97 protein-coding genes (2 of these 97 only partly in view) are annotated in these 115,343 nt (G+C 32.7%); 59 read left to right on the forward strand and 38 right to left on the reverse strand.

Annotation, left to right across the window (positions count from 1 at the left end; translation table 11 throughout):
- Positions 1 to 690, forward strand: partial view of an EamA family transporter gene (locus QWY99_RS08805; RefSeq protein ID WP_290263851.1) — the 3' portion only. The gene continues 231 nt to the left of window position 1, outside the view; only the last 690 of its 921 coding nucleotides appear in the window; its start codon lies off the left edge, out of view; it ends in the stop codon at positions 688 to 690.
- 5 nt (positions 691 to 695) lie between these two features.
- Here QWY99_RS08805 and QWY99_RS08810 read toward each other — a convergent pair whose 3' ends face one another.
- The 6 genes from QWY99_RS08810 to QWY99_RS08835 all read right to left on the reverse strand — a co-directional run bounded on the left by QWY99_RS08810 (position 696) and on the right by QWY99_RS08835 (position 5,237).
- Positions 696 to 1,139: a DoxX family membrane protein gene (locus tag QWY99_RS08810; protein ID WP_290263854.1), complete on the reverse strand. Its 444-nt coding sequence runs from the start codon at positions 1,137 to 1,139 to the stop codon at positions 696 to 698.
- 199 nt (positions 1,140 to 1,338) lie between these two features.
- A complete protein-coding gene (locus QWY99_RS08815) occupies positions 1,339 to 2,076 on the reverse strand; it encodes a DsbA family oxidoreductase (RefSeq protein ID WP_290263856.1) in 738 nt (245 codons plus the stop codon).
- Between the two features lie 93 nt (positions 2,077 to 2,169).
- A complete protein-coding gene (locus QWY99_RS08820) occupies positions 2,170 to 3,273 on the reverse strand; it encodes an NADH:flavin oxidoreductase (protein WP_290263858.1) in 1,104 nt (367 codons plus the stop codon).
- A gap of 13 nt (positions 3,274 to 3,286) precedes the next feature.
- Positions 3,287 to 3,586, reverse strand: a complete 300-nt coding sequence (locus QWY99_RS08825; protein WP_290263861.1) for an ArsR/SmtB family transcription factor — start codon at positions 3,584 to 3,586, stop codon at positions 3,287 to 3,289.
- 182 nt (positions 3,587 to 3,768) lie between these two features.
- Positions 3,769 to 4,476: an AAA family ATPase gene (locus QWY99_RS08830; protein ID WP_290263864.1), complete on the reverse strand. Its 708-nt coding sequence runs from the start codon at positions 4,474 to 4,476 to the stop codon at positions 3,769 to 3,771.
- 29 nt (positions 4,477 to 4,505) lie between these two features.
- Entirely contained in the window at positions 4,506 to 5,237 is a 732-nt protein-coding gene (locus QWY99_RS08835) for a YggS family pyridoxal phosphate-dependent enzyme (protein ID WP_290263866.1), read from the reverse strand.
- 215 nt (positions 5,238 to 5,452) lie between these two features.
- Here QWY99_RS08835 and QWY99_RS08840 point away from each other — a divergent pair, with 215 nt between their 5' ends.
- The 3 genes from QWY99_RS08840 (at position 5,453) to QWY99_RS08850 (ending at position 7,556) form a co-directional block, all read left to right on the forward strand.
- Complete coding sequence (locus QWY99_RS08840) at positions 5,453 to 6,049, forward strand: TetR/AcrR family transcriptional regulator (protein ID WP_290263869.1); 597 nt, start codon at positions 5,453 to 5,455, stop codon at positions 6,047 to 6,049.
- Between the two features lie 78 nt (positions 6,050 to 6,127).
- Positions 6,128 to 6,286: a hypothetical protein gene (locus tag QWY99_RS08845; protein WP_290263872.1), complete on the forward strand. Its 159-nt coding sequence runs from the start codon at positions 6,128 to 6,130 to the stop codon at positions 6,284 to 6,286.
- A 19-nt stretch (positions 6,287 to 6,305) separates the two neighbouring features.
- Positions 6,306 to 7,556, forward strand: a complete 1,251-nt coding sequence (locus QWY99_RS08850; protein ID WP_290263878.1) for an MFS transporter — start codon at positions 6,306 to 6,308, stop codon at positions 7,554 to 7,556.
- Between the two features lie 459 nt (positions 7,557 to 8,015).
- Here QWY99_RS08850 and nadB read toward each other — a convergent pair whose 3' ends face one another.
- The 5 genes from nadB to QWY99_RS08875 form a co-directional block, all read right to left on the reverse strand.
- Complete coding sequence (nadB, locus tag QWY99_RS08855; protein ID WP_290263881.1) at positions 8,016 to 9,539, reverse strand: L-aspartate oxidase; 1,524 nt, start codon at positions 9,537 to 9,539, stop codon at positions 8,016 to 8,018.
- 19 nt (positions 9,540 to 9,558) lie between these two features.
- Positions 9,559 to 10,491, reverse strand: coding sequence for a quinolinate synthase NadA (gene nadA / locus QWY99_RS08860; protein WP_290263884.1), 933 nt, complete (start codon positions 10,489 to 10,491; stop codon positions 9,559 to 9,561).
- A 455-nt stretch (positions 10,492 to 10,946) separates the two neighbouring features.
- The gene (locus QWY99_RS08865) at positions 10,947 to 11,573 is read right to left on the reverse strand and encodes an MCP four helix bundle domain-containing protein (RefSeq protein WP_290263887.1); all 627 of its coding nucleotides are present in this window, start codon (positions 11,571 to 11,573) and stop codon (positions 10,947 to 10,949) included.
- A gap of 174 nt (positions 11,574 to 11,747) precedes the next feature.
- Positions 11,748 to 12,503 (reverse strand): metallophosphoesterase family protein, encoded by a 756-nt coding sequence (locus QWY99_RS08870; protein WP_290263889.1) that lies wholly within the window; start codon positions 12,501 to 12,503, stop codon positions 11,748 to 11,750.
- On the reverse strand, positions 12,500 to 13,666 hold the full coding sequence (locus QWY99_RS08875) for an MFS transporter (protein ID WP_290263891.1): 1,167 nt from the start codon (positions 13,664 to 13,666) through the stop codon (positions 12,500 to 12,502). The genes QWY99_RS08870 and QWY99_RS08875 overlap by 4 nt, the downstream gene beginning before the upstream one ends.
- Before the next feature lie 81 nt (positions 13,667 to 13,747).
- Here QWY99_RS08875 and QWY99_RS08880 point away from each other — a divergent pair, with 81 nt between their 5' ends.
- Positions 13,748 to 14,608 carry an AraC family transcriptional regulator gene (locus tag QWY99_RS08880; protein ID WP_290263893.1) on the forward strand — a complete coding sequence of 287 codons (861 nt, stop codon included), beginning with the start codon at positions 13,748 to 13,750 and terminating at the stop codon, positions 14,606 to 14,608.
- A gap of 812 nt (positions 14,609 to 15,420) precedes the next feature.
- Here the strand turns inward: QWY99_RS08880 and QWY99_RS08885 are convergent.
- The 4 genes from QWY99_RS08885 to QWY99_RS08900 form a co-directional block, all read right to left on the reverse strand.
- A complete protein-coding gene (locus QWY99_RS08885; protein ID WP_290263896.1) occupies positions 15,421 to 15,981 on the reverse strand; it encodes a DUF2911 domain-containing protein in 561 nt (186 codons plus the stop codon).
- 72 nt (positions 15,982 to 16,053) lie between these two features.
- Complete coding sequence (locus QWY99_RS08890) at positions 16,054 to 16,866, reverse strand: SDR family oxidoreductase (protein ID WP_290263900.1); 813 nt, start codon at positions 16,864 to 16,866, stop codon at positions 16,054 to 16,056.
- A gap of 5 nt (positions 16,867 to 16,871) precedes the next feature.
- The gene (locus tag QWY99_RS08895) at positions 16,872 to 17,540 is read right to left on the reverse strand and encodes a bifunctional 4-hydroxy-2-oxoglutarate aldolase/2-dehydro-3-deoxy-phosphogluconate aldolase (protein WP_290263902.1); all 669 of its coding nucleotides are present in this window, start codon (positions 17,538 to 17,540) and stop codon (positions 16,872 to 16,874) included.
- Positions 17,541 to 17,544: 4 nt separating this feature from the next.
- Positions 17,545 to 17,994 carry a NanQ anomerase/TabA/YiaL family protein gene (locus QWY99_RS08900; protein WP_290263905.1) on the reverse strand — a complete coding sequence of 150 codons (450 nt, stop codon included), beginning with the start codon at positions 17,992 to 17,994 and terminating at the stop codon, positions 17,545 to 17,547.
- Between the two features lie 235 nt (positions 17,995 to 18,229).
- Between QWY99_RS08900 and QWY99_RS08905 the strand changes: the two genes are divergently transcribed.
- A complete protein-coding gene (locus tag QWY99_RS08905; protein ID WP_290263907.1) occupies positions 18,230 to 19,303 on the forward strand; it encodes a LacI family DNA-binding transcriptional regulator in 1,074 nt (357 codons plus the stop codon).
- Positions 19,304 to 19,317: 14 nt separating this feature from the next.
- Here QWY99_RS08905 and QWY99_RS08910 read toward each other — a convergent pair whose 3' ends face one another.
- Entirely contained in the window at positions 19,318 to 20,262 is a 945-nt protein-coding gene (locus tag QWY99_RS08910; RefSeq protein WP_290263909.1) for an alpha/beta hydrolase, read from the reverse strand.
- Positions 20,263 to 20,616: 354 nt separating this feature from the next.
- Here QWY99_RS08910 and QWY99_RS08915 point away from each other — a divergent pair, with 354 nt between their 5' ends.
- From QWY99_RS08915 to QWY99_RS08950, 8 genes are all read left to right on the forward strand, one after another.
- A complete protein-coding gene (locus tag QWY99_RS08915) occupies positions 20,617 to 22,062 on the forward strand; it encodes an MFS transporter (RefSeq protein ID WP_290263911.1) in 1,446 nt (481 codons plus the stop codon).
- Between the two features lie 81 nt (positions 22,063 to 22,143).
- The gene (gene kduI, locus QWY99_RS08920; RefSeq protein ID WP_290263913.1) at positions 22,144 to 22,980 is read left to right on the forward strand and encodes a 5-dehydro-4-deoxy-D-glucuronate isomerase; all 837 of its coding nucleotides are present in this window, start codon (positions 22,144 to 22,146) and stop codon (positions 22,978 to 22,980) included.
- 6 nt (positions 22,981 to 22,986) lie between these two features.
- Complete coding sequence (locus QWY99_RS08925; protein ID WP_290263916.1) at positions 22,987 to 23,769, forward strand: gluconate 5-dehydrogenase; 783 nt, start codon at positions 22,987 to 22,989, stop codon at positions 23,767 to 23,769.
- 21 nt (positions 23,770 to 23,790) lie between these two features.
- Entirely contained in the window at positions 23,791 to 25,197 is a 1,407-nt protein-coding gene (gene uxaC / locus QWY99_RS08930; RefSeq protein ID WP_290263918.1) for a glucuronate isomerase, read from the forward strand.
- Positions 25,198 to 25,463: 266 nt separating this feature from the next.
- A complete protein-coding gene (locus tag QWY99_RS08935; RefSeq protein WP_290263919.1) occupies positions 25,464 to 26,486 on the forward strand; it encodes a sugar kinase in 1,023 nt (340 codons plus the stop codon).
- Positions 26,487 to 26,497: 11 nt separating this feature from the next.
- Positions 26,498 to 27,166 (forward strand): bifunctional 4-hydroxy-2-oxoglutarate aldolase/2-dehydro-3-deoxy-phosphogluconate aldolase, encoded by a 669-nt coding sequence (locus tag QWY99_RS08940; RefSeq protein WP_290263921.1) that lies wholly within the window; start codon positions 26,498 to 26,500, stop codon positions 27,164 to 27,166.
- 196 nt (positions 27,167 to 27,362) lie between these two features.
- The gene (locus QWY99_RS08945) at positions 27,363 to 28,811 is read left to right on the forward strand and encodes a tagaturonate reductase (protein WP_290263925.1); all 1,449 of its coding nucleotides are present in this window, start codon (positions 27,363 to 27,365) and stop codon (positions 28,809 to 28,811) included.
- Positions 28,812 to 28,830: 19 nt separating this feature from the next.
- Positions 28,831 to 30,447, forward strand: a complete 1,617-nt coding sequence (locus QWY99_RS08950; RefSeq protein WP_290263927.1) for a UxaA family hydrolase — start codon at positions 28,831 to 28,833, stop codon at positions 30,445 to 30,447.
- A 240-nt stretch (positions 30,448 to 30,687) separates the two neighbouring features.
- Here the strand turns inward: QWY99_RS08950 and QWY99_RS08955 are convergent, their stop codons facing one another.
- Positions 30,688 to 31,716 (reverse strand): LacI family DNA-binding transcriptional regulator, encoded by a 1,029-nt coding sequence (locus QWY99_RS08955; protein WP_290263929.1) that lies wholly within the window; start codon positions 31,714 to 31,716, stop codon positions 30,688 to 30,690.
- A gap of 292 nt (positions 31,717 to 32,008) precedes the next feature.
- Here QWY99_RS08955 and QWY99_RS08960 point away from each other — a divergent pair, with 292 nt between their 5' ends.
- From QWY99_RS08960 to QWY99_RS09020, 13 genes are all read left to right on the forward strand, one after another.
- Positions 32,009 to 33,442, forward strand: a complete 1,434-nt coding sequence (locus QWY99_RS08960) for a glycoside hydrolase family 28 protein (RefSeq protein ID WP_290265368.1) — start codon at positions 32,009 to 32,011, stop codon at positions 33,440 to 33,442.
- Between the two features lie 108 nt (positions 33,443 to 33,550).
- A complete protein-coding gene (locus tag QWY99_RS08965; protein WP_290263930.1) occupies positions 33,551 to 36,688 on the forward strand; it encodes a SusC/RagA family TonB-linked outer membrane protein in 3,138 nt (1,045 codons plus the stop codon).
- An 18-nt stretch (positions 36,689 to 36,706) separates the two neighbouring features.
- Entirely contained in the window at positions 36,707 to 38,518 is a 1,812-nt protein-coding gene (locus tag QWY99_RS08970) for a RagB/SusD family nutrient uptake outer membrane protein (protein ID WP_290263932.1), read from the forward strand.
- 35 nt (positions 38,519 to 38,553) lie between these two features.
- Entirely contained in the window at positions 38,554 to 40,110 is a 1,557-nt protein-coding gene (locus QWY99_RS08975) for a DUF5123 domain-containing protein (RefSeq protein WP_290263934.1), read from the forward strand.
- A gap of 863 nt (positions 40,111 to 40,973) precedes the next feature.
- Positions 40,974 to 44,147: a SusC/RagA family TonB-linked outer membrane protein gene (locus QWY99_RS08980; protein ID WP_290263936.1), complete on the forward strand. Its 3,174-nt coding sequence runs from the start codon at positions 40,974 to 40,976 to the stop codon at positions 44,145 to 44,147.
- 10 nt (positions 44,148 to 44,157) lie between these two features.
- Positions 44,158 to 45,843 (forward strand): RagB/SusD family nutrient uptake outer membrane protein, encoded by a 1,686-nt coding sequence (locus QWY99_RS08985; protein WP_290263938.1) that lies wholly within the window; start codon positions 44,158 to 44,160, stop codon positions 45,841 to 45,843.
- A 108-nt stretch (positions 45,844 to 45,951) separates the two neighbouring features.
- A complete protein-coding gene (locus QWY99_RS08990) occupies positions 45,952 to 46,887 on the forward strand; it encodes an alpha/beta hydrolase (protein WP_290263940.1) in 936 nt (311 codons plus the stop codon).
- 11 nt (positions 46,888 to 46,898) lie between these two features.
- Complete coding sequence (locus QWY99_RS08995; RefSeq protein WP_290263942.1) at positions 46,899 to 47,867, forward strand: DUF4861 family protein; 969 nt, start codon at positions 46,899 to 46,901, stop codon at positions 47,865 to 47,867.
- A gap of 66 nt (positions 47,868 to 47,933) precedes the next feature.
- Entirely contained in the window at positions 47,934 to 49,157 is a 1,224-nt protein-coding gene (locus tag QWY99_RS09000; RefSeq protein ID WP_290263945.1) for a glycoside hydrolase family 88/105 protein, read from the forward strand.
- 2 nt (positions 49,158 to 49,159) lie between these two features.
- Positions 49,160 to 50,278: a pectate lyase gene (gene pelA / locus QWY99_RS09005; RefSeq protein ID WP_290263947.1), complete on the forward strand. Its 1,119-nt coding sequence runs from the start codon at positions 49,160 to 49,162 to the stop codon at positions 50,276 to 50,278.
- Positions 50,279 to 50,334: 56 nt separating this feature from the next.
- Positions 50,335 to 51,144, forward strand: a complete 810-nt coding sequence (locus tag QWY99_RS09010) for a pectinesterase family protein (protein WP_290265370.1) — start codon at positions 50,335 to 50,337, stop codon at positions 51,142 to 51,144.
- Positions 51,145 to 51,460: 316 nt separating this feature from the next.
- A complete protein-coding gene (locus tag QWY99_RS09015; RefSeq protein ID WP_290263950.1) occupies positions 51,461 to 52,816 on the forward strand; it encodes a glycoside hydrolase family 28 protein in 1,356 nt (451 codons plus the stop codon).
- 395 nt (positions 52,817 to 53,211) lie between these two features.
- On the forward strand, positions 53,212 to 53,970 hold the full coding sequence (locus QWY99_RS09020) for a rhamnogalacturonan acetylesterase (protein ID WP_290263952.1): 759 nt from the start codon (positions 53,212 to 53,214) through the stop codon (positions 53,968 to 53,970).
- Here QWY99_RS09020 and QWY99_RS09025 read toward each other — a convergent pair.
- Both QWY99_RS09025 and QWY99_RS09030 read right to left on the reverse strand, forming a co-directional pair.
- Positions 53,967 to 54,653 carry a VIT1/CCC1 transporter family protein gene (locus QWY99_RS09025; protein ID WP_290263955.1) on the reverse strand — a complete coding sequence of 229 codons (687 nt, stop codon included), beginning with the start codon at positions 54,651 to 54,653 and terminating at the stop codon, positions 53,967 to 53,969. The two genes, QWY99_RS09020 and QWY99_RS09025, sit on opposite strands and share 4 nt — an antisense overlap.
- 1 nt (position 54,654) lies before the next feature.
- Positions 54,655 to 55,062, reverse strand: a complete 408-nt coding sequence (locus QWY99_RS09030; RefSeq protein WP_290263957.1) for a hypothetical protein — start codon at positions 55,060 to 55,062, stop codon at positions 54,655 to 54,657.
- Between the two features lie 332 nt (positions 55,063 to 55,394).
- Between QWY99_RS09030 and QWY99_RS09035 the strand changes: the two genes are divergently transcribed.
- The 5 genes from QWY99_RS09035 (at position 55,395) to QWY99_RS09055 (ending at position 60,255) form a co-directional block, all read left to right on the forward strand.
- Positions 55,395 to 55,847 (forward strand): Hsp20/alpha crystallin family protein, encoded by a 453-nt coding sequence (locus QWY99_RS09035; protein ID WP_290263959.1) that lies wholly within the window; start codon positions 55,395 to 55,397, stop codon positions 55,845 to 55,847.
- A gap of 246 nt (positions 55,848 to 56,093) precedes the next feature.
- Complete coding sequence (locus QWY99_RS09040; protein ID WP_290263961.1) at positions 56,094 to 56,492, forward strand: DoxX family protein; 399 nt, start codon at positions 56,094 to 56,096, stop codon at positions 56,490 to 56,492.
- Between the two features lie 560 nt (positions 56,493 to 57,052).
- Complete coding sequence (gene galK, locus QWY99_RS09045) at positions 57,053 to 58,225, forward strand: galactokinase (RefSeq protein WP_290263963.1); 1,173 nt, start codon at positions 57,053 to 57,055, stop codon at positions 58,223 to 58,225.
- The gene (locus QWY99_RS09050) at positions 58,226 to 59,278 is read left to right on the forward strand and encodes a UDP-glucose--hexose-1-phosphate uridylyltransferase (RefSeq protein ID WP_290263967.1); all 1,053 of its coding nucleotides are present in this window, start codon (positions 58,226 to 58,228) and stop codon (positions 59,276 to 59,278) included. It begins immediately after the preceding gene.
- Positions 59,279 to 59,499: 221 nt separating this feature from the next.
- Complete coding sequence (locus QWY99_RS09055; RefSeq protein WP_290263969.1) at positions 59,500 to 60,255, forward strand: 4-hydroxy-tetrahydrodipicolinate reductase; 756 nt, start codon at positions 59,500 to 59,502, stop codon at positions 60,253 to 60,255.
- Between the two features lie 97 nt (positions 60,256 to 60,352).
- Here QWY99_RS09055 and QWY99_RS09060 read toward each other — a convergent pair whose 3' ends face one another.
- On the reverse strand, positions 60,353 to 60,736 hold the full coding sequence (locus tag QWY99_RS09060; RefSeq protein ID WP_290263971.1) for a hypothetical protein: 384 nt from the start codon (positions 60,734 to 60,736) through the stop codon (positions 60,353 to 60,355).
- Positions 60,737 to 60,838: 102 nt separating this feature from the next.
- Entirely contained in the window at positions 60,839 to 61,642 is an 804-nt protein-coding gene (locus tag QWY99_RS09065; protein ID WP_290263973.1) for a DNA alkylation repair protein, read from the reverse strand.
- 163 nt (positions 61,643 to 61,805) lie between these two features.
- Between QWY99_RS09065 and QWY99_RS09070 the strand changes: the two genes are divergently transcribed.
- Positions 61,806 to 62,144 (forward strand): winged helix-turn-helix transcriptional regulator, encoded by a 339-nt coding sequence (locus QWY99_RS09070; protein WP_290263975.1) that lies wholly within the window; start codon positions 61,806 to 61,808, stop codon positions 62,142 to 62,144.
- Between the two features lie 15 nt (positions 62,145 to 62,159).
- Here the strand turns inward: QWY99_RS09070 and QWY99_RS09075 are convergent, their stop codons facing one another.
- Complete coding sequence (locus tag QWY99_RS09075; RefSeq protein WP_290263977.1) at positions 62,160 to 62,672, reverse strand: GNAT family N-acetyltransferase; 513 nt, start codon at positions 62,670 to 62,672, stop codon at positions 62,160 to 62,162.
- Between the two features lie 77 nt (positions 62,673 to 62,749).
- Here QWY99_RS09075 and QWY99_RS09080 point away from each other — a divergent pair, with 77 nt between their 5' ends.
- Together QWY99_RS09080 and QWY99_RS09085 are read left to right on the forward strand one after the other, a co-directional pair.
- Positions 62,750 to 62,923, forward strand: a complete 174-nt coding sequence (locus QWY99_RS09080) for a hypothetical protein (RefSeq protein WP_290263979.1) — start codon at positions 62,750 to 62,752, stop codon at positions 62,921 to 62,923.
- A 236-nt stretch (positions 62,924 to 63,159) separates the two neighbouring features.
- Positions 63,160 to 64,263, forward strand: a complete 1,104-nt coding sequence (locus QWY99_RS09085; RefSeq protein ID WP_290263982.1) for a lipase family protein — start codon at positions 63,160 to 63,162, stop codon at positions 64,261 to 64,263.
- 667 nt (positions 64,264 to 64,930) lie between these two features.
- On the opposite strand, the gene QWY99_RS09090 is transcribed toward QWY99_RS09085, so the two are convergent.
- Positions 64,931 to 65,542, reverse strand: coding sequence for a helix-turn-helix transcriptional regulator (locus QWY99_RS09090; RefSeq protein ID WP_290263985.1), 612 nt, complete (start codon positions 65,540 to 65,542; stop codon positions 64,931 to 64,933).
- A gap of 433 nt (positions 65,543 to 65,975) precedes the next feature.
- Between QWY99_RS09090 and QWY99_RS09095 the strand changes: the two genes are divergently transcribed.
- The 4 genes from QWY99_RS09095 to QWY99_RS09110 all read left to right on the forward strand — a co-directional run bounded on the left by QWY99_RS09095 (position 65,976) and on the right by QWY99_RS09110 (position 72,614).
- Positions 65,976 to 66,473, forward strand: a complete 498-nt coding sequence (locus tag QWY99_RS09095; RefSeq protein WP_290263987.1) for a DUF2480 family protein — start codon at positions 65,976 to 65,978, stop codon at positions 66,471 to 66,473.
- Between the two features lie 7 nt (positions 66,474 to 66,480).
- Positions 66,481 to 67,605, forward strand: coding sequence for an efflux RND transporter periplasmic adaptor subunit (locus QWY99_RS09100; RefSeq protein ID WP_290263989.1), 1,125 nt, complete (start codon positions 66,481 to 66,483; stop codon positions 67,603 to 67,605).
- Between the two features lie 6 nt (positions 67,606 to 67,611).
- Positions 67,612 to 70,758 carry an efflux RND transporter permease subunit gene (locus QWY99_RS09105; protein WP_290263991.1) on the forward strand — a complete coding sequence of 1,049 codons (3,147 nt, stop codon included), beginning with the start codon at positions 67,612 to 67,614 and terminating at the stop codon, positions 70,756 to 70,758.
- Positions 70,759 to 71,228: 470 nt separating this feature from the next.
- Complete coding sequence (locus QWY99_RS09110) at positions 71,229 to 72,614, forward strand: efflux transporter outer membrane subunit (RefSeq protein WP_290263993.1); 1,386 nt, start codon at positions 71,229 to 71,231, stop codon at positions 72,612 to 72,614.
- An 89-nt stretch (positions 72,615 to 72,703) separates the two neighbouring features.
- Here QWY99_RS09110 and QWY99_RS09115 read toward each other — a convergent pair whose 3' ends face one another.
- From QWY99_RS09115 to QWY99_RS09125, 3 genes are all read right to left on the reverse strand, one after another.
- Positions 72,704 to 74,698 carry a TonB-dependent receptor domain-containing protein gene (locus QWY99_RS09115; protein ID WP_290263995.1) on the reverse strand — a complete coding sequence of 665 codons (1,995 nt, stop codon included), beginning with the start codon at positions 74,696 to 74,698 and terminating at the stop codon, positions 72,704 to 72,706.
- 61 nt (positions 74,699 to 74,759) lie between these two features.
- Entirely contained in the window at positions 74,760 to 75,611 is an 852-nt protein-coding gene (locus QWY99_RS09120; protein WP_290263998.1) for a hypothetical protein, read from the reverse strand.
- Between the two features lie 78 nt (positions 75,612 to 75,689).
- On the reverse strand, positions 75,690 to 76,061 hold the full coding sequence (locus tag QWY99_RS09125) for a hypothetical protein (protein WP_290264000.1): 372 nt from the start codon (positions 76,059 to 76,061) through the stop codon (positions 75,690 to 75,692).
- A gap of 237 nt (positions 76,062 to 76,298) precedes the next feature.
- Here QWY99_RS09125 and QWY99_RS09130 point away from each other — a divergent pair, with 237 nt between their 5' ends.
- The 4 genes from QWY99_RS09130 (at position 76,299) to QWY99_RS09145 (ending at position 82,906) form a co-directional block, all read left to right on the forward strand.
- The gene (locus tag QWY99_RS09130; RefSeq protein ID WP_290264002.1) at positions 76,299 to 76,688 is read left to right on the forward strand and encodes a hypothetical protein; all 390 of its coding nucleotides are present in this window, start codon (positions 76,299 to 76,301) and stop codon (positions 76,686 to 76,688) included.
- Between the two features lie 177 nt (positions 76,689 to 76,865).
- Entirely contained in the window at positions 76,866 to 77,948 is a 1,083-nt protein-coding gene (locus QWY99_RS09135; RefSeq protein WP_290264004.1) for an efflux RND transporter periplasmic adaptor subunit, read from the forward strand.
- Between the two features lie 364 nt (positions 77,949 to 78,312).
- Positions 78,313 to 81,480, forward strand: coding sequence for an efflux RND transporter permease subunit (locus QWY99_RS09140; protein ID WP_290264007.1), 3,168 nt, complete (start codon positions 78,313 to 78,315; stop codon positions 81,478 to 81,480).
- Complete coding sequence (locus tag QWY99_RS09145; protein WP_290264010.1) at positions 81,473 to 82,906, forward strand: TolC family protein; 1,434 nt, start codon at positions 81,473 to 81,475, stop codon at positions 82,904 to 82,906. Before QWY99_RS09140 ends, QWY99_RS09145 begins: the two co-directional genes overlap by 8 nt.
- Before the next feature lie 78 nt (positions 82,907 to 82,984).
- Here QWY99_RS09145 and QWY99_RS09150 read toward each other — a convergent pair whose 3' ends face one another.
- On the reverse strand, positions 82,985 to 83,734 hold the full coding sequence (locus QWY99_RS09150) for a DeoR/GlpR family DNA-binding transcription regulator (protein ID WP_290264013.1): 750 nt from the start codon (positions 83,732 to 83,734) through the stop codon (positions 82,985 to 82,987).
- Between the two features lie 84 nt (positions 83,735 to 83,818).
- Between QWY99_RS09150 and QWY99_RS09155 the strand changes: the two genes are divergently transcribed.
- Entirely contained in the window at positions 83,819 to 84,352 is a 534-nt protein-coding gene (locus tag QWY99_RS09155; RefSeq protein WP_290264015.1) for a 5' nucleotidase, NT5C type, read from the forward strand.
- A gap of 101 nt (positions 84,353 to 84,453) precedes the next feature.
- Here QWY99_RS09155 and QWY99_RS09160 read toward each other — a convergent pair whose 3' ends face one another.
- On the reverse strand, positions 84,454 to 85,050 hold the full coding sequence (locus tag QWY99_RS09160; RefSeq protein WP_290264017.1) for a methyltransferase domain-containing protein: 597 nt from the start codon (positions 85,048 to 85,050) through the stop codon (positions 84,454 to 84,456).
- 188 nt (positions 85,051 to 85,238) lie between these two features.
- Here QWY99_RS09160 and QWY99_RS09165 point away from each other — a divergent pair, with 188 nt between their 5' ends.
- From QWY99_RS09165 to QWY99_RS09180, 4 genes are all read left to right on the forward strand, one after another.
- Positions 85,239 to 86,111 carry a helix-turn-helix domain-containing protein gene (locus tag QWY99_RS09165; RefSeq protein ID WP_290264019.1) on the forward strand — a complete coding sequence of 291 codons (873 nt, stop codon included), beginning with the start codon at positions 85,239 to 85,241 and terminating at the stop codon, positions 86,109 to 86,111.
- Positions 86,112 to 86,292: 181 nt separating this feature from the next.
- The gene (locus tag QWY99_RS09170) at positions 86,293 to 86,709 is read left to right on the forward strand and encodes a (R)-mandelonitrile lyase (protein WP_290264021.1); all 417 of its coding nucleotides are present in this window, start codon (positions 86,293 to 86,295) and stop codon (positions 86,707 to 86,709) included.
- Between the two features lie 188 nt (positions 86,710 to 86,897).
- A complete protein-coding gene (locus QWY99_RS09175; RefSeq protein ID WP_290264022.1) occupies positions 86,898 to 87,302 on the forward strand; it encodes a cupin domain-containing protein in 405 nt (134 codons plus the stop codon).
- A 426-nt stretch (positions 87,303 to 87,728) separates the two neighbouring features.
- On the forward strand, positions 87,729 to 88,784 hold the full coding sequence (locus QWY99_RS09180; protein ID WP_290264024.1) for an NAD(P)-dependent alcohol dehydrogenase: 1,056 nt from the start codon (positions 87,729 to 87,731) through the stop codon (positions 88,782 to 88,784).
- 66 nt (positions 88,785 to 88,850) lie between these two features.
- Here QWY99_RS09180 and QWY99_RS09185 read toward each other — a convergent pair whose 3' ends face one another.
- The gene (locus tag QWY99_RS09185; RefSeq protein ID WP_290264027.1) at positions 88,851 to 89,738 is read right to left on the reverse strand and encodes an SAM hydrolase/SAM-dependent halogenase family protein; all 888 of its coding nucleotides are present in this window, start codon (positions 89,736 to 89,738) and stop codon (positions 88,851 to 88,853) included.
- Positions 89,739 to 89,937: 199 nt separating this feature from the next.
- On the opposite strand from QWY99_RS09185, the gene QWY99_RS09190 reads away from it, so the two are divergent.
- The 5 genes from QWY99_RS09190 to QWY99_RS09210 all read left to right on the forward strand — a co-directional run bounded on the left by QWY99_RS09190 (position 89,938) and on the right by QWY99_RS09210 (position 96,368).
- Complete coding sequence (locus QWY99_RS09190; protein WP_290264029.1) at positions 89,938 to 92,592, forward strand: TonB-dependent receptor; 2,655 nt, start codon at positions 89,938 to 89,940, stop codon at positions 92,590 to 92,592.
- A 532-nt stretch (positions 92,593 to 93,124) separates the two neighbouring features.
- Positions 93,125 to 93,412 carry a LytR/AlgR family response regulator transcription factor gene (locus tag QWY99_RS09195; protein ID WP_290265372.1) on the forward strand — a complete coding sequence of 96 codons (288 nt, stop codon included), beginning with the start codon at positions 93,125 to 93,127 and terminating at the stop codon, positions 93,410 to 93,412.
- Positions 93,413 to 93,759: 347 nt separating this feature from the next.
- Positions 93,760 to 94,182 (forward strand): MgtC/SapB family protein, encoded by a 423-nt coding sequence (locus tag QWY99_RS09200; protein WP_290264032.1) that lies wholly within the window; start codon positions 93,760 to 93,762, stop codon positions 94,180 to 94,182.
- Between the two features lie 418 nt (positions 94,183 to 94,600).
- Positions 94,601 to 95,398 (forward strand): helix-turn-helix domain-containing protein, encoded by a 798-nt coding sequence (locus QWY99_RS09205; protein ID WP_290264034.1) that lies wholly within the window; start codon positions 94,601 to 94,603, stop codon positions 95,396 to 95,398.
- A 115-nt stretch (positions 95,399 to 95,513) separates the two neighbouring features.
- On the forward strand, positions 95,514 to 96,368 hold the full coding sequence (locus tag QWY99_RS09210; protein ID WP_290264035.1) for an MBL fold metallo-hydrolase: 855 nt from the start codon (positions 95,514 to 95,516) through the stop codon (positions 96,366 to 96,368).
- A 138-nt stretch (positions 96,369 to 96,506) separates the two neighbouring features.
- Here the strand turns inward: QWY99_RS09210 and QWY99_RS09215 are convergent, their stop codons facing one another.
- The gene (locus tag QWY99_RS09215; RefSeq protein WP_290264037.1) at positions 96,507 to 97,286 is read right to left on the reverse strand and encodes a helix-turn-helix domain-containing protein; all 780 of its coding nucleotides are present in this window, start codon (positions 97,284 to 97,286) and stop codon (positions 96,507 to 96,509) included.
- An 89-nt stretch (positions 97,287 to 97,375) separates the two neighbouring features.
- Here QWY99_RS09215 and QWY99_RS09220 point away from each other — a divergent pair, with 89 nt between their 5' ends.
- Positions 97,376 to 98,581, forward strand: coding sequence for a CynX/NimT family MFS transporter (locus QWY99_RS09220; RefSeq protein ID WP_290264039.1), 1,206 nt, complete (start codon positions 97,376 to 97,378; stop codon positions 98,579 to 98,581).
- A 777-nt stretch (positions 98,582 to 99,358) separates the two neighbouring features.
- On the opposite strand, the gene QWY99_RS09225 is transcribed toward QWY99_RS09220, so the two are convergent.
- Positions 99,359 to 99,904 (reverse strand): DUF4494 domain-containing protein, encoded by a 546-nt coding sequence (locus QWY99_RS09225; protein ID WP_290264041.1) that lies wholly within the window; start codon positions 99,902 to 99,904, stop codon positions 99,359 to 99,361.
- A gap of 481 nt (positions 99,905 to 100,385) precedes the next feature.
- Here QWY99_RS09225 and QWY99_RS09230 point away from each other — a divergent pair, with 481 nt between their 5' ends.
- A complete protein-coding gene (locus tag QWY99_RS09230; RefSeq protein WP_290264043.1) occupies positions 100,386 to 100,838 on the forward strand; it encodes a hypothetical protein in 453 nt (150 codons plus the stop codon).
- 194 nt (positions 100,839 to 101,032) lie between these two features.
- On the opposite strand, the gene QWY99_RS09235 is transcribed toward QWY99_RS09230, so the two are convergent.
- Positions 101,033 to 101,467: an META domain-containing protein gene (locus QWY99_RS09235; protein WP_290264044.1), complete on the reverse strand. Its 435-nt coding sequence runs from the start codon at positions 101,465 to 101,467 to the stop codon at positions 101,033 to 101,035.
- 358 nt (positions 101,468 to 101,825) lie between these two features.
- A complete protein-coding gene (locus tag QWY99_RS09240; protein WP_290264047.1) occupies positions 101,826 to 103,118 on the reverse strand; it encodes a S28 family serine protease in 1,293 nt (430 codons plus the stop codon).
- A 905-nt stretch (positions 103,119 to 104,023) separates the two neighbouring features.
- On the opposite strand from QWY99_RS09240, the gene QWY99_RS09245 reads away from it, so the two are divergent.
- A complete protein-coding gene (locus tag QWY99_RS09245) occupies positions 104,024 to 105,235 on the forward strand; it encodes a M24 family metallopeptidase (RefSeq protein WP_290264048.1) in 1,212 nt (403 codons plus the stop codon).
- A gap of 66 nt (positions 105,236 to 105,301) precedes the next feature.
- On the opposite strand, the gene QWY99_RS09250 is transcribed toward QWY99_RS09245, so the two are convergent.
- From QWY99_RS09250 to QWY99_RS09270, 5 genes are all read right to left on the reverse strand, one after another.
- A complete protein-coding gene (locus tag QWY99_RS09250; protein ID WP_290264051.1) occupies positions 105,302 to 105,679 on the reverse strand; it encodes a hypothetical protein in 378 nt (125 codons plus the stop codon).
- Positions 105,680 to 105,780: 101 nt separating this feature from the next.
- Positions 105,781 to 107,076: an aminopeptidase P family protein gene (locus tag QWY99_RS09255; RefSeq protein ID WP_290264054.1), complete on the reverse strand. Its 1,296-nt coding sequence runs from the start codon at positions 107,074 to 107,076 to the stop codon at positions 105,781 to 105,783.
- Between the two features lie 1,293 nt (positions 107,077 to 108,369).
- Positions 108,370 to 109,116, reverse strand: a complete 747-nt coding sequence (locus QWY99_RS09260) for a succinate dehydrogenase/fumarate reductase iron-sulfur subunit (RefSeq protein WP_290264057.1) — start codon at positions 109,114 to 109,116, stop codon at positions 108,370 to 108,372.
- 15 nt (positions 109,117 to 109,131) lie between these two features.
- Positions 109,132 to 111,042 carry a fumarate reductase/succinate dehydrogenase flavoprotein subunit gene (locus QWY99_RS09265; protein ID WP_290264059.1) on the reverse strand — a complete coding sequence of 637 codons (1,911 nt, stop codon included), beginning with the start codon at positions 111,040 to 111,042 and terminating at the stop codon, positions 109,132 to 109,134.
- A 7-nt stretch (positions 111,043 to 111,049) separates the two neighbouring features.
- Positions 111,050 to 111,706, reverse strand: a complete 657-nt coding sequence (locus tag QWY99_RS09270; protein ID WP_290264062.1) for a succinate dehydrogenase cytochrome b subunit — start codon at positions 111,704 to 111,706, stop codon at positions 111,050 to 111,052.
- A 544-nt stretch (positions 111,707 to 112,250) separates the two neighbouring features.
- On the opposite strand from QWY99_RS09270, the gene QWY99_RS09275 reads away from it, so the two are divergent.
- From QWY99_RS09275 to QWY99_RS09285, 3 genes are all read left to right on the forward strand, one after another.
- Complete coding sequence (locus QWY99_RS09275) at positions 112,251 to 113,483, forward strand: DcaP family trimeric outer membrane transporter (RefSeq protein WP_290264065.1); 1,233 nt, start codon at positions 112,251 to 112,253, stop codon at positions 113,481 to 113,483.
- A gap of 575 nt (positions 113,484 to 114,058) precedes the next feature.
- A complete protein-coding gene (locus QWY99_RS09280; protein WP_290264068.1) occupies positions 114,059 to 115,300 on the forward strand; it encodes a DcaP family trimeric outer membrane transporter in 1,242 nt (413 codons plus the stop codon).
- A gap of 32 nt (positions 115,301 to 115,332) precedes the next feature.
- Positions 115,333 to 115,343, forward strand: partial view of a type II asparaginase gene (locus QWY99_RS09285; RefSeq protein ID WP_290264071.1) — the 5' end (the start) only. Its footprint extends 1,039 nt past the window's final position; only the first 11 of its 1,050 coding nucleotides appear in the window; the start codon lies at positions 115,333 to 115,335; its stop codon lies off the right edge, out of view.

Consider the following 115,343-nt stretch of genomic DNA (forward strand, 5'->3'; position numbering starts at 1 on the left):
GTTTTGCTGAATATAGGAGGTAGCATATTTTTAACAGCTAATTGGTTTACATTTATATATGTAATGAATCATGTGAGCGTTAAAGCAACATCACTAGCGTACTTAGTTTGTCCAATTTTAACGACTTTATTGGCTTACTTTATATTGCATGAAAAATTATCAAAAACACAATGGATATCAGTAGGATTGAGTATTACTGGTTGTTTGCTTTTGTCTTATGCGAATATCATGGATATGTTTTTTAGTATAATAATCGGATTAACTTATGCGAGTTATTTGGTAAGTCAGCGAGTTAATGTAGGTTTTGATAAGTTCATAGTACTGACTTTTCATATTACTTTATCTGCATTGTTTTTATTGCCGTTTTTCCCTGCTTATAGCGGACCGATTCCTACTGAATTTAAATTTTATTTGTGTATAGAAATTATAGCCCTTGGCTTTACAATTATCCCATTATTACTGAACTTATTTGCTCTTACAGGTCTTAACTCATCTACAGTAGGAATGTTATTGAATATTAATCCGATGATTGCTTTTGGATTGGCAACTTTTGTATATCATGAACAAAGCGGACCTTTACAGATTTTATCATACAGTATTATTTTTATTTCGGTATTTATTTTTAATTCGCATCACATTTTTAAAAATAAACCAAATGAGATACCAATAACTAGTGGAGCTGATAAATGAATTGATTAATTTTTACTAGCAAGTAGTTTATCAATACTCCAATTGTAAAATGGAATTGTTGCCAATAGTAAAGATGCGGCGCTTGCTGTAAATACGGAATAATTAAATGGTGCTCTGTAGCCTGCAAAAAGTAGCATGCTTAAAGCAAATGATAATGTTAGTAGAAAGCTTCCGTAAGCAGTTATTTTTATTTTGAAACCAATTATAAGTAATACACCAAATATAATTTCTGCTGCTGTTGCAATTACCCCCATAATGTTAGCCATATTATGATTTAGGTAAGGTATCAAGGAATTAGTATAATCGACAAAATTGGTCCAATTACCCCAGCCTACGTTCGGCTCACCCGCAGCGCCAAGCATTCCTAATCGATCCAATACTGGTAATATAAAACCAATTCCTAATGCTAACCTTAGAAAAAGTTGCGCTAATTGTTGTGTGTTTTTCATTTGTATATATTTCTAAAATAGCATTGTTATTCCTTGTTTACTACATAGTCATTATTCAATTTCATTTTATTAAAGTTTTACTTTAGAATAATAAATTTAATGATTTAGATTTAAATGAATTGGTTTGGCTATAAAAAAATAAGTCTTCAGCTTAATTTTTAAACTGAAGACCTATTTATGATTAACTTATTTAAAATAATTAATTGCAATTTCCGTCTGGAGTACAAGATTGTCCATCGATTATATCAAACTTTGTTTCAGGATTTTCTTTTCTCCATTCGCCAAATGATTTCTCTAAAGTTTGCAAAAATGTATCAGGAGATTGTGCTCCATTTATAGCATATTTTCTATTGAAAATAAAAAATGGCACTCCATTTATACCAAGTTGTTGTGCTTCTTCTACATCGCTTTTCACTTTATCAGCATATTCGTCATTGGTTAATGATTCTTTTACATCTTCTGTAGTTAAACCAATGTCCTTTCCTAATTCTTCTAAAACTTGTGGATCTCCAAAGTTTTTTCCTTCTGTAAAATAAGCATAAAACAAGCGCTCTTCGGCTTGATCACCAAGGCCTTTTGTTTTTGCTAACTGTATCATTCGGTGAGCATTGAATGAATTGGCTACAACTGCATTATCAAAGTTGTATTCTAATCCTGCATTTTTAGCCGTTTGAACTACACCTTGATGCATTCTTACTGAATCGTCGTAACTAATTCCTTTTCTATTAGCAAGATATTCGTAAACATTTTCTTTTTTGTCAAAGTGCTCAGGAATATGTGGATCAAGCTGAAAGCTTTTCCATACAATTTCTATATCCTTGTTAGCAGCAAATTTGTTAAGTGCAGTTTCATAATTTCGTTTTCCAATGTAGCAAAACGGACACATGATATCACTCCAAACTTCTACTTTCATTTTTGGTGTTGCTATTATTTCCATGTTTTTTTATGTTTTAAGTTAGAAAGCTGCTTACTTAAATGGGTCAAAGTAAGCAGCTTTCTTGTGAAACGTATTACTTGTTTCTGTAATTTATTAGATAACTAGTTCAGCTAAAGCTTCTTTAGTAAAGCCTTTTAGTTCTTCCGTTTTTCCTTGTTTTATTTTAGCAACCCAATTTGGATCAGCTAATAGTGGTCTTCCAACTGCTACAAGGTCAAAATCACCTCTATCCATACGTCTAGTTAATTCGTCTAAAGAGGTTGGTTCTGAACTTTCGCCTGCAAATGCTCCAAAGAAATCATTTGAAAGACCTACAGAACCTACAGTAATTGTTGGTTTCCCTGTGATTTTTTTCGCCCAACCAGCAAAGTTTAAGTCGCTACCTTCAAATTCTGGTTCCCAAAAACGGCGTTGTGAACAATGTAGGATATCTACACCAGCATCAACTAGTGGCGCAAGCCAAGCTTCCATTTCCAGTGCATTTTTGGCTAATTTATAAGTATAATCAGCAGGTTTAAATTGCGAAAGTCTAATGATTATTGCAAAATCTTCACCTACTTGTTTTCGTACTTCTTTGATAACTTCTACAGCAAAACGTGTACGTTCAGCAAGCGTTTTACCACCGTAAATATCTGTTCTTTGATTTGTTGCATCCCAGAAAAATTGATCTATAAGATAATCATGTGCTCCATGAATTTCGATACAATCAAAACCTAATCTTTTAGCATCTGCCGCGGCTTGTCCAAAAGCAAGAATAGTATCTTCGATATCTTTTGTAGTCATGCTAGTACCATTGCTAAAACCAGGTCTGTTTAGTCCAGATGGCCCTTCAAAAGGTACTGGAGGAACCCATCCTGAATGGTGGTTATCCATGATTCCCATATGCCAAATTTGTGGACCCATTTGCCCACCAGCAGTATGAACATCATCAATTACTTTTTTCCATCCTGCTAATGCTTTATCACCATAAAAATGAGGAACATTAGCATCATTTGATGATGAAGGTCTGTTAATAACTGTTCCTTCTGATAAAATTAAACCTACTTCACCTTCAGCTCTTTTTTGATAGTATTTTGCTACTTCATCTGTTGGGACTCCATTAGGGGAAAATGAACGCGTCATAGGCGCCATTACAATTCTATTTTTAAGATCTAACGTCTTTAATTTAAAAGGCGTAAATAAACTATCTGTACTCATATTAATGCTCTTTTTATAAATTGAATTCTATTATTTTACTTAGTTCTGTAAAAGCTTTTTCATTACGTCTGTAATAAGTCCATTGTCCAACACGAGTTGATTCTATGAATCCTGCACGTTGAAGAATAGATAAATATTCGGAAACAGTCGATTGCGTAAGCCCAGACTTTGCTTGTATTTCTCCAACACATACACCATGCTCAAAGCCACAAGGTTGTTGCATCGGAAAATTTATTTCTGGTTCTTTTAGCCATTCCAACATAAGAAGTCGGGACTTGTTTGATAATGCTTTAAATATTTCGATGTGTTCCATAGCGCAAAGATATCGAGTTTTTCCGATATGTCAATATACAAAAACGTATTTAGCAAAATTTTATGATTGTAACGATGTAGTTAACTTGTTGTAGTATAATTAAGTAGTGTGGTTTTACAGTGCCTTCCTAACAGATTGTATAAACCTGTTAGGATGTAAGAGGGAAGGATTTCCTTGTGAATTTATTTTTGAAGCTCCAATTCTTCAATGATTTGTTTTTTCATTGTTGTATGGATGTAATCTTTAGTTTCGGCATAAGATATTTTATACTTACGCGGCATATCTTGTAGGTGGGTAGGGAATGTAGCTAGTAACTTATCGTAATATATATCCAATTGATTTTCGTCGGGCATTTCAAATTTCAATCGTATTTGGAATCTCCTTAACAATGCTGTGTCTATGATGTTATAGTGATTTGTTGCACATATAAGTAGGCTATCATCTGGAAAATAATCAATTAGTTGAATAATTGTATTTACTAGTCTGCGCATTTCGCCTACATCTTTATCATCGCTTTCACGACTTTTTCCAATTTGGTCAAATTCATCCAAAAATAAAACCGCTTTTTCTCTACTCGCTTTATCAAATAGTGCCTTAATGTTTTTAGAAGTTTCACCTATTCGCGCATTAATTAATGTGCTAAGATTAATTATTATAATATTCTTATTTAGTGCAGTTGCAATTGCTTTTGCAGTGGTTGTTTTCCCACAACCCGAATGCCCATGCAAGAATATCTTATTATCTACTTTAAGATTGTATTTCTTTAATTCGTCAAGATATTGATGTTCTTTTATTGTTTGTGATAAGGCAGCTCTATTTTCTTCACTGAAAAGTAAATCGCTCAAGGCTATTTTTTCGGTATCGTTTACGGTAAGTTCGTATAGATTCATCTCATATTAATTTGTTGCAAAATTATGGTTTATTCTGCAATATTTTCATTCCAGATTTCTTTTCCTAAAAATCGGTTTCCGAAGATTGATGTACCTATTCTTACTATGTTAGATCCTTCGGCAATAGCTAATTCTAGATCTTGTGACATTCCCATAGAAAGGAGTAGTTTATTTTGATTTTCTATTCCCTCGGCATAAATTTGATCTCTTGTTTCTCGGAGTAATCTAAGTGATGGTTGCATTTTCTCTTTTTGTACATCTAACAATCCAATTGTCATTAATCCTTTTATATTCAGAGTGTCATGTTTTTTTATTTCTTTGATAAATGCAACGACATCATTTGGAGCAAGTCCAAATTTACTTTCTTCAGACGAAGTGTTTACTTGTACATAGACATCTAGAATCTTTCCTTGTTTTTGTAGTTGTTTGTCTAACTCCTGAGCTAAGCTAAGTCTGTCTAAAGATTGAATGCATGTAGCATATTTTAAAACATCTTTTATTTTATTGGTTTGCAGATGTCCTATAAAATGGCGTTCGATGTTTAGTCCTTGTAGTACTAAATTTTTATCTCGCAATTCCTGCATTTTATTTTCACCAATCAAAAACTCACCTGCTTCAATAGCTATACGAATGTCATTGGCTGGGACAGTTTTAGTTGCTAATAATAATTGTATACTCGATCGGTTTCGGCCAGATAGTATACAAGCTTTTTCGATGCGATCATGGACTTTTTTTAGATTTGAAATTATGATTTCTTTCATTTTGCAAAGTTAAGTAGTATTGATTTTTAGGAGTTAGTCCAGTTTTATTTTAACTACGGGTCCAGTTTTTTGGTTTAATATTTTGATTATAAAAGTTGTAATAAAAAGCATTTATTTAATGCATAACTTTAAGGTTACTATTTTTTAGAAAATAAAACTTTAATAAAAGAACGTTCATTCATTTAATGTTTTGTATTTGCTAAAAAAAATCTAGTATGAGAGTAAGAGATGCAGATAAGGAGAAATTAGTTGTTGCTAATGCGATAGAATTAATTGTGCGAGATGGTTTTCAGGGTTTTAGTATGAATAAGTTAGCGAAAGCTTGTAACATTTCGGTAGCAACACTTTATATTTATTACAAGGACAAGGACGATTTAATAAAAAAAATAGGTACCGAAGTTACTCTTGAGTTCTTTTCATTTACAATAGAAAATTTTTCACCCGATATGAACTTTGAGGAAGGTTTATGGGTTCAATGGCAGAATCGCGCAGCATTTACATTTAAACACCCTAAAAAAGTTGCCTTTTTTGAAGTAATTAAGCAATCTCCGCACGCTGAAGATATATTGAATTCGACGACTAAATTTTCTGATTTTAGGATTATAATGAAGAAATTTATTAATAATGCATTGCAGAATAAGGAAATAATCGAGATGCAATTTGAAGTTTTCTGGAGTATTGCCTACGGCCCTTTATATACTTTACTTAATTTTCATAATGAAGGTAAAAGTTTAGGCGGTAGACCTTTTAAACTTACTCAAGAAATGATGAGAGAAGCTTTTCAGGCCTCGATACGAGGATTAAAACCATAAACAAATACTATGGAACCGGATTTAGATAACATTTATATTTTTAAAACAAATATTACACAGTTACATACTAATTGTGTTGTGAGTAAGACACTCAGCGATCATATTGCTATTTTGAAATGGAGCATTGACACAGAAGATGTAGATTGTGTTTTACGCATCGTTTCGGATTCCCTAACTACTGGAATAATTATAAATGTAATAAATGGTCTTGGGTATGAGTGCCAAGAATTAAATTAATAAAAATTCAATCTTTCAAATGGAAAAAACAAAAATAGAAATACCCCCATTTTCTTCTTATCAAAAATATATTATTGTCTTATTGGCGCTTTTACAGTTTACTGTAATTCTCGATTTTATGGTTATTTCTCCACTAGGGGATATACTAATGAAAAAACTTGATATGACTACCGCTAACTTTGGGTTGACTGTTTCAGCTTATGCATTTAGTGCTGGTATATCTGGATTACTTGCAGCCGGTTTCGCTGATAAATTTGACCGAAAAAAGTTGTTAGTTTTCTTTTATACAGGATTTATTATAGGAACTGTTTGTTGTGCTTTAGCAACCAATTACGCTTTGTTACTTGCAGCTAGAATTGTAACTGGACTTTTTGGTGGTGTTATCGGTTCTATATCATTGGCTATCGTAACCGATTTATTTGTGATTCATCAGCGTGGTCGTGTGATGGGGTTTATACAAATGGCGTTTGCTTCTAGTCAGATTTTAGGAATTCCTTTAGGGCTTTATTTTGCCAATCATTGGGGATGGCATTCGTCTTTTTTAATGATTGCTGGTTTAGGGATTCTTATACTTGTTACAATTGTAATCAAGATGAAACCAGTAGTAAAACACCTTGAATTTCAGTCTGATAAAAGTCCTTTATTACATTTATGGCATACTTTAAGTAATAAGGATTATCAAGTTGGTTTTCTGGCTATTGCATTTTTATCAATTGGCGGTTTTATGCTACAACCTTTCGGAAGTACTTTTTTGGTAAATAACATTAAAATTAGCCAATTAGATCTACCAATGATCTTTTTCTATACCGGAATTTCAGTACTTTTTATAATGCCTATTGTAGGGAAACTAAGTGACAAGGTTAACAAGTTTTGGTTGTTTACAGGTGGTTCTTTATTAGCAATTGTAATCATATTAATTTATACTAGTCTTGGTCCTGTTCCTTTATGGCAAATTGTGGGGCTTACTATGATTATGTTCATGGGGCTTATGAGTCGTATGGTTCCTGCAACAACACTTAATACTGGTATTCCTGAATTGAAAGATCGTGGTGCTTATATGTCTATAACTTCTTCGATGCAACAAATAGCTGGTGGTATTGGTGCCATATGTGCTGGATTGATTGTTCATCAAGAAACTAAAACGTCACCATTAGAAAATTATGATGTTCTAGGTTATGTCGTCTCTGTTGTTTCTATTTGTTCGATTTTCTTTATTTGGAGAGTGAATCAATTGGTTAAGTCGAAAGAGAAGAGTGGGAATATGGAATAGTGAGATGTTAGATGAAAGATGTGAGAGAAAAGAGAAAAGAGAAAAGAGGATAGAGAAAAGATGTGAGAGAAAAGATGTGAGATGTTAGAAGTAAGATGTTAGAGAAAAGATGAAAGATGTGAGATAAAAGAAGTCTGAATACTGAGACTATATACTGCAACTGAAAACTGCAACTGTCCTTCGGCTCCGCCCAGGATGACACTGCGACTGCGACTGAATACTGCGACTGTCCTTCGGCTACGCTCAGGATGACACTGCGACTGAACACTGAGACTAAGATACTACAACCTAAATTATAGATCAAAAAAACAAGCCACTTGTGAATCTTTACAAGTGGCTTTTTAGTTGTAATTAAATTTTTATTAGAGGTAATTTTAGTTCGTGATTTTTTCGACTAAAATGGTATTTTACCTCGAATAGAGTTTGAGATAAAGGTTTTGGAAATTATATTTATTCGACTTAATAAGCTGGATTTTTTTCGAAAAAATGGCGCATATTACTTTCAATGACAATTTTAGCAACAGTAAGCATGTTTGTAAATTCTATTAGTTGCGTTGTAATTTTTTGCTTTTCATATAGTAATGAGACAGTTTTCATTTTCATAGTTTCCATTTTGTCTAATAGTTTTCGGAAATCGGTGTCTTTATTTGTATAATATAATGTCATTAACGATTGTAATTCGGTCTTTAATTGAATAAAATAATCAGTATGTATATTAATTAAGGGTTCGTCAAAATCTTGCATTATTTTTTTTGATGAAAAAGATAGTCCATCGATAGTTTTCTCAATCTGATTTGAAGCCTGGTGCGCAAAAACTAAAGCTTCTAATAAGGAGTTTGAAGCCAACCTATTTTTACCATGTAATCCTGTTCGAGAACATTCTCCTATAGCGTATAAGTTTTTTACATTGGTTTCAGAGTTTTTGTTGACATTGACACCTCCACATTGATAATGAGCAACAGGAACAATAGGAATTAAATCTGTTTTTGGATTTAAACCAATTATTTTGCAATAATCTGTAATAGACGGAAAGTGGTTATAAAATTCTTCAAAATCCAAATGGCGACAATCTAAATAAACATGTTGTTTTCTTGAAGTTTCCATTTCTTCGCTTATGGCTTGCGAAACAATATCTCTGGTTGCTAATTCTCCGCGGGTATCGTACTTGAAGATAAAACGTTTTTCATCTTCATTAACGATATGAGCTCCAAACCCCCTAACAGCTTCTGATATTAAAAAGAAAGGATTTTTATCGCCCTCATACAGTGCTGTGGGATGAAATTGGATGTATTGTATGTCTTTTATTAAAGCTCCTGCTCTTGATGCTATAGCAATTCCATCGCCTGTAGCAATTTCTGGATTTGTAGTGTTTTTAAACAGCTGTCCGCATCCGCCCGTACTTAATACAATGGTTTTTGCTTGTATGTATTTTATTCGGTTATTGATTTTGTCACAATAAAAAGCTCCCGTACAGTAAGGATTTCCTTTGTTTTTTTTGGTATTTATATCAATAACCAAATGATTTTCTAATAGTGTTATATTAGATAGATGGCTTAATGTTTTTATAAGGTTTTTTTCGATTTCTGCTCCAGATATATCCTTGTGATGCAAAATTCGGTGTTGTGAATGACCGCCTTCTAAACCTAAATTCCAAATTCCTGATTTATCTTTATCAAAAGAAACGCCAATATCAATTAGCTCTTTTAATCGCTCAGGCGCTTGGTTAATTACCATACTAACGATTTCTTTATCACAGAGTCCGCCGCCAGATTGTATAGTATCTTGAATGTGTTTATCAAAACTATCCTCAATATGATCTGTAACAACAGCAATGCCACCTTGTGCCATTTGAGTATTAGAGTTTTGAGCTTTTTCTTTGGTCATTATTACAATAGACAAATCGGGACGTTTTCGCGCCGTTTTTATGGCAAAAAACAAACCTGCTATTCCTGAACCAATTATAAGTATATCAGCTTTCTTCATTTTGATTAATTTTTTAGGTTTATGGCAAATTGAGCATTCTGTTTATTGGCTTTATAGCTTCTATTCGTAATTCTTCATTGATGCTAATTTCGGGGCTTTCATTTTTTAGACATAAATAAAGTTTCTCTAATGTGTTGACTTTCATATAGGCACATTCGCTACAAGCGCAAGTATTATCTTCGTATGATGGGGCAGGAATAATTACTTTTTGTGGCGCATCTTTTGCAAGTTGGTGAAGAATTCCTGCTTCAGTCGCTACAATAAAAGTAGTAGCTGAGTCATTCTTGATGAAATTTAGCATTCCAGATGTTGACCCAATATAATGTGCCGTTTCCAGAATATGCCTCTCTGATTCTGGGTGTGCAACAATTTTTGCATCTGGGTTTGTATTGTATATTTCGACTAGTTTTTCTAATGAAAAGGCTTCATGAACGATACACGAACCATCCCAAAGTAATAAATCGCGTTTTGTTTCATTTTTCAGATACATTCCTAAGTTTTTATCAGGAGCAAAAATTATTTCTTGTTCTTTTGGAATTGCGTCTATAATTTTTTTTGCATTTGAAGAAGTACATACCCAATCACTCATGGCTTTTATTTCTGCCGAAGAATTTATATAAGTTACGACTACGTGCTCAGGAAATAATTCTTTTAGCTTCTTAAAATTCTGAGGAGAGCATCCATCTGCAAGTGAACATCCTGCACTTAAATCTGGCAAGAGGACTTTTTTATTTGGATTAAGAATTTTGGCTGTTTCTGCCATGAAATATACGCCTGCAAAAACTATTATAGTTGCATCTGTGGTTGCCGCTTTTTTTGATAATTCAAGACTATCACCTACAAAATCAGCAATATCCTGTATGTCTTTTTCTTGGTAGTAATGAGCGAGGATAATCGCATTTTTTTCTTGTTTTAATCGATTTATTTCAGAAACTAAGAATGATTTATCCATGTATTTATTTTTATATACAGTATTAGATTAGATAAGAAGAATATCTAAAACATATTTTATTATTTATTAAAAAAGGAACTTTGATATAAACAACTTCCAAACCGAAAACGCATTTTATAGAATTGTTTTGCTTTTGATGGGGGCTATTACATATTTTACAATTTCAAAATAGTGTATCCAGTCTAGAAGAAATTTATTCAATAATTTATACTACAATTGTTTTTTATAACATCTTAAATTATAATTATTTAAAATATAATTTTGGGATTTCACAGTGTAAAGATATTATTGAGGTTAGTTCTATTTTATGATTTAAATCATGAAACACCTTTTTTTTGATTTAATATTCAATTTCTCACGAAGTAGAAGTAACATAATAGAAGAAAGCCTGTAAATGCAAAATAAATTGTGCACTTACAGGCTTTGATTGATTTTATGAATAAGTTTATTCGAGGCTAATTAAGACTAGGTCCTTCGGGGATTTTAATAACTCGTTTGTGTCTTTTGGTTAATAATAAATATAGTATAGTAATACCAAGAACTATTAACAACGCTATTTCTAATTGAGCCAGCATATTGTATTGATTATATGCTTTATTGGCATTCTCCAATTGTAATTTGGCTTCATCAACTTGAATTTTAGAAAGCGATTCTAAAGTAACTAATGCTTGATCTGCCGCTCTTTCAACTTCTTGCCATTTTTTCTCTTGTACTAGATTGTTTATTTTGGCACAAATTGCAATAAAAACACTAAAATCTTCTTTTTCTTTGGGAGTTAAAACGGTATTATGATATAATAAATTTATTGCTTTAATGTTGTGGATAGATGTAATAATTGCATCGGCTTTTTCGATGTCATTATTGTCTTTGATAGCATTTGCTTTCACAAGGTTTAATTCATTAGCATAATGAAATATATAAGTAGAAACAACTAAACGATCTTTATAAATTGCATTAATGTTTTCATTAGTAGTTTCGGCGTTTCGTAATGTATTAAAGGTACTTAGTATTATAATTAGCATTACAATTGCCAGTACAAACGCGACTTTAGTCTTCTTACTACTATTTTTTAAACCCATCATATTATATTAAAAATATATAACGCAATATAATTATTTATTTGCAACAATTTTGTCATTTCAGTTCAAAATGTGCTTGTTGGATATTTCCAAAAAAAATGAAATTTAAGATAAATTAAAAACACCATAATCATTATAATTTGTACCTAATCTCAGTTTAGTTTCCTTATGAATTAATTAAATAGCCAAGTCTTTTTTTAGAAAATCTGCATAAAAATTAGGTATTGGACTTTCTTCTATTGCTTTTATTACTTCGTTCACAGGGTATTCAAGCTTGATAATTTCTGGAACGATTTTTTCTTCATCGATGTGTAAGATCAAGTAGGTAGCCAATGGACTATTTTCTCTTGATCGCCCTACAGAGCCGCAATTGATTAGCGTTCCTGCAGGAGATTCCTCTGTAGCTTCAACATGTCTTACGTAGGGCTTGTGGGTATGTCCCATAATGATAATAGCTACCTTTTCTTGGGCTAGCATCGATTGAACATCTGCGAGACTATGATTTTCATAGATATATTCGTCATTACTTCTGATACTGGCATGTACCAGTAGTATTTTTGTTTCTTTTCCAGAAATTGTAAAATTTAATAAAAACCTTTCGGGAAGTGTTTTTAAAAACTCTTTGTTTTCTCGTTTTATACTTTGTTTTGTATACTTTATTCCGTTTTCTCGGGCTGCTCTTTCCTCTTGATTGTGTTTTGCTAAAGGAGTTACTTCATAGTCGAATGCAATGCGTTCGTCATGGTTCCCCATCAAACAAGGAATATCTAATTCTTTAATGCACTCGATAACTTCATTATGCCAAGGAGCAAAATCGACTAAATCACCCAAGCAATATATTTGATCTATATTTCTTTGTTTTATATCTTCTAGAACTATTTTTAGTGCTGGTAAATTCCCATGTATGTCACTAATTATTGCTATGCGCTTCATGCTTTACGTTTATTTGAAAAAAATACAATTATTAATGCTATTACACTCCATAAAAGCATTTGTGATGTTGCCATATCCCATTTCCCTATCTTCCAACTTAAAAGTCCGAAATAAGTTCCAATTGCAGCACCAATAAAATAGGTTGTCATATATATGGTGTTTAGTCTACTATGTGCTTCTTCGTGTAAACTATATATACGTGTAAAATTAGTGATTTGAGTTGCTTGAACACCTATATCCAAAAAGAAAACACTAAGTATTAATACAGGAATGGAATAGGGGAAGAGTTTTAGGAGTATAATACTGCCTATTATCATCGAAACTGTTGTAATTAATGAGTTTCTTATGTTGCCTTTATCTGCTAATTTTCCGAAGTAAGGGGCAACCAATGCTCCTCCAATCGCAATCAAGCCAAAGAGTCCAATTATTCCCGAATGATAATTTAAAGGAGCACTACTAAGATGAAAGGTAAGCGTTGTCCAGAACGAGCAGAACACACCAAACGTAAAAGAACCTAAAAGTGCAGTTTGTCGTAAAACAGGATATTTTGGAATGAGAGCTATAGTTGATTTTATTAGATTAAAATAACTGCCTTTAAATTTTGAAGGTACTTCTGGTAAATATAATTTTAGCATAAATGTTACAGCAAGCACCATTATTCCGGATATTCCAAAAACATAACGCCATCCGAGTAATTCGGTTATGGTACCACTAATAACACGAGCGCCTAATATTCCAACTAATATGCCACTGAAAACAACACCCACATTTTTACCTCTATTCTCTTTACCTAAAGTAGCAGCCATAGGAAGTATAATTTGAGCTGGAGTGGAGAATAAACCAACAAAAAAGCTTAGTATGTATAATACTGTCAATGAAGATGTCAATGTTATAAAAAACAAAGTCAGAACCAATAAACAACACAGTAACAGAATAAGATTCTTTCGATTGACTTTGTCTCCAAGAGGAAGTAAGAAAAACATACCCAATCCATATCCTAATTGCGAGAGCATCGAAATTTTTCCGATTTGGGTTTCGGTAACTTCAAGTGATAAAGCAATTGCTTGAAGTATGGGTTGATTATAATATATGTTTGCAACAATTACACCTGCTGATACTGCCATTAGCGGAATCACCGCTGGTTTGAAGCTCGTCTTATTCATTTTTTTTTTGCAAAGCTATTATAGCTTTAAAAATAAAAATTGTACATTTAAACTGTATTTTTGTAAAAATAATTATAATTAGTGGAACGATTTATTCAGCATACTCCTTTATTTATTCGGCATTTCACAACCGAAATATGGCCGTTTCCAGTTCATAATCACAATCATTTTGAGTTAGTTTTTATTCATTCGGGCAGTGGATTGCACCAGTTAAATGGCGGGGAAGTCCCGTATAAAGGTAGCTGTGTGTTTTTGTTATGTCCATCTGATTATCATCTTTTTATAATAGAAAAGAAAACAGAGTTCAGCGTATTGAAATTTAATAATCGCTATCTCGACGGAACTTCATCGGAGACCGCTAAAAACGAATGGAATAAAGTTCTAGATCAATTGCTTGGGATAAGTAGTAATTTGGATGGGAAGTTGGTTGATTCTCCTCAAGAGTTAGAAAAAATTAGTCAGCTCATGCGATTAATTGTTGACGAATGGGATGGAGGAAGTCAGAATGGTTCTCATGAAGTACTTCTTTATTTAATCCGAAGTGTATTTGCAATTATAAAGAAAAATGCCTTTCACTCATTGGGTTCTAATGCGATTTTAAATGAAGGGCTTCTTGTCGGAATTATGAATTATATTCACAAAGAAATACGTACCCCTGCTAATTTAAATCTCAAAGTTTTATCCGCTCATTTTAATATGGCGCCCAATCATTTAAGTAGTTTGTTTAAAAGACAAACGGGTGGATCTATAAAAAAATACATTGACGATTATAAATATAGATTGATTGAAAACCGTCTTAAACATAGCACTGTTTTGATGAAAGAAATAAGTAATGAATTTGGCTTTTCAGATGTCAGTCATTTTAATAAATTCCTTAAAAAACAAACTGGACTTAATCCTAAAGAGGTGAGGAGTTTAGTTTTTAGTAATCAGTCTCAGTGATCAGTTTTCAGTCTCAGTAATCAGTCTCAGTAATCAGTCTCAGTAATCAGTTTACAGTTGCAGTTTACAGTCTCAGGAATCAGTTACAATGTCATCCTGAGCGGAGTCGAAGGACTGTATCTCCAATCTTGTCTTTCTGAGGGACGAAGAAACCCACATGTAGCTCTTTATACTTTGACGAATAGCTTGATGAGATTCTTCCTTCGTCAGAGTGATAAAATTGAGAATATGAACCTTCGTACTAATGAAGTTTTTAGTGACAGTATTCAGTCTCAGTATTCAGTCTCACTCTCAGTTTTTAGTCTCACTCTCAGTTTTTAGTCTCAGTATTCAGTCTTTATTCTTTATTCTTTATTCTTTATTCTTTATTCTTTGTTCTTTATTCTTTGTTCTTTATTCTTTATTCTTTGTTCTTTGTTCTTTGTTCTTTATTCTTTATTCTTTATTCTTTGTTCTTTATTCTTTGTTCTTTATTCTTTGTTCTTTATTCTTTGTTCTTTATTCTTTGTTCTTTATTCTTTATTCTTTATTCTTTATTCTTTATTCTTTATTCTTTGTTCTTTATTCTTTATTCTTTGTTCTTTGTTCTTTATTCTTTGTTCTTTATTCTTTGTTCTTTATTCTTTGTTCTTTATTCTTTGTTCTTTATTCTTTGTTCTTTATTCTTTGTTCTTTGTTCTTTGTTCTTTGTTCTTTGTTCTTTGTTCTTCCTTCTCATTACTTCTCCCTTCTTCAGTTTTTGTAACAATAAAAAAGGCACTTAATTTTTTACAATTAGTGCCTTTTTTGTATTTGATTTAATGCAGAATAATTTATTTAATTGTTATTGGAACTTCAACAGTTGTTTTGTCCCAACCAATCGTTAAATTAGCTACTGAACCTTTATTGGTAAAAGCTATTGATAATGCTTCAATAGGAGTTGATACAGTTTTAACAGGAACAACTACTCTCGCAATATCTTTGCTTTCATCATAAGCATAAGCTCCCCATAAATCAGTTTCGTTATTGATAATAATAGTCCATTTGTCTTTTTCAGGAATAGCAAATAAGCTATAAGTTCCCGCTGGAATATTTACTCCACCAACTGTAACTGGTTTGTAAAATTTGATTTCGGTATTTTCATTGGCTCCAAGACGCCAAACTTTACCAAATGGTATTAGTTCTCCAAAAATGGTACGTCCATTTGCTGAGGGTCTTGAATAAACGACTTTGATAACAGCAGTTGGCGTATCTGTTTTTTTAGATTTAACTGCTTTATGCGGATAATAGCTAATGTCAACTGGGGTTTTGTCCAAAGGAGCAAAATTGACATCTTGTGCGTTAACCGAAAATGCTGTCAATAAGATGATTAATAGTAAATTTAAGTTTTTCATATTCATGATTGTTATATGTTTTACACAAAGTAAAAAAATAATGAACATAAATCATATTATTTCTTTTCTTTTTTAAATGCTTGAAGCTGCAAATCCCCCATCGACTTTAACGATAGTTCCTGTTACAAATTTGGACATATCACTGCATAAAAATAAGAGTGCTCCATTTATATCTTCGGGTGTTCCAAATCTTCCCATTGGAGTTTGATCAATAATCTTCTGACCTCTAGGAGTTAGTTTTCCATTAGGATTTAATAGTAAAGCTTTATTTTGTTCACCAATAAAAAAGCCAGGAGAAATTGCATTTACACGAATTCCTTCTCCATATTTAGAAGCTAATTCTACTGCCATCCATTGGGTGAAATTATCAATAGCCGCTTTTGAAGCCGAATAACCCACAACTCTCGTCAAAGGTCTTTGTGCTGATGCTGACGAAATGTTTATGATGTTACCCTCTTTTTGTTTTGCAAATAACTCCGAAAACACTTGCGAAGGCAAGATGGTACCAATTATATTTAGATCTACTACTTTTTGTAAATCATCTAGATTCATGTTAAATATTGCCTGATCCGGACTTATGGTAGCTCCAGGCATGTTTCCGCCTGCAGCATTTATGAGAATATCAAGGCGGCCATATTTTTCTAGTATAAAATTTTTAGCCTTCTCGAGATCTTCTTTTTTTAATACGTTAGCTTGCATTGCAAAAGCTTGTCCGCCGTTATTTTGTATTTTTTCTACAATTTTGGTTGCCTTTTCAATCGATTGGGATACAATTCCTGTAATTACACCTTGTTGCGCTAAAACTGTAGCAAAATTGCTTCCCAATACTCCAGCACCACCAGTTATTAGAGCAATTTTTCCTTTTAGATTAAAAACTGAATCCATATTGTTTATAATTGTTTTTGTATTATCTGTACTATTTGTAGCACCTTTCTAGTTTCACTTTCGATGCCATCATAATCTCCGTTGTCTGTGCGCTCTTGAGTAATAAGTTTACTACCCAGTCCAACTGCTGAAACACCTGCAGAAAACCAGTTATTAATACTTGTGTGTGTTGTGTCAACACCACCAGTTGTCATAAAATATATTGAAGGAAATATATCTTTAATATTGCTCATGAATTTTGGGCTTAGAATGTTTCCGGGGAAAAGTTTTATGAATTTAATTCCAGCATTTTCAGCAGTAATAATTTCTGTAGGTGTCATACATCCCGGGCAATAAAGTCTTTCTTTACTTTGTAAAAATTGAGAGACTTCAGGAACAAAACCTGGACTTATAAAAAAATCTGCTCCAATTTCATAATATTGTTTTGCTTGTTCAATATTTTTTATTGTACCAATTCCTAATAGCATTCCGGGCATTTCTAAGTCTCTAATAATAATCATTCTCTTAAAATTAGCTATTGCCTCAGGTCCTCTATTAGTATATTCTACTGCTTTGATTCCAGCTTTATAGAGCGCTCTTAGAATTGCTAAACTAATAATTTCATCAGTATTGAAGTAAAGCGGAAGAATCCCTTGTTTTAATATAGTATCTATTGTATTCTGAATAGTATTCATAGTGTCATATTTTTACTTTTAGTACGATTTTTTTTAGTGTTCCGTTGCCAATCATTGCAGCATGAACATCTTCGGGATATAAGATAGCGAATTGATTTTCGTGTAATTGAAAAAACATATCTGGTGCATCATGAAAGAAACGAACATCTTTCTCATCACTATAATCTCCATTTGGGTTATTGCATTTTTCTCTTGGTTTCCATGCAAAAAATTCAGGACCTTGAATTGAAATTTGAATATCAATGTTTTTATCATGGCATTCAAAACCTTTAATGCTTTCTTCTTTTGTGGTTCCTTCGCCTACAATAACAATAGCTTTTAATCCTTCTGCAATTTGGTATGTTCCTTCACTAAGGTTTACAATGTCATTTTGTTTTATGTAGTCAAATGCTTTTTTGAAATTAGGATGTAAGCTATAATATGTTACTGCGTTATTTAATGAGTCTATTATCATTTTAATTTTAATTTTCTAATTATTTGAAGCTCTTCTTTTAAGATATATGAAGATGTTATTTTTTGTTGTATGCTTTTTTTGACCTAATTATGGAGTTTTCCCAATATTTAATTCCATAAAATGGATAATTTTTATTGGTTATAGAAGTAAAATCACCAGTAAACATACACGGATTGAAACAAATGTATGTAAAATGTTATCCATAACAAGTTATCTTCAATAATAAGAATTAATTTTGTATTTACATAGAATTACTTTTAACATAAAGAGAATTGGTATTATAACAATTAAGAAAATAGCAGAATTAGCCAATGTTTCAATAGGAACAGTTGATAGGATTATCCATAATCGTGGGCAAGTTACTTTAGAGAATGTGAGTAAAGTAAATGCTATAATCGAAGAATATGGATATAAAAGACATATTCTTGCGAGCAGTCTTACTTTAAATAGAAAATTTCATTTTGCAGTGCTTTTACCTAAATATGAAAACATCGAGTATTGGAAAAGCCAAGTTTCTGGAATTGAAAAAGCGGCAAACGAATTAGGGAAATTCGGAGTTGTTTTGAATTATTTTTTCTTTGATTTTAATACAACATCTTTCAAAAAGTATCTAAAAAAAATAATGAATTTTGAGTGTGACGGATTACTTTTCGCTCCAATTTTTTACAAAGAATCGTTGCATTTTCTTAATGAGTATAAAAAGAAAGGCATTCCAATTGTTATGATTGATACTGATATAGCAAGATATCAAAAACATGCTTATGTAGGTCAGGATGCATTTCAGAGCGGTTATTTAGCAGGTCGGCTTGTTAGTTTTTCTTTAAAAAAAGAAAAGAAAATTTTAATTTTTAAGATAACCAGAGAAATAGATAGTACTTCGGCTTATTTACAACGTATAGATGGATTCTATTCATTTTTTAAAGATCATGATGAGTTTTCCGATTTTAAATTCTCGGAAATTTCAATTAAGGGCTCTGGCATTAATCAATTAAATAAAGCCATGTTTGAAGATGTTAATTGTGTTTTTGTAACTAACTCTAGAGCCTATTTTGTAGCTCGTTTTCTGCAAGAAAATGATATTAAAGGAGTTCATATTATTGGTTATGATTTACTGAGAGAGAATGTAGAATATTTAAAAAGTGGTGTAATTGATTTTTTAATTAATCAAAAACCTGAAGAACAAGGATACATTGGAATTGATTATTTATATAAAAAAGTAGTACTACAAGAACCTGTCAAAGACACCTATTTTATGCCCCTCGAGATTGTTTTGAAAGAGAACTATTCATCGATAAGTAAAGGGATTTAAAATTTTGCTTTTCTTTATAAATAGCCATTTTGTTTTAGCCATTCTACACAATCTTTTGTCCAAAATTGACTAGTTCCATTTACGCCTAAACCAAATCCATGTCCTCCTTTTTCGTATAGGTGCAATTCTGCAGGCACATTGTTTTTTTTCAGAGCTAAATAATATTTAATGCTATTTTCTGAAGGGACCGCTATGTCGTCTGTCGCATGAACAATAAAAGCAGGAGGTGTGTTAGCAGTAACACTTTCTTCATTCGAGAATTTATCGATTACTTCTTTTGATGGATTTATGCCTAATAAATTAGTCATTGATCCTTTATGAGTAACTTCTTTAATCATGCTTATTACAGGATAAATTAGAATAGAAAAACTCGGTCGAGCACTGATTGTAAAATCTGTTTTGTAGGTAACATCATTGTAGTGAGTTGACAAACTTGAAGCTAAATGACCTCCTGCAGAAAAGCCAATAACGCCAATTTTAGTTGTATCTAAATTCCATTGATTGGCATTCTTTCTAATAAATCGCATAGCTTCTTGAGCATCTTGTAATGGTCCAATTGTTTTATTTTGCATTATCAAATCGCTAGGTAATCGATATTTTATCACAAACGCTGTAATCCCCATTGTGTTTAGCCATTTTGCAACTTTTATTCCTTCTTTATCTATTGATAAATGTGAATATCCTCCACCAGGGAAAATTAAAGCCGCCGTACCATTTGACTTAGTTTCATGTGGCAAGAAAATGCTTATTGTTGGAGTTGTAACCTGACTAATCCTAACGACTGTTTGATCTTTATTAATTTCGGTTTCTCTATAATTGGTGTTTTGGATAGCGTCTGGAATTGCCTTTGTCCATAGCGGAATTATTTTATCTTGTCCATATAGCGGTGCGCTTAGTTTTAAAATTATAATTAGGATTGTAACAGAAACGCAATTTTTGATCTTAGTATCATTTTTCATTTAAAGGAATTTAAAATTTTAGGATAAGGTTTATTTGAAGTTTCTTTAAGATGCTTTCATTTTATTTTTTTTTAAAATTATTTTCATCTTGTTTTTTGCGTATATAAAGCATTATTTTTGGAAAAAGTATATTTAACAGATATGTTAGTTAATACTTAGTTATGTTTTGTTTTTTTTATTCTATATGTTTATTTAATTAGTTTTTTTAAAAATATATTTAATTTATTTGCAAAGTTAGTATTAAAAACTATATTTGTGCAATCGATTACATAAATTTAATTTGTGTTCAAAATTTAGACATTAATCGATAGAAATAAAGCGAATTATTTTTAACTACCATAATAAACCAAAATCATGAACCAAACCACTAAATCAGCTGGAAAGTATCGCTGGAGTATATGTGCCTTGTTATTTTTTGCTACAACCATTAATTATTTAGACAGACAAGTTCTATCGTTAACTTGGAGCGATTACATTGCACCTGAGTTTCATTGGACAAATAATGATTATGGAAATATTACTGCTTTATTTTCAATTTTTTATGCAGTTTCTTTATTGTTTGCAGGTAGATTTGTGGATTGGTTAGATACCAAAAAAGGCTTTCTTTGGGCTATCGGAATTTGGTCTTTAGGGGCTTGTTTGCATGCTTTTTGTGGTATTGCTACTTCGGGAATAATAACAGGACATTGGTTCGTAGGTTTCGAAGAATCTAAAGAAATTATTAGTACAATTAATGATACTGGAATGGTAATTAACGTGAGTGTTACCTTGTTCATTTTTGCTCGTTTTATTTTGGCAGTAGGTGAGGCTGGTAACTTTCCTGCCGCGATTAAAACAACTGCTGAATATTTCCCTAAAAAAGATAGAGCATTTTCTACAAGCATATTTAATGCAGGTGCTACCGTTGGAGCATTGGCAGCGCCAATATCAATTCCTTTTATTGCAAAATCATTTGGTTGGGAAATGGCCTTTATTATTATTGGTGCTTTAGGTTTTGTATGGATGGGATTTTGGGTTTTTATGTATGATAAGCCCGAAAGACATCCAAAAGTATGTGCTGCAGAATTAGAATATATACAACAAGATGATATTGCAGATAGTAAGTTAGAAGGATATGTACCTGCAAATACCGATAAAGTTTCTTTTATGGATTGCTTTAAATATAAACAAACATGGGCTTTTGCTTTTGGTAAGTTTATGACTGATGGAGTTTGGTGGTTTTTCTTATTCTGGACTCCTGCTTATTTGAGTTCTGTTTATGGAATGGATTCTACAGAAGCTGCTTTACCATTATTTGTTTTATACATGATTACTTTGTTATCAATAATCGGTGGGTGGTTGCCAACTTATTTCGTAGAAAAAAAAGGTATGAATCCTTATGAAGGAAGAATGAGAGCAATGTTAATTTTTGCATTCTTTCCGTTGTTGGCATTAATAGCACAACCATTAGGGCATATTAGTTATTGGTTACCTGTAATTATAATTGGAATTTCGGGAGCTGCTCACCAATCTTGGTCTGCTAATATATTTACTACAGTTGGAGATATGTTTCCTAAAAAAGCAATTGCTACTATTACTGGTATTGGTGGTCTTGCTGGAGGGGTTGGTTCTACTTTAATCAACAAAGGATCTGGTTTATTATTTGATTTTAGCAAAGAAACCAACATGGAATTTATGGGTTTTCAAGGAATTGAAGCTGGTTATTTTATCATTTTTTCAATATGTGCTATCTGTTATTTAACAGGATGGTCAGTAATGAAACTTTTAGTACCAAAATACAGTCCTATAACTAATTTATAACTCGAAATTATTATTTGTTTATATCGTTAATTAGAATATAATTTATAACTTTGTAATCGATTACATTATTAAAAAGAAATTATGACAAACTTTGAATTTAGATACGCGACCAATCCAACAGATTTTAAAAAATATGGTACTGACGAATTAAGAGCTCAGTTTTTAATTGAGAAATTGTTTGTAGAGAATGCAATACAGTTAACCTATTCTATGTATGACAGATATATTGTTGGAGGAATTATGCCCGTTGGAAAAGTTTTAAAACTAGAGACGATACCCTATTTAAAATCAGAAAACTTTTTAGATAGAAGAGAATTAGGAATAATAAATGTTGGTGGAAAAGGAACTGTTACTGTTGATGGAGAAGTTTTTGAATTAGATAAAAAAGAAGCTTTGTATGTCGGTTCAGGATGCAAAGAAGTTTTGTTTGCAAGTGTTAGTGGTGAACAAGCTTTATTTTATATCAATTCGGCTCCAGCTCATGCTAAGTTTCCAAATAAAAAAGTTGGCAAAGAAAATGCCGAGGTAATTCAGTTAGGAGATGAAAAGACTGCAAATCGCAGGGTTTTAAATAAATTAATAGTTAACAGTATTGTTCAAACATGTCAGTTACAAATGGGATTAACAGAGTTATTACCCGGCAATGTTTGGAACACGATGCCTGCACATACGCACGACAGAAGAATGGAAGCTTATTTCTATTTTGATTTAGAAGCTCCTCAAACAATTTGTCATTTCTTGGGTGAGCCACAAAACACACGTCATATTTTTATGCAGAATCATCAAGCTGTTTTATCGCCTGAATGGTCTATTCACTCAGGAGCAGGAACATCAAACTATTCTTTTATATGGGGAATGGCAGGTGAGAATTTAGATTACGGAGATATGGATATCGTTGCACCAAACGAACTTAAATAAAGTACTATGAAATTATTTGATTTAACCAATAAAAGAGCTCTAATAACAGGAGGTACACATGGTCTTGGTATGGCTATGGCCGAAGGTTTGGCGCAAGCTGGAGCTGAGTTAGTAATTAGTAGTACCACACCAAGTAAACTAGAAGAAGCACTTGCTTATTACAAAAGTAAAGGATATAAAGCATCAGGATATATTTTTGATGTCACGGATGAAAAAGTTGCCGCCGAGCAAATTGAGGCAATCGAAAAGAATCAAGGCCCAATTCATATTCTGGTAAACAATGCAGGAATAATAAAGAGAGAGCCTGCGGTAAGCATGCCAATCGAAGATTTTCGTAGAGTTGTAGATGTTGATTTGGTTGGAGCTTTTATTATGTCGCAACTAGTGGGACGAAATATGATTGCTCGTAATGAAGGTAAAATTATTAATATCTGCTCGATGATGAGCGAGTTAGGTAGAAGCAGTGTAACTGCTTATGCTGCTGCAAAAGGTGGTTTAAAAATGCTTACCAAAAACTTAGCTACTGAATGGGCAAAACATAATATTCAGGTTAACGGAATAGGCCCAGGTTATTTTGCTACTTCACAAACGGAACCAATTCGCGTAGACGGAAATCCGTTTAATGAATTTATCATAAGCCGAACTCCTGCAGGACGTTGGGGAGATCCAGAGGATTTAGCAGGTACAGCAGTTTTTTTAGCTTCTGAAGCTAGTCGATTTGTAAACGGGCAAATTATATATGTTGATGGTGGAATCTTAGCCACAATTGGTAAACCATCAAACGAATAATCACTTTTTTTAATTATTACTATGAGCACTAATCAATCTTTTATAAACGATAATTTTTTACTAGAAAATAAATTTGCGGAAGAATTATATCATAATTATTCTAAAAATCAACCGATTATAGATTATCACAATCATCTATCACCACAGCATATTGCAGATAATACTATTTTTAATAATATCACTAATGTGTGGATAAACGGCGACCACTATAAATGGCGTGCCATGCGTACATTAGGTATTGATGAGCAATTTATAACAGGAAATGCTTCAGACAAAGATAAATTCATGAATTGGGCAAAAACTGTTCCATATACCATGCGTAATCCTTTGTATCATTGGACGCACTTAGAATTGGCTCGCTATTTTGATATCTATGATTTGCTGAATGAAAAATCGGCAGAGAAGATATATATAGAAGCCTCAGAGAAAATAAATTCAGAAGCATATAGCACACAAAACTTACTAAAAAAAGTAAATGCTGAATTAGTGTGTACAACCGAAGATCCTATAGATAATTTAGAGTTCCATCAAAAGCTAACTCAAAATCCGATTGGAACTAAAATGAGTACTGCTTTTAGGCCCGATAAAGCTATTCTAATTTCTAATGATGGTTACAATCAATACATAGATACTTTAGGAGAAGTTGCAGGAGTTACAATTAGTTCTTATTCTGATTTATGTACTGCATTAAAAAATAGAATTGAATATTTTACGAATAACGGTTGCAAGCTTAGCGATCATGGATTGGATCAAATTTACTTTGAGAATTTTACGGAAAGTGAAATAAATTCAATCTTCAAAAAGAAAAGAGAAAATCAAACAATTACTCCCGAGGAAGGATTGAAATTTCAAAGTGCAGTCTTATTGTTTTTGTCTGAAACCTATCATGAATTTGGATGGGTGCAACAGTTTCACTTAGGTGCTTTAAGAAATAATAATGCTAGAATGCACAGAATTTTGGGACCTGATACAGGTTGGGATTCTATTGGTGATTACCCACAAGCGCAAAAATTGTCTGCTTTTTTAAATGCTTTAGATAGCAAAGATAAATTGACTAAAACAATTATATATAATTTAAATCCTGCCGATAATGAAGTGATGGCAACTATGATTGGAAATTTCAATGATGGTAGTATCAGAGGTAAAGTGCAGTTTGGTTCTGGATGGTGGTTTTTAGATCAAAAAGACGGAATGACTAAGCAATTAAATGCGCTTTCAAATATGGGTTTGATTAGCTGTTTTGTTGGAATGCTAACGGATTCTAGAAGCTTTTTATCTTTTCCTAGACACGAATATTTCCGACGTATACTTTGTAATCTTTTAGGTGACGAAATTAAACGTGGTGAATTACCTAATGATATGGAATGGATTGGTAAAATGGTTCAGGATATCTCTTATAATAATGCTAAGGAATATTTTAAGTTTTAAAGGTGATTAACCGATTAATCGCAAAGTTCTGAACTATTAAGTTTTTTAAACGCAAGGTTCGCAAGGGTTTCGCAAAGATCGCAATCCCAAAGCGTCGGGATAAAATCCTTTTAATTTGTGGTAAAACAAACTATTAAAGACTAAACCTTAATTTTTCTTAATCTCTTGGTGGTTCAAAGCTTTGCGAACCTTGCGAAAACTTTGCGAACCTTGCGGTTATTTTTTTTAAAGTATTACAGTAAATAATTCATAATAAATAATTCATAATGAATAAAGTAGTTGCATTCGGCGAAATTATGTTGCGTCTTTCTACAGAGAGGCATTTACGTTTTTCTCAGGCCAAAACATTTGGATCCAATTATGGAGGAGGCGAATTTAATGTTTGTGTTTCTCTGGCTAATTATGGTGTAAATGCAGAGTTTATTACCCGATTACCTGAAAATGAAATTGGAGCTTCGGCGGTAAAAGAAATGCGAAAAATGAACGTTGCTTCCCCAAATATAATTTATGGAGGAGAGCGTTTAGGAATTTATTTTTTAGAAACAGGAGCAGGAACAAGAGGCAGTAACGTAGTTTATGACCGTGCGCATAGCTCGATGGCAACTATTGAAAAAGGATTAATTGATTGGGAAAAAGTATTAGAAGGAGCAAATTGGTTTCACTGGAGTGGCATTACACCAGCTATTTCTCAAAGTGCAGCAGAAGCCTGTTTAGAAGCAATTAAAGTAGCTCATAAATTGGGTATTACTATTTCATGTGATTTAAATTATAGATCAAAACTTTGGCAATACGGAAAAGCACCATGTGATGTGATGCCGGAGATGTTGCAATATAGTAATGTTATTTTGGGAGATATCGATACAGCCTATTTTATGTTGGGGATCCCTAAGGTAAATCCTAATTATCAGGATGAAAAATCACTTCCTATTTTATACAGTAAATTATTTGAGGTTATTCCGAATTTAAAAACTGTAGCAACGACTTTGCGTTATTCTGTAAGTGCTTCTCACCAAAGAATAGGAGGAATATTATTTGATGGAAAATCAATTTATCAAGCAGCAGTACAAGAAGTAACACCTGTGGTAGATCGTGTAGGAAGCGGGGATGCTTTTATGGGAGGATTAATTTATGGTTTATTGGAATATCAAAATAATAAACAAAAAGCATTAGATTTTGCAGTAGCGGCATGTTGTTTAAAACATACGATTGCAGGAGATTATAATTTGGTGACATTAAAAGAAGTTGAAAATATGTTAGACGGTAATTCTACGGGATTAGTATCTAGATAAAAAATATAAAAATGGCAAAATATACAAGAATTGAAGTAGCTACGGTAATGAAAGAGAACGGTATGATTCCGCTATTTTTTCATTCAGATATAGAAATAAGTAAAAAAGTCTTAAAAGCTTGTTACGATGGAGGTTCTCGCTTAATGGAGTTTACAAGCAGAGGTGATTTTGCTTTTGAAGTATTTGGAGCTTTAAATAAATATGCATTGGCTGAATTACCAGGAATGATTCTGGGAGTAGGATCGGTTACAGATGCTGCTTCGGCTTCGCTTTATATGCAATTGGGAGCAAATTTTATTGTAACCCCAGTGCTTAGAGAAGATATCGCAATTGTGTGTAATCGCCGCAAAGTATTATGGTCTCCAGGTTGTGGATCACTTACTGAAATTGCTAGAGCAGAAGAGTTAGGTTGTGAAATTGTAAAATTATTTCCAGCTGATATTTATGGTCCAGAATTCATAAAAGGAGTAAAAGGCCCATCTCCATGGACAAGTATAATGCCTACAGGTGGAGTTTTACCAACCGAAGAAAGTTTGTCTTCTTGGTTAAATGCCGGGGCAACATGCGTAGGTATTGGTTCGCAATTAATTTCAAAAGAGATAGTTGACAATAATGATTTTGAGGGATTAAAAAACAAAGTCAGTCAAGTACTTGAGATTATTAAAAAGATTAGAAAATAAAATACGGAGTATAAATTCCTAAAGATTGTTTTTAAATTTTTTTTTTGATTTTTATGTTGTAACAGAACATTATTCTTAAAAATAAACCTTGCCAGTCCTCACAACAAGTTTTGTTTGTAAACAAGTATAATGTTTCTTTTACAACTAAAAAAAAAGAAGTTTAATTCAGTTATATACAACACTTTAAGTTAGACTAATGAAAAAATTAAATAGAGAAAATATAGGGTTATCAGAGCAACTTCCAATAAAAATTGTTCAATTTGGAGAAGGAAATTTTTTAAGAGCATTTGTAGAATTTGCTTTTCAGAAACTAAATCAAGATGCTAATTTTAATGCAGGAATAGCTGTAGTGCAGCCTATTGACAAAGGTCTTGTAAACATGATTAATGATCAGGATGGATTGTACACTTTATTCATGAAAGGAATAAAAAAAGGGAATGAAATTCAAGAAAAAGAATTAATTACCAATATTGTAAAAGCCGTTGATCCATATGCTTCTTTTGCTGATTTTTTGGCTTTAGCCAAAGAAGAAGAATTGGCTTTTATTATTTCTAATACTACAGAAGCTGGTATTGAATATATCGCTACTGATAAGCCAACCATGCAACCTCCAGTTTCGTTTCCTGCAAAGTTAACGGTGCTTTTATACGAAAGATTTAAACATTTTAATGGAGATAAAGAAAAAGGGCTAACGATTATTCCTTGTGAATTAATTAATTATAATTCAGATACTTTAAAAGATATTATCTTAAAATATTGTTCAGATTGGAGTCTTGAAGTTGATTTTACAATATGGCTTTCGGATCATTGTACATTTCATAATACATTGGTAGATCGTATTGTTCCTGGATATCCAAAAGATGAAATCGAAGAATATAATAAACAGCTAGATTATTCAGATAATTTGATTGTTAGTGCCGAGACTTTCTTTTTATGGGTTATTGAAGGCGATGATAAATTAAAAGCAAAGCTTCCGTTTGAAAAGACTGATTTGGATGTGAAGATCGTTTCTGATATGCAACCGTATAGAACGCGTAAAGTTCGAATTCTAAACGGTGCTCATACTGCAATGGTTCCGTTTTCTTTGCTTTATGGAAATGAAACAGTAAAAGAAACTGTTGATAATTCATTTACTGGAGAGTTTGTAAATAGAGCTGTTTTTGATGAAATCAATGACACATTAAATATGGATAGAGAGGAACTAATTAGTTTTTCACATGAAGTTTTAGATCGTTTTAGAAATCCATTTATCAAGCATTTGCTATCAAGTATTGCCTTAAATTCTATTTCAAAATTTAAAGTTCGTGTCTTGCCAAGTTTAGTCGAGTATGTTGCAATTCATAACAAGCTTCCAATTCATTTAACGTTTGCATTTGCTTGTTTGATTCGTTTTTATAAAGGCACTTGGCAAAACCAAACTTTACCTGTTAATGATAGCGAAGAAATAGTTGCTGTATTTAAAGAAGTTTGGAAATCGGATGATTATTATGAAATAGCAACTCAGGTATTACAAAATAAAAGTTTCTGGGACGAAGATTTAACGACTATTACATCTTTAAAAGATGCAATTGCAATTGCTTTATCAGAAATTGAATTGAATGGAATTGAGCAAGGTTTTGCCAATTTTGCAAAGAAATTAAAATAATAACCTCATACATTTTACCATGCAAAAAAAAATAATAAAAGTTAATCCTACTGACAATGTAGCTGTAGCCTTAGTAAATCTAGTTGCTGGAGAAACTATTCAGTTTGAGGGAGAAACTATTACAGTGGTTTCAGATACCAAATCGAAGCATAAAATTGCTTTGTCTGATTTTGCCTCAGATGAAAAAATCATTATGTATGGTGTTTTGGTGGGTAGAGCTAGTCAAGTAATTGTAAAAGGCGATGTACTTACTACTAGTAATGTAAAACATGAAAGTGCAAAAGTATTCGAAAAAACAGAATCCATAGGTTGGACTGTTCCAAATATCGATAAATGGAAGGATAGAACTTTTGATGGATATCACAGAGAAGATGGACAAGTAGGAACTGAAAATGTTTGGTTGTTTTTTCCATTGGTTTTTTGTGAAAACAGAAACATCGAAATATTAAAAGATATTTTTGAAAAAGAGTTGATGAAGCCCAAAGAAAACGATTACCAATTATTACTTCGTTCTTTAGTAAGTAGTGAAAGTGGCGTTTCGGGTAATGAAAATAAAGCTAACGATACTGATTTATTTAAAAATATTGAAGTAAAGTTTATCACACATCAAGGTGGCTGTGGCGGTATTCGCCAGGATTCACATAGCTTGGCTAAATTATTAGCAGGTTATGTAAATAATCCTAATGTTGCCGGAGCAACTGTATTGAGTTTGGGTTGTCAAAACCTTCAGATTCAGATTTTTAAAGATGCTTTAGATGAAATAAATCCGAATAGCAAAAAGCCTGTTTTAATTTATGATCAACAGCAAATCGGAACGATAGAAGCGATGTTAAGTAGTGTTGTAAAAGACACTTTTGAAGCGATTAAAAAAGCGAATAAATTAGAAAGAAAACCAGCCCCGTTATCTAAACTAACAATTGGTTTAGAGTGCGGTGGATCGGATGGATTCTCTGGAATTTCTGCAAATCCAACATTGGGTATAACGTCTGATTTATTGGCTGCATTAGGAGGAACTACAATCCTATCTGAATTTCCTGAATTATGTGGAGTAGAGCAGGAGTTGGTAAATCGTTGTGTTGAGGATGAGAGCGGAAAACGTTTCTTGGAGTTAATGAAATGGTATGAAAAAACGGTTGTTGATGCAGGTTCAGGATTTGATATGAATCCGTCTCCGGGTAATATCAAAGATGGTTTGATTACTGATGCAATGAAATCGGCAGGAGCGGCTAAAAAAGGAGGAACTTCTCCAATTGTTGGAGTTTCTGATTATGGAGAATACATTACAAAACCGGGTTTAAACTTGCTTTGTACGCCAGGAAATGATGTGGAATGTACTACTGCAATGGTAGGATCTGGAGCTAATATTGTTTTATTTACGACTGGTCTAGGAACACCAACTGGAAACCCAATTGCACCTGTGGTGAAAATATCTTCGAATTCTGAATTGGCAGCAAAAATGTCGGATATTATTGATATCGATACAGGAGGTATTATTACTGGTGAAAAATCTATTGAGGAAATGGGAGATGAAATGTTAGAATTCATAATTAATGTTGCTAGTGGAAAAATTAAAACTAAAGCCGCTATTTTAAATCAGAATGACTTTATTCCTTGGAAAAGAGGGGTTTCGCTTTAAGGTTATTATGTAGAATTTAATTGTAAAGCTTGTAGTGTTTAGCCGTAAAGTACGCTAAGATTTGCGCTAAGTTCGCAAAGCTTTGAAGTCAAAAATAGATGTAATGTTTTATCGCAAAGTACGCTAAGATTTTCGCTAAGTTCGCAAAGCTTTGAACCTAAAAAGTTATTTATTTATATCCTAACAGGTTTTTAAAACCTGTTAGGTATTTTTGTTTTAAATAGATATATGGCTAAAATATTAAACGGTAGTTCTTGCAGATGATTTACGAATATGCAATTCAGGTTTTAGGACTACCTTTTTTTCGATCATTATTTTATCGGTTTTATCCATTTGCTCTAAGAAAACACGTGCAGCCATTTTTCCCATTTCTAATGGAGACTGATCTACAGAAGTAATAGAGAGTTCCATGAATTTTGTAAATGGTTCGTTACTAAAACCAGCTACACAAAATTCTGCAGGAATATTAATTTCCCTTGCTTTCAATTCTTGAATGGCTCCCAAAGCTGCAAAATCACTTGAAGAAAATATAGCATCTGGGGGCGTATCATATTGCATCAAAGTATTTAATGCTACTTTACCAGCATCGACGCTACTTTTTGATTGAATAACATATTTTTCATCAAACGATAATCCATTATCAAGCAAAGCTTGTTTGTAACCAAGAAACCTGTTTTTGAAAATTTCAAGAGATTGATCTCCAGAAAAGTGTGCAATGAATTTGCAACCTTGATCTATTAAATGTTTAGTTGCTTCGTATCCTCCTTTAAAGTCATCAATGGTTACTGAACTTACTCCTGCAATATCTTTTTTTCTATCAAAAAATATCAGAGGTACATTATTATTTACTATGTGTCTAAAAGCAGCATCATTTTCGTTACTTACATCTGTAACCGACATTAAAATCCCATCTACTTGAGCATCAAGTAATGTATGAAGGTTTTCATTTTCTCTTTTAGGATCTTCGTGAGTTTGGCAAATAATAACTTGAAAACCATGTGGATGCAGTTCTTCTTCGATACCCCTAATAACTGAGGCAAAAAAGTTACTGTCAATACGAGGAACTATTACGCCTATATTATTACTTCTTCCGCTTTGAAGAGCTAAAGCAAGTCTATTTTGCTTATAATTCATAGCAGCGGCAGTTTCCATTACTAACTTGCGTGTGCTCTCTTTAATCTTAGGATTGTTATTTAACGCTCTAGATACTGTAGCAGCTGTGATGTTTAATCTTTTAGCAATATCATAGATAGTTATTTTTTCGCTCATGCTGTAGTAGTTTTTTTATTAATCCGTTACAAAAATAAGAATTTTTTATCATAAACTAACTGTTGTTGTTATCGATTACTTTAATTCTCTGGTAACTGTTGTTAAATAGATGTTATCATAATAAATTACTAGTTTTTTTACACTAAATATATTTTTTTTTGTGAATAAAAATTAAATATATAATTTTTATCTAAATATATTTGGCGCATTCAAAGTAATTATATATTTTCGTGTAATCGATTACATTAAAAGATATAATCGTTGAAACATGAATTTTAAAAACCATACCACAATGCTTATAAACAAATCAATACTAGCGAATACTAAATATATTTATATAGTAATTACAGCTTTATTTTTATCGTGTCTGACTTCTTCCAAATTATTAGCCCAAAAAAATCCTTGGAAAGAAATGGAAGAAATAATTAAAAAAATTCCTACTACAAAATTTCCTGATAAAAATTTTAACATAAATGAATATGGTGCGCTTGCAGATGGCGTTACAGATAACACATTAGCATTTAAAAAGGCAATTGAAGCCTGTGTTGCAAACGGTGGAGGAAAGGTAGTGGTTCCTAATGGAAAATACCTTACAGGAGCGATTCATTTAGATAGCAATGTGAATCTATTTTTAGAGGATAATGCAGAGATTTTATTCAGTACCAACCCTAAAGATTACCCAATAGTTCATACCTCATTTGAAGGTACAGAAATGATGAATTATTCTCCTTTTATATATGCTTACAATAAAACGAATGTTGCAGTAACAGGAAAAGGAACGCTTAATGGGCAAGCTAGTGTTAAAAACTGGTGGACATGGGCAGGTAAAGGATATGGATGGGAAAAAGGAATGCCTAGTCAAAATGATCCTCTTAACCGCCCAGCTTTAGTTGAAATGGGAGAAATTGGAACTCCTGTATCTGAAAGAGTTTTTGGTGAAGGACATTATATACGTCCTAACTTCTTAGAATTTTTCGAATGTAATACAGTTTTAGTTAAGGATGTTAAAATAATCGATGTCCCTTCATGGGTTATTCATCCGATGAAATCAAGAGATGTAATTGTCGATGGTGTAACTATTATAAGTCATGGTCTTAATAATGATGGTTGTGACCCAGAGTACTCTCAGAATGTAATTATTAGAAATTGTACTTTTAACACTGGAGACGACTGTATTGCAATAAAATCGGGTCGTGATGGAGATGGAAGAAGAGTTGGAATTCCGAGTAAAAATATCATAGTTCAAAACTGTAAAATGATCGATGGTCATGGAGGAGTTGTAATGGGAAGTGAAATATCTGCAGGAGTAAGTAATGTTTTTGTTGAAAACTGCATCATGGATAGCCCAAATCTTGATAGAGCTATTCGAATTAAAACTAATTCTAAAAGAGGTGGACTTACTGAAAATGTTTATGTGAGAAATATTGAAGTTGGAACTGTGGCAGAATCGGTCTTAAGAGTAACCATGTTTTACAATATTTATGGTAGCCAAGTCGGAAATTTTATTCCTGCAATAAGAAATATACATCTAGAAAATATTAATGTAAAAAACGGTGGGAAATATGGTATCCTAGCCGATGGTTATGAAGAATCTCCTATAGAAAATATTACATTAACCAATGTTAGAATCGAAAAAGTAGAAAAACCATATTCGCTTAAGCATGTAAAGAATTTAAAGTTTAATAATACCTATATCAATGGTACTAAAATGAAAAACATAAAATAATAACCTAAACAAACCTTAACTATTAAAACCAAATTTATGATCAATAACCATTTATTAAAAAAAGGGATAAGAAGTTATTTTGTCTGGACCTTTTTTCTGATAATTTTCATGAGCAATCAAATTTTTGCTCAGAATATTACAGTTGAAGGTACTGTTAAAGACGCAACAGGAATGACTTTACCCGGAGTGAATGTATTAGAAAAAGGGACAAAGAATGGTGTCTCAACTGATTTTGATGGTCATTTCAAGATTAAACTTTCAAATCCAAAAGCGGTATTGACTTTCTCATTTATGGGATTTAAAACTAAAGAAGTTTCTCCAGCTGGAAAAAATAAAATTGACATTATATTAAATGAGGATGCCAATACATTAAATGAAGTTGTTGTAGTTGGATACGGTACAGTTAAAAAAAGTGATTTAACGGGAGCTGTTTCTACTTTATCGGGTAATGATGTTAGAAAAACGCCAATTGCTAATGTTGCCGAAGCTTTAACGGGTAGAATAGCTGGGGTTCAGGTTGTGTCTTCAGAAGGTTCTCCAGACTCAGACATTAAAATTAGAATTCGTGGAGGTGGTTCCTTAACTCAAGATAGTTCTCCATTAATAATAGTAGATGGTTTTCCTGTAAATGGGATGAATGATGTTTCTGCATCAGATATAGAGACTATTACAACCTTAAAAGATGCTTCATCTACGGCTATATATGGATCGAGAGGTGCCAATGGGGTTATTATCATAACAACCAAAGGTGGTAAAGAAGGAAAAATAGCAGTGAACCTTAATATGTTCTATGGTATGAAAAAAATGGCCAATGAAATTGATGTTCTTGAGCCAGAAGATTTCGTAAAGTGGCAATACGAATACGCTTTGCTTGCAAAAGGAAATGCAGATTCTTATGAGAAATATTTTGGGGCATGGCAAGATTATGATATTTATAAAGGAATAAAAGGAGATAACTGGCAAAAACAAATTTACGGACGTACAGGAGAAGTTCAGAGTCGTGATTTAGGAATACGTGGTGGTTCGGATAAAATTAATTTTAATTTTAATTATGCGCATTACGATGAAAAAACGATAATGGTAGGTTCTGATTTTAAAAGAGACAACTTATCGCTTGCATTAAAAAGTAAAGCAAGTGACAAAATTGATTTAGCTTTTACAATGCGTTACTCTAATACACAGGTAAACGGAGGAGGAGCAAATGAGCAAAATGAAGTTTCTTCAAATGACTCAAGATTAAAGCATGCTGTGGGGTATTCACCACTTCCAATGCCTGGCTTAACAACAGATGATACAGACGAAGCAGTATCGGGTTATCTTGTAAATCCTTTTGTAGCTGTAGCCGATAATGATCGCCAGCAGTTTAGAAAAAACTTTAATATGTTGGGGAGTTTTTCATGGAAACTGACTGATAAATTGGTGTTTAAAACAGATTTTGGATTAGATAATTATAACTATTTAGATAATCGTTTTTACGGACGTTCAACGTATTACGTTGCAAATAAACCAGCGGCTACACTTCAAGGAATGCCAGCACTTACAATGAGTGATCGTAAAGATGTTCGTTTTAGAAATTCAAATACGTTAAATTATGATTTCAAAAAGTCATTAGGAGAAAATCATAATTTAAAAATCCTTGTAGGTGAAGAATCGATAAACTACCAAAGAAATGATGTAAATACAGTTTTACAAGGTTTTCCTAAATTTTTCGATTTCGATCAAGCAAAAAAACTGACTTCACAGGCTAAACCATTCTCAGTTGATAATTATTATTTTGCAGATGATAAATTACTTTCATTCTTTGGACGTATAAATTATGATTATAAAGACCGTTATCTTTTTACAGCAACCTATCGTGCTGATGGTTCTAGTAAATTTGCAAAAGGTAATAAATGGGGATATTTCCCAGCAGCGGCAGTAGCTTGGAAAATGTCTGAAGAAAGCTTTCTAAAAGAGGTATCTTGGATAGACTTACTTAAACTTAGATTGAGTTATGGTGAGGCAGGGAATAATAATATTCCAACGGGACAAACCGTACAAATTTTAGAATCAACAACGTCATCTTGGATAAATGGTTCTGACAATTACTTGGCTTCACCTAATATTTTAACGAACCCAGACTTAAAATGGGAGACAACGGTAACTCAAAATATAGGACTTGATTTTGACTTTTTCAAAAGCCGTATAAATGGTTCATTTGAAGTTTATAAAAATGTAACAAAAGATCTTTTATTAAATTTCCTTATACCAGGATCAGGTTATGCGAGTCAATTTAGAAATATGGGAGAAACTCAAAACACAGGTTTTGAGGCTACTTTAAATGTAATAGCAATTCAAAAAAAGGATTATGGTTTAAATTTCTCATTTAATATTGGTGTAAATAAAAATCGTATTAACTCACTTGGAGTAATGGATAGTTTTAATCAGTCAAGTACTTGGAATTCAGCTATTGATGGGGATTATTTAGTAAAAGAGGGAGGGTCTATAGGTGCAATGTATGGCTTTAAAAACGATGGTCGTTATGAAGTATCTGATTTTGATTTTGATGGAACCAAATACACTTTAAAAGAAGGAGTAGTTAATAGTTCAGGAATTGTTGGAACAGTTCAGCCAGGAACAATGAAGCTTAAGGATATAAATGGAGATAAAGTAGTGACTGTAGCCGATCGTACTATAATTGGTGATTCTAACCCAAAATTTAGTGGAGGTTTTGTAATTAATGGTAATGCATATGGTTTTGATCTTTCAGCTTCGTTTAATTATAGTGTAGGTAATGATGTTTATAACGCAAATAAAATTGAGTTTACTACTTCTACGCCAACTGGGCAATATAGAAATTTAAGTACAGAAATGGCTGATGGTTCAAGATGGACAAATCTAAATCCTTCTACAGGACAATTGGTGACTGATCCTACAGAGTTAACTGCTCTTAATGCAAATACAACAATGTGGTCACCGTATATGAATCGTTATGTTTTTAGCGATTGGGCAGTTGAAGACGGCTCTTTTTTAAGACTTAATACACTTACATTAGGATACACATCTCCAAATTCACTTATTTCAGCACTGGGAGTTTCAAAATTAAGATTTTACCTAACTGCTACCAATGTTTTTCTACTTACAAACTATTCAGGACCAGATCCAGAGGTTTCAACAAGAAGAAAAACACCATTAACTCCAGGTGTCGATCATTCAGCGTTTCCACGTAGCAGACAATTAGTTTTTGGTTTAAATCTTAATTTTTAATTTAACACGTATCAAAAGATGAAATATAAAATAATAATGGCAGGATTGATTTTAGCAAGTCTTTTTAGTTCTTGTCAGGAATTTACAGATGAAGGATTAGATGCACCTGGAATATCGACATTGGAAGAAGCGGAAGTTTTTTCTAATGAAGGTTTAACTAAAAGTGCGGTAGATGGAATTAAAATTCCATTTGCTGATACTAATGGACATAGGGGGCGCTTTCTTCCTTTTTATGGTTTTAATACTGATGTTGAATGGTATAATGCTTCAGAATCAACTTCTGATGATAAGCCGGGTTTAAGTATTTATGATGCAAAGCCAAATAACAGTCAAATGAGTATTGCGCTGACTGATGGAGGTGGAGGTAATCCGTGGACCTCAATGTATACGGGTATTGAACGTGCGAATATTTGCATACGCGGAATTCGTAAATATGGTGATCCAAAACCAGGATCTGAATTTGGATATTTGTTAGGAGAAGCGCTGACTTTACGTGCAGTTTATTATGCAGATTTACTTAAAGCTCATGGTGATGTTCCTGCTCGTTTTGAACCTGTAAATAGTGAGACGTTATACTTACCAAAATCAAGTCGTGATGTTATATACAAGCAACTTATTCAAGATTTAGGTGAAGCGGCGACGCTAGTACCTTGGCCAAACGAAAGTGCAGCAACTAATAGTGTGGAGCGTATTAATAAAGCTTTTGTAAAAGGACTCCGCGCTCGTTTAGCGTTGGTAGCAAGTGGATTTCAGCAATATCCTGATGGTGTTCGTAGAAGTAATGACACAGAGCTTTCGGTAGAAAAAATGTATAAATTGGCATTAGACGAATCCCGTTCAGTAATCTTGAGTGGTAAAGCTATTTTGGAACCGTCATTTGAAACTTTCTGGAGAAAATACAACCAAGAAGTTATTACAGCAGGAGGTGAGTCACTTTGGGAAATCCCTTTTGCAGATGGTAGAGGTAGAATGTTGTATAGTTTTGCTGTAAAGCATACAGATAGCGATCAGTTTCATAAAAACGGAGCTAATCGTGGAGGAACTGCAGGACCACTTCCTTTTATTTTCTATGATTACGATAAAGCAGATACTCGTAGAGATGTTACCTGTGTGCCTTATATATATGGTAAGCCTGTAAATGGAATTGCTAAGCAAGAATTGGCAGCATTAAATAAATGGTGTTTTGGAAAATACCGTTATGAATGGATGAAACGTTTAGTTACTTCTACTAATGACGATGGAGTAAACAAGATTTATATGCGATATGCAGAAGTACTTTTAATTGCAGCTGAAACCGCTAATGAATTAGAAGGCCCTGCAGCCGCTGCACCTTACCTAAAAGAAATTCGTAGAAGAGCTTTTACACCAGCTGATCAAGCTCAAAAAGTAGATAATTATGTGAATAATTTAGGTGGTAAAACAGCAATGTTTAATGCTATTGTAGAGGAGAATAAATATGAGTTTACAGGTGAAATGGAACGTAAACAAGCTCTTATTCGTTGGAATTTACTTAAAGTAAAATTAGATGAAGCAAAGCAAAAAATGTTTGATTTACAAAAACATACAGGGGAGTATGCAGATGTGCCTACAACTTTGTATTATAAATATAAAGCAGATAATGTTAGTTTAGAAATTTACGGACTAAATCGTGGAGAAAATGTAAATCCAGGAGCAGATTATACCTCTTTTGCTTGGAATGTACTTACAGATAGCAAGATAAATTCAATTTATAAAGTTGGAATCGATCCAAATACGAGACAATTTTGGCCGATATGGCAAATGATTCTAGAAGGAAGTAACGGGAAATTGTTCAATGATTACGGCTATTAATAGGTACTAAAAACTAATTATAAATTATTATGTTTATGAAAATAAAATATTTACTAAAAGGATTAATAGCCTCATTGTTACTTACTGTTGCTGTTTCTAGCTGTGAAAGTTATAATGAAGGATTGCTAGGCGGAATAGGAGCAATGAGAGAATTTTCTCCTATTGGGATTACAGCGTCTATTAAAAACCAAACATTTGTTGAGCTAAATTGGACAGTAAACGAAAGTGCAGATCATTATGTTGTAGAATTTAGTGCAGATGATCCTGACTTTAAAACTATTTATAAAACTGTAAAAGTTAGTCCTAAAGAATTACCTATCAGAGTACAATTAGAAGGAGAAACGGTTTATTCAATACGATTAAAAGCAGTAAGCACTACAGGATTAGAAGATTCTAAATGGACAATTACTAAAGCAACAACTTTATCAGAACAACTATTTTTAGCTAGTCAAGAGGAAGATATTGAATCAAATAAAGTTACTTTAAGATGGACAGCGAGCAGTAATGTAACTCAAATTGTTGTAAATCCGGGAGCGATTAAACACAATATTACGCCTGAGGAAAAGATAAAAGGAATAGCAGTAATAGGAGGATTGAAAGGAGAAACGCTTTATACAGCAGAGTTGTTTAATGGAGCTAAAAAAAGAGGTTACTTTACTTTTACCACAGGAATCGATATTGGAACTGGAATATTGGTAAAACCAGAAGATGATTTAAGTGCAAAAATTGCCGATGCTGCTCCTGGGGCAGTATTAGTATTGATGCCAGGTGATTACACAGTTTTTAAAGGAACAATAGCTATAAATAAACCGATTACAATTAGAGGTTTATATAGTTTTAAGAAACCGTTGTTGCATGTAAATTTCAATTTAGGCAATGGATCATCAATGTTGAGTTTAATCGATTTAGATTTAAATGGTGATAAATCACTATCAGATCTAGTTAAATATAATGAAGCGAATGTAACTTATGGGCCACTTTTGATAAGCGGATGTGTAATTCATGATTTTGTAAAGTCATTGATTTCTTCAAGTTTAGCGAATACAAAGGTTACTTCTGCAACAGTAGAGAATTCTATTGTCACAAATGTATTAACTACAGGAGGTGATTTTATTGATTTTAGAGTTGCACATATTGGACAGATTACACTTAAAAACAGTACGTTTAATAACTGTGCATCTGGACGTGATTTTATTCGTATCGATAATGCCACTGGATTAACAGGAACAGGCTTAACAACTAATATTTTAATTGATGGTTGTACGATTTACAACAAGTTTATGACACTCTCGAATAGAATGTTATATGTGCGTTTTGTTTCTAACGCAACAACTATTCGAAATACATTATTTGGACAAACAGCTGCGATTTATGCTAATCAAGCAGCAACAGTTGCTCCAACATTTGTAAACAATAATTATTTTAATTCGGGAGCACTTTACGCTACAGCAGCAACTCCTATAAAATTTGATAATTCGACTAGTTATTCAACATTAGATCCTAAGTTTACAAATGCTACAGATGGTGATTTTACTATAGGAAATCAAACAATAAAAGAAAACAATATTGGAGACCCTCGCTGGTTCAAATAAAGTTATCACAATAGATTAAATTTAAATGAGGTGTGCAATTTTTTGCATGCCTCTTTTTTTTAAACTACTTAGTTTATTAGACATTGTTAGACATTCTTAGATTTTTATTGTTGAGTTTACAGTCTCAGTTTACAGTATTCAGTCTCAGTTTTCAGTTTAGCTTTGCGAACCTTGCGAAAATCTTTGCGGACTTTGCGGTTATTTTTCCAGTCTCAGTCTCAGTCTCAGTCTCAGTCTCAGTTTACAGTTTACAGTTTACAGTTTAGCCTTGTGCACCTTGCGAAAACCTTTGCGGACTTTGCGGTTATTTTTCCAGTGTCAGTTTTCCCTTTCTTAGAACCTTAGCGTCTCAGTACCTCAGTGCTTTTGCTACTTAAAAAATGTTATCGATTACTATAATTCTAATTTTTACAAAACTGTAAGGTATTATAATAATTAATTATCAGTTTTTTTATACTTAATGTAATTTTATCCCTGTATATAAACTAAATATGTATTTTTTATTTAATTTTATTTGGCTCATTGAAACAAATTTTATACTTTCGTGTAATCGATTACAAAATTGTTGTTTTTTAATATAATAATTGATGTAGATGATTGTAAATAAGATTATAACATCTTAAATGGTTGCCGTTTTAATGTGATTATAATGTTGGTTTTTTTATATAGAAAATAGGTTCGCTCTATTACAGAAACCAAACGATTGAAAAGAGGGATTGATCGCAAGAAAATAGATTAGGATTATTTACTAAAGAATAGTAAAAGCATACGTTTTATAAATACCTATCAATATAAATAATAGAAGTAAAGTCAATTAGGAGTTAAGAGATATTACCAATTAACCAAACCATTAAAACCAAACTATGAACATTAAACAATTATCAAAGAAAAAAATAAAATACAATCTTGTATTTTTATTTTTCCTGAATTTACTGTTGAGCAACACAATTAATGCTCAATCGACTGTAATAGAAGGGAAAGTGACCGATGCCGCTGGATTATCCCTACCAGGAGTGAATATTTTAGAAAAAGGAACTAAAAATGGAGCCTCGACAGATTTTGAAGGAAGTTTTAAAATAAATGTTAGCAGTAGCAAAGCAATCTTAGTATTTAGTTATCTAGGGTTTCAGAATCAAGAAGTTAGCGTAGCAGGAAAATCAAGAATCAATATAAGTCTTATTGAAGATACTAATTCTCTTAAAGAAGTAGTGGTTGTGGGATACGGAACTGTTAAGAAATCGGATGTTACTGGAGCAGTAAATACATTGACTTCTGCAAAAATAACCGAGAGAAATGTTACCAATCCTATGGAAGCAATTCAAGGAAGTATCGCTGGAGTTCAGGTAACTTCTAACTCTGGACGTATTGGCGATGGTTTTAATGTTATTATCAGAGGAGCAAACTCCATTAATAAAGACGGTTCAAAACCCCTATTTGTGGTAGACGGAGTTCCTACAGATAATATTGACTTTTTAAACCCACAAGACATTGCTAGAATGGATGTGCTTAAAGATGCTTCTTCGGCGGCAATTTATGGTTCAAGAGGAGGAAGCGGTGTTATTATAGTTACCACAAAAAGTGGTACAAATGCTAAGGCAGGAGTTACCGTAACTTTTGATAGCTCTTATGGTAACAAACAAGCAGTAAGATTACCAAGATTGATGAGTCCAGATAAATGGTGGTATTACCATCAATCAGCATTTTTGGCAACTACAATATCGGGTACCAACCCTACATATATGGATATAGATCCAACAGAATTAAATGCAGCAGTTGGACAATCAGGTACAAATGGAGTTTTGTTTAATAGAGTAGCTAATAACCAAAGTTATAACTGGCAAGATGCTGTACTTAAAGGAGGTATGACACAAAATAACTATTTTACAGTTTCTGGTCGTGCTGATAATGGATTGTCTTATAACATAGGTTTAGGTTTGCAAAAAGAAACTGGAGTTATTGATAATGAAGGGATTGATAAATACACTTTTAAAGCAGGTTTGAATCATAAAATAAATGACAAAATTTCATTTGGAGTAAATCTTACTCTTTCAAAAACAGATGAGCAATTAGGAAGTGGTACTGCTATGCAAGAAGCTTTTAGACAAAATCCTTATACTTCGCCATGGGCAATTGATGCACAAGGAAATGAAATAATCGGCACATACGCGCAACAACCGGGTACATTAAGATATCCAAATGGAGTGCTTGGAATAAACAAAACAGGTTCATACAATCCACTTTTAGAAATTGCAAATTCGAGTGATGAAGTAAGCAGATGGACAACTATTGGGAATATATTTGCGGAATATAAAGCGACTAGTTGGTTGTCATTTAAATCGACTTTTTCGGCAGGTAAAACAGATGCAAGAGAAGGTAGATCTTTAGGAGCACAAACTGATTTTGGACTTAAAAACAAAAGTTTAGCATCTGGAGACGTAACCAATATGCAAAATTTTAATTATACGTGGGATAACCAGTTTAATATTAATTATACATTAAAAGACGCACACGTATTTAGTTTCTTAGGACTTCAAAGTTTCTATTCTAATACCACTGAAACATATTTTTCATCTTCAAGAGAAAATCCTTTCGAAACGGGTTTCAATAACCTTCCGTCAGGAGCGCAAAACTCTTATACATTAACTCCATCAGGAGGAACAGCTTTAATTCCGTCAGGCGGATTTATTCCTTTCTCTAAAAACACATTAGAATCATACGCAGCTCGTTTTAATTATGCTTACAAAGGACGTTATTTATTGACAGCTTCAGTAAGATATGATGGTTCTTCGGTTTTGGCTGATGGAAATAAATGGACTGCTTTCCCTTCTGTAGCTTTAGGATGGAATGTTCATGAAGAGGCATTTATGAAAAAACTAAGTTTCATTTCTAATTTTAAATTAAGAGGAAGTGTTGGTTATACAGGAAATGATAATGTATCACCTTATTCAAGTTTAAGTATTTTAAGAGCACCTACTTATTATGATTTTAATGGTGTAGCAGCTAATGGTTTTATTTCTCCAACTTTAGCAAATACAGCGCTTACTTGGGAGAAAACAAAAGAGATAAACATAGGATTAGATTTTGGTTTTTTTAATAACAGAATTTCTGGAAGTGTAGATGTTTATGATCGTTTATCAAAAGATTTGTTATTCCAACAAGCCTTACCATTAGAAATTGGAGTTCCTACAGTTACTTCAAATGTAGGATCTATAAGCAATAAAGGAGTAGAGGTTTCTTTGGTAACTAAGAATATCCAAACTAAAGATGTGTCTTGGGAAACTAGTTTTACTTTTACTAAAAACGTAAATGAATTAGTTTCTATTTACGGACAAGACAAAGTGGATGATGTTGGGAATAATTTATTTATCGGAGAAAATGTCCATTCTTATTATAACTATGTTTTTGATGGGGTATGGCAAGAAAACGATAGAGCTTTGGCATTATCCTACGGTCAAAAACCAGGAGAAGCAAGAGTAAAAGACTTAAACAATGATGGTAAAATTGATGCCAATAACGATAGAGCTATTTTAGGAAACTATGATCCTAAATGGTCAGGAAGTTTCTCGACTACATTGCGAGTTAAACAATTTGATGTATCAATGTCTTTAATCACTAATCAAGGAATGACTGTATTTAGTGGTTTCCATGACAACTTTGCTGATGTTACAGATAGAGGACGTCAAAAGTTAGATTTAGGCAATTGGTATGTTCCTGAAAATGGAGCTGGAATTCCTGCACAATATTCAAACACAAATCCATTACCAAGAGGAGCTGGAGTTTATTATGATACAAACAATGTTGCTTTCTATAAAGACGCTTCATTTGTTAAAATTCAAAATATAGCCTTTGGATACAGTTTGAATGATGAGTTACTAAATAAACTAAAACTAAAAAGCATGCGCTTGTATGTAAATGTGTTGAATCCGTTTGTGTTTACACATTATGAAGGATACGATCCAGAATGGGCTACTGCTGGATTAGCAGTTAACCGTGTATCAACAATGACTGTTCAAATGGGATTAAGTTTAAAATTTTAAATTAAAAAAAATGAAAAAAATAATAGTAATTATAGGGATACTGGTAACGACGCTAAATTCTTGCTCTGATTATATCGATGAAGATAATCGTTCCTATGGTTCTGCAGAAAAATATTTTATTACTGCAACTGGATTTGAATCATTGGTTAATACAAACTATGCAATGCTAAAAGATGTTTATGGAGGAGATCCATGGTTGTTTGAAGCAGGTACAGATATGTATTCTGAAGGAAGAAATCAAGAACCAGAAGGATTAAGTAAATATTTAACACTGTCCTCATCATCGGCAGGAGTAGATCAATTGTACAGAACTTGTTACGCTGCTATTCAGCAGGCAAATAAAGGATTGTTTTATGCTGGTATTACCGAAAAATCTAGCACATTAGATACAAGAATAGGAGAACTAAAGTTTTTAAGAGCTAATGCCTATTTTCTTTTAGTTCAAACTTATGGAGGTGTTCCAGTTGTCTTAGAAAATTTTAATACTGCAGTTACATCATTTGATAGAAATACGGCTGAAGAGGTATATACACAAATCTTGAAAGATCTCAATGAAGCACTTCCTGCTGTTAGTACAACATCATATACAGGAAGAGTTAATAAAAGAGCGGTTCAAAATTTACAAGCAAAAGTATATCTAACAAGAGGGTACGAAACCTTTGGTGCTGCAACAGACTTTACAACAGCAGCAGCTTTAGCAGATCAGGTAATTAATGGTCAGGCACTAGCAGTAACATTTGATAATGTTGTAAAACCAGGAAACGAAATGAATGCAGAAACTATCTTCTCTGTTCAATTTTCAGTTGCTTCAAATGCTACAGGAACTACTTCTTTAGGAAGTTCACAAAACTATTGGTTTAGCTCTTACTTAGGTGCAGCAGCAGCAGGGAATCCTTATCCAAATAGAAGTTACACACTTTGTCCGACTGTTTATGCTTTATCATTATATGAAAAAGGGGATAAACGTTGGGAAGGTACTTTTATGAATGAAATTTATGCTAAGTACTATGATTATTATAATGTAGCTGATAAAACAGCATTAAAAATTACTCATTTTTATGAGCCTAGATGGTTTACGCCAGCCGACAAAACAGCTTGGAATACAGCAAACGCTTCAAGAAAAAACACTGGTTTTGTATATCACGATTGGGGAACTTATTCTTCATCGGCTGCCGCTGGAGGAGATTACAATCTAATTCCAGTTCGTAAGTTTGATGATCCTTTAGCACCATACAGTGGAGCAACAAGTGCAAACTACAATACAACACCTGTAACACCTGCAACTAACAGAAGTAGTACACGTGATTTTATTATAGCAAGACTTGGTGAAACGTATTTAATTGCAGCCGAAGCGTATTATAAAGCAGGTAATTCAGGATCGGCTTTAGCACGTTTAAACGAGGTAAGAAGAAGAGCTGGAGGAGGAACAGCAGGAGTAATTCCTGTATTGACTTCAGTTGATATTAATACAATATTAGACGAAAGAGGAAGAGAATTATTAGGAGAATACCATCGTTGGTTTGACTTAAAACGTACTGGTACATTAGTAGAAAGAACAGTTTTACATAATCCTAAAATCACAAATGCAGGAGTATTTAATGGACAAAATGGTGCTCTTAAAATTTTAAGACCAATACCACAAGCCGCGCTAGATTTAAATAGAAATAAAGATTTCCCTCAGAATCCAGCCTATTAAAAAGAGTTAGTAATTTGATAGTTTTTTGGAATTATTATTTTTTGAGTTAGTTAAAGAGGAGTTTGTTTACGAGTCAAACTCCTCTCTTAACTAAATATTATTTTATAGATGAAAAGGATTTTTCTTTTTTTATTGGTTTTCACTAAAGTTATTGATGTACAAAGTCAATATAACATAGATACATCATATACTATAAAAAGTACTTATGCAAAGTTGATTAACCGTTACCCAACTATTACAATTGCAGTCCCGCAAAAGGATAAAGATGTCAAAGAAGTCTATAATATTATCTATAATCAAGAGAAAAACAGAATATTACATTTAGATGCATTTATCAATAAAAAACAAAAAATAAATCCATCTGTTATCATGATTCATGGTGGAGGATGGAGATCAGGAAATAAAAATCAGATGCATGCTCTAGGGCAAGAAATTGCTTCAAAAGGTTATTCTAGTTTTGCAATAGAATACAGATTATCGCTTGAAGCCAAATATCCTCAGGCAATTTTTGATGTAAAAAATGCGATTAAATTTATAAAAGATAATGCGAAAAGATTTCACGTTGATCCAAACAAAATTGTTATTTTAGGATGCTCTTCAGGAGGTCAAATGGCAGCCTTGATTGGTACAACAAATGGAGATTTGACTTTAGAAGATACTTTAAATAAAAGTAAATCAACCGCTAATGTAAATGCGATTATCAATATAGATGGAATTTTAGCTTTTAAACATCCTGAATCTGAAGAAGGAGAAATGGCCGGTTTTTGGTTAAATGGTACTTATGAATTGAATCCTATAAATTGGGAAAATGCTTCGGCTCTAACACATACCAATAAAAACACACCTCCAATACTATTTATCAATAGTAGTTTGGATCGATTTCATGCAGGGAGAGATGATATGATTGCCATTTTAAATAAAAATAAAACATACAATGAGGTAAAAACAATTCAAAATTCGCCCCATTCCTTTTGGTTCTTTAATCCTTGGTTTGAAGAAACAACAAAATACATAACACAATTTTTAGCTACAATATTTAAATAAATTAGAATAAAATGAAAACAATAATTACAGTATCAGCAGCATTAATTTTAGGATTTACGAGTTGTAAGGCACAAAATAAATATGACATTAAAACAGCCAAAACGTATGCCGAAATATCAGTGAAAACAGATGGAAAATGGGAAGGGCGTAAGTATATTGGAGGAACTGTTTTTAAAAATGTAGATAAACTAAAATTAGCTCCAGAGCATACTGATCATTCATTTGATATACGCTATGAAGGACCAGGATGGGAAAGTAATAGAATTGGATACCGTTTATATTTAGATTGGAGAAACGCCATTGATATTTTTGGTAAGAAAACATCAGAAATGATTTTGCCAAAAGTAGGTCAAGACAATTTTGATTCTTATCATGAAATGAGTGATTGGGGATCAGATATTTTAAAAGCAGGAAAAGGAATTGGAATTGGTTCGATAGACCGTTATTTAGATGGCAAAAAACTACATTTTTATGAAGTTGATTCAACTATAGCTTATGTAGAGAATAAGCTAAATCAATCAAATGTAAAAGTGAACTATTTTGGATGGAAAACTGCTTCAGACAAAATTGATTTCACCTCTCTATTAACAATTAAACCAGATCAATTATATACAGAACATACGATAAAGCCTTCAAAAGAAATTAAAGGAATTTGTACTGGAATTGTCAAGCAAAAAAATACTGAATTGCTTAAAAAAGAAAGCAAAAATAAAAAGTGGGCTTATCTTGCAACTTATGGTACACAATCATTAGTACCAGACAAATTAGGGATGGCAATTTTTTATGAAACAAGTACAATTGATAATATAGCCGATACAGATTTAGATTATTTATTGGTTTTTAAACCTACTACAAAAACAACTTCTTTCTATTTCTTAGGCGCTTGGGAACAAGAAAAAGACGGTATTAAAACAAAAGAAGAATTTGTAAAATATCTAGACGAAAAACTAGAAGTATTGAATAAAAAAGGAAAAATGTAATGATTGATGGTTCTGAACAGCTCTAATAAAGAGTTGCATAAATAAAAACATAAAGTATATTTTAAAATGGAAAATACAATAAAACGAAATTATTTAGGATCAATAGTATTGGTTTGTGTTATGACATTAATGAGTTGTAAAACGATATCACAAGAGCCAACAAAAACTGCAGTTGTGATTTCTAAAGATCTAAAATGGTCAGAAAAAATGGCTTTGTCAATCATGAAACGCCATCCCGAATCTTATATGATAGACGATGTAAAAGAACCAAAATGGGATTATGTGCATGGCTTAGTTTTAACATCTTTTGAAGAATTATATAAAAAAACAGGCGATGTTAAATATTACGATTACATAAAAAAATACGTTGATGCTTTGGTTCAAGAAGATGGTAGCATTAAAAGCTATAAATTTGAAACTTATAACATCGATATGGTTACGGCAGGTCGCTTGTTGTTTAATTTATATGATAAAACAAAAGATCAAAAATACCTAAAAGCACTAGAGTTATTAAGAAAACAAATCAAAGAACAACCAAGAACCGCAAGCGGGGGATTTTGGCACAAAAAAATATATCCAGATCAAATGTGGTTGGATGGATTATATATGGGAGAACCATTTTATGCACAATACACAACTCAATTTGAAAATGGGGCAGAATTGGATGATATTGCAAAACAATTTGAATTAATTCAGAAGAATGATTTTGATAAAAAAACAGGATTACTTTTTCATGCTTGGGATGAAAGTAAAAAAATGCCCTGGGCAAATCCAGAAACAGGAACCTCTCCAAATTTTTGGTCTCGTTCATTAGGTTGGTACGCAATGGCTTTGGTAGATGTCTTGGATTATTTTCCTAAAGACCACCCAAAGCAAAAAGAATTAGTTGCTTATTTGAATCAACTGTCTGAAGCATTGGTGAAGTTCCAAGATAAAAAAACAGGACTTTGGTATCAAGTTACTGATATGGGCGATAAAAAAGGAAATTATTTAGAGTCATCAGGATCATCTATGTTTGCATATGCTTTTGCAAAAGGAGCGAATAAAGGATATTTGCCAAAAAAATATAAAGACATCGCTAATAAAGCTTTTGATGGATTAACTAAACAATTGATTAAAGTAAATCCTGACGGAGAAATTACGATAACTCAAGCTTGTGCAGTTGCAGGATTAGGTGGTAAACCATATCGCGACGGTTCATACGAATATTATATAAACGAAAGAAAAAAAGACAATGATCCTAAAGCTACAGGTCCGTTTATCTTGGCGGCATTAGAATTAAATAGATAAAAATGAAATTCATAAAATCCATAATATTAAATCTTATTCTACTCGCTGGTAGTAGTTTAATGTTGCATGCTCAGAGTAATTATAAAAGTTGGAGTGATATTATTCGCAAGAGCGATGCTTCTTGGTTTGCCACTCCCGAAGCTCAAATTATAGCCGAAAATGTGTTGTTATACCAACGTAATATTGGTGGATGGCCAAAGAATATCGAAATGCAAAAACCGCTTTCAGATACAGAAAAACAAAGTTTAATTGCACTAAAAAGTGATCTGCACGATATCACAACCGACAATGGAGCTACTTATCAAGAAATGCTTTTCCTTGCAAAAATGTATAAACAAAAGCCAGACGAAAGGTATAACAAAGCCTTTCTTTCTGGACTTGATTATTTGTTAGAAGCACAATATGACAACGGTGGTTGGCCACAATTTTACCCTCTTAAAAAAGGATATTATACCCATATTACTTACAATGATGATTCGATGTTTCACATCTTAACGATACTGAAACAAATCGCAGAAACTTCAGATTATTACGGTATTCCTATTCCCAAAGAGTATGTTACTAAAGCTAAAGTTGCATTTGATAAAGGAATAACTTGCATCATAAAAACACAGTACAAACAAAATGGGGTTTTAACAGCTTGGTGCGCACAGCATGACGAAAATACTTTGGCACCAGCCAAAGCAAGAGCTTATGAATTGCCTTCTTTAAGCGGAAAAGAATCTGCTAAAATTACATTGTTATTGATGACAATCGATAATCCATCACCAGAAGTAATTACAGCAGTAAAAAGTGCCTATGCATGGTTTGAAAAAACTAAAATCACGAATCTTGAAGAAAAGCGTATTCTTAACGATGCAGGAAAGATCATTGATAAGAAAATGATTGTTACTCAAAATGCGGCACCAATTTGGGCAAGATTCATGGAATTAGACAGTAATGAACCTTTTTTTTGTGACAGAGATGGCGTTAAAAAGAAAACTCTAGACGAAATAGGAGCAGAACGTAAAAACGGTTACTCTTGGTACTCCGATGAACCAAAAGAGGTTTTAAAAAAATATCCGAGTTGGGAAAAAAAATACGCTTTTGAAAAAAGCGAAAAAAAAAAGCTGAAAATATAAATAGTTTCACTGTAGCCCAAGATGGATCAGGAGATTTTAAGCTAATTCAGGATGCAATAAATGCAGCAAAAGCATTTCCTTATGAAACAGTAACAATATATATTAAAAACGGAATTTATCATGAGAAAGTTAGAATCCCAGAATTTAATGATCGTATTGCTCTAGTTGGAGAGAATAAAGAAAAGACAATTATTACCTATGATGATTATTTTGATAAAATCAATTTAGGTAGAAACAGTACTTTTTACACCTATACAATGTTAGTAGAAGCAAATGATTTTTCGGCTACTAATTTAACGATTCAAAATGCCTCAGGTGATATCGGTCAAGCTGTAGCTTTATCGATTATGGGAGACAGAGCCTATATTTTTAACTGTAATATATTAGGAAATCAAGATACATTATATGCTTCTGGAAACAACTCAAGACAATATTTTAAAGATTGCTATATAGAAGGTACAACTGATTTTATTTTTGGAAAAGCAACAGTTCTATTCGAGAATTGCCAAATTCATAGTTTAAAGAATTCTTATATAACAGCTGCATCAACACCAGAAGGAAAAGAATTTGGATTTGTTTTTAAAAACTGTACCCTTACAGCAGATAAAAATGCAACACAAGTATATCTAGGGAGACCATGGCGTATTTATGCTAAAACTGTATTTATAGAGTGCAAAATGGGAAATCATATTCTACCCCAAGGTTGGGAAAACTGGTCGAAACCCGAAGCAGAAAAAAAAGCTTTTTATGCCGAATACAATTGTAGTGGAGAAGGATTTAAACCCGAGAAAAGAGTCACATGGTCACATCAACTAAGTAAAAAAGAAGCTAAAAAATATACATTCAAGAATATACTTGGTTTTTAGATTTAGAGAGGTTCAAAGTTGCAGAGGTTCAGAGCAACAAAGGTTTTAAAAAAGGTACTGAGGTACTGAGGTGCTAAGGTTCTAAGTTGTTAAGGCTCAAAGGTTCAGAGGTATTGAGGTTTTAAGAAAAAAAACTAAGACTAGAGAAACAAGATGCTAGATTCAAGACCGTAAACCGAGTCCGCAAACTGAGACTGAAAACTGAGACTGAAAACTGAGACTGAAAACTGAACACTGCGACTGAAAACTGCGACCGCAAACTAAAAAATCTAAGAATGTCTAAAAATCTAAGCAATCTAAGCAATCTAAAAAAAAAATGAAATACAAGATATTATTCCTTCTATTAATCTCACTGAATTGTTTTGCGCAAGCAGTCGATTATCCAACAGCTAAAGTCGATTCAATTGTTAACAGAATTAAGCTACCAGTTATTCCAACTTACCAAATTAATGTAGTCACTCTTGGAGCCAAAGGAGATTCTGTGAGCGATAGTAAACCCGCTTTTGATAAAGCAATGGCACTATGTAAAAAGAATAAAGGAGGTACAATTATAGTTCCCAAAGGCGTTTACAAACTCAATGGACCAATTCACTTTGTTAGTAATGTAAAACTATTGATAGAGAAAGATGCTAAAATAAAATTCAGCGATAATCCAAACCATTATTTACCAATGGTATTGACAAGCTGGGAGGGAACAATGTTATATAATTACAGTCCGCTTGTGTATGCTTACAATTGTACAGATATTGCAATAACAGGCGAAGGAACAATCGACGGAGAAGGAGGGAAAACATGGAAAAGTTTCAAAGTAAAAGAAGGAGCAGGAAAGAAACGAAGCCGTGAAATGAATCATAATAATGTACCATTAAAAGATCGAAAATTTGGAGATGGATATTTTTTAAGACCACAAATGATACAGTTTTTTAATTGCAAAAATATTTTAGTTGAGAAGATAAGAATTGAAAATTCTCCATTTTGGTGTTTACATTTATTGAAATCCGAAAGTATTACAGTTAGAGATATAACGTATAAATCTTTAAATCATAACAATGACGGAATAGATCCTGAGTATGCAAAAGATGTTTTAATTGAACGAGTTACATTTAATAACGGTGATGATAATATAGCTATTAAAGCAGGTAGAGACCATGAAGGAAGAGCTAACAGTACCACGCCAAGTGAAAATATTGTAATTAGAAATTGTAGTTTTAAAGGCCTCCACGGAGTAGTTTTAGGAAGCGAAATGTCGGCAGGAATTAAAAATATTTATGTTGAGAATTGCAAAACGGTTGGTTACTTAAAAAGAGGCATTTATTTAAAAACAAATGCCGACCGTGGTGGATATATAAAAGATGTTTTTGTTAAAAATATTCAGTTAGATGAAGTTGAGGATTGTTTTTACATCACAGCCAATTATCATGGAGAAGGTAGCGGTTACCCATCAGAAATATCAAATGTTTTATTCTCAAATATCACCTGCAATAAAGCAACCGGAACTGGAATTGCTATTCAGGGATTTCCAGAGAAAAAAGTTCGGAATATTTCATTGAATAACATCGAAATCAAATCGGCAAAGAATGCAATTTCAAATAGCAATGCAGAAAATGTCACAATGAGCGAAATTTATATCGGAGAAAAAGCAACAGTGCCCACGGCAGTTTCTAAGAATTAGGATTTTTTTTAAAGGTACTGAGGTACTGAGGTACTGAGGTTCAAAGAGACAAAGGCTCAAAGGTTTTGAAAAAAGGTACAGAGTTGCTAAGGTTCTAAGGTTGTGAACACTGAGACTGTGACCGCAAACTAAGACTGTAAACTGTGACTGTAAACTGTGACTGTAAACTGTAACCGCAAACTAAGACTAACCCCAATCTTGTCTCCCTGACGAAGGAAGGGCCTCATCAAGAAGCTCCACAATCGGGAGAAAGGTTTAAAAAGGCACTGAGGCACTAAGAAAATAAGACTAGAGAAGCAAGAAGCAAGACTCAGACTGAACACTGAAAACTGAGTCTCAAAACTGCGACTGCAAACTAAGAAGTCTAAGTAGTCTAATAATCTAATAAATCTAAAATGAAATATTATCTATTAATCGTATTCTTAATAAGCCTTAGTGTGACAGCACAAAAAGCGACATTATATTGCATTGGTGATTCTACAATGGCGAATAAAAAAGATTCGGAACGAAATCCAGAGCATGGTTGGTGTCAAGTATTGCAACCTTTTTTTAATCAAAATATAGTAGTTGATAACAGAGCGGTTAATGGGAGAAGTACAAAAAGTTTTATAGCAGAAAAACGCTGGGATACGATATATAAACTACTTAAAAAAGGAGATTATGTATTTATCCAATTTGGACATAATGATGCAAAAATTGCAGACTCTTTGCGCTATACAAACCCGCATACAGCATATCGCCATAATTTGATTCGTTTTGTGACTCAAAGTAGAGAAAAAGGAGCAATTCCGATTTTGTTTTCATCAATTGCTAGAAGAAATTTTAACGAACAAGGAGTTTTAATTGAGACACACGGAGATTATCCGTTGGAAGCAAGATTAGTTGCTCAGGAATTAAAGGTTCCATTTATCGACTTAGAATATCATACCGAATTATTAGAGCAGTCTTATGGACCAGAGCAATCTAAAAAGCTTCATTTGCATTATAAAGTAGGGGAGATTGCCTTTTATCCGGATGGTAAAAATGACGATACGCATCTTTCATTATTAGGAGCAACAGAAGTAGCAAAATTAGCTGTTAAACAAATTAGACTTTCTGATAATAGGTTGCTTAAAAAACTTAAAAACGAGCTAAAAAATAAAGCAGAAGATTAAATATTTACTCCAAAAATATACCCAACCAGAGCAGATATACCCATTGCAAAAGTTCCCCAAACAGAAATTCTTATAACAGCTTTTATAGTGCTAGAACCACCAGCTTTAGCAGCTAACGCACCAGAAAGAGCGAGGAAAATAATGGCAAAAGCATATTGAAATAGTACAATATCTTTAAGAGGAGCAAAAATTGAAACAAGGAGAGGAAGAATTCCACCAGAAATAAATGATGCTGCAGAAGCAAAAGCGGCTTGTAATGGTTTTGCCTGAGTAATTTCGTTAATACCCAATTCATCTCTAGCATGAGATTCTAAAGCGTTATGAGCAGTTAATTGCACGGCAACTTCTTTGGCAAGCTCGGGAGTTAGTCCTCTATTTTCGTAGATTTCAGCTAACTCAATTAACTCTAATTCAGGCACAGTTTCTAACGCAATACGTTCTCTTTCTAGGTCAGCAGTTTCAATATCAGATTGGGAGCTTACAGAAACATATTCGCCAGCAGCCATAGATAAAGCACCAGCCACCAAACCAGCTAGAGTTGCTAAAATAATAGGTTCACGAGTAGCGCTTGCGGCAGCAATACCAATAGCGAGACTAGTAGTCGATAAAATCCCATCATTAGCACCAAGGACAGCTGCACGAACCCAGCCACTTCTGTTTATATAATGCTGTTCCTTTTCCATACTATTCAGTTATTTTAGGAAGCGTTTTGATGTATTCTTCTTGGATTTTTTGAACACCACCAAAACTATCTTTTAAAGCATTTTTTACTTGTAAATGTGTCTTGTTTCCAAAAGCTTTTTTCCAATCATTAAAATCAAAAATATGTATTTCTTTTGCGTAAATATTTGTAACAAAGGTAATTCTGGATATAGAATATTTGTGTGATTTTAGTTCATGTGATATTTGGCGGTTAGGTACAACAATAAGAATGGTTTCCCATTGCAAGTATTCTTTTGGAATATCTTTGCGTTTATTTAGACCTATTGAATCAAAAAAAAGCTTGATTTTTTCATCATTAAGCTTATTGATTTTACTATCTATTGCAGCGAGTCCTTTCCTTAATAAGACTTCATTTTCAATAGCACTCATGGTATTTTTTTTATATTTTAAAGAATAAAATTAATATTAAATAACGGTAAAGTCTTCGGTTAGATGGTTAGATTGGTTCTAAATTTTGAGTGTTGTCAATTTTGCTTGATTTAAAGGGGGTTACAGTATTTTTGATTTATGTAAAAATCAGCAAAACTGTCATTTTGACATTTATTGTTATTTAATATTAATTGTTTTTATGACAATAATTCATTTATTTGGGATAAAAACAACTCTTTTACGATTTGGTATTTATTTTGTTATATACAAGATGTTGAATGAAATTTTAATGATTATTAAACTAATTGTATAACTATTAAAACTAAATCATCATGTTAAGTATCAGAAAAAACGAAAATAATTCACAAGCATTCCCATCATTATTAGATGATATTTTTGGACGTGAACTTTTTAACTGGGAAAACAATAATTTTTCGGCTACAAGTACAACACTACCATCAGTAAATATTAAAGAATCTGATGATAAATTTGAGGTAGAACTTGCCGCTCCAGGAATGGATAAAAATGATTTTAAGGTTACTTTAAATGATAGTTTATTGACAATTTCATCAAGTAAAAAAGATGAAAAAGAAACTGTTGAAGATAACTTTACTCGTAGAGAATTTAGTTATCAATCATTCCAACGTAGTTTCAAATTACCAAACAACGTTGTTGATGAAGAAAATATAAAAGCAAATTACGATAACGGTCTTTTACATCTTGTTATTCCTAAAAAGGAAGAAGCAAAGGAAAATAAAGAGCCGCGAGTAATTGAAATTAGTTAATTCTAAATTCGGTTACTTATATTTAATTACATTTAGTTTTTTTGATAAGGGTTGTCTCAATATGAGGCAGCCCTTATTTTTTCAATACATAAGAGTTTATATTTATTTAATTAGGTATGTTGTAATTATTTGATCGTAAATAGATTGCGTTCTTTTAATTTAATTCACTAAATTTAAGGATTCCTATATTTTAGAGTTTTTTATTATAGAATAAAAAAAGATCAATTTAATTAATACTTTTTTACTATGAATTATATCCCTTTAATCGGCAGAATCCTGTTTAGTATAATTTTCATGTATTCGTCAATCGCAAATTTTTCAGATTATTATATTTATGAAGCGACGGCAAAAGGAATACCATCTTCTTATATTTTAGTGCCTTTGGTTGGTGTTTTTGAATTGTTAGGTGGATTAAGTATTTTAACTGGATTCATGGCTAAATGGGGAGCATGGGTAATAATTTTTATTCTTTTACCCGTAACATTAATTATGCATGATTTTTGGAATGTCGAAGATCCAGTTCGGCATCAATATGTTTTTATGACTTTTATGAGAAACATATCAATTATTGGTGCTGCATTAATGATTTCTTATTTTGGTGCTGGACCCTATAGTTTTGATGAATGTAAAGAGAGATTGTCCTAATACCTTCGTTTGATATAAAAAAAAGCAAGATTGAAATTACGTCTTGCTTTTTTTGCTTGTGTTCTTAGTAGGTGGCAAGTTGTCTTTACGTTCTCCTATTTGTTGGCTCCACATAGCATAATTTAATGCTTTATTATGACAAGTTCATCATGAGTTCCTTGTTCAATAACTTTTCCAAATATAAATTAGGATTGTAAAGAGAAAGAATTAGCGCTATACCAGCAAAGATTAATCCAATGAAAATGAACTACTTATGTGGTTTGAGATATTTTCAGAATAAAATATATTACTTTCTGATTTTGTTTGTTTTAGGTCAAGTTTATGATACAGAAATGAGTTCAATTTGAACAGAATAGTTATTACTTTGGTATTTGTTTTTTTTAAATTATCTAAACCAGTAGGCACTAATAGGATTGTTTGCTTTAAGTATATATTTTTGTTTTTATATAAAATTTAAGTAGTTGTAACGCTGTTTTTTGATAAAAACAGAAACTTCTTAGTATTTAAAATTATAAATCTGTAACAATTAACCAGTAAACTATACTAATCAGTAAATAATAATGAATGAGATTTTAATTCAAAATACAACACTTTTTTTTAAAGAAAAATTTGGTAATGAACCACAAAAAATAGTTCTTTCACCAGGAAGAATTAATTTAATTGGTGAGCATATTGATTATAATGATGGATATGTTTTACCTGCGGCTATTGATAAAATTATTTGTTTTGCTTTTGAAAAAAGTAATTCCCAGAAATCAAAAATATATGCAATAGATCTAAATGATGAATTTGAATTAGATTTAACAAAAGAAATTGCATTGAGTGATATTGTATGGACAAATTATATTTTGGGAGTTGTAAAACAGCTTCAGGATAATGGTTTTTCTATAGAAGGATTTAATTGTGTTTTTAGTAGCAATATTCCAGTTGGTTCAGGATTATCATCTTCGGCAGCATTAGAGTGCGGGATGATTTTTGGTATAAAAGAACTTTTAAAGCTTACTATAAACAAGATTGATATTGCATTATTAGGGCAAAAAGCAGAACATTGGGTTGGAATTAATTGTGGTATTATGGATCAATTTTCAAGTGTCCATGGTCTTGAAAATAAAGTAATCAAATTAGATTGTAAAACATTAGAATTTGAATACCACGAAGCAAATTTCAATGATTATGCCTTGGTGTTATTTGACAGTAATGTGAAACATTCACTTTTTACATCTGAATACAATACACGTCGAGAAGAATGTGAAAAAGGATTGTCGATAATTAAAAATAGCTTTCCCGAAATAAAGAGTTTTAGGGATTGCAGTGAAGTTCAATTATTGAGTATTCGAGACAAAATGGATGAAATTGTTTTCAAAAGAGTGCATTATGTCATAAAAGAAATTAATCGTGTTGCGCAAGCTTGCGATGCTCTTGATAATGGAAATATTGAACTTTTAGGACAGCTATTATTTGATACTCATCAAGGCTTATCTGTTGATTATGAGGTGAGTTGCGATGAATTAGATATGCTGGTTGCAACTGCAAAAGAGGATGATGCGATAATAGGATCAAGATTAATGGGCGGTGGTTTTGGAGGGTGCACTATCAATTTAATTAAAAAAGGACAAGAAAATCAGGTTAAAAACAAGTTTTCGTCCCTTTATTTAGATATATTTGGGATTGAATTAAAATTTTACGACGTAAAAATAGGAAACGGAACAACACTTTACAACTTAGATAAATAAATGAGAAACTTTAACATTAATGAAGACCCCCACAGAAGGTATAATCCATTATTAAATGAATGGGTACTTGTTTCCCCTCATAGAGAAAAACGTCCTTGGCAAGGACAAAATGAACTAGTTGTCGCAGAACCTTTACCAAAACACGACACAACTTGCTATTTGTGTCCAGATAATGTGAGAGCTAACGGAATAAAAAATCCTAAATACGAAGGTAGTTTTGTTTTCGATAATGATTTTGCTGCAATGAAGCAAGATGAAATCATATATGAAGAAGATATCAAATATACTTTTTTCCTAGCGAAACCTGAAAGAGGAATTTCACGTGTGGTTTGTTTCTCACCAAGACATGATCTTACATTGCCAGAAATGGAAATTAAAGACATCGAAAATATTGTTAAAACTTGGCAAAAAGAATATGCTGATTTAGGTGCAATTAAATACATCAATTATGTTCAAATTTTCGAAAATAAAGGAAGTGCTATGGGATGTAGTAATCCTCATCCGCATGGACAAATTTGGGCACAAGAATCATTGCCAACTCAAGTAGAAAAAACACAAAATAGCCTCAAAAATTATTTTGATAAATATGACAATACGCTTTTAGCAGATTACCTTAAAGCCGAATTAAAAAAAGAAACTCGTATTGTTATTGAAAATGATCATTTTGTAGCCTTAGTTCCTTTTTGGGCTGTATGGCCTTATGAAACTATGATTATAAGTAAGAGAACTTTTGCAAGAATAACTGATTTTACGGAAGAAGAATCTGTTGCGTTTGCAACTATATTAAAACAGTTAACTGTTAAATACGATAATCTTTTCGGTACCTCTTTCCCATATTCATCAGGAATTCATCAAGCTCCTACAGATGGGGCCGAACACCCAGAATGGCATTTTCACATGCATTTTTATCCACCATTATTACGATCAGCTTCGGTTAAGAAATTCATGGTTGGTTACGAAATGCTAGGAGAAGCACAAAGAGACTTAACTCCTGAAAAAAGCGCTGCCCATTTAAGAGAACAATCGAACATTCATTATAAAATGGAATCTTAGATTTAAAATTATAAGCGATTTAGCATTTGTTTTTATTTGTCTTTACCCATTAGATAAATGAAACATATATAAGTTCACAAATTAAGAAAAAGGAAGTTTATGCTTCCTTTTTTTGTTTTTTTACCCTATTTTTACTTAAATAGTATTAATTATCAATTTGTTTAGCAATAAAACTTAAAATTATGTGCTAAATAAGTTGAGCGTCATTTAAATAAAAAGATATGAAAATAGGATTAATAGGATTTGGAAAAACAGGAAAATCAGTCGCTTCAGTATTACTAGAAAACAAGGCTTTTTGTTTAGAATGGGTTTTAAGACAAAGTACAGTACTTGAGCACCGATCTGTTCCAGAATTTTTTGGAGTTCCATCAGACGAACCAGGATTAATATATTCAAGCTCAAAAACTACTATGGAGGAGCTATTAGACAAACATCCCGTAGATATTATAATTGACTTTTCTTCGAGTTTAGGTATTCATACTTATGGCGAAATTGCAGCACAAAGAGGAATTAAAATTATATCTGCTATATCACATTACACAGAAAAAGAGTTAAACCTTCTAAAAAAATTGGCCATTAAAACAACCGTATTTTGGTCTCCAAATATTACGTTGGGGGTAAACTTTTTATTATTCGCTGCTAAGTTTTTAAAGAAAATTGCTCCTTGGGTGGATATTGAAGTAAATGAAGAACACTTTAAATTAAAACAAGGAACATCTGGTACAGCTATTAAAATCGCAGAAGCGCTAGATGTTGAAAAAGATAATATAAATTCAGTTAGGGCAGGAGGTATCGTAGGGAAGCATGAAGTAATATTTGGGTTTCCATATCAAACTGTACGGCTTATTCATGAATCAATTTCAAGAGAAGCATTTGGAACAGGTGTTGTTTTTGTAGCTGAAAATTTAGAAAATAAAGAAATCGGATTGTATAATTTTGAAGATCTTTTAGCTCCATATTTTCAAGTAGATAATTAATTTACTTCTATAAAATAGTTCCATAGAAATATTGATTCAAATTGATATTTCTATGGAATTAAACAAACTTCACAGTAACCAGTACTTCTATCTAAGATTATTTTGTTCCCACCTTATCAATTGGTCTTAAACGTAATGCACTCCAAGTTTCATTTATAGAAATTGCAGTCACAGTTTTTAATCCAAATTCTGCAGCTGTTACACGAATTGTATCTCGGTTTATGTCAGTTTTAATTTTTGAAGTCCCTTTTGGATACGCAAACCATAAAACACTATCAGATTCAATATTTTCTAAATCATGCTTGAGGAAATTTAAAAACTCCTCGTTGTTATTGATGAAAATTAATGTATTTGTACTTTTCGTATTTTTTCCAAAAGCAGTTTTCAAGCCGAGTACAATAAAAGAATCCCTAATTTCTTTTGGAGCATTAAGTACAGTTCCGATGTCCTTAAACCTTAGTTTTTTGATAACGTCTTGCATTGTTTATACATTAGTTGGTTTTAAAGCTAATGTATGTATTTTTTTATTTGTTGTTAATTTAATTTTAGACATTCTATTGAATAAAAAAACGCTGGCAAATAATTACTTTTCGATAGTTCGGAGCGCCTTTTTAATGATGTAAGTTGTTTCTTTTGTGGGACTAATTTCTTTCCATTTTTTACAAATTTCAATTACAAATTCAGGATTAGTCTTGCTCGCATCATTTAGCCAGTTCCCAACACTATCTTGTACATATTTTGTACTATCTGATTTTAGGTTTTCTAAGATAACTAAGCCTAATTCAGGATTTTGTTTTAATACTTCGAGATGTTCACACCAAACTCCTCTTGGTCTTGTGGATTCACTCGCAAAGCGTCTGATGTTTTCATCAGAATGTTTTGTCCATTGCGATAAAATAGCCAAGCTTTCGGTTAAGTTTTTAGCAATAGAAGGTCTTACAGCAAGCCAGCAGATTTCTCTAACACCAAAATGTTTATCAGCAGAAAAAGGTTGAATTTGGGCTAACTTTTCAGTAATTGATAGTTCCTCATTTTTTCCGATTATATAGGTTGCCCAGCATCTAACTAAATCAGATTTATGAGTGGAAAGTATAGAAAATAGTTCGTTATCATTTTCCATTTTAGCCAATCTAAAAAGACTAGTTCCAATAGATTCATTTATAGCATTGACAGTTTGCTTTTTTAACGCTTCAATATTTGTAATAATTGGTTCAAAATACTTAGAACGATTGGTTTGTTGAAGAACGTTTTTAAGTAATAGTTTTTGATCAATAGCTAACCATTCTACTAAATTGGCAGTTTCAATTTCTCCTTTATTTAATTTTTCTAAAATATCGACAGTTATGTCTTTAGTTGAGCGTGAACCTTTGCGTTTTATTTCTGTCATAATAATTTATAAATTCTACAATGGAATGTAGATTAGCGAGCATTAACATTGGATTTACTAAAATTGATATCCATTATTTTATTATTTTTGTAAAGATTCAAAATATTATCTAGAGCTACAATAGCGCATAATTTTAGCACATAGGGATAAAAAAGTCACTATTATGAAAACAAAGGAAAGAAGCTCAGAAAATAAAATTTGTCCATTAGAAGTTGCTGTTAATTCTATTAGTGGAAAATGGAAAGTTCCTATTGTTTGGCAAATCAATGAAGGTAAAAAACGTCCAAGCGAATTTTTACGTGGAATTGCAAAAGTCGACAGAAGAGTTTTGAATCAACAACTGAAAGAAATGGAACAAGATGGTATTTTGACCAAAGAGTCATTTAATGAATTACCCCCAAGAGTAGAGTATTCACTAACTGAATTAGGCGAAAAACTTGTTGCAATTTTATGGATGCTCAATGATTGGGGCAAATTGATGATTCCTGCTGAGGAAGATTAATGTCCTAGCACAGCATTAGGCTTTAAATTCAGTCCTGTTTGTTACAAAATAGGCTAATTCTTCTTCCTTTATTGTTAAGTTGCTTAATCGCTTAAATCCTGCTTTTTGTAATACATTTTGTGAGCCATTATTGTCAAGATCAGTTAAGGCAATGACTTCGTTTGTTTCAGTATTTGCAAATGAATATTGAGTAAGCGCTTTGCATACCTCTGTTGCAATACCTTTTCCCCAATATGCCTTGCTAAGTACATATCCAACTTCTATTTGATTGGTGTTTTCTACAAAAATACGAGCAACGCACATCCCTATAAAATTATCGTTTGTAGCATCAAATATAGCCCATCGGCTCAACTTGCTTATTTTGTAATATTCAAGTAATTCAGAAAACATTTCAACATATCTTTCCGGAGTAGTTTCGGGTAAATACTGAGTAACTTCATTGTCTTTAAATAAGTTTAAAAAAGTTTGTTGCTCATCAATTAAAAATTCACGAATAATTATTCTTTGGCTTTGGTATAGATTTGACATAGTATTGATGTGTATTTACCAAAAGTAAAAAAATAAAAATACATATATTCGCAATTAAGAAATTAGTTAGATAAAAAATGGAAATAGAACAAATAGTGAGGTTTATTTTGCCTTTAGTAAGTGTTGTCATGGGATTAGCAATAAGAAATTCAGACAAAGAAAATTATGCCTCTATAAAAAAACATTGGTGGTTTTTTGTTGTGATAGGAGTACTTTTATTCTCCTACCGATTATATGATTTTTTGAATTAGTTAGTACCATGGCTCCATGTACTATTTCGTTTATTTAATGTGATTATGTAATTAAGAATTATGTCGTAGTACTTAAATAATTGATTATATTTATTGTAAGATAAGTTTACAAATTAAATACTTAATAGTTATCGCTATTTTGTTGTAAAGTAAAAATCTATATAAATATAGATAAAGTGCTTAATTACAGTATTTAAATTTTATAATTCTATTAATAATCAATTAATATTTCCACCATGAAATTTTTAAAATTTTCACTCGTTATATGCTTCTTACAGTTTCCTTTTTTGAATGGTTTTTCGCAAGATTTAAAGCCAGGGTTTGATAAAGCTGAATATAGAGAATTAATATATTTGGCTACTCAATCAACCGAATCACCTGAAAAAGCAAAAGAGATTCCTCAGCCAGAACACTCAAAATTAATATATAGAAGTAAGCCAATAGGATTAGACAATCTTTGGGAATTATGGCTAAAAGACGGCAACACGGCTGTTTTGTGTACAAGAGGAACTACCGAAAAAGGAGAAAGTTGGCTTGCTAATCTTTATGCCGCGATGACTCCTGCAAAGGGAGAAATGAAAATTTCAAATTCAGAGACATTTGAGTACGAATTATCGACTAACAAAGACGCTGCAGTTCATACAGGCTATTTGTTAAGTACCGCTTTTATATCTAAAGAAATGCTTCCTAAGATTGATTCTTGTTATAAGTCAGGGATTAAGAATTTCATAATAATGGGACATAGTCAAGGTGGAGGAATAAGCTATTTACTTACGGCTCATTTTTATAACTTACAAAGCAAAGGACAATTACCAGCCGATATTCGTTTTAAAACCTATTGTAGTGCAGCACCAAAACCAGGAAACTTATACTTTGCATATGATTATGAACGTAAAACGCAAAATGGTTGGGCTGTTAATGTAGTGAGCGCTGCTGATTGGGTACCTCAAACCCCTTTCTCAGTCGAAACACCAGAAGATTTACCAATAGTAAGTCCAATTGCAATGGTAGAAGAAACAATTAAAAATCAGACTTTTTTTAAGAGAATGTTTTTAAATATGGTTTATGGTAAACTAACAGATCCATCTCGTAAAACTGTTAAAACATATCATAAATTACTAGGAAAAGAAATGGCTAAAAGAGTCAATAAATTCTTGCCTGAATTTGTAGCACCACCGTTATATAATAGTAATAATTATGTGAGAACTGGAAATACGATAGTTCTATATCCAAATCCAAATGATGCTACTTATTCTGAAAAATTCCCAAATAACACAAAAGACATAATGATGCACCATTCTTTTCCACCTTATTTATATCTTTTAAATCAATTGGAGTAATGTACAGAGTTGCAAAGGTTCAAAGCTTCATAGTTACAAAGGAACTAAGGTTCTAATAAAGCGAATACTGAGACTGAATACTGAGACAAGAAAAATGACCGCAAAGTCCGCAAAGATTTTCGCAAGGTTCGCTAAGTTGTAAACTGAATACTGAGACTAACCCCAATCTTGTCTCCCTGACGAAGGAAGGGCCTCATCGAGATGCTCCACAATCGTGAGGAAGGTTCAAAGTTTCAAAGTTTCAAAGGTTCAAAGTTGAGTTGCAGAGGCACTAAGGTTCTAATAAAGCAAATACTGAGACTGAAAACTGTGATTGCCTTTCAACTGAGACTGAATACTGCGACTAGAAAAATGACCGCAAAGTCCGCAAAGATTTTCGCAAGGTTCGCAAGGCTAAACTGTAAACTGAGACTGTAGCTGAGACTGGAAAAATGACCGCAAAGCCCGCAAAGATTTTCGCAAGGTTCGCAAGGTTCGCAAGGCTAAACTGTAAACTGAGACTGTAGCTGAGACTGGAAAAATGACCGCAAAGTCCGCAAAGATTTTCGCAAGGCTAAACTGTAAACTGAGACTGGAACTGAGACTGAAAACTGTGACTGCCTTTCGACTGAGACTGAACACTGAGACTGAACACTGTAAACTGGGACTAAACACTGCGACTGAAAACCTAATTACAAGTAATCTGATAAGCACATCTTCTGTCGCCTCCGATGATGTGGCTAACACGATTAATTACAATGTCTTTCCCTAATACAGATTTAAAAGTATTTAATTCTGACGAGCAAAAACCTTGGCATATAGTTGCAGCAGCGCAAATCGGACAATGATTTTCGACTAAAAGGTAACCTTCATCATTTTTTGAGTATTCTGCCATATAGCCTTCTCGGGTTCTTATCTCGACCAACTTCTGAATTTTTTGTTCTAGATTAGTAATAGTATCAATTTCTTCATGATACTTTTTCTTTCCAGTTTCCTCATAAACATTTATAACCGTTTGCAAGGCATTTTCGCCCATGGCATTAATTATGTTTATTAGTTTTAGAGTCAATTCAGCATGTGTATCTGGAAATTTAGAATTTCCATTGCTAGTTAGGCTAAATGTTTTTTGAGGCCTACCCACACCTTTAGATTCTTCTTGTGGGTTAATAAGATCCTCTTCAACAAGCTTAAGTAGCTGTTGTCTAACGCCTTCTTTGGTTATCTTAAGTTCATGCGCAATCTCAAGAGCCGTAAGCGGACCTCGCATTTTGAGCAGCATTAATATCTTATTTGTTGTCATAGATTAATAAAACAAGTATTTAGTTGTTTTATTATGCAAAATTATTAATTTTGCATAACTTATCAAAGCTGATTAGAAGAAATTATTCCCCTAAAGTCAATCAATATTGTAAGTTACAGAATTAATAAACGTAAAATTATAGATTATGTTATTAGAATTACAAGAGCTTCCCAATAGTTCCTATGATAGGATTAATCTACCCATATATATCGTTCCGTACTGGAATGTGCTAATGAAAATTTGCAAATAGTATATATCCTCCACTATAGATTTTAAAACCTCAAAAGACTTTAGTTAAAGATTAGAGTGTTTTTTCAGTGTGCTCAACAAGTTTGAATAGTATTCAAATTGGGCAGGGGATACCTATGTCTAAAAATTAGTAAAATCTAAAATTTAAATTCAATAATAACTCAATTTTTTAATAATCAGAAATATGGAAATAATAAATAAAATAGATGCCTCAGGAATACAAACTCTTGATTTAAGGATTTACAAACCCGATGGAAATGATTTTTTAGTATTTGACATCGTACCATTTCTTATTGAAGATTTTCTATTACAAGAAAAGACATTTCGCTCAGAAATGGCAAAGATAGATTGGAGTCAATTTAATGACAAAGATGTCGTTATCTGTTGTTCAAATGATGCGATAGTACCACTTTGGGGCTACGTATTAATTAGTTCGTTACTGGCTCCTTATGCATCAATTATTGCTTATTCGACTACAGGAAATCATGAAAGTGTTTTATGGATGGAAAGAATCAGAAAGATAGAATTTACAGGCTTTATCGGTCAAAAGGTTGTCTTAAAAGCAACTTCATCTATACCAGAAGAAATCCTTGTATTGGCTACCAGTCAATTAATTAAATATGTACAAACTTTGATGTGGGGAGAAGCAGGTTCTCCTTTAATGATTTACAAAAGAAAATAAACCTACAATGAAAAAAACAATAGCAATCCTGTTTATAGGAGCACTTTCAATAGTTTCATGTGATACTAAAAAAACAGAACAAGCAGAAAGTCCAAAAGAGTATCCAATACTAAGATTACAACCTCAAAATGGCAATGTTTCTGTTGAATACCCAACCACTTTAGAAGGGGAACAAACAGTCGAAATACGTTCTAAAATTGATGGATATATAGAGCAAGTTTATGTCGAAGAAGGTTCGGTCGTAGCCAAAGGACAACCTTTATTTAAAATAGACGCCAATAGTTATTTACAAGAAGTAAACAACAAAAGAGCCGCAGTTTTGGCGGCAGAAGCTAGTCTAGAAACAGCAGTTATTCAAACAAAAAGAACGGCAGCTTTAGCAGAAAAGAAAATTATAAATAGCTATGAATTAACTTCTGCTAAAAATATAGAAAGAGTTAAAAGAGCGGAACTGAGCCAAGCCAATGCCGATTTATCATCTGCTAAATCAAAACTTGCCTTTACCCAAATTGTAAGTCCTATAAACGGTATTGTTGGTAGTTTGCCTTTTAAAATAGGTAGTTTGGTTAGTAGTTCGGCTCCAGATCCTTTAACGACTGTTGCCAATACGAAACAGATATATGCTTATTTTTCACTGAGTCAGCAACAATTAAATTCATTCTTGAGTCAGTACTCAGGTAATAAATTAAAGGAAAAATTTAAGAACATGCCAGAGGTTTCTTTGCAGACTGCCGATGGAGGAATATATCCACTAAAAGGGAAAATACAAACGTTGAGCGGTGTATTAAATGCAAGTACAGGAGCAGCAAATTTTAAAGCAGTTTTTCCAAATCCAGATGCCAAACTTTGGAGTGGGGCAAGTGCAACGATTATCATTCCAACTCAGTTTGAAGATGCAATACTCGTTCCTAAAAAAGCAGTATTTGAATTACAAGGACGCTTTTTTGTTTTTGCCGTAGATCCTCAAAATGTAGTACGTAACACCGAAATAAAAATAAGAAATACAGCAACCGAAAAAGAGTATGTAGTAACCGAAGGTGTAAAATCGGGAGCTAGTATTGTTATTGATGGAATTGGGAATTTGAGAGATGGAGAGAAAATTGCGCCGATAGTTGCTTTAGCTAAAAAATAAAAAATCATGTTTAGAAAATTTATAGAAAATCCGGTATTATCTACAGTAATATCGATAATAATAGTGATTTTGGGATTGCTAGGATTGGCTTCATTGCCTATATCTCAATATCCTGAAATAGCACCACCTACAGTTGTTGTAACAGCATCGTATCAAGGAGCAAGTGCCGACGTAGTCATGAAAAGCGTGATTGTTCCTTTAGAAGAACAAATCAATGGAGTTGAGAATATGTCTTATATGACTTCTACTGCGAGTAGTAATGGAAGTGCAACGATAACAATATTCTTCAAACAAGGTACAAATCCTGATATGGCAGCTGTAAATGTTCAGAACAGAGTTACTAAAGCTACCAGTTTGTTACCTAATGAGGTTATAAAGTCAGGGATTACAACAAGCAAGCAATTAAGTAGTACCGCATTTAGCTTTTTGTTATACAGTAAAGATGGAAAATATGATGAAAAATTTCTAGATAATTATTTGAGAATAAACATCATGCCCGAGATGAAACGTGTTGAAGGCGTAGGGGGAACAGAAATTTATACCAGTCAGGAATACTCGATGCGTATTTGGTTAAAACCAGATGCAATGGCAAGTCAAGGTTTGGTTCCCGATGATATTATTACCGCTTTAAAAGAACAGAATATCGAAGCTGCTCCGGGGAAAATAGGAGAAAATAGTAGAGAGTCGGTTCAATATGCTTTAAAATTTACAGGAAGATTAGAAAGTCCAGCAGCCTTTGAAAATATTGTTTTACGAAGTGACAAACAGGGGAGTTTGTTGCGTCTAAAAGATGTTGCAGAGATTGAATTTGGAGCTTTGGATTATAGCACTTCTCTAATTACACAGGGAAATGTTTCTTCGGGGGGAGCAATAAGTCAAATTTCGGGTTCAAATGCTAGAGAACTTATTATTGCTTGTGAGGATATACTAAAAAAAGCGTCTAAGGATTTTCCTCCAGGATTAGAATATCATACGTTCCTAAATGCTAATGACTTTTTGGATGCTTCAATCGAGAAAGTAATTTATACTATTATCGAAGCTTTCATTTTGGTCTTTATTGTAGTTTTTATCTTTTTACAAGATTTCAGATCTACATTAATTCCAGCAATAGCAGTGCCTGTTTCGATTATCGGAACGTTCTTTTTCCTAAAGTTATTTGGTTTTACCATTAACTTATTGACACTTTTTGCTTTGGTGTTAGCTATTGGTATTGTCGTCGATGATGCGATTGTAGTTGTTGAGGCAGTTCATGCTAAATTAGATCAAGGAGCAAAATCGGCAAAGAAAGCTACTATTCATGCTATGAGTGAGATTAGTGGAGCAATTATATCGATTACCTTAATTATGTCGGCTGTATTTATTCCAGTAACATTTATCACAGGATCGGCAGGAGTATTCTATAAGCAATTTGGATTAACATTGGCGGTAGCCATTTTAATTTCGGCAGTGAATGCATTGACTTTAAGTCCAGCGCTTTGTGCTATTTTATTGAAACCACACGATCCTGAAAAAGCAAATCATCCCAAAGGGTTTTTACCTAAATTCTATGCTAGTTTTAATGTTGCCTTTGAAGCTGTTACCGATAAATACATTGGAGCTATTCGTTTTTTAATTCGTAGAAAATGGATTTCATTAGTAGCGATTGCAATTTTCGGAATTGTGTTTTATGTACTTATGAAAAACACACCAACAGGTTTTGTACCTAATGATGATGGGGGTGCTATTTTTGGAAATGTGGTTTTACCTCCCTCTTCTACACTAGAACGTACCGAAGAAATTACAAAAGAAATTGATAGTATTGCCAGAAGTATTCCCGAAATAGAACTCTCTTCTACACTTTCAGGAATGGATTTAATTCACGGAAATGGAGGTTCTTATGGAGCGTTGTTTATTAGACTAAAACCATGGAATGAAAGAAAAGGAAAAACTCAGGATGTTAATTCAATTGTGAGTCAGTTGTTTGCGAAAACAGCCCATATAAAAGGAGCAAGTATTATTTTCTTTGCAGCTCCAACTTTACAAGGATTTGGAAATAGTAACGGATTTGAAGTGCAATTGCAAGATAAAACGGGAGGTAGCTATCAAAATTTTGATAAAAACATCGGAAAGTTTATGGCGGCAATCAATCAGCGACCAGAGATAATGTACGCTACAAGTCCGTTTAATATTGGTTTCCCAGAAATGGAAGTTAATGTGAATGTTGCTAAGTGTAAAGATGCAGGAGTGAGTATAAATACTGTGCTTAATACGCTTCAAGGGTATTTTGGAGGAATCTACGCTTCGGATATTAACAGGTTTGGAAAACAGTATCGCGTGATGTTGCAATCGCATCCTGATTATAGAGCAAAAGAGAGCGATATGAATAAAATCTTTGTTAGAACAGATAAAGGTTCAATGGCGCCAATCTCGGAATTTGTAACATTGAAAAAAGAATACGGCCCTGAATTCTTAAATCGATTTAATCTATTTACTTCTACTACAGTTACAGGTGCGCCAAATGCAGGATATAGTTCGGGGGATGCCATAAAAGCAATTGAAGAAGTAGGTGCACAAACATTAGATAGAGGATACACATATCAGTTTTCTGGATTAACCAAAGAAGAACTTTCTAGCGGAAGCCAAACGACATTAATCTTTGGACTTTGTCTAATCTTTATTTACTTCTTGTTAAGCGCACAGTATAAGAGTTATATTTTACCCTTTTCGGTATTGTTATCATTACCAATAGGACTTGCTGGCGCGTTTATATTTGCCAATCTTTTTGGAGTCGATAATAATATTTTCCTTCAGATAAGTTTGATTATGCTGATTGGTCTTTTGGCGAAAAACGCAATTCTTATTGTAGAGTTTGCCTTACTACATCGCTTAAGCGGAAGAAGCCTTGTTCAGTCGGCTATATTTGGAGCAAGAGCCAGATTGAGACCTATTTTAATGACATCATTTGCTTTTATTTTTGGATTAATTCCGTTAATGATTGCTACAGGAGCTGGAGCATTAAGTAATAGATCAATTGGTACTGCTGCCGTTGGTGGAATGCTGATTGGTACCATTTTCGGTGTTTTTGTAATTCCGATTCTATTTATCATTTTTCAGTCAATGCAAGAAAAAATTGGAGGAATAAAAGAGCCTGCGCACGAACCAAGAGGAATTTAGTGGCAAAGGCCTTTTTTAGGAACAAAGGTTCAAAGTAGCAAAGGCTCAAAGGTTTTGAGGAACTGATACTGGAGAAGCAAGATACAAGATACAAGATTCAAGACTGCGACTGAAAACTGGTAACTGCGACTTATACTGAAAAAACAACCCAAACTTGTCTTCCTGACGAAGGAAGGAACTCATCAAGTAGCTCCAGAATCAATGGTAAGTATTTAGGTGTAAAGGTTCAAAGAAGCAAAGGTTCAAAGGTCCAAAGGAGGAAAGCTTTGCGATTCTGCGTCTTTGCGAGAAATAGTCACACTGACGGAGGCTCAAAGGATCAAAGCTACAAAGGCTCAAAGTAGTAAAGGCACTGAGGTTTTGAGGAACAGAGATTGAAGAATCTAAGAAGTCTAAGAAAGTCTAAAAATCTAAGTAGTCTGAGAACGAGACTGAAAACTAAAAAAAAATAACAAAACAAACATATAATAATGAATAAATACAATTATAAACTGATAGTGATTGTGCTGTTTGTTGCAAGTATATGGAGTTCGTGTAAAATCACGAAACCGTATGCTAAACCCGCAACGACAGTAAATTATCGCGAAGCGGAAAGTATCGATAGTACTAATATTGGTAAGATGAAATGGTCGGAATTATTTACAGATGCTGCTTTGCAACAACTTATTTCTGATGGATTAGCTGCAAATCTGGATTTGAAGATTGCAATAGAGCGAATTAATCAAGCCAGTGTGAATCTTAAGCTGAGTAAAAATGCGTTTCTGCCTACGGTCAATGGGAACGTATCTGTAAAAGAATCAAGACTTGCTTTTCCGCAAGGATTTGGACTTTTTGACCAATCGACACAATATGATTTGGGTATTTCTGCGGGATGGGAAATAGATGTTTGGGGTAAATTAAATAGTGCCAAAAAAAGTGCTGTAGCAAATCTATTGGCAACAGATGCTGCCAAACGTGCTGTTCAAACACAGCTAATTGCAAATATTGCCAATTCGTATTATGAGCTGTTATTGCTTGACGAACAACTTAAAGTACTTAAAATGACCGCTAAAAATAGAGAGAAAGATGCTGAAACAATCAAGGTGCTTTTTGAAAATTCTATTATTAATGGAGTAGCTGTGGTACAGAGTGAAGCAAACTTTTACGAAGCAGAATTAGCGATTCCAGATATAGAGCAAAAAATTATTGAAACAGAACATGCTTTGTGTGTGCTTTTGGCTAAATCACCAACGAAAATTAACCGTAGCACATTAGAACAGCAAAAATTAGTTTATGATCTCAAAATTGGAGTTCCGATGCAACTTTTGGCAAACAGACCAGATGTGCAACAAGCTGAATATAATTTCAAAACTGCATTTGAAGAAAGTAATGTGGCAAGAGCTTATTTCTATCCAGCTTTAACCATTAGCGGAGCAACAGGTTTCTCTAGTTTCGGATTAAAAGATTGGTTTACAAACGGAAGTCTTTTTGGTAATATCGCAGGTGGACTCACACAACCTATTTTTAACAAAGGAATCAATAAAGCCAGATTGGCTACCGCAATATCATTGCAAAAAGAAGCACTGTACAATTTTGAACTTTCAATGCTTAAGGCAAGTGAAGAAGTTTCGAATGCCCTTTCTAGATATGATAAAGCTACTTTGAAGGAAGAAAAAAGGAAAAGACAATTAGAAGCATTACTAAAAGCAGTAGATTTTAATAAAGAATTACTAAACAATTCAACTACTAATTATACTGATGTATTAACTGCTGAGCAAAATTTACTTAATGCACAATTGAGAGGAATTGATGATCAAAGTCAAAAGCTCCATGCAGTTGTGAATTTGTACCGAGCCCTTGGCGGAGGTTGGAATTAATTATTAATTCAAGAAACAATAAAAGCCCAATTCTAATATAGAGTTGGGCTTTGTTTTTGTCCAAAAAAGGCAATAAAAGCCTGGGTTTATTAAAATAGAGTATAAGCTATATTTATAAAAAAGTTTCTTCCTTGACGTGGAATTTTATTCCAATCGGAGAATGTGGTGTAATAGGTGTCAAAAATATTTTCGACTCCCATTTGTACATTCATTTTGTTTTCTTTCAAAGAAAAAGTATATCCCGAATTTAAATTAAAAATTACATACGATGGAGTTTCTGTTTCGCCATAGATAGTTGCAAATTTTGTTTGGGCTAGGTTTCCTGATGTGCCGAATCCCATATTAAAGTTTTCTTTTTTATATTGAATGTTTCCTGAATAACGCAACGGACTTATAAATGGTAGTTTGTTGTTTTCGTTGTCCTTTCCGTAGCTATAAACCAAAAGTGTTTTAAAGCTCCAGTTTTCGGTTATTTTATATTCTAAATTCAAATCAGTATTGAAGATTGAAGCGTAACTTAAAGCATTATACACTTTTACTCCCGAAGCTCCAATAGTCATAGGATGTATGGCGGTATTGATTTGTCCAACAATATAATCCTGAATATGGAAATAGGATGAAGTTAAGTTTGAGGTAAATCTTCCAGTTTTAAATCCTAATGTAACATTTGCTTCTAATGATTTTTCGTTTTTTAGATTTGGGTTTCCGACATAATCATAAAAATCATTGCTGTTGTATAAATAATAGCCATAACCCTCAGAAACCGACGGCGCTCTTTCGCCATAGGCTAAACCAAAACCATATTCGAATTTATCATAATGTAAAAGATAGTTTGTGGCTAGACTTTTTAAAATTCGATTTTTTGTTGCGGACATATCAGGATAAAAAATCTGAAGGCTTTGTAAACCAAATTCATCTGCCACTTTATTTGAATGCATTCCAATACTAGTCGAAATTTTAATAGTAGCTTTTTGAGAAATTGGTATTGCATCTTCTAGATAAACTCCATTATAGCGTGTTCGTATATCAGGCCAAGTGTACATAAACATTGCGTTTTCATTGGGATTATTTGGATACATCGTCATTTCGGCAACTGATTTATTGTAAAACCCATTCAGGTTTGCCATGAAAGAATGGTTTTTGAACTTGCCTTTCACTTTAGAATAAAATCCGTAAGTATCCGACCAACCTGGCATGTCCATATGAATAGGAACACTTGGTCGTTTGGTATCATCCATTTTATGAGTAATTGTATTAAAATATACTTTGGTTTCCCAATTGGTAATATAACTAGAAATAGGATTGTAGCTATAACGCAAAGATGCTATGGTAGCTTTCGCTAAAGAAACATCCATTGGTAATGCTGGATAACCTACATCAGTAGCTTTATCATAAATTACAGAACCTTCAATTAAACTTTTTTTACCCAAATAAAAACCAGCTGTAGCAGATAAATTGTATTTAGTAAACTGCGAAAAATTAATTTCTTCATGACTACCAGCTTTATAGTTTTCGGCATCACGATACGTAAAATCGGTATTAAAATAAAACGAACTATCGTTGTAACCTATTGATGTACCAATGATTTTTTGTTGATTATTGGTTTCGTAACCTGTTTTAAATGCACCATTCCATCCTAATTCTTTTTGTATAAGATTGGTTCGTTTTAAATCAATTGCTCCTCCAATTGTTGGGCCGTGACAGCTTCCTTGTTGTCCGGAAGAAATAGCAGCTTCGGATAGATTAGATACTTCAACATAAGATGTTACAGGATCCATTTTATCGGTACAAGCTCCAAAAATTCGCATTCCATCAATTGTAATTACAGTTCGTTCGGTAGCCATATTGTTAATGATAGGTTCTAGGGCATATCCGCCTCTTCTTATCATATTTACTTTTGATGCATGCTGTAGGTATTCTTCAACGGTTGCAAGTGATTTAGGCTGTTTAAGATGCACAGGTATTTTTTTACCAATGACAATAATTTCACTGAGATCAATTGGAGAAATACTATCTTTTACTTCTTTTTGTGCAAAACAAATACTTGTAAATGTTGCTAACAAAATTGTTATTATAGTTTTCATACTATCCTAAATAATGGGAACCAAGTGGAGTTACTTGGTTCCTTTGTTACTAATAAAATGCTTAAAATTCAATCTCAAAGAAGAGACTACTAGATATGTTTTCAGGAGTAACTTCTTCTCCCTTTAGTATTTCACCAGTTGCATTTAAAAGTTGTAAGTTGATTTTCCAATATCCAGTCATTGTTAAGGATAGTTTTCCGTTATAGAATCCTCCTGTTATAGATTGTGTTAAATCGGTATTGTTAGGCGAACTGTGATTGCCCATGCTTGGCATTCGAGTATCGATTTTTACTTTAAAATTATCAACTGCCGTAAACGTCATCATATCTTTCATTTTATATAAACCTGCGGACATATTGTTTATAGCAACTTTTGGACTTTTCGGACTGATGTAAGCTAAGACATATCTTGCTCCATCATTTCCTGTAAATGAACTTACAGTACGTTTCTCAGAAGCAATTACATTTATCTTAGCTTTTACAGTGTTATCAATAGCATTAATGGTGTAATTAATTGTTAACTCCCAAAATTCAGTAGTATTCTGAGCCATCTGAAAAATAATGTTACCATTATATAACGTCTGTTTGCCAGAAACTTTTTCGATTAAAGACTTCGGACAAGAATGTTTCATTGTCGCCATATTCATTATTGGCATCCAATCTAGAGAAGCGTTAGTGATGTACTTGTTTGTTGTTTTGTCTTTGATCCTTAAAGAAATCGGATTGTAACCTTGTATTAGTTTTCCCGTTTCAGAATAAAGTTCGATGATATGATTTTCATTAGATAGTTCTTGAATTTTGACAAGACCTAAAGTTTCATCAATTGGATTTTCGGATGAAAAATCACTGTCAGAAGAGCAAGAAAATAAAGTTATGGCTAATAGAAGAATCGATAAATATTTTAAATTTTTCATTTGTATTAAATTAAGAATTGATAATAAAAAGCCTGTCGGTTGTTTGACCGAGAAGACAATTAATAAAGATTTCGAAAATTAATACAGAAGGTTGGGGGGATGAAACAGGAGTTTGATGTTAAAATGAGAGTAGAGATTTCTGCGCAAAATATCTTTCTTTAGAATTGATTCGATTACTAGATTAAAATCAAAAGAATTTATTTTTTCAATAAATAATAAATCAATTCCAGTTGGGAAGTTTTTTTTCTCTGTTGATGAGGAGGAATCATTATCTGAAGCTTTACCTAATTCATTTTTTAAATGGCATTTTCCTTTGCATTCCAATTGTGGCTGACTTTTGTTCTCACAAAGCTCTGATGCTATATAATCATAATTAACGGCGTAATCCAATATCGGAAACACAGGCTTTATGATGATAGCAATTAAAAATATATAGACAAGGATTTTCATTATATTTCTTGAAACAACAAAGTTAAGCGCAAGTTTTTTTGTAAAATATGATTCTTGTCATATTAGTACAATAAAAAAGAGTTTTTTGTCTTAATTACAAATTGTGTTTTTTTTGTGTTTAGATTACAAGATTAAGTGTTTGGTAATCAAAAGAAAACGTTTTCGAAACTATTTACTTGTTAAAGCCTAGTGAAAATTCTTTTTTTGTTTCAATACTTTGTTTACTTTTGACCGCAAATGAGAAAACTGATTGTGTTATTTGTGTATTTAGGATTGCTTCTGCTAGGCGGAGGTCAATACCTTAATGCAGGTACTCATCAAAACTCTAATTCATCTTCTCACAGTCTGGAGAAAAAACACCGAGTAAAATTTACAAATCAAGATTCTAGTAACTCTTTAATTGAGGATGCCGACATAGATATCGATGAAGAGCATCTTGGTGGTGATATTAAAGATGGAATTTCAGATAAACTTTTCACAGGAAATTATAGCTTATTAGATAATTGGTACCTGACAATTTCTTGTCAATCACTTTTAGACCATTGTCAAAAGAATTTTAAAATCTTCGCGCCATTTTGTGGCCAAAACAATCCTATTTATATTACTCTACGAGTATTAAGAATCTGATTAACACGGATACATCGGTTACCTAAAGTGTAATGATGCATATCTTGTGGCTGTATATTAAATTTACATCTTCTTGTATGACTGTTCATGCATAACTATGGCTTCTGATGTTTTTTTTACATCTAAAGGAATACTTTCATTCCAAGCATTCAATCGCTTAATTACCATTTTTATACCATGAAGAGAATAGTCGTGTTAACGGGCGTTATCGCCTTGTTGTACCTTACAAGTTGTACAACTAAAAAAGAAGAAAAAGAAGAAGCTGAAAAATTTACAGTGACCAACCCTGTAAAAATTGATACTTCATTTACCAAGGAATATGTTTCGCAGATAAAATCTGTGCGAAATATTGAAATTCGAGCACAAGAAAAAGGATTCTTGCAAAACATTTATGTTGACGAAGGTCAATTTGTAAAAGCAGGACAGGTGTTGTTTAGAATTCAGCCAAAAATGTATGAAGCAGAGCTGCTTAAAGCGCAAGCAGAACAAAAAGCTGCAGAAATAGAATTACAAAACACAAAAACATTAGTAGAGAAAGATATCGTTTCTAAGAACGAACAAGCAGTTGCTTTGTCTAAACTTCAGGCAGCAAAAGCCGAAGTTGCATTGGCAAAACTTCATTTATCATTCACAGAAATTAGAGCTCCATTTGATGGAACAATTGACAGAATTCCTTTAAAATTAGGAAGCCTTATTGAGGAAGGGGAGTTATTAACCAGCCTTTCAGATAATAGTCAGATGTTTGCTTATTTCAACGTATCTGAACCAGAATATTTGCAATATCAAACGGAGGTAAAAGATCGTGCAGAAACTAAAGTTAGTTTGGTTTTAGCCGATGGTAAAGTTTTCAAAGAGAAAGGAAACGTAGAATTAATTGAAAGTGAGTTTAATAATGAAACTGGAAATATCGCTTTTAGAGCAAGATTCCCTAACTCAGGTAAATTACTTAGAAATGGTGAAACTGGACAAGTACAAATGCTAGTTCCTCTTAAAAATGCAATTGTGATTCCGCAAAAAGCAACGTATGAAATTCAAGATAAAAAATATGTTTTTGTCATCGATAAAAACAATGTAGTATCATCAAGAGAGATTACTATTACAGGTGAGATTCCTGATTTATATGTTGTACAAAGTGGACTTACTGAAAATGATAAAATTTTACTAGAAGGAGTTCAAAAAGTAAATGAAAAAGATAAAATTAAATATGAATTTCAAGCACCTCAAACAGTAATTAATCATTTACGCGTAAAAGCAGAGTAAGTTATTAGTTAGCAGTGAGTAGTTTTTAGTTTTCAGTTTTCAGTCTCAGTGAGCAGTCGCAATGTCATCCTGAGCGGAGTCGAAGGACAGTCGCAGTGAGCAGTCGCAGTGAGCAGTCGCAGTGAGCAGTCTCAGTGAGTAGTCTCAGTGAGTAGTCTCAGTGAGTAGTCTCAGTGAGTAGTCTCAGTGAGTAGTCTCAGTGAGCAGTCTCAGTGAGCAGTTTCAGTGAGCAGTCGCAATGTCATCCTGAGCGAAGTCGAAGGACAGTCTCAGTGGACATTTTACAGATTACATTTCACTATCACTTTTTACTGTTATTGAACAACTAAAATCAATTTGGCTTAATCATTAAAAAATATATAAAATGTTTAATAAATTTATTCAAAGACCTGTACTGTCGATAGTGATATCGCTGGTAATTGTCTTTTTAGGGATATTATCGGTATTAAATTTACCAATAACCCAATTCCCTACAATTTCGCCACCAATGGTGAATATTACCGCAGATTATCCAGGGTCTAATGGTGAATTGATGGTCAAAGCAGTTGTTATTCCTTTGGAAAGAGCCTTAAACGGAGTTCCAGGAATGAAATATATGGCTTCTGATGCTGGTAATGATGGTGAGGCTACTATTAAAGTAGTGTTTAATTTAGGAACCGACCCTAATCAAGCAGCAATTAATGTTCAAAACCGTGTAGCTTCGGTTACAAATAAATTACCTCCATTGGTAATTAGAGAAGGTATTAAAATTACGAGAGAAGTACCTAGTATGTTGATGTACGTAAATCTTTATAGTACTGACAAGAATACCGATATGAAGTTTTTGTATAACTATGCTGATATCAACGTACTTTCAGAATTAAAAAGGGTTAATGGTATTGGATCTGGTGATATCTTAGGAACACGTGAATATGCAATGCGTATTTGGTTAAAACCAGATCGTATGTTGGCTTATAAAATTTCAGCAGACGAGATAATGGAAGCATTATCAAGCCAGAGTTTGGAAGCATCTCCTGGTAAAACAGGTGAAAGTTCTGGTAAACGTTCTCAGGCGTTTGAATATGTATTAAAATATTCTGGACGTTTTACAACAAAAGAACAATATGAGAATATTGTTGTAAAATCAAATGCAAACGGTGAGCTTTTACGTCTAAAAGATGTTGCCAAAATTGAATTTGGTAGTTCAATGTATGATATTTATTCTAATTTAAATGGTAGACCATCTGCGGCTATTGTATTAAAACAATCTTTTGGAAGTAATGCAAATCAGGTTATTGAAGAGGTAAAAGCTAAGTTAGAAAAAATCAAACAAAAATTTCCAAAAGGTATGGATTATGAAATTTCGTATGACGTTTCTAAATTTTTGGATGCTTCTATCGAAAAAGTAATTCACACTTTGGTTGAAGCTTTTATCTTGGTAGGATTAGTTGTGTTTCTTTTCTTAGGAGATTGGCGCTCTACTATTATTCCAGCGATTGCAGTTCCTGTATCATTGATCGGAACCTTTATATTTATGACATTCTTTGATATTTCACTGAACTTAATTACATTATTTGCTCTGGTTCTAGCTATTGGAGTCGTCGTCGATGATGCCATTGTGGTTATTGAGGCGGTTCATGCCAAGATGGAAGAAGAGCATCTCTCAGCATATAAAGCAACTAAAAAGGCGATGCATGAAATCGCGGGAGCAATTATAGCGATTACGTTCCTTATGGCAGCAGTATTTGTTCCAGTTGCCTTTATGTCTGGTCCTGTGGGAGTATTTTACAGACAGTTCTCTGTTACTATGGCAACGGCGATTATACTTTCGGGTATTGTGGCACTGACCTTGACACCAGCACTTTGTGCAATGATGTTAAAAAACGATCATGGCAAACCCAAAAAGAAAACACCTGTAGATCGTTTTATAGATGGTTTTAATAACAAGTTTAATTTAGCACAAGGCAAATACCAAGATGTATTGGCTAAAATTATAAACAGAAGGGCGGTTACTATTATTGCACTTTTAGGTTTTTGCGCAGGAACATGGTTGATTAGTAGTACGGTTCCTTCTGGATTTATTCCAAATGAGGATCAGGGAATGTTTTATGCTGTTATTCAAACACCACCAGGATCATCATTAGAGCGAACTAATAATGTTGCAGAGAAATTACAAAAAATAGCAGAAACAATAGATGGAGTAAAATCTGTTTCTTCATTAGCAGGTTATGAAATTCTGTCTGAAGGTACTGGAGCAAACTCAGGAACTTGTTTGGTTAATCTTAAAGACTGGAATGATAGAAAACATTCTGTAATTGAGATTATGGCAGAATTGGAAGAAAAATCGAAAGACATTGCTGGAGCTAATATTGAGTTTTTTCAACCGCCTGCTGTACCTGGATATGGTGCTGCTGGAGGATTTGAACTTCGTTTATTAGACAAAACAGGTTCGGGAGATTATAAAAAAATGGAGAAGGTAAATAACGATTTTGTTGCCGAATTGAACAGACATCCGGAATTATCTAACGTTTTTAGCTTCTTTAGTTCTAGTTTCCCTCAATACATGATGAAAGTAGACAATGATTTGGCACAACAAAAAGGTGTTTCTATCGAAAATGCGATGAATACATTGTCAACACTTGTGGGTAGTAACTACGAAATTAGTTTTATTAAATACGGAATTAACTATAAAGTAATCGTTCAGGCAGCTCCTGAATATCGTGCACAACCAGATGATATTTTAAAGCTTTATGTGAAAAATAATCGTGATGAAATGGTTCCTTTTTCGGCCTTTATGAAATTAGAAAAAGTATATGGTCTTTCGGAAATTACAAGACATAATATGTATACTTCTACCCAGATTAGTGGTTCTGCTGCTGCTGGTTATAGTTCTGGTACAGCTATTAAGGTGATTCAAGAAGTTGCTGCTAAAAAATTACCTAGAGGATATGACATTGATTGGGCAGGTATTTCTGCCGATGAAGTTGCTCAAGGGAATCAAGCAATTTGGGTTTTCCTTATCTGTTTAGGATTTGTGTATTTAGTATTAGCTGCACAATATGAAAGTTTCATTTTACCATTATCAGTAATTCTTTCTTTACCAGCAGGTATTTTTGGAGCATTCCTTTTGTTAAAATTAACTGGATTAGAGAATAATATTTATGCTCAGGTTGCTATGGTAATGCTTATTGGTTTATTGGGTAAAAATGCGGTATTGATTGTGGAGTTTGCTATACAAAGGCACGCTGCGGGTAAGTCGGTTTTTGAAGCTGCTTTAGAAGGTTCTAAGGCTCGTTTCCGTCCAATCTTAATGACTTCATTTGCATTTATAGCAGGATTACTTCCGTTAGCTTTTGCTACAGGTCCAGGTAAAATTGGTAACAGAACCATTGGTACTGCGGCAGCAGGAGGAATGCTTATTGGAACCATTTGTGGGGTATTCATTATTCCTGGATTGTATTATATATTCGGTAGAATTGCAGAAAAACACAAATTAGTGAAACATGAAGAAGAGAATCCATTAACAGAAGAAATTGACAACAATCATGTATAAAATCAAATTATATAAATATAGTATTGTTTTGGGTCTTTGTCTTGTTGTAGTAAGTTGCAAGACGCCACAAACAGTTGCAGATACTCCAAAGAAATCAATTCCGGAGTCTTTTGGAACTACCAAAGACACGACAAATATGTCGGACATTAAATGGAGTAACTATTTTAAAGACAAGAATCTTGTAGCTTTAATTGATACTGCATTAAAAAATAATCAGGAATTAAATATCACGCTACAAGAAATCGAAATCGCTAAAAATGATATTCGTGTTAGAAAAGGAGCCTTATTACCTACAGTTGGTGTACGTGCAGGAGCAGGAGTGGAGAAAGTAGGACGCTATACTAGTCAAGGTGCTGGTGATACTTCTACGGAGATTAAACCAGGTAAGGAAACACCTGATCCGCTTGGTGATTTTACTATTGCAGCTTATGCTAAGTGGGAAGTAGATATTTGGAAAAAGTTACGTAATTCAAAAAAAGCTGCAGTAAGCAGGTATTTGGCCACTGTAGAAGGTAAGAACTTTGTAATCACAAATTTAATTGCAGAGGTTGCTGATTCTTATTATGAATTATTGGCATTAGACAGTCAGTTGGATATTGTGAAGCAAACTATCAAGTTGCAATCAAATGCTTTAGAAATTGTAAAAATTCAAAAACAAGCGGCAAGAGCAACGGAATTAGGTGTTCAGAAATTTCAGGCTGAAGTTATGGCTTCAAAAAGTAAAGAGTTTGATATTTTACAGCAAATAAAAGAGGCAGAGAATAAAATCAACTTTTTGTTAGCTCGTTATCCGCAAGAAATTAAAAGAGACAATACAGACTTCTTGACTTTATTGCCAGCATCTGTTAATTCTGGAATTCCATCACAATTACTAACAAATCGCCCTGATGTAAAACAGGCTGAGTTAGAATTAGTAGCTGCAAAACTAGATGTGAAAATTGCTCGTGCCGAATTTTATCCTTCATTAGATATTTCGGCCGCTATAGGAGTACAAGCATTTAAACCAGCTTATTTGTTTACTATGCCAGAATCGCTACTTTATTCATTAGCAGGAGATTTGGCAGCGCCATTAATTAATAGAAATGCGATAAAAGCGGAGTTTAGCAGTGCAAATGCAAGACAGCTTCAAGCATTGTACAACTATGATCGTACTGTTTTGAATGCTTATTTAGAAGTTTCAAATCAGCTTTCTAAAATTGATAACTTGCAAAAAGGGTATGATCTAAAATCGCAACAAGTGACTGCTTTAAATAAATCAATAGATGTTTCTAACGATTTGTTTAAGTCAGCGAGAATTGATTATTTCGAAGTTCTAATGACACAACGTGACGCATTAGAAGCTAAACTTGAATTGATAGATACAAAGAAAGAGCAGTTGAATGCTGCAGTCTATGTGTATAAAGATTTAGGTGGTGGTTGGAAATAAAATTAGTTATTTGTAGTTAAAAAACCTCTTGAGAGTAAAGTCTTAAGAGGTTTTTTTGTATTTAAAATTATTCGGTTTTTAAACCAATAGTATGCCAGCCTCTTTATATGGTTTTAAAGCTTCTTCTTCGGGAGAGATATTAGTTACCAAGATATTAATGTCTTTAATTGGACACACAAAATAAGCTTCGGCAGTTCCGATTTTTTCAATTGAACTTAGTGCTATAACGGTATTTGAATTTTGAATCATGTTCTTTTTAATTTGTGAATCATCATATATAATACCTGTTACTCCACGTTCATGATGCATACTACAAACCCCTAAAAGACAAACATCGGCTCTAAAATTTCTGAAGAAATCAATAGTTTCAATACTTGCAGTAGCAAACGATGTTTTGCACATTTTTCCACCAGCAAAGATTAATTCGATGTTGGGTAAATCTTCTATTAGTACTGCTACAGGAAAACTATTTGTGATAACAGTCAATTTTAAATCATAAGGAAAACTAGCGACTAAAGCTAAAGAAGTTGTTCCTCCATCAATAAAAACTACCTGTCCATCTTTTAAATAGGAGATTGCTTTTTCGGCAATAATTTTCTTGCTCTCAAGATCGTGTTTTTCTCTATTCCTAAAATGCAACGGAATAGGAGACGGAGCTACTGCGCCTCCGCGAACTGCTTTTAGTAAGCCTTGATCAGAAAGCTCTTTTACATCTCTTCTAACAGTATCTTCAGAAACATTTAAATACTCACTAAGTTCCAATAAAGTAACTCTATGTTCTTTTGATAAGTATTCTAAAATCACGTTTTTGCGTTCTTCTTTTTTCATATGTTGCAAAGTTATATTGCAAAAATAATAAAATATTGCAACATATTGCAATATTTGCGTAGATTTGTAGCAAAATAATTTGCAATGAAAAAGAAAACTATTGCTGTCGATATGGATGGCGTACTTGCTGATATAGAAGTTAGCTTGATAGAACATTATAATAAAGAATGCGGAACGACTCTTTCAAGAGAGAGTATTCAGGGAATGAGTGAGGATGAGGCTTTTAATGGAAGAACTATTTTACGCAAAATTTTAAATTCTGAAAATTTTTTCAGATCACTACCTGTTATGCCAGATGCTGTGGAGAGTTTACGAAAGTTGCAAGAAAACTTTGAAATCTTTATCGTTTCTGCAGCTACAGAATTCCCGATGTCTCTTCATGAGAAAATAGAATGGTTGGGAGAGCATTTTCCTTTTATCAAATGGGAGAATATCATCTTATGCGGAAGTAAAAAAATTATCAGTACAGATTATATGATTGACGATCACAGTAAAAATTTAGATCATTGTATGGGTGAGCCTATAATGTTTACTGCATTTCATAATATAAATCAAACACATCACCTAAGAGTGAATAATTGGAAGGAAGTACTAGAAACGTTAGAAAAAACGCTCTAGATCTATTTGTTTTATTACATTTTGACAGCTTGAAAAAGCAATTAAACTGCCTATGAATCTGATTCGGGCAGTTTTTTTTTGATAGTAGTGTAATGAAAAAATTAAACCTTTTTTTTCCAAAAGTTCAATACTCCATCACAAGCAGATTGTTCTAAGTCAAAACTCTCCGGAATTTCCTCCCAAGTACTCCAATAAGTTACTAATCTAGTTCCTTTGGGAGTTTTTGCCAATTGTTCTTTTACGTAATTTGAGTAAGAATGAAATAACTCTTTTTCTGGAACTATTATTTTGTCAATTGGACAGGTAATATCGATATTTTCGTAGAAGGAGTTATAAAAATAAAAAGCATCATAATCTGAAAAGGAAATCTGATTGATGTTTGAATGTATAAATTCAACATTTTTTATATTATGCTTTTCAGCTATTTTTTTAGACACTTTTATAAGTGATTCTCTTTGTTCGACACCATAAAATTTACCTCTTGTAGAGGCGGCGCCTACTAAGCAAAACTTTCCTGCTCCAGCACCTATGTCTAATACTTTTTTATTGGGTTTGTCTACCAGATAATCAGCGGCAACCTTAGCAATTTCTACCGGTGTCCAATGTCGTTCAGAAAGCCTTTTGACGCGCGTTGAGTACAATTCGTTAAATGTACTGTCTTCAACATCTATGTTTAGTCGTAGTTGTTTAAAAATCATTTAATTGTTTTTGTATTCTCGATTCAATAAATAGTATAGTTTTTATATTTACTATGACTCTTTTGATTCGGTTATTATAAGATAGATAATACTTTGGGGAAAAGGAATTTGACCAAGATAGCGCTAGTTATTGTAATTTCATAATTAATTCATGATTTATTTATGTTTGATTTTCTTAACTTTGCCACATGAATAATCATATTGTTTCTCAAGCTTCAGATTTTAATACCAACGACTTAAAGCTAAAAGGCTTTAAAGTGTACGAAGTTAATAGTGGTGTCAATGCTGTTCCTACTTATAATCGTAGGGATTTTTACAAAATTTGTATTAACACCAGCAAAAGCCTAATTCATTATGCAGATAGAGGTATTGAAACTGACGGTACCATATTATTTTTTGGAAATCCTCGTATTCCATATTCTTGGGAAATTATTTCACCTATTTACCGTGGCTATGCTTGTGTTTTTACGGAAGAGTTTTTAAAGGTCAATTATCGTTCTGATAGTCTTAATGAATCGCCTTTGTTTAAAATTGGTGGGACTCCTATATTTACATTAACTACTGCTCAAGAGGAGTTTATAACTTCGATGTTTGCGAAAATGATTGTAGAACAAGACACTGATTATATTTTTAAAGACGATTTAATTCGGAATTATATCAATCTGATTATTCATGAATCATTAAAAATGCAACCTACAGAAAACTTCTTTAAACATAAGAATGCTTCTTCTCGTATTACTACTCTTTTTTTAGAACTTTTAGAAAGACAGTTTCCAATTGAAACAAAAGACCAACCACTTAAGCTTAAAACACCACAAGATTATGCTCAAAATCTTGCTGTACATGTCAATCACCTGAATCGTTCGGTAAAGGAAATCACAGGTAAATCGACTACAACACATGTCAGCGAAAGAATTATTAGCGAAGCAAAAGCACTTTTGCAACATACAGATTGGAGTATTGCAGACATAGGATTTTCACTTGGATTTGAATATCCGAGTTATTTTAATAACTACTTTAAAAGACTAACAGGAACTGTACCTAAAACGTTACGAGTGTAAATTGTTTCATATTCTTAATTTTTTGTTTGATAATTGTTATCTGATAATGTCTTTGCCAAAGTAAATTTGCACAGAGATAATTAGTATTAATTAATATCAGATTATTAGCTAGATAGTAAGGTTTGTATTGCTTACCGCTTCTTTAAATTTAGTTTGTACTGATGTATAAAACAGAACTATTATGGATACAAAAAAAAAGGAATCAAACAATACTATCTTTCCAAAAGGAGACCCAGCTTCTGCAGATTACTTTACAGGGAATGCTTGGGTAAAAATGCTTGTTCCAGATGACAGGGCATTAAACACTGTTATAGGAAATGTTGTTTTTGAAGCTGGTGCTAGAAATAACTGGCATACACATCCTGGAGGTCAAATACTTATTGTTACACATGGTGTAGGGTACTACCAAGAAGAGGGCAAACCTATTCAATTACTCAATATTGGAGATGTTGTTTCTATTTTACCCGAAGTAAAACACTGGCATGGCGCATCACCAGATAGTGAATTTACTCATATAGCAATAAGTACGAATACTCAAAACGGCATTGTCAATTGGTTAGAAAGAGTTACTGATGAACAATACAATACCTTTAAGTAGTCTTGAAGTGTAGAAGTGTTGTATAGCCTCAATATTAATTTAAAATCAAATTTTAGAAAAGGAATTTTTATTCTTTTATTTCAATCTTGTACTAAGGAAATTATTTTGTAAATTTCTGATTTTAAGTTTATTGTGCTTTATTGAGGGATTGTTAAAAATTTAAATCAAATTACATTAAACAGCTATTTATGTCAACACATTATACTACTATTATAGAGGAAGGAATAGTTCCTAATAAATATACTACTGGCGAGGTTTCTTATAAAAAAAGCACGAGTGATATTCAGCCACGTAATACCACAATAAAAGAGGTTGCTTTTGAGGCAGGTTCGAGAAATAATTGGCATACTAATACTGGTTTGCAATTACTTGTTGCCACAGAGGGAGTTGGTTATTTTCAAGAAAGAGGCACCCCAATTCGATTGGTTCGTAAAGGGGAAGTACTTACCATTTTACCCGAAGTTGAACATTGGTATGGTGCAACACCTACTAGTAAATTCTCTCATATTGCGATTATTACTGAGATTGATAAAGGCATGGGAGTTTGGATGAATCAAGTAACGGATGAGGAATACAATAGTTTTGTAGGGTAGTTTTTTGAGGTTCAGAGGTACTGAGGCTCAAAGGTTCAGAGGCAAGAAGTTAGAAACAAGAAGCAAGAAGCAAGATTGATTCCTAAAACTTAAAACGGCGAAGGATACTGAAGAACTAACCCAAACTTGTCTTCCTGACGAAGGAAGGAACTCATTAAGTAGCTCTACAATAAAAGATTAAGTTTTGGTTAGTGTATTTACCTGACTGGAAACTGGAAACTGGAAACTTAAAACTGAGCACTGTGACTGTCCTTCAACTCCGCTCAGAATGACACGCAACTGAAAACAGAGGCTGAAAACTTTTTTAACAAGCAGACTACTCGTTTAGATTATATACTCTATTGGCATGCACTTGAAACTGAGACTGAGAACTGCAAACTTTAAACAAAGCAAACTTTAAACAAAAAACAAAAACATTTTAAATATATGGAAGCAAAAAACATAAAAGCATTTGGTACAGAGGCTGCCGAAGCACCGTTAAAAACGTTAGATATAAAACGTAGAGCAGTAACTGCACATGATGTAGAGATTGATATTTTATATTGTGGAATTTGTCATTCTGATTTGCACTCAGCAAGAAATGAATGGCATGGAACAACATATCCAATAGTTCCAGGGCATGAAATTGTTGGTCGCGTAACGAAAGTAGGAGATCATGTGAAAAATTTCAAAGTAGGTGATTTAGCAGGAGTAGGCTGTATGGTTGATTCTTGTAGAGAGTGTGAACATTGTAAAGAAGGATTGGAGCAATTTTGTGAGCCAGGAAGCACGTTGACATTTGACTCTCCTGATTCACATCTTGGAGGGCAAACTTTTGGAGGATATTCAGAGAGTATTGTTGTAGATGAAAGTTTTGTACTCCATATATCTGATAAATTAGATTTAGCCGGAGTTGCACCTTTACTTTGTGCTGGTATTACTACTTATTCGCCATTAAAGCACTGGAAAGTAGGACCTGGGCAAAGAGTTGGTATTGTAGGTATTGGTGGTTTAGGACATATGGGAATTAAAATTGCAAAAGCAATGGGTGCTCATGTAGTTGTCTTTACAACTTCATTGTCAAAAACTGAAGATGCAAAACGTTTGGGGGCAGATGAAGTAGTTTTATCTACAGATGCTGAACAAATGGCTAAATATGCAAAGAGTTTACATTTTATATTAGATTGCGTATCGGCACAACATAATATCGATGCGTATTTGAGTTTACTTAGAGTAGATGGAACACTTACATTGGTTGGTGCTCCTATGGATCCGCTTCCTGTAACATCATTTAGCTTAATTCTTGGCAGAAGAAGTTTCTCTGGTTCCCTAATTGGCGGAATTGCTGAAACTCAAGAAATGCTTGACTTTTGCGCTAAGCACAATATCGTTGCAGACATCGAATTGATTGGGGTAAACGATGTTAATGATGCTTACGAAAGATTATTAAAAGGGGATATAAAGTACCGCTTTGTAATAGATATGGCTTCGCTTAAAAACTAGGTTTTCTATAAACTAAAAAAAGGTGTTCATCTAATGAACACCTTATTTTATTTATGATAATGAGAACTATTTGTTGATTAAAATACTCCAATTAGCACCGCTATAAATTTTATGTTTTTCTGAGAAACTACCTTGATTTACTGCCAATGAAAAGTTTAAAAGACTATTAAAGTAACATACATCAGTACCAACTTCAACTTCTCCAAAAGTATGTACCAATTTTAATTTTCCATCATACACTTTTTTAGTTCCGTTAAAAATTTGAATTTTTACAAGATCTCCTGCTTTCAAATCTAAATTAGCAAATGTCTTTTTGTCAATATTAGTCCAAACATTTCCGTATTGAATATCTAAAATTGGTATTCCACCTTTGATAATACCTTTTTCAAAAACTGGTTTTTGGTATTCAATTTTTACCACTTCATTAGGTAATTTTGGTCCAACTTGATCAAATGTAATTGTTTTTGATGCTAAACGTGCACCTGTATAAGCGTACACATCACGACCGTGAAAAGTATATGATTCATTAGAGTTTTGACGACGATTTTTTACTTCATCGATTTCACGAATTTCCTGAATCCCTAATTGTTCTGCAACTAAAGTTAAAGTTCCATTATCAGGAGTCACAAAGTAATGTCCAGATTTTGTAAGTAAAACAACTGAATGTCTTGCTGTTCCAACTCCAGGATCACAAACCGAAACAAATACAGTTCCAGTAGGGTAATATTGTGCTGTTTGTGATAAACGATACGCTGCTTCCCAGATGTTAAATGCTGGAATTTCATGCGTTACATCAAATATTTTCAAATCGGTAGAAACACCTATTGCAACACCTTTCATTGCTGATACAGCTCCATCTTTCAAACCAAAATCAGATTGAAAAACTAGTACATTATTCTGAGAAAACCCATTAAAAGTAACAGCACACAAAAAAAGTAATAATCGTAATTTCATTTTTTTTATTTTATAAATTTTGACAAAGATATTTCATTAAAATCAGATTTTACGTTTTTTAGCGATTTAAACTCTACTTATCCAGTAAAGTTTAACTTTTAACAATTACATTTGTACTTTGTTAATCTTAACAAAAAATTTAACAAGCCTAGTTCATTTACTCAAATGAATAATTTACAACGCACTAAAATAACCAACAATGAAAAAAAATTTAAAAGTCCTATTAACAGCAATTCTCACTTTATCGAGTACTTTGTTTTTTGCACAAAGTCAAGATATAAAAGGAACTATTACTAATGAAAACGGAAGTCCTCTAGAATTTGTTACCATTCTTATTAAGGGAACTAATATAAGTGCTACAAGTGATGCCTTGGGTAATTTTACAGTAGCTTCTGTTGCAGTTAGCCCCACTTTTGTTATTTCATTATTTGGCTATCAAACTAAAGAGGTTCTTGTAAAAGGGCGTGTTATTGAGGTACAACTTATTTTGGAGAACAACAGCCTTGACGAAATTGTTGTGGTAGGAAGTAGAAATCCTAAGAAAAGCAAACTAGAAACTGCTGTTCCTGTCGATGTTGTGAATTTAGCTAAAATTAGAAATACAACTCCTCAAACAACTACAAATGATATTTTAACTTACTTGATCCCTTCTTTTAATTCAAGTCGTCAATCATCATCAGATGGAACAGAGCATATTGATCCAGCTTCATTAAGAGGTTTAGGACCAGATCAGGTTTTAGTTTTAATTAACGGAAAAAGAAGACATACAACCTCGTTAGTAAATTATCAGAATACAGTTGGAAATGGATCTGTAGGAACAGATTTAAGCGCTATTCCTGCTTCGGCAATTAAGCGTATTGAAGTTTTACGTGATGGAGCAGCCGCACAATATGGATCAGATGCAATTGCTGGAGTTATCAATTTAGTTTTAAAAGACAATGCTGGTTTAGAAGCCAATGTAACTTATGGTAGTACGTCTAGAGATGATGGACAGACCACAAATTTAAATTTGAATTACGGAGCTAAAATTGGAAATAAAGGTGGTTTTATCAACTTAACTGCTGAATTTAATAATCGTCAGAAAACGAACCGTTCACAAAATAACAACTTGATTATTTTTGATCAATCAGCTTATGACAATTATTTTGCATATGATTTTGCAGCAGATCCTGCTCAAGCACGTCAGATAGACGATAATTTATTAGCTCAAAATGGATTGAAACGGGATGATTTTAATTTCCAGATTGGAGATGCCAAAATTAAAAATGTCCAAGGTTTCTTTAATACATCAATTCCGTTAAACGATCAAATTGAGTTTTATGCTTCGGGCGGAATAAGCCATAGAAATGGTACTGGTTATGGATTTAGACGTTTGCCAAGTGAAACGGAGAATGTAGTGTTTTCTATTTTTCCATTCGGTTTCCAACCAGAATTAAACTCAGTTGTTACTGATCTTTCTTCTTCAGTAGGGTTTAAATTTAAATTTGGAGAATGGAAATTAGATTTAAGCAATACAATCGGTGAGAACAAATTTGTTTATGATGTTTCTAATACCAATAACGTTTCTTTGGGAGCAAATAGTCCAACTGATTTTAAAGCTGGTAATCATTCTTTTTTACAAAACACTGTAAATGCTGATGTGTCAAGACTGTATAAAGACGTTTTTAATGGTCTGAATGTGGCTTTTGGAGGAGAATATCGTTTTGAAAAATATAAAATTGTTGCTGGTGAAGAAGCTTCTTATATTGATGGAGGATCGCAATCATTTCCAGGGTTTTCTCCTTTGAATGCAGTAAATGAAAATAGAAATAGCGTTGGTGTTTATGCAGATGTAGAAGCAGATATTACCGATAAATTATTAATTGGAGTTGCTGGTCGTTATGAAGATTTTACAGATTTTGGAAATACTTTAAACGGAAAATTATCAGCTAGATATAAAATTTTAGACAACCTTTCTATTCGTGGAGCAATAAGCACAGGCTTTAGAGCACCATCATTACACCAGCAGTATTTTAACAACATTGCCACCGATGCTGTTGATGGGAAGATTTTAAATTCAGGTATTTTTAGAAATGATAGCGATGTAGCTAAGCAACTTGGAATCCCGAAATTAAAAGAAGAGACTTCTAGAAATTATAGTTTTGGAGTTGTTTTTTCTCCAATTAAGAAATTAAACATTACAGCCGATTATTATCACATTAGAATTGATAACAGAATTATCTTAACTGGAAATTTAGGTAATGATGCTTTTGGAGAGCCAGTTCCTGAACTTCGTGATTTGTTTGCTGTTTATGGCGCTCAAACAGGACGTTTCTTTACAAATGCAATCAATACAACTACAAACGGACTTGATTTAGTTATTGATTATGATTTGAATGTAGGTGAAGGAAAAATGAATCTTTCGTTATTGTATAATTACAATGATAATAAAGTAGATAAGAATTTAAACAATGTTCCTGCTTTATTTCAAGGTCAAGATGATGTTTATTATGGACCACAAGAAAGAAGTTTGATAGAAACAAATACTCCAAAGCACAAAGGAACTTTTGCAATAAATTATAGTTTAGCTAAATGGAACTTTTTATTAAGAAATACTTATTTTGGAGAAGTAATTCGTGATGGATTCCCGTTTGGAGGAATTCAAAAACACAACGGTAAAGTAGTTACTGATATGACTGTTGCTTATAAAATAACACCAAAAATTCAGGTTGCTTTTGGAGCTAATAACTTATTTGATGTTTTCCCAGATAGACAAATTTATGAAAACAGTTATTATGGAGTGTTTAAATATGCGCCTGTGCAAATGGGAACAACTGGAGCTTACTATTTTGGAAGAATGAGTTTTAGTTTGTAAATGTTGTTAGAGAATAAAGAATAAAGAATAAAGAATAAAGAATAAAGAATAAAGAGTAAAGAGTAAAGAGTAAAGAGTAAAGATGTGAACTCAGATGCAAGATTGAAGATACAAGACTGTAAACTGGGACTGTCCTTCGACTCCGCTCAGGATGACACTGCGACTGATTACTGTGACTGTAAACTGTAAACCGAGACTGAATACTGCGACTGTCCTTCGACTCTGCTTAGGATGACATTACGACTGTTCAACGTGATTGAATATTGATTATAATTTATTTAAAGTTGCAAGTATGTTCTTGCAACTTTTTTTGTTTTATAAGTTCTCATTTTGAATTTTACTATGGAATTGTAAATAGGTAAAGAAGTTCTAATAATACTATATATGTGTACTGCTGATTTTTCTCAAACCCATTTCTATAGAAAAATTTGCTAAAGCAGTTTCAAAAGCTAAAGCTTATTTTTCTTGCAGAAGCTTAAAAAAAGAAAATAACTACCAAGACAAAGTACTTTTTTATCGGATAAATGGTCAAATAGAAACGACACTTTTAAAAAATATTGTTTACATTGAAAGTTTAGGTAACTACACAAAACTATTTATAAATAACGTAGATACTCCAATTATTATTTATGGATCGCTTTCTAGTATTGCTATAGAAATTGATAGTGTGAACTTTGTGCAAATACACCGATCATTTATTGTAAACAAACATGCTATACAAACACTAACGTCAAAAACTTTGACAATGAGTAATTCCGAAGTTTTACCTATTGGAAGAAAATATCAAATTTTGATTGACAATTTAAATTTACTGCTTTAGAAAGCTTTTGTCTCCACTTTTGACTCTTATCTTATTTTGTTATTCTTATGTGCTGTTTTTTTTTTGCAGATATATACGATACTTTATATTGTAATTATAATGACTTTGTTTCTGTACAAGGATTATAATAATCATTATATTTATAGAACTATTTATTTTAAATTTTAATAATATACCAAACAATTTAGTACTTATTCTAAGCAGTAGAATATTCAATTTTATCATCAATTTTAAACAGTATGTTTTATTAAGATTTAAGTAAATTAGATATTCTTATTTAAAGTGATAGTTTATGTGAATTATTACTATAAAAAGTGAAATTTTTTAAACATTAAAAAGTATTTATTTTGGATATAACAGAGTTTTTGATACGCCTTGTAACAGCTACATTCGCAGGATTAATTATAGGTTTTGAAAGACAGTGGAATCATAAAGAAACGGGGCTAAAAACGAATATGCTGGTAGCAACAGGAGCCGCGGCATTTGTGTTGTTATCAATAAAAGTTGCAGGAACTGCTCCCAATATTGATGTAACTCGTATTACGGCACAAGTAGTAATGGGAGTTGGTTTTCTAGGGGCAGGAGTCATTTTTAGGGAAGGACCAAATGTTCACGGATTAAACTCAGCTGCCACAATATGGTGCAGTGCGGCAATAGGCTGTATTGCTGCTTCTGGTTATTTTATAGAAGCTCTGATATGTACATTTTTAGTTATTATAGTTAATACTGCTATCGAACCTATAGATAGATGGTTAAGGAATAGGAAATAAAAAGTCTCAGTTTTCAGTCACAGTAAAAATAGTTTAGCAGTCGCAGTTTACGTTTGAATGCTGAATACTGTTGCTGTTCTTCAACTTCGCTCAAAACGACACTGGATTGTAAACTGAGTATTGTAAATTTAAGACTGGAATTTAATAATATAACCTCAATATATTATCAAAATGGTATGTGTTTTTATTGTTTTGGTATTAAATAGAGCATATGCTTTATTTAGCTTTGGAATGATAAAGATCTATTAAATGATTTATTTAGATAATAGTATCTTTACTATTTATAATAAGTGTTTTATATTTTTTGAGATATAAACTAAGAGCATTAAAATTAATAAATAACGAATTGAAAACGATAAAATTTAATAAATCTGCGTGTGGTGTTGATGTGCTTCTTAATGTATTGCATGGAGATTAGGTGAAAGAAAATTATTTAGATACTGCTATTTATAATACTGATTTTTTTGAAATCTTACTTTTTAAGAAAGCTAAAGGAACATTGATTTTGAATCAACGAAAAATAAATATTACTGACAATACGATTGTTTTTATTTCGCCATTTCAAAAAAGACAATGGCACTTAGACGCCGAGGAATTAGATTTTACGATATTGGTATTTCAAGAAGATTTTTTGAATGATTTTTTTTCGGATAAACTTTTTACCTATCGTTTGTTGTATTTTTATCAGCTTAATTACCCATTAGATATTAAATTAAGTTCAGAAGATCTTCAGAAGTTTTGTAATTTACTTACTGAAATTAAGTTTGAACTTCTAGATAGTAAACCCGATAGTATTCATATAATTCGTTCACTTATTTATTATGTTTTACAGAAATTCAATAGGGAATATGCTAATAAATATAATCTTTCCCTTGACAGACCTGAGAATAATTATGCTTATCAGTTTAAGCAATTATTAGAATTACACATTAGAGAAAAACAGCGAATAGAAGATTATGTTCATTTGTTAGGAGTGAGCAGGATAACTATAAATACAGCTGTAAAAAAGCAGTTTAATGTTACTGCAACACATCTTTTGAAACAACGACTTCTTTTTGAAATAAAAAACGACCTTATACATTCTGGTAAAACCGCGACTGAGATAGCGTATGACCTTCATTTTTCAGAGCCCAACCATATGATCCGTTTTTTTAAGTCACAAACAGGAATGACGACTAGTCAATTCTTATCAGATTATCAAAATGGTATGTTTTGATAATTGATTGGTAGCTTCTTAGGATAGTAAACTATATAAATTTGCATTATAATTTATTTCTATTTCATCTCAGGTATGGGATAGAGAAATAGATACTAATCTAAATAAAATGGATATGAAAAAAATGTTTTTAGGTATTGTGTTAAGTTTAATTGTAGTCGCTTCTTATGGACAAGATGCAACTAATAATAAATCAAGTATTCAATTAATTAGAAATGCTACTTTGGTATTTAATTATGCTGGTAAACAATTTCTTATTGATCCTATGTTGGCTCCAAAGGGGGCATACCCAGGTTTTGAAGGAACGGCTAATTGGCATTTACGCAATCCACTAGTAGAACTTCCAGTTCCAGCAGAAAGTCTTCTTAATCCAGATGCAATTATTGTTTCGCATTTGCATCCAGATCATTGGGATGAGGCGGCTATAAAGATGCTTCCAAAAGACAAACCTGTTTATGCTCAAAATAAGCAGGATGCAGTGGCAATTGAGTCTGCTGGATTTAAAGATGTTCGCGTTTTATCTGATAAATCACATTTTGAAAATATTAAATTTCAAAAAACGGAAGCACAACATGGATCTGATGAATTATATGCTAATCCTCAGATGGCCGCTATATTAGGAGAAGCGTCAGGTTTTTTCTTTAAAGAAAAAGGGCAGAAGTCTGTTTATTTTGTGGGAGATGCTGTCTGGACAAATTCTTTTGAGTCTAATCTGAAAAGATTAAATCCTGATGTTGTTGTTTTGAACACTGGCTTTGCTCAAGTCAATGGTTTTGGAGCAATTATTATGGGGAAAGAAGATGTAGCCAGAGTAAACAAGATCTTACCAAAGGCTACAATAATTGCTGTACATATGGAGGCAATTAACCATTGTGTTCTTAGTCGTAAAGAACTAGCTGAGTATGTAAAGAGCAACGGAATTTCTGACAAAGTGATTATTCCAGTAGACGGGCAGCTTATTAAACTTTAATATTAAAGACTAAGGTTAGATTAATGTCAGCAAAGTACAACCAAAAACCACTTCGAACGAAGTGGTTTTTTTATGCAAAAAGAAATGCTAGTTTTAGCTTTAAAAAAATCTTGAAATATTCTTAAAATTGGCAATATTTTAAAACACTAAAAACTCATTAGGGCGTTTGTTTAAAATTTGAAAGAAACTCGCACTGAATGCTTGCAGACTTTTGTAACCTACAAGATAAGCTACCTGTGATACCGAATATTTCCCTGTGGTTAAAAATTCAACTCCCTTGATAATTCGGACCAATTGAATGTATTTAGAAATTGTAATAGTGGTTTCTTTTTTAAATACCCTTTCTAAGGATCGCAACGACATATTATTTTTTTCGGCTATTGCGCTAACTTGTATATCATTACCAATATTATCAATAATGAAGTTACTAATTTGTAATAACCGCTCATCATTTGGAACCGCAATATTTAAAGCCATTGTTCTTTCAAAAAAAGTTGGTAATTCAACAAAAATTGCATTTAAAAAAGCTTCTTCTGCAATTGAATATGCTGCAATTTTACTCCATTTAGCTGAATAAGTTATGATTTCCCTAAGCACTGGCGGTACAGAAAATATTCTTAGCTTATCATACAAATTATTTTCTTTGTCAATTGAATAAAAAATGGTTCTCAAATTTATATTTTCCGAAGCGGCTGTTGTTCTGTGAGATAGATTAGAGGGGATCCATGCAGCATGATTTTGTGGCAAGAGGTAGATTCTACCTTCTACATGTAAATATTGAAAACCTTTCTCTACATAAACAAGCTGTGCTCTTTCATGAAAGTGCTCATCAGTATCATGTATCCAATTATCCTCAAACCATACATGGGATTTCTTTTCAATACGATCTACTAATTCGCTTGGTTTTACATTATTCATTACAAGTTTGTTTTTGTCGTTTTAGGTTAAATAATTGGCAAATTTAATTATAATATCCGTTTTAAATTTGCCCTAGTTAAAAAAAAGATATGAATAAGCACCAAACCCCCTCAAAGAGTAAGTCTGAATTTTGTTTTAAGATTGTACTACCGTTTGTAGGAATATTGCTTGTAGCCTCTACATTACGAGCCCCATTAACCGCTCTTGGTCCTGTATTAACCGAAATAAGGAGTTCATTACAACTATCAAATAGCGAAGCTGGATTATTAACGACTATTCCTTTAATGGCATTTGCATTTCTATCAATTTTGGTAGGACAGCTATCAAGAAAATTGAATATTGAGAAGTTTTTATTATTTTCTATTACCCTTTTAATCATAGGATTATATATAAGAGTTTTAGATTCTCCATTTACATTATTTTTAGGATCAGCGATTTTAGGTATAGCAATATGTATTGGAAATGTTTTGGTTCCGGGGTATATAAAGAAAACATTCCCTAATAAATCTGGAATGGTTATAGGTTTTTATTCAGTGTCAATGAATTTCACAGCAGCTCTTGCTTCAGGTTTTAGTATTGCAATTGGTAAGCTAAGTGGCTTTGGGTGGAAAGGATCTTTGGGAATATGGATCGCTGTTGCTGTTATTTCTTTCTTGTTATGGCTACCAATCGTATTAAAAAGATCTGAAAACATAGAAAAAAACGAAATTGTAAATAGTAAATTAAATATTTTCAAATCCTCATTAGCATGGCAAATTAGTTTGTTCATGGGATTACAATCACTAATGTATTATTCTATTGTAACTTGGCTCCCAATGTTATTACAAGGCTTTGGTATGGCAAAAGAAGAAAGTGGCTGGGTTTTATCTTTTATGCAATTAGCAATGCTTCCCTTAACATTTTTGGGACCTATTATTGCGTCTAAACTATCGAATCAAAAGATTTTGGTTTTTATTGTTGCTGTAGGAATGTTTGCAAGTGTAGTACTAATTCTTTTGTTTCAGTTACAATATATTTATGTTGCTGTTATACTATTCGGAATTTCTTCTGGATTAGCATTTAGTTTGTCAATGTTATTTTTTATAATTCGCACAGGCGATAGTCATACTGCGACAAGAGTATCTGGGATGGCACAGTCGGTAGGTTATCTCTTAGCAGCATTCGGACCTCCTGTATTCGGTAAGTTATATGAATATGGTAATTCATGGAATTTGTCTTTGTATTTTCTTTTAATAATGGCAGTGATATTATTATTAGTTGGTTTGAAAACAGCACGAAACAGAGTGATTAGTTAAATAAGTTTTCAGTCTCAGTGTCATCCTGAGCGGAGTCGAAGGACAGTCTCAGATTTCAGATTTTAGTCTCAGTCTCAGTCTCAGTCTCAGTGTCAGTTTTCATTCTCAATTTTGTCACTCTGACGGAGGAAGAGTCTCATTAAGTTATTCGCCATAGGATAAAGAGCTATATGTGAGTTTCTCCGTTCCTCATAAAGATAAGATTATGGAGTTACATTGAAGTTGTTTCGCAAAGATTCACAAAGAGAATCCGGTAAGTTTTTTGAGCACTGAGACTGAACACTGACTTATATTCTCAATTATGTCACTCTGACGTACGAAGAGTCTCATTAAGTTATTCTTCATAGTATGAAGGGTTATATGGGAGTTTTTTTCGTTCCTCAGAAAGACAAGATTGTGGAGTTACATTGAAGTTGTTTCGCAAAGATTCACAAAGAGAATCCGCTAATTTTTTTGAGCACTGAGACTGAAAACTGAAAACTGAAAACTGAGACTGAAGACTGACTTATATTCTCAATTTTGTCACTCTGACAGAGGAAGAGTATCATTAAGTTATTCGCCGTAGGATAAAGAGCTATATGTGAGTTTTTTGTTCCTCAGAAAGATAAGATTGTGGAGTTACATTGAAGTTGTTTCGCAAAGATTCACAAAGTGAATCCGCTAAGTTTTTTGAGCACTGAGACTGAAAACTGAAAACTGAAAACCGAAAAACCGCTTATAAAAAAAGAGGACTTGATAAAAGTCCTCTTTTTTTATAAATTTTGCAAACGAATTGAATTATTCACTTTCGCCACCAACAAAATCATCTCCTGTTTCTCCTGCGGCCACTAATTCTGGTTTAGAAGCTTTAAGAGCGTTGAATCTTTCTAATTGTGCCAATTCACCTTCTTCACCACTAAAATATGGGAAAACATCCATAATTGGAGATTCTGCAATCGCAGGAATAGTATAATCTCCCATAGTATTTTTCATTATAGCAATAGTATTGTCATACGCTTCTTTTACATCATTGGCTTGAACCAATATGTACATGTTAGATCTACGTTCTTTACCACTTTCTTCGTCATACGCCATTAAAGAGACTTTCGATTTAAACCAACGATCTGCATTTTCAAAAGGGTGAATCTCAGCATAATTTGCTATTTTTATATTTGTGATTTTAAATTCTTCACTAATATAAGCAGACATCTCTTCATTAATTCTAGATTCTGCTTCGGTGTAAGATACAGCATCTACCAAATATGGTTCTGTTGTAACTTTTTGCGTTCCAGTATCATCAGTCTTTCTATATTTTACTTTGCATTCGTACCAAATTGTGCTCATTTCTTTTTTTTTAAGGGTACCAAAGATAGATTTTAAAGAAAAAAAAATCAACATTTTATAAAATAGATATTCACAATTTAAAAAGAGTTTGAATTATAGTTTTTTTTACCAAACTGTTTCTCTTTATATAATGTGTTTTATATAGATATTAAGAAAAAGAACATAATTATTAAATGATTATATATTTGTTTTTAAGATATGTTACTTATAAACAAAATGCCTTATTGGAGTAGATTAATAATGCAGATTATTTTGTTGGTTTAAATTTTAATGTTTTGAATCATCATGTAAATTTTATTGCTAATAATGGAACTTCTTTAACGCGAGATTTTTTTTACCTCAGTACTTAATTTTACTCTCTTACATGGATTATAGTTATGTTTAAAATCAGATAAATTATTTTATTTGTCACTAAAGCAATAATATTACAATACTTAATCTACTATTTCATATTTTTGAATAAACTAACCCATTAAAAACTATGAATCTAAAGCATCTAATAAGACTATCAACTCCCTTATTTATTATTGTAGTATTATTGTTAATATACAGTTGTAACTCGAAAGAGAAACAAAAAGAAAAAGAAAAACAAATATTTTATCAAGCAGTAAATGCAAAGAATGATACCGCTTCCTTATCATTAACTTTCAATGAAAACCGGTTTTATGGTCAGTATGAAATAAAATACGGAGAATCAACGAAAGACTCAGGAAGTGTAAAAGGTAATATTGTAGGCGATACGTTACGTGGTGATTTTAATTACATGACGTACGGAGGAGTTGGAAAGATAATTCCGATAGCCTTATTAAAAAAAGACAATAAATTATTCTTAGGGAATGGTGTTATAAGTACATTTTTAGGAATTCCTTGTTTTGTTCCTGATGTACCTATAGATTTTGTTAATGTTGAGTTTGTCTTTGATGAGGTTAAATAGGTTATTCTTAGACTTCTTAGATTTTAGACATTCTTAGATTTATTAGATTCTTATGTTTGCTACATCTTTTAAACTTCTTAGACCCTTCAGTTTGCAGTCAAAGTTTACTCAAAACAAAAAGTTCCTCAAATTGAGGAACTTTGTTTATATATGCCAGAATGGATTTAGCGATATTTTGAAAAAGTAATCTAAGATTATTTAGTTACTTTTTTGAATCTCATCATTGGAACCTCATCCATCATTAAATTAAGTTTACCATCTTTATCAATAGAATAGCCATTAATTTTTTTAATTGTTTGTAGAAACGTTTGCTCTCCACCACCTTCACAATACATTAAAGTTGCTGGACCTTGTTCTCCAAAAGTTAGCTTATTGCCTTTTAAAGTATATGGTGCAGTATAACCATTACATCCAGCATTCCCATAAACTTGACCCTCTTTTTCATCAAATTTCAGGAAAGGTTTTTTATCTGGATACAAACCTTCAAAAGCAATACGCGGTCCCGTAATATATTCCAGTTCCCAAGTTGTATTATAAAGCTCGGCAGTTTTTGTAGTGTCTTTCATTGTTGTACAAGAATTAAAAGATAGAGTTAAAACAGAAACGAATAGTAATACATAATTTTTCATAAGATGATATTTTTAGAACATAAAATTAAAGGTTTTTTATCGAATTAACTCAACAAATCTGTGATTCTTTTTTGGCATGATTCTTTGTGTTTTCTGTTATTGGTACGAGCACATCCTCAATTGGTTAAAGTATCGTTGCCAATAATCAATCATTTGAAGTACTTTAATTTAAAATTATAAATAGCTTTACAGAGCTTTAAAATCAATCTGATTCTTCAATTTATGGTAAATAAAACAATGATAAAAGCGTAATTTCTGCACGAGATTATCAAAAAAGAAAAGGCATAGAACATAGACTGAATTTGTAATCTATGTTTTATGCCTATTTACGAATTGTAACTAACGAATTATTGCACCATTACTTTTTAAGCCAATTGTTTAACGTTTTCATTATTTTTTCTTGGTCGTCTTCAGGGAAATTTTTAATTCTTGTTGCATGACCTCCTCCGGGTAAAACCATTTTTAAGGCATCAAGTTTAGGATTCGGGGTTGGAGAACAAGCTCCCCATGTATCATAACCCCCATATATATAAAGAATTCTAGATCCTTTATTTTCTACATAGTCTCTAACTTTTTTAATATATTTTGGATTGTAATTTATCGGAACATCTTTAGGGGCAAATCGTGAATTTGAAGTAGTTTTTACAACAGTTATTAAATCTTTAACAGGAGTGAAATCAAACCCATAATAACCCAATTCGCTCATATGTTGGTAATAAGATGGCAATAAATCATGAAAAGTAGTATCGTTATAAAAACTAATACCAACTATTTTGTTCATATAATCAAACAATTCCTTTGGAGTAGCATTTTTACTCGGAATCTCTTCGCAATTGCCTGCCCATTGCCAGAAAGAAAATGGAAATTCCAATGCGCTATATTCTAAGGCTTCATCCATCGAAACTTCAGTAAAAGTCATTTTTTTTGCATCAGCATAAACTTTTATTTCGTTAAGAAGAGCTGATCTATTTTCTAGTAAAGCACGTTGAAAATCTATTATTTTTTCGCGACATTCGGCAGTACCAACAGTCGCAAGATGTTGTTGAATTCTAGGATCTTCTTGAGTATTAATCAATGGAGCAACATAAGGAACTGCAATAGCAACATCTTTCGGATATTTTGATTTGTAAATTAAAGTCGTTTCTCCACCTTTACTGATTCCAGTTGAAATCCACTTACCAGTGTATAACTGTTTAAGTTTAGTAACAATAGCATGATAATCTGCTACAGCTTGGTCATTGGTTAAATATTCCCAAGGAATAGGATTCGGTCTAGATTTTCCATAAAAACGATACTCAACAATAACCTGATTGGCATTTAGTAAAGTACTTAATTCAGTTTTAGTATATCTAGCGGCGTAGCCTTCAGTTTCAATTACCATCGGGTTATTAAAGTCTAAATGGGATAAGTATACATAATGCTTGAAAGTTCCCTTTTTTGGATTCTTATGATCAAGAGGCTCATTAAGTACCAATTGATATGATTCTTTAAATCCTTCAAGATCTTTTATTTTAGTAATTTCAGAATCGGGAAATAATTGCGTCAATTTATTCTCTAAATCAGTTTTAATAGTTGTTTCAGTTTGGGCATAACTAAAACATGAAACGAAAGAAATAAACAGAAGTAATAAAGCGTGTTTTAACTTTTTCATTATTTGTAAATGGTTGTTATTTATAAAGATATTATCTTCAAAACTAATCAATTTATGTCGTATTAATGTTAAAAGAGCTAATGATTACAGGCTATTTAAGGAAAATTAGAAAGTATTTAGTCTAGATTTCAGACTACTTAGATTGTTTGACTAACTTAGATTGTTAGATTGTTAGATTATTAGATTGTTAGATTGTTAGATTGTTAGATTTTTAGACATAGCTTTGCGAACTTTGCGCTTATAGAACATTCGCTATATAAAACCTAGCGTACTTTGCGATAAATAAGACTGACTTAGATTGTTAGACATAGCTTTGCGAACTTTGCGCTTATAGAACATTCGCTATATAAAACCTAGCGAACTTTGCGATAAATAAGACTGACTTAGATTGTTAGACATAGCTTTGCGAACTTTGCGCTTATAGAACATTCGCTATATAAAACCTAGCGAACTTTGCGATAAATAAGACTAACTTAGATTGAAAAAACTCCTATTTTAATCTCAGACATAGCTTTGCGAACTTTGCGCTTATAGAACATTTGCAATATAACCTTGCGTACTTTGCGGTAAATTAAATAATTAGACTGACTTAGACTACTTAGATTCACCATTTCATATCTTTCATCTTGCTTCTTTCATCTTGCTTCTTTCATTTCACTTCTCACATTTCAGTTTACAGTCGCCTTGGTACCCTGGGTGGAGTTTAAGAATAATCTAGGTTTTTTTACTTTGTAACAACTTTTGTACCTTCTTTTGTACCTTCTTTAGAACCTTTGTATCTTTGTTAAATAATGTAATCCGTCCTTTGAAAGGAGTACAAGATTGAAGAAAAAAAACTGAAATCTACTTTAAAAACCATTTAGTAACAGTTTAAGTTGAAAAATAATAATTTAAAAATATAAAAGATGACAATTGGATTAGGAGGTTCTACTGCAGCTATTGAGTTAGAAAAAATTAAAAATATGACACTGGATGTAAAACCAATCCAGAAAGAAGAATATATAGATAGAATAAAGAAGGCCGTTACTTTTATGAAAGAAATAAAGGTGAAAGCAACCTATGTTAATGCAGGGACTAATCTTTATTATTTCACAGGAACAAAATGGAATCCCTCTGAAAGAATGGTTGGTGCTTTATTATATGATGATGGAACGTTGGATTATATTGTTCCAAAATTTGAAGAAGGCACTTTTAAAAAGTACATGCAATTGAACGGTAAAATTAACTGCTGGGAAGAACATGAATCTCCGTATGCGTTGATGGGAGAACTAATAAAAAACAAAAATATAATTGATGAAACTATTGCCATAGATGAATCAGCACCTTATTTTTTAGTTGATGGAGTAACCAAAACCAATACTACTTATAGTTTTACTAATGCGCTTCCAGTAACTTCTGGTTGTAGAATGCAAAAATCAGTTAATGAAATTGCAATTATGCAAGCAGCTAAAGATATTACAATGGTTGTGCAACGTGCTGTTGCTAGAATACTGCGACCTGGTATTAGTGTTAAAGAAGTTACAAGTTTTATTAACGATGCTCATATTAAGGCAGGTATTGCCTCAGGATCGTATTTTTGTATTGTTTTATTTGATGATGATACTCAATATCCTCACGGTGTATCAGTACCTCAAGATTTAAAAGAAAATGGAGCAGTTATTATAGATACAGGTTGTCGATTAGAGGGATATCTTTCTGATATTACTAGATCCTATACTTATGGAATACCAACAGAAGAGTACAAAACAATTTGGAACTTAGAAAAAGAGACACAACATGCTGCTTTTAAAGCTGCTCAAATAGGAGCTTGTTGTGGTTCAGTAGATGATGCCGCCAGACTAACATTAGCAGAAGCAGGATTAAGTCCAGATTATAATTTACCAGGACTACCTCATAGAGTAGGGCACGGTACAGGTTTAGATATTCATGAATACCCTTACCTAGTAAGAGGAAGTGAAATTGAACTTCGCGAAGGAATGGTAGTAAGTAACGAACCAATGATTTGTATTCCAGGGAAATTTGGCATTAGACATGAAGATCATTTTTATATGACAGCCAATGGTCCAAAATGGTTTACAACACCTATGGATAGCGTTGAAAATCCTTTCGGGTATTAAAATTTAAAAATTTACCTGCAAGTTCTTTTTTGATCTTGCAGGTTTTTATTATAATACATACTCAACTCAATAAGGTAATTTATCTGCTGGAATACCTATAAAATCTGGCTCAGGTGTAATTTCAAATTGTACCGCTTTAATTTCAGAGTTACCGAGCTGTAATGCTCTCATTACTCTGTGCATGCCATCCATTAAACGACCATTGGCACACAAAATAATAGGATAATTTAAATCTACATCCTCAATAAGTTTTATGTGTTCTAAAATTGCTGCGCATGTAGGTGCTTGACTCGGGTCTCGAAACCAGTAATTTTCATTTACTTCTTTTATTTCAGAGAGCATAATATATTTTACAGGGAAGTCTTTAGACAATTCTATTAAACGATGTACATCCCAAGCCTTTAAACCTTGTTCGCTTGGACGCAAATTATATTGTTTTCTCATCTGTTTTTCAAAGTTAATTTTACAAATTTACCACAAAGTCAAAAAAAAACAGCTACAAAATTAATCTTGTAGCTGTTAATAATAATTGAAGTTGATATAAGTTATTTTTTTAGAATAAGTTTTTCTATATCTTCAATTTCAATAGGCATTGCTTCAGATAGATTGATATTTCCATTGTCTGTAAGCAAATAATCATTTTCTAATCGACAACCTATTCCTTCTTCTGCGATATAAATTCCAGGTTCACATGTGAGTATCATTCCTTTTTCTAAATCACGAGAATACAATCCCAAATCATGAACATCTAGCCCTAAATGATGGGCTGTTCCATGCATGAAATACTTTTTATATGCAGGATAATCTGGATTCTGATTTGCGATATCTTGATTGGTTATAAGTCCTAATTTGATTAATTCCTTTTCAATTAATCCAGCCATTTGCTTCTCATAATCACTATGCTTAATTCCTGGCTTTAATAACTTTGAGCCTTCTTTTAAACAGTGTAAAACAGAAGAGTATACTTCTCGTTGTCGCGCAGAAAAGATACCGTTTACAGGAACACATCTGGTAGTATCTGAATTATAATTGGCGTAGCAAACACCAAAGTCAACTAAGACCATTTCATTTTCCTTACAAACAGCATCATTAGAATTGTAATGCAATGCGCAAGCATTTTTACCAGAAGCTATAATTGGTTTAAAAGCATGGCGCGTAGCTCCATTTTTAATTAACTCATAGGCAAGTTCGGCTTCCAATTCATACTCTTTTATGTTAGGTTTTATAGCAGAAAGGAGTCCTTTAAAACCTTTAATACTAATTGCAATTGCCTTATTTATTAGAGCTACCTCTTCTTCAGATTTTATAGGTCTTAATGCTCTAGTTATTTTTGCAACTCGATCGTATTGATGCAATGGATATTTTTCTTTACACCATTGTATCATTCGATCTTGTCGCGTAACCATCTCAGAAGTGATTCTTTTAATGTGTTCGTTGTGACCTAAATAAAGGGTGTCAGCTTCAAAAGCAAAAAGCTGTAATGTTTTTTCGAACTCATGAACCCATTTCACGTTTTTTATACCAGAAATAGAAGTTACTTCTTCTTTAGACAAAAAGTCTCCCTCCCAAAGTTTTGTATGTTCATTTACTTCTTTTACAAATAAAATAGCACGATTTTCTTCTTTATATGCATTTGGATAAAGAACCAAAATAGTTTCATCCTGATCTATTCCTGTTAAGTAAAATAAATCATTGTTTTGCGCAAATCCCATTACATCATCGGCATTATTGGGCATAACATCATTAGAAACTAAAATAGCTAGGCTATTTGCACTCATATTTGCCGAAAATCGTTCTCTGTTTTCGATAAATAATGAAGAAGGAATCGATTCGTATCTCATAAGTTTTATATTTGAAATGTTTTTGTATTAATAGTAGTGTTTAAGCAAAAAGATCAGTACCGTTTGAAAACATTAAGCCAGATTTCATGATGGCAAGTCTAGTGCCAAAGTTAAGTTTTTTATTCTTTTGTATCTAGTGATTATTAGCATTCCTGAGGGGTTGTGAAATTTACAGCAAAGTATGCAAGGTTTTATATTGTAAATGTTTATAAGCGCAAAGTACGCAAAGCTATGTCTGAAATTAAAAATCGGAAATCTAAGAAGTCTAAGTCAGTCTAACAATCTAAGTATTCTTAATTTACCGCAAATGACGCAAGGTTTTATATTGTAAATCTTCTATAAGCGCAAAGTTCGCAAAGCTATGTCTGAAATTAAAAATCGAAGTCTAATAATCTAAGTCAGTCTATCAATCTAACAATCTATCAATCTAAGTAGTCTGATTTACCGCAAAGTACGCAATGTTTTATATTGTAAAGCTACTATAAACGCAAAGTTCGCAAAGCTATGTCTGAAATTAAAAATCGAAGTCTAATAATCTAAGTCAGTCTAATAATCTAAGTCAGTCTATCAATCTAAGTAGTCTGATTTACCGCAAAGTACGCAATGTTCTATATTGTAAATGTTTATAAGCGCAAAGTTCGCAAAGCTATGTGTGCAATCCAAAAGTTAGCATTCTTCAATCTAAAAATCTAAGAAGTCTAATAATGTAATTATGAAATTTACCGCAAAGCACGCAAGGTTTTTTATTGTAAATCTTTTATAAGCGCTAAGTTCGCAAAGCTCTGTCTGAAATTAAAAATTGGAAGTCTAATGATCTAAGTCAGTCTATCAATCTAACAATCTATCAATCTAAGTAGTGTGATTTACCGCAAAGTACGCAATGTTTTATATTGTAAAGCTACTATAAACGCAAAGAACGAAGGCTCTGTCTGAAATTTAAATCGGAAGTCTAAGTTAGTCTAATAATCTAATAATCCAAGTAGTCTAATCATCTGATTTATTGCTAAGTACGCAAGGTTTTATATTGTAAATCTTCTATAAGCGCAAAGTTCGCAAAGCTCTGTCTGAAATTAAAAAATCGAAGTCTAATAATCTAAGTCAGTCTATCAATCTAACAATCTAAGTAGTCTGATTTACCGCAAAGTACGCAAGGTTTTATATTGTAAATCTTCTATAAGCGCAAAGTTCGCAAAGCTATGTCTGAAATTAAAATCGTAAATCTAATTATCTAAGAAGTCTAAGGAATCTAAGTCAGTCTAAAAATCTAACAATCTAAGAAGTCTAAATAAAAAGCTATTTTTTCATAATCAAGGCTTTATTGTATTCGTAATTCATTTTAGCAATAGACAACACAGAGATCCCTTGCGGGCATTCCACTTCACAGGCTTCAGTGTTGGAACAGGCTCCAAAGCCTTCTGTATCCATTTGGTCAACCATAGTTAATACCCTCATAGAAGCCTCTATCTTTCCTTGAGGCAGTAATGCTAAGTGCGTTATTTTGGCACCAACGAATAATGCAGCACTAGAGTTTTTGCAAGTAGCTACACAGGCACCACAACCTATACATGCAGCCGCATCAAAAGAGGCTTCGACAGTTTCATATGAAATAGGAATACTATTGGCCTCAGGTGCTTGACCAGTTGAAGCTCCGATATAACCACCAGCAGCTATGACAGCATCAAAAGAAGTTCTATCAATTTTTAAATCTCTCACAACAGGAAAAGCAGTTGCTCTAAAAGGCTCAATGTATATAGTATCTCCATCTTTAAAGCTTCTCATATGGAGTTGGCAGGTTGTGGTGTGTTGTAAAGGGCCGTGTGCCCTTCCGTTAATCATAACTCCACATTGTCCACAGATGCCTTCTCTACAATCATGATCAAACTCAATGACACGTTCTTTGAGTTGAATAAGTGATTCATTTAAAAGATCAAGCATTTCTAAGAAAGACATATGTTCAGTAACACCATCTATCTCATAATCTACCATTTCACCTTTGGAGTTACTATTTAGTTGACGCCATATTTTAAGATATAGTTTCATGTTTTTTGATTTTAGTTATTTGTAACTACGTACTGCAAGTTCAACATTTTCGAATACCAAAGGCTCTTTATGTAGTTCAGGAGGATTTGAGATTCCTTTCCATTCCCAAGCCGATACATAGCAATAATCTGCATCATTTCGAACAGCTTCCCCTTCATTACTCTGGTATTCTTCTCTAAAGTGTGCTCCACAAGATTCCTCTCTTTGTAATGCATCGTAGCACATTAACTCAGCTAATTCTATATAATCAGCCACACGTCCTGCTTTTTCTAATTCGCTGTTTAGAGTATCATCACCAGTTATGAGTAAGTCTTTTTCAAAAGAAGCTTTTAACTTTTTAATAGCTATAACTGCATCTTCAAGATTTTGTTTGCTTCTAGATAATCCACATTTTTCATAAAGTAATCGTCCTATGTTTTTATGAAAATAATCAGTTGAAAGAGTACCTTTACTTTGCAAGAAGTGATTTAATTGCTCTCTGACTGCTTTTTCTGCTTCCGCGAAAGCAGGATGCTCAGTATTAATTTTATCCGTTTTTAATTCACCAGCGAGATAATTGGGGATCGTATAAGGAGCAATAAAATAGCCATCAACACAAGCCTGAAGTAAAGAATTAGCTCCAAGTCTGTTTGCACCATGATCAGCAAAATTAGCTTCACCTAGAGCAAAAAGTCCAGGAATTGTAGTCATTAGTTCATAATCTACCCAAAGTCCACCCATTGTAAAATGTGCAGCAGGGGAGATGAGCATAGGCTCTTTATAAGCATCGATTCCGTTAATTTTTTCATACATAGCAAAGAGATTGCTGTATTTTGCTTCGATTGTTTTTTTCCCTTGTGCGGCAATAGCATCTGAGAAATCTAGATATACAGCATTTTTCATTGGTCCAGCTCCGTGTCCAGAGTCAATTCGTTCTTTGGCTGCACGAGAAGAAATATCTCTAGGAGCCAAATTTCCAAATGCAGGATAGCGACGTTCTAAATAATAATCTCGTTCTTCTTCGGGAATAGTGTTAGGTATTCTATCGTCTCCAGCTTTTTTGGGTACCCAAATTCGCCCGTCATTTCGTAGCGATTCAGACATAAGAGTAAGTTTAGATTGATTTGCTCCATGTTGAGGCAGGCAGGTAGGATGAAACTGAATCCAGCTAACACCAGCCATATAAGCACCTTTTTTATGCGCCCTCCATATTGCAGAACTATTGCACCCCATAGCAAGAGTCGAAAGGTAATATACCTTACCATAACCACCTGTTGCTAAAACTACAGCATCGGCAGCATGACGTTCTATAGCTCCTGTTTCAAGATTCCTAGTAATAATACCTTTGGCTTTACCATCTACAAGTACTAATTCTAACATTTCATGTCGGGTATGCATCGTAACCTTTCCTGTATTAACTTGACGAAGTAATGACTGGTAGGCTCCTAGTAAAAGTTGCTGTCCTGTTTGTCCGCGTGCATAAAAGGTTCTTGAAACCTGTACACCACCAAAGGATCTGTTATTGAGATAACCTCCATATTCTCTTGCAAAAGGAACTCCTTGTGCGACAGATTGATCGATTAAACTAGCAGAGCACTCGGCTAACCGATATACGTTGGCTTCGCGAGATCTAAAATCTCCCCCTTTAATAGTATCATAAAACATTCTAAAAACGCTATCACCATCATTTTTATAATTTTTAACTGCATTTACACCTCCTTGTGCAGCAACAGAGTGGGCTCTTCTGGGAGAGTCCTGAAAACAAAATGATTGTATGTTATATCCTTGTTCAGCAAGTGATGCCGCGCAAGAAGATCCTGCAAGACCAGTTCCTACAACTATAATATTTAGTTTTTTTCTATTAGCAGGGTTTACAAGTTTTGCTTTGGATTTATAAGTATTCCATTTATCAGCAAGTGGACCATCAGGTATCTTTGAATCTATCATTTTCCTACTATTTTAAATAAATATAAAGCGGAATTGCCATGAAGCCTCCCGTAATGATTAGGGTATATCCCCATCCGAATATTTTTACAGCCTTTACATATTTTGGATGATAAAGACCTAGTGTTCTTGATGCACTAAAAAAACCATGTAATAAATGAAAACCTAAGGCAATGAAAGATATTTCATAAATCACAACATACCACAATTGAGAATAGGATTGTACAACAATTTCATAAAGATCTTTATTTCCAGCAGCATCCAGAGGTAATTCTGTGAATTTGTACACATACCAAAAATCTTTAAAATGAATTATGAGAAATAGCAACAAGATAGTACCTAATATACCCATGTTACGGCTATTCCATCTACTAGCAAAATTTCTTTTATCATAATGGTAGCTTTTACCATTTGCAGTATTGTTTTTAATGGTGATCACAATGGCATATAGCGCATGACTTATCAATGATAAATAGAGAATCCATGAAATGATTTTTATAAACATATTACCAGACAGTAACTTGGAGTACCAATTAAATTGTTCTCTTGCTTGATCTTCGGGCAAAAAAAGTTGCAGATTACCTAGTAAATGTATCACAAGGAAAAAGCATAGAAAGAGACCCGTACCTGCGATAATGATCTTGTTTTTTAAAGTAGTAGATTTCATTTATTTGCAAGATTATTTATTAACTGATTATTTAGAGATTCTAATTTACTATTAATACTCGAATTTAAGAAGAATCTGTCAAATAAAAATGTTAATTGGAATAAATATAAATAGCGTAATATATTATTACACAAGTGACTGTAAAATAGTTGTTTGCGGTTTTATTTGTACTTATTGTAAATAAATAGTAAGAATAAAATATCAAATATTGTTAATAATGTAAGTTTATACATTATTTTTACAATAATGTTTTGTTTTTATGTAAATGTGAATTTATGTGTTAATGACTCTTTTTAATCAATAAAATTCATTGAGTAATGCCTTCTAATCTGAAGTTAGTATAACTACAGAATAAATCCCTTAGGGCAATTAATAAAAAGTCTTTTGAATCTAGATAACTATTTAATAAAAAATAGAGCACCATTTATTTTCTACTGTTTTAAAAACTCTTATAGTGATTTCGAATAAACCTACGCGAGATTTATTGCATGTACTATCTCTATAATTAACAAACGGGATTATTATTCCATAAAATTTAAATATTATGAAACAAAATATTTTTTTGCTATCAGTATTTTTTCTCCTAATTAATAATACACTTACAGCTCAATTATTGGCAGTAAAAACTAAAGATTCAGTCAACGAAAAGTCTAAAATTGTGGCAAGGCTTGTAGGTAGGTTAAAGTTAAATGGTATTTATGATATCAAACGAAGTCTTAGTAATTATAGCTCTTCACTTATTCATGATAATGCTACTTCTGGTTTAGATGGAACAGCTTTTAGTATGGATATGCGACAGTCGCAGTTACGTTTTGTAAGTACGATGCAATTGAATAATGGTAAAGAAATAAAATCAATGTTAGAGGCTGATTTCATTGGTGCTAACAATACTTCGCAGTTCAGACTACGCCACGCGTGGATTCAGTATGAAAATTGGATGATTGGACAAAATTGGTCCACTTTTGGTGATGCTGCTTTATGGCCTGGATCATTATTAGATTGGGATGGTCCCGTGGGTATGGTGCTTTCTCGTAAAGTTCAAGTTAGATACACAGGGCGCTTTAAACAAAACGGGAATACTTTTTTGGAGCTAGCAGCAGAGTATCCTGAATCAAATTCTTTGTATGATTATACTCTAAGTCCTGTAAATGGAGTCAATTCTACTGCTTCTAAAACTCCAGATGTAGTTGCAGCTATTAAATATGTTTTTGGTAAAGAGAGTTTTATTAAATTGGCTGGACTTTATCGCAGTATTGAATTTGAATCAGTTGATGTTGCTTCTGGTCAAGGAAAATCTAATTTTGAGACACAAAGGGGTGGTGGTTTTACAGCAATTTCTGGAGTTTTTTTTAGAAATAAATCTGGATTATTAAGAAACATACAAACTCAATGGACTATAGGAAAAGGTATTAGTGATTGTTTTTCGGCTATGTCAGGTTACGGTCTTAATGGTTTTGCAAAATCAGATTTTTCAGGTAAATTAAAGCTTTTACCAGTCCATGCAGGTTATATTTCATATCAATCTTATTGGGATAAAAAAATTCACTCGATGACAATACTGTCTTATAATCATTTTTATGATGGAGTAGGAACTGTGGTAGGTTGGGACAAAATGACTAATTATCAACTTACTCTAAATACATCTTATGATTTATTTGATTTTCTTACAATAGGTATAGAACCACAAATTGCCTTTAAAAAATTAGTATATGGCGATGGCAATTCGCAAGGAGTTAATACTATTAGAATCAATTTTGGAATGCTATTTAATTTTTAATAATTACAATTGATAAATTTAAAATGCTATAATTTTTTTTAACCATTTAATAGACGCTGTTAGTAGAGCGATTTTTTTTCTTATAAAAAAAAACACCTTAAAATTTAACAATTGTCTATTATTTAATTTTAAGGTGTTTTTTGTTTAAATAATGAATAATTAAAAATTAAATAATGGTTTCATTACATAGTAAGTAAATATTTGCAAATAAACAACTTTAATTTTGTAAGATTTTGTAGAGTTTTCTTTATATTTGTATGTATCGCTGGCTTTATATTAAATCCAATATTTGGAAATGTATACGATTAGTATGAGAAAGATATCTTTTTATTAATAAACTTTATGAAGTTATACTATGATTTTGATAGTAATAATAGAATTAATCCTAATAATTTGAATACCATCTAGCGCCATTTATATATTTACAATACCACATTTATCTAGCGAATTTAAACTAGATATAAATTTATAATTATTTTACAGTATCCTAAATATGCCTGCTAAAGGTATAATTGTATAAGCCATTCCAAAAACTACATAAAGGAATATTATTGTCCCTATAAAATTTATAAATTATGCAACAAAATAAACTATTCTTGTTTGTCTTTTTTTGTTCTTTTATGTTGGTAAGTAGTTCATTAAATGCACAACTGATGGCAGTAGAATCAAAAGACACCTTAAACGGAAAACCTAAATTTACAGCAAGACTAACTGGTAGGCTTAAACTAAATGGTATTTATGATATTAAAGGGAACCTAGATGGTAATAGTTCTTTTCTTATTCATAAAAATAATGTTTCAGGTTTAGATATACCTGCTTTTAGTATGGATATGAGACAATCGCAGTTGCGCTTTGTAAGTACTATACAATTGAATAATGGTAAAGAACTAAAGTCAATGTTAGAAGCTGATTTTGAAGGAGCAAATAGTACTTCGCAGTTTAGGCTTCGACATGCGTGGATTCAATATGAAAATTGGATGGTAGGTCAAAACTGGTCAAATTTTGGTGATTCATCATTATGGCCAGCATCATTATTAGATTGGGATGGGCCTACAGGTATGGTACTTTCGAGAAGAATTCAAATTCGTTATACAGGTCGCTTTACAGAAAATGGACATACTGCTTTTGAATTATCAGCAGAGACTATGGAGCCGCGCCGATTATACGATTATACCTTAAGTACTGATCATGGTGTCGATTATGCGCCATCTAGATTGCCTGATGTAGTTGCAGGTATACGATATGCTTTTGATAATGGAGGTTTTATGAAATTAGCTGGACTTTATCGCAGTATTGCCTATAATTCAGAAAATATTGCCGCGGGTGAAACTGAATTTGATTTTGATTCACAAGATGCGGGTGGTGTCACAGGTATTATGAGTATATTTTTTAGAAAGAAATCAGGATTAGTAAATAATTTGCAAGCACAATGGACAATAGGTAAAGGGATTAGCGATTATTTTTTGGCGGTAGGAGGTTCAGGGCTTGATGGTTTTGCTAGGTCAGATTTTTCAGGTAAATTAAATTTGTTACCCGTTCATGCTGGTTTTATATCCTATCAACGCTATTGGAATAAAAAATTTAATACAATGGTTATGACATCATATAACCATTTTTATGATGGTGGAGGTACTCAGGCAGGTTGGGATAGGATGACTAACTATCAGTTTACACTTAATGTATCTTATGATTTCTTCGATTCTCTTACCATTGGTGTTGAACCACAAATAGGGTACAAAGAATTACAGTACAATGACGGAAGCACACAAGGAGCTAACGCTGTTCGTATTAATTTTGGAATGCTATTTAATTTCTAATAACCATGATTAACTCAATAAATATTTATAAAATGAAAAAATT

Origin of the sequence: Flavobacterium branchiarum (assembly GCF_030409845.1) — a bacterium.
GTDB lineage: Bacteria > Bacteroidota > Bacteroidia > Flavobacteriales > Flavobacteriaceae > Flavobacterium > Flavobacterium branchiarum.

Coding starts and splice junctions, on each gene's coding strand:
- QWY99_RS08810 (WP_290263854.1), bottom strand. CDS start 1,139: ATGAAAAACACACAACAATTAGCGCAACTTTTTCTAAGGTTAGCATTA.
- QWY99_RS08815 (WP_290263856.1), bottom strand. CDS start 2,076: ATGGAAATAATAGCAACACCAAAAATGAAAGTAGAAGTTTGGAGTGAT.
- QWY99_RS08820 (WP_290263858.1), bottom strand. CDS start 3,273: ATGAGTACAGATAGTTTATTTACGCCTTTTAAATTAAAGACGTTAGAT.
- QWY99_RS08825 (WP_290263861.1), bottom strand. CDS start 3,586: ATGGAACACATCGAAATATTTAAAGCATTATCAAACAAGTCCCGACTT.
- QWY99_RS08830 (WP_290263864.1), bottom strand. CDS start 4,476: ATGAATCTATACGAACTTACCGTAAACGATACCGAAAAAATAGCCTTG.
- QWY99_RS08835 (WP_290263866.1), bottom strand. CDS start 5,237: ATGAAAGAAATCATAATTTCAAATCTAAAAAAAGTCCATGATCGCATC.
- QWY99_RS08840 (WP_290263869.1), top strand. CDS start 5,453: ATGAGAGTAAGAGATGCAGATAAGGAGAAATTAGTTGTTGCTAATGCG.
- QWY99_RS08850 (WP_290263878.1), top strand. CDS start 6,306: ATGGAAAAAACAAAAATAGAAATACCCCCATTTTCTTCTTATCAAAAA.
- nadB (WP_290263881.1), bottom strand. CDS start 9,539: ATGAAGAAAGCTGATATACTTATAATTGGTTCAGGAATAGCAGGTTTG.
- nadA (WP_290263884.1), bottom strand. CDS start 10,491: ATGGATAAATCATTCTTAGTTTCTGAAATAAATCGATTAAAACAAGAA.
- QWY99_RS08865 (WP_290263887.1), bottom strand. CDS start 11,573: ATGATGGGTTTAAAAAATAGTAGTAAGAAGACTAAAGTCGCGTTTGTA.
- QWY99_RS08870 (WP_290263889.1), bottom strand. CDS start 12,503: ATGAAGCGCATAGCAATAATTAGTGACATACATGGGAATTTACCAGCA.
- QWY99_RS08875 (WP_290263891.1), bottom strand. CDS start 13,666: ATGAATAAGACGAGCTTCAAACCAGCGGTGATTCCGCTAATGGCAGTA.
- QWY99_RS08885 (WP_290263896.1), bottom strand. CDS start 15,981: ATGAAAAACTTAAATTTACTATTAATCATCTTATTGACAGCATTTTCG.
- QWY99_RS08890 (WP_290263900.1), bottom strand. CDS start 16,866: ATGGATTCAGTTTTTAATCTAAAAGGAAAAATTGCTCTAATAACTGGT.
- QWY99_RS08895 (WP_290263902.1), bottom strand. CDS start 17,540: ATGAATACTATTCAGAATACAATAGATACTATATTAAAACAAGGGATT.
- QWY99_RS08900 (WP_290263905.1), bottom strand. CDS start 17,994: ATGATAATAGACTCATTAAATAACGCAGTAACATATTATAGCTTACAT.
- QWY99_RS08910 (WP_290263909.1), bottom strand. CDS start 20,262: ATGAAAAATGATACTAAGATCAAAAATTGCGTTTCTGTTACAATCCTA.
- QWY99_RS08915 (WP_290263911.1), top strand. CDS start 20,617: ATGAACCAAACCACTAAATCAGCTGGAAAGTATCGCTGGAGTATATGT.
- kduI (WP_290263913.1), top strand. CDS start 22,144: ATGACAAACTTTGAATTTAGATACGCGACCAATCCAACAGATTTTAAA.
- QWY99_RS08925 (WP_290263916.1), top strand. CDS start 22,987: ATGAAATTATTTGATTTAACCAATAAAAGAGCTCTAATAACAGGAGGT.
- uxaC (WP_290263918.1), top strand. CDS start 23,791: ATGAGCACTAATCAATCTTTTATAAACGATAATTTTTTACTAGAAAAT.
- QWY99_RS08935 (WP_290263919.1), top strand. CDS start 25,464: ATGAATAAAGTAGTTGCATTCGGCGAAATTATGTTGCGTCTTTCTACA.
- QWY99_RS08940 (WP_290263921.1), top strand. CDS start 26,498: ATGGCAAAATATACAAGAATTGAAGTAGCTACGGTAATGAAAGAGAAC.
- QWY99_RS08945 (WP_290263925.1), top strand. CDS start 27,363: ATGAAAAAATTAAATAGAGAAAATATAGGGTTATCAGAGCAACTTCCA.
- QWY99_RS08950 (WP_290263927.1), top strand. CDS start 28,831: ATGCAAAAAAAAATAATAAAAGTTAATCCTACTGACAATGTAGCTGTA.
- QWY99_RS08955 (WP_290263929.1), bottom strand. CDS start 31,716: ATGAGCGAAAAAATAACTATCTATGATATTGCTAAAAGATTAAACATC.
- QWY99_RS08960 (WP_290265368.1), top strand. CDS start 32,009: ATGCTTATAAACAAATCAATACTAGCGAATACTAAATATATTTATATA.
- QWY99_RS08965 (WP_290263930.1), top strand. CDS start 33,551: ATGAGCAATCAAATTTTTGCTCAGAATATTACAGTTGAAGGTACTGTT.
- QWY99_RS08970 (WP_290263932.1), top strand. CDS start 36,707: ATGAAATATAAAATAATAATGGCAGGATTGATTTTAGCAAGTCTTTTT.
- QWY99_RS08975 (WP_290263934.1), top strand. CDS start 38,554: ATGAAAATAAAATATTTACTAAAAGGATTAATAGCCTCATTGTTACTT.
- QWY99_RS08980 (WP_290263936.1), top strand. CDS start 40,974: ATGAACATTAAACAATTATCAAAGAAAAAAATAAAATACAATCTTGTA.
- QWY99_RS08985 (WP_290263938.1), top strand. CDS start 44,158: ATGAAAAAAATAATAGTAATTATAGGGATACTGGTAACGACGCTAAAT.
- QWY99_RS08990 (WP_290263940.1), top strand. CDS start 45,952: ATGAAAAGGATTTTTCTTTTTTTATTGGTTTTCACTAAAGTTATTGAT.
- QWY99_RS08995 (WP_290263942.1), top strand. CDS start 46,899: ATGAAAACAATAATTACAGTATCAGCAGCATTAATTTTAGGATTTACG.
- QWY99_RS09000 (WP_290263945.1), top strand. CDS start 47,934: ATGGAAAATACAATAAAACGAAATTATTTAGGATCAATAGTATTGGTT.
- pelA (WP_290263947.1), top strand. CDS start 49,160: ATGAAATTCATAAAATCCATAATATTAAATCTTATTCTACTCGCTGGT.
- QWY99_RS09015 (WP_290263950.1), top strand. CDS start 51,461: ATGAAATACAAGATATTATTCCTTCTATTAATCTCACTGAATTGTTTT.
- QWY99_RS09020 (WP_290263952.1), top strand. CDS start 53,212: ATGAAATATTATCTATTAATCGTATTCTTAATAAGCCTTAGTGTGACA.
- QWY99_RS09025 (WP_290263955.1), bottom strand. CDS start 54,653: ATGGAAAAGGAACAGCATTATATAAACAGAAGTGGCTGGGTTCGTGCA.
- QWY99_RS09030 (WP_290263957.1), bottom strand. CDS start 55,062: ATGAGTGCTATTGAAAATGAAGTCTTATTAAGGAAAGGACTCGCTGCA.
- QWY99_RS09035 (WP_290263959.1), top strand. CDS start 55,395: ATGTTAAGTATCAGAAAAAACGAAAATAATTCACAAGCATTCCCATCA.
- QWY99_RS09040 (WP_290263961.1), top strand. CDS start 56,094: ATGAATTATATCCCTTTAATCGGCAGAATCCTGTTTAGTATAATTTTC.
- galK (WP_290263963.1), top strand. CDS start 57,053: ATGAATGAGATTTTAATTCAAAATACAACACTTTTTTTTAAAGAAAAA.
- QWY99_RS09050 (WP_290263967.1), top strand. CDS start 58,226: ATGAGAAACTTTAACATTAATGAAGACCCCCACAGAAGGTATAATCCA.
- QWY99_RS09055 (WP_290263969.1), top strand. CDS start 59,500: ATGAAAATAGGATTAATAGGATTTGGAAAAACAGGAAAATCAGTCGCT.
- QWY99_RS09060 (WP_290263971.1), bottom strand. CDS start 60,736: ATGCAAGACGTTATCAAAAAACTAAGGTTTAAGGACATCGGAACTGTA.
- QWY99_RS09065 (WP_290263973.1), bottom strand. CDS start 61,642: ATGACAGAAATAAAACGCAAAGGTTCACGCTCAACTAAAGACATAACT.
- QWY99_RS09070 (WP_290263975.1), top strand. CDS start 61,806: ATGAAAACAAAGGAAAGAAGCTCAGAAAATAAAATTTGTCCATTAGAA.
- QWY99_RS09075 (WP_290263977.1), bottom strand. CDS start 62,672: ATGTCAAATCTATACCAAAGCCAAAGAATAATTATTCGTGAATTTTTA.
- QWY99_RS09080 (WP_290263979.1), top strand. CDS start 62,750: ATGGAAATAGAACAAATAGTGAGGTTTATTTTGCCTTTAGTAAGTGTT.
- QWY99_RS09085 (WP_290263982.1), top strand. CDS start 63,160: ATGAAATTTTTAAAATTTTCACTCGTTATATGCTTCTTACAGTTTCCT.
- QWY99_RS09090 (WP_290263985.1), bottom strand. CDS start 65,542: ATGACAACAAATAAGATATTAATGCTGCTCAAAATGCGAGGTCCGCTT.
- QWY99_RS09095 (WP_290263987.1), top strand. CDS start 65,976: ATGGAAATAATAAATAAAATAGATGCCTCAGGAATACAAACTCTTGAT.
- QWY99_RS09100 (WP_290263989.1), top strand. CDS start 66,481: ATGAAAAAAACAATAGCAATCCTGTTTATAGGAGCACTTTCAATAGTT.
- QWY99_RS09105 (WP_290263991.1), top strand. CDS start 67,612: ATGTTTAGAAAATTTATAGAAAATCCGGTATTATCTACAGTAATATCG.
- QWY99_RS09110 (WP_290263993.1), top strand. CDS start 71,229: ATGAATAAATACAATTATAAACTGATAGTGATTGTGCTGTTTGTTGCA.
- QWY99_RS09115 (WP_290263995.1), bottom strand. CDS start 74,698: ATGAAAACTATAATAACAATTTTGTTAGCAACATTTACAAGTATTTGT.
- QWY99_RS09120 (WP_290263998.1), bottom strand. CDS start 75,611: ATGAAAAATTTAAAATATTTATCGATTCTTCTATTAGCCATAACTTTA.
- QWY99_RS09125 (WP_290264000.1), bottom strand. CDS start 76,061: ATGAAAATCCTTGTCTATATATTTTTAATTGCTATCATCATAAAGCCT.
- QWY99_RS09130 (WP_290264002.1), top strand. CDS start 76,299: ATGAGAAAACTGATTGTGTTATTTGTGTATTTAGGATTGCTTCTGCTA.
- QWY99_RS09135 (WP_290264004.1), top strand. CDS start 76,866: ATGAAGAGAATAGTCGTGTTAACGGGCGTTATCGCCTTGTTGTACCTT.
- QWY99_RS09140 (WP_290264007.1), top strand. CDS start 78,313: ATGTTTAATAAATTTATTCAAAGACCTGTACTGTCGATAGTGATATCG.
- QWY99_RS09145 (WP_290264010.1), top strand. CDS start 81,473: ATGTATAAAATCAAATTATATAAATATAGTATTGTTTTGGGTCTTTGT.
- QWY99_RS09150 (WP_290264013.1), bottom strand. CDS start 83,734: ATGAAAAAAGAAGAACGCAAAAACGTGATTTTAGAATACTTATCAAAA.
- QWY99_RS09155 (WP_290264015.1), top strand. CDS start 83,819: ATGAAAAAGAAAACTATTGCTGTCGATATGGATGGCGTACTTGCTGAT.
- QWY99_RS09160 (WP_290264017.1), bottom strand. CDS start 85,050: ATGATTTTTAAACAACTACGACTAAACATAGATGTTGAAGACAGTACA.
- QWY99_RS09165 (WP_290264019.1), top strand. CDS start 85,239: ATGAATAATCATATTGTTTCTCAAGCTTCAGATTTTAATACCAACGAC.
- QWY99_RS09170 (WP_290264021.1), top strand. CDS start 86,293: ATGGATACAAAAAAAAAGGAATCAAACAATACTATCTTTCCAAAAGGA.
- QWY99_RS09175 (WP_290264022.1), top strand. CDS start 86,898: ATGTCAACACATTATACTACTATTATAGAGGAAGGAATAGTTCCTAAT.
- QWY99_RS09180 (WP_290264024.1), top strand. CDS start 87,729: ATGGAAGCAAAAAACATAAAAGCATTTGGTACAGAGGCTGCCGAAGCA.
- QWY99_RS09185 (WP_290264027.1), bottom strand. CDS start 89,738: ATGAAATTACGATTATTACTTTTTTTGTGTGCTGTTACTTTTAATGGG.
- QWY99_RS09190 (WP_290264029.1), top strand. CDS start 89,938: ATGAAAAAAAATTTAAAAGTCCTATTAACAGCAATTCTCACTTTATCG.
- QWY99_RS09210 (WP_290264035.1), top strand. CDS start 95,514: ATGAAAAAAATGTTTTTAGGTATTGTGTTAAGTTTAATTGTAGTCGCT.
- QWY99_RS09215 (WP_290264037.1), bottom strand. CDS start 97,286: ATGAATAATGTAAAACCAAGCGAATTAGTAGATCGTATTGAAAAGAAA.
- QWY99_RS09220 (WP_290264039.1), top strand. CDS start 97,376: ATGAATAAGCACCAAACCCCCTCAAAGAGTAAGTCTGAATTTTGTTTT.
- QWY99_RS09225 (WP_290264041.1), bottom strand. CDS start 99,904: ATGAGCACAATTTGGTACGAATGCAAAGTAAAATATAGAAAGACTGAT.
- QWY99_RS09230 (WP_290264043.1), top strand. CDS start 100,386: ATGAATCTAAAGCATCTAATAAGACTATCAACTCCCTTATTTATTATT.
- QWY99_RS09235 (WP_290264044.1), bottom strand. CDS start 101,467: ATGAAAAATTATGTATTACTATTCGTTTCTGTTTTAACTCTATCTTTT.
- QWY99_RS09240 (WP_290264047.1), bottom strand. CDS start 103,118: ATGAAAAAGTTAAAACACGCTTTATTACTTCTGTTTATTTCTTTCGTT.
- QWY99_RS09245 (WP_290264048.1), top strand. CDS start 104,024: ATGACAATTGGATTAGGAGGTTCTACTGCAGCTATTGAGTTAGAAAAA.
- QWY99_RS09250 (WP_290264051.1), bottom strand. CDS start 105,679: ATGAGAAAACAATATAATTTGCGTCCAAGCGAACAAGGTTTAAAGGCT.
- QWY99_RS09255 (WP_290264054.1), bottom strand. CDS start 107,076: ATGAGATACGAATCGATTCCTTCTTCATTATTTATCGAAAACAGAGAA.
- QWY99_RS09260 (WP_290264057.1), bottom strand. CDS start 109,116: ATGAAACTATATCTTAAAATATGGCGTCAACTAAATAGTAACTCCAAA.
- QWY99_RS09265 (WP_290264059.1), bottom strand. CDS start 111,042: ATGATAGATTCAAAGATACCTGATGGTCCACTTGCTGATAAATGGAAT.
- QWY99_RS09270 (WP_290264062.1), bottom strand. CDS start 111,706: ATGAAATCTACTACTTTAAAAAACAAGATCATTATCGCAGGTACGGGT.
- QWY99_RS09275 (WP_290264065.1), top strand. CDS start 112,251: ATGAAACAAAATATTTTTTTGCTATCAGTATTTTTTCTCCTAATTAAT.
- QWY99_RS09280 (WP_290264068.1), top strand. CDS start 114,059: ATGCAACAAAATAAACTATTCTTGTTTGTCTTTTTTTGTTCTTTTATG.